This is a genomic window from Maribacter antarcticus DSM 21422, from assembly GCF_000621125.1.
Taxonomy (GTDB): Bacteria; Bacteroidota; Bacteroidia; order Flavobacteriales; family Flavobacteriaceae; genus Maribacter; species Maribacter antarcticus.
Genome location: NZ_JHZC01000009.1, coordinates 1 through 115,343, shown reverse-complemented (window position 1 = coordinate 115,343; position 115,343 = coordinate 1). Strand labels below are relative to the sequence as shown.

At 38.1% G+C, this 115,343-nt stretch carries 90 protein-coding genes, 1 tRNA gene and 2 pseudogenes (1 of these 93 running past the window's edge); 51 read left to right on the top strand and 42 right to left on the bottom strand.

The features are described from left to right. A protein-coding gene (locus Q360_RS0110495; RefSeq protein ID WP_036195667.1) for an N-acetylmuramoyl-L-alanine amidase family protein crosses the window boundary here: on the top strand, positions 1 to 47 show its final stretch. 991 nt of this gene lie to the left of the window's left edge; only the last 47 of its 1,038 coding nucleotides appear in the window; the start codon falls outside the window, past its left edge; it ends in the stop codon at positions 45 to 47. Between the two features lies 1 nt (position 48). Here Q360_RS0110495 and Q360_RS0110490 read toward each other — a convergent pair whose 3' ends face one another. The 4 genes from Q360_RS0110490 to Q360_RS0110475 are packed head-to-tail and all read right to left on the bottom strand — an operon-like array spanning position 49 to position 2,822. Next, on the bottom strand, positions 49 to 753 hold the full coding sequence (locus Q360_RS0110490) for a TIGR04283 family arsenosugar biosynthesis glycosyltransferase (protein ID WP_027077058.1): 705 nt from the start codon (positions 751 to 753) through the stop codon (positions 49 to 51). A 45-nt stretch (positions 754 to 798) separates the two neighbouring features. Continuing rightward, positions 799 to 1,614: a purine-nucleoside phosphorylase gene (locus Q360_RS0110485; RefSeq protein ID WP_027077057.1), complete on the bottom strand. Its 816-nt coding sequence runs from the start codon at positions 1,612 to 1,614 to the stop codon at positions 799 to 801. Next, positions 1,614 to 2,288, bottom strand: coding sequence for a TIGR04282 family arsenosugar biosynthesis glycosyltransferase (locus Q360_RS0110480; protein WP_027077056.1), 675 nt, complete (start codon positions 2,286 to 2,288; stop codon positions 1,614 to 1,616). The genes Q360_RS0110485 and Q360_RS0110480 overlap by 1 nt, the downstream gene beginning before the upstream one ends. A gap of 42 nt (positions 2,289 to 2,330) precedes the next feature. Beyond that, positions 2,331 to 2,822 carry a rhodanese-like domain-containing protein gene (locus Q360_RS0110475; RefSeq protein ID WP_027077055.1) on the bottom strand — a complete coding sequence of 164 codons (492 nt, stop codon included), beginning with the start codon at positions 2,820 to 2,822 and terminating at the stop codon, positions 2,331 to 2,333. 81 nt (positions 2,823 to 2,903) lie between these two features. Between Q360_RS0110475 and Q360_RS0110470 the strand changes: the two genes are divergently transcribed. Further along, positions 2,904 to 4,478, top strand: coding sequence for a glycoside hydrolase family 32 protein (locus Q360_RS0110470; protein WP_027077054.1), 1,575 nt, complete (start codon positions 2,904 to 2,906; stop codon positions 4,476 to 4,478). Between the two features lie 201 nt (positions 4,479 to 4,679). On the opposite strand, the gene Q360_RS0110465 is transcribed toward Q360_RS0110470, so the two are convergent. Beyond that, positions 4,680 to 4,752: transfer RNA gene (locus Q360_RS0110465), tRNA-Phe, on the bottom strand. A 426-nt stretch (positions 4,753 to 5,178) separates the two neighbouring features. On the opposite strand from Q360_RS0110465, the gene Q360_RS0110460 reads away from it, so the two are divergent. The 14 genes from Q360_RS0110460 (at position 5,179) to Q360_RS0110390 (ending at position 23,758) form a co-directional block, all read left to right on the top strand. Further along, positions 5,179 to 6,819 (top strand): TldD/PmbA family protein, encoded by a 1,641-nt coding sequence (locus Q360_RS0110460; protein ID WP_027077053.1) that lies wholly within the window; start codon positions 5,179 to 5,181, stop codon positions 6,817 to 6,819. A gap of 27 nt (positions 6,820 to 6,846) precedes the next feature. Then, positions 6,847 to 8,163: a TldD/PmbA family protein gene (locus tag Q360_RS0110455; protein WP_027077052.1), complete on the top strand. Its 1,317-nt coding sequence runs from the start codon at positions 6,847 to 6,849 to the stop codon at positions 8,161 to 8,163. A gap of 82 nt (positions 8,164 to 8,245) precedes the next feature. Further along, entirely contained in the window at positions 8,246 to 8,866 is a 621-nt protein-coding gene (locus Q360_RS0110450) for a DUF4159 domain-containing protein (protein WP_027077051.1), read from the top strand. A 9-nt stretch (positions 8,867 to 8,875) separates the two neighbouring features. Then, a complete protein-coding gene (locus Q360_RS0110445; protein ID WP_027077050.1) occupies positions 8,876 to 9,883 on the top strand; it encodes an AAA family ATPase in 1,008 nt (335 codons plus the stop codon). Between the two features lie 4 nt (positions 9,884 to 9,887). Next, positions 9,888 to 10,784 carry a DUF58 domain-containing protein gene (locus Q360_RS0110440; protein WP_027077049.1) on the top strand — a complete coding sequence of 299 codons (897 nt, stop codon included), beginning with the start codon at positions 9,888 to 9,890 and terminating at the stop codon, positions 10,782 to 10,784. Position 10,785: 1 nt separating this feature from the next. Continuing rightward, the gene (locus Q360_RS0110435) at positions 10,786 to 12,054 is read left to right on the top strand and encodes a BatA domain-containing protein (RefSeq protein WP_036195650.1); all 1,269 of its coding nucleotides are present in this window, start codon (positions 10,786 to 10,788) and stop codon (positions 12,052 to 12,054) included. Further along, positions 12,051 to 14,273 carry a hypothetical protein gene (locus Q360_RS0110430; RefSeq protein WP_027077047.1) on the top strand — a complete coding sequence of 741 codons (2,223 nt, stop codon included), beginning with the start codon at positions 12,051 to 12,053 and terminating at the stop codon, positions 14,271 to 14,273. The genes Q360_RS0110435 and Q360_RS0110430 overlap by 4 nt, the downstream gene beginning before the upstream one ends. Continuing rightward, positions 14,266 to 16,002, top strand: coding sequence for a hypothetical protein (locus Q360_RS0110425; protein WP_027077046.1), 1,737 nt, complete (start codon positions 14,266 to 14,268; stop codon positions 16,000 to 16,002). The genes Q360_RS0110430 and Q360_RS0110425 overlap by 8 nt, the downstream gene beginning before the upstream one ends. A 21-nt stretch (positions 16,003 to 16,023) precedes the next feature. Continuing rightward, complete coding sequence (locus tag Q360_RS0110420; RefSeq protein WP_027077045.1) at positions 16,024 to 16,752, top strand: type III pantothenate kinase; 729 nt, start codon at positions 16,024 to 16,026, stop codon at positions 16,750 to 16,752. Next, positions 16,753 to 18,039 (top strand): membrane protein, encoded by a 1,287-nt coding sequence (locus tag Q360_RS0110415; protein ID WP_027077044.1) that lies wholly within the window; start codon positions 16,753 to 16,755, stop codon positions 18,037 to 18,039. It abuts the gene before it with no gap. A gap of 39 nt (positions 18,040 to 18,078) precedes the next feature. Continuing rightward, entirely contained in the window at positions 18,079 to 19,452 is a 1,374-nt protein-coding gene (locus Q360_RS0110410) for a tetratricopeptide repeat protein (protein WP_027077043.1), read from the top strand. Position 19,453: 1 nt separating this feature from the next. Further along, on the top strand, positions 19,454 to 20,059 hold the full coding sequence (gene lptC / locus Q360_RS0110405) for an LPS export ABC transporter periplasmic protein LptC (protein WP_027077042.1): 606 nt from the start codon (positions 19,454 to 19,456) through the stop codon (positions 20,057 to 20,059). Between the two features lie 258 nt (positions 20,060 to 20,317). Beyond that, entirely contained in the window at positions 20,318 to 21,544 is a 1,227-nt protein-coding gene (locus Q360_RS0110395) for a hemolysin family protein (protein ID WP_051554663.1), read from the top strand. 93 nt (positions 21,545 to 21,637) lie between these two features. Further along, on the top strand, positions 21,638 to 23,758 hold the full coding sequence (locus tag Q360_RS0110390) for a peptidylprolyl isomerase (protein ID WP_027077039.1): 2,121 nt from the start codon (positions 21,638 to 21,640) through the stop codon (positions 23,756 to 23,758). Positions 23,759 to 24,035: 277 nt separating this feature from the next. Here Q360_RS0110390 and Q360_RS0110385 read toward each other — a convergent pair whose 3' ends face one another. Both Q360_RS0110385 and Q360_RS0110380 read right to left on the bottom strand, forming a co-directional pair. Continuing rightward, positions 24,036 to 24,950, bottom strand: a complete 915-nt coding sequence (locus tag Q360_RS0110385) for a GYDIA family GHMP kinase (protein ID WP_027077038.1) — start codon at positions 24,948 to 24,950, stop codon at positions 24,036 to 24,038. After that, a complete protein-coding gene (locus Q360_RS0110380) occupies positions 24,947 to 26,269 on the bottom strand; it encodes a hydroxymethylglutaryl-CoA reductase, degradative (RefSeq protein ID WP_027077037.1) in 1,323 nt (440 codons plus the stop codon). The genes Q360_RS0110385 and Q360_RS0110380 overlap by 4 nt, the downstream gene beginning before the upstream one ends. A 214-nt stretch (positions 26,270 to 26,483) precedes the next feature. On the opposite strand from Q360_RS0110380, the gene Q360_RS0110375 reads away from it, so the two are divergent. Both Q360_RS0110375 and Q360_RS0110370 read left to right on the top strand, forming a co-directional pair. After that, positions 26,484 to 28,649 (top strand): S9 family peptidase, encoded by a 2,166-nt coding sequence (locus Q360_RS0110375; protein WP_027077036.1) that lies wholly within the window; start codon positions 26,484 to 26,486, stop codon positions 28,647 to 28,649. A gap of 33 nt (positions 28,650 to 28,682) precedes the next feature. Next, a complete protein-coding gene (locus Q360_RS0110370; RefSeq protein ID WP_027077035.1) occupies positions 28,683 to 30,212 on the top strand; it encodes a peptide MFS transporter in 1,530 nt (509 codons plus the stop codon). Here the strand turns inward: Q360_RS0110370 and Q360_RS0110365 are convergent. The 5 genes from Q360_RS0110365 to surE all read right to left on the bottom strand — a co-directional run bounded on the left by Q360_RS0110365 (position 30,209) and on the right by surE (position 35,415). After that, complete coding sequence (locus tag Q360_RS0110365; RefSeq protein ID WP_027077034.1) at positions 30,209 to 32,233, bottom strand: ComEC/Rec2 family competence protein; 2,025 nt, start codon at positions 32,231 to 32,233, stop codon at positions 30,209 to 30,211. The genes Q360_RS0110370 and Q360_RS0110365 overlap by 4 nt on opposite strands. Position 32,234: 1 nt before the next feature. Then, positions 32,235 to 32,801 (bottom strand): C40 family peptidase, encoded by a 567-nt coding sequence (locus Q360_RS0110360; protein ID WP_051554661.1) that lies wholly within the window; start codon positions 32,799 to 32,801, stop codon positions 32,235 to 32,237. Between the two features lie 281 nt (positions 32,802 to 33,082). Beyond that, the gene (gene lpxB / locus Q360_RS0110355) at positions 33,083 to 34,198 is read right to left on the bottom strand and encodes a lipid-A-disaccharide synthase (protein ID WP_027077032.1); all 1,116 of its coding nucleotides are present in this window, start codon (positions 34,196 to 34,198) and stop codon (positions 33,083 to 33,085) included. Further along, positions 34,199 to 34,483: a hypothetical protein gene (locus Q360_RS0110350; protein ID WP_027077031.1), complete on the bottom strand. Its 285-nt coding sequence runs from the start codon at positions 34,481 to 34,483 to the stop codon at positions 34,199 to 34,201. Between the two features lie 152 nt (positions 34,484 to 34,635). After that, positions 34,636 to 35,415 carry a 5'/3'-nucleotidase SurE gene (surE, locus tag Q360_RS0110345; protein ID WP_027077030.1) on the bottom strand — a complete coding sequence of 260 codons (780 nt, stop codon included), beginning with the start codon at positions 35,413 to 35,415 and terminating at the stop codon, positions 34,636 to 34,638. Positions 35,416 to 35,599: 184 nt separating this feature from the next. Between surE and Q360_RS0110335 the strand changes: the two genes are divergently transcribed. Then, positions 35,600 to 37,744, top strand: a complete 2,145-nt coding sequence (locus Q360_RS0110335) for a carboxy terminal-processing peptidase (RefSeq protein WP_027077029.1) — start codon at positions 35,600 to 35,602, stop codon at positions 37,742 to 37,744. A gap of 55 nt (positions 37,745 to 37,799) precedes the next feature. On the opposite strand, the gene msrA is transcribed toward Q360_RS0110335, so the two are convergent. Both msrA and msrB read right to left on the bottom strand, forming a co-directional pair. Further along, on the bottom strand, positions 37,800 to 38,342 hold the full coding sequence (msrA, locus tag Q360_RS0110330; protein WP_027077028.1) for a peptide-methionine (S)-S-oxide reductase MsrA: 543 nt from the start codon (positions 38,340 to 38,342) through the stop codon (positions 37,800 to 37,802). Between the two features lies 1 nt (position 38,343). Beyond that, a complete protein-coding gene (gene msrB, locus Q360_RS0110325; protein WP_027077027.1) occupies positions 38,344 to 38,793 on the bottom strand; it encodes a peptide-methionine (R)-S-oxide reductase MsrB in 450 nt (149 codons plus the stop codon). A gap of 92 nt (positions 38,794 to 38,885) precedes the next feature. Here msrB and Q360_RS0110320 point away from each other — a divergent pair, with 92 nt between their 5' ends. Next, positions 38,886 to 39,698, top strand: a complete 813-nt coding sequence (locus Q360_RS0110320; RefSeq protein WP_027077026.1) for a DNA/RNA non-specific endonuclease — start codon at positions 38,886 to 38,888, stop codon at positions 39,696 to 39,698. Here the strand turns inward: Q360_RS0110320 and rodA are convergent. From rodA to Q360_RS0110285, 7 genes are all read right to left on the bottom strand, one after another. Further along, positions 39,695 to 40,978, bottom strand: a complete 1,284-nt coding sequence (gene rodA, locus Q360_RS0110315) for a rod shape-determining protein RodA (RefSeq protein WP_027077025.1) — start codon at positions 40,976 to 40,978, stop codon at positions 39,695 to 39,697. The genes Q360_RS0110320 and rodA overlap by 4 nt on opposite strands. After that, on the bottom strand, positions 40,968 to 42,842 hold the full coding sequence (mrdA, locus tag Q360_RS0110310) for a penicillin-binding protein 2 (RefSeq protein WP_027077024.1): 1,875 nt from the start codon (positions 42,840 to 42,842) through the stop codon (positions 40,968 to 40,970). Before mrdA ends, rodA begins: the two co-directional genes overlap by 11 nt. Next, complete coding sequence (locus Q360_RS0110305; protein ID WP_036195643.1) at positions 42,839 to 43,348, bottom strand: hypothetical protein; 510 nt, start codon at positions 43,346 to 43,348, stop codon at positions 42,839 to 42,841. The genes mrdA and Q360_RS0110305 overlap by 4 nt, the downstream gene beginning before the upstream one ends. Further along, entirely contained in the window at positions 43,341 to 44,156 is an 816-nt protein-coding gene (mreC, locus tag Q360_RS0110300) for a rod shape-determining protein MreC (RefSeq protein ID WP_027077022.1), read from the bottom strand. The genes Q360_RS0110305 and mreC overlap by 8 nt, the downstream gene beginning before the upstream one ends. 68 nt (positions 44,157 to 44,224) lie before the next feature. Continuing rightward, complete coding sequence (locus Q360_RS0110295) at positions 44,225 to 45,253, bottom strand: rod shape-determining protein (protein ID WP_027077021.1); 1,029 nt, start codon at positions 45,251 to 45,253, stop codon at positions 44,225 to 44,227. Positions 45,254 to 45,309: 56 nt separating this feature from the next. Next, positions 45,310 to 46,842, bottom strand: coding sequence for a bifunctional phosphoribosylaminoimidazolecarboxamide formyltransferase/IMP cyclohydrolase (gene purH, locus Q360_RS0110290; protein ID WP_027077020.1), 1,533 nt, complete (start codon positions 46,840 to 46,842; stop codon positions 45,310 to 45,312). A 90-nt stretch (positions 46,843 to 46,932) separates the two neighbouring features. Then, positions 46,933 to 47,382, bottom strand: coding sequence for a GAF domain-containing protein (locus Q360_RS0110285; RefSeq protein ID WP_027077019.1), 450 nt, complete (start codon positions 47,380 to 47,382; stop codon positions 46,933 to 46,935). A 119-nt stretch (positions 47,383 to 47,501) separates the two neighbouring features. Here Q360_RS0110285 and Q360_RS0110280 point away from each other — a divergent pair, with 119 nt between their 5' ends. The 8 genes from Q360_RS0110280 to Q360_RS0110245 all read left to right on the top strand — a co-directional run bounded on the left by Q360_RS0110280 (position 47,502) and on the right by Q360_RS0110245 (position 60,638). Further along, complete coding sequence (locus Q360_RS0110280) at positions 47,502 to 47,924, top strand: HYC_CC_PP family protein (protein ID WP_156950079.1); 423 nt, start codon at positions 47,502 to 47,504, stop codon at positions 47,922 to 47,924. Between the two features lie 117 nt (positions 47,925 to 48,041). Beyond that, positions 48,042 to 51,794: an efflux RND transporter permease subunit gene (locus tag Q360_RS0110275; protein WP_027077017.1), complete on the top strand. Its 3,753-nt coding sequence runs from the start codon at positions 48,042 to 48,044 to the stop codon at positions 51,792 to 51,794. Next, the gene (locus Q360_RS0110270) at positions 51,791 to 53,011 is read left to right on the top strand and encodes a TolC family protein (protein ID WP_027077016.1); all 1,221 of its coding nucleotides are present in this window, start codon (positions 51,791 to 51,793) and stop codon (positions 53,009 to 53,011) included. Before Q360_RS0110275 ends, Q360_RS0110270 begins: the two co-directional genes overlap by 4 nt. Before the next feature lie 10 nt (positions 53,012 to 53,021). Beyond that, complete coding sequence (locus Q360_RS0110265; RefSeq protein ID WP_027077015.1) at positions 53,022 to 53,282, top strand: heavy metal-binding domain-containing protein; 261 nt, start codon at positions 53,022 to 53,024, stop codon at positions 53,280 to 53,282. 16 nt (positions 53,283 to 53,298) lie between these two features. Beyond that, positions 53,299 to 56,031, top strand: coding sequence for a heavy metal translocating P-type ATPase (locus tag Q360_RS0110260; RefSeq protein ID WP_027077014.1), 2,733 nt, complete (start codon positions 53,299 to 53,301; stop codon positions 56,029 to 56,031). 12 nt (positions 56,032 to 56,043) lie between these two features. Beyond that, the gene (locus Q360_RS0110255; RefSeq protein ID WP_027077013.1) at positions 56,044 to 57,810 is read left to right on the top strand and encodes an efflux RND transporter periplasmic adaptor subunit; all 1,767 of its coding nucleotides are present in this window, start codon (positions 56,044 to 56,046) and stop codon (positions 57,808 to 57,810) included. 29 nt (positions 57,811 to 57,839) lie between these two features. Continuing rightward, on the top strand, positions 57,840 to 60,137 hold the full coding sequence (locus tag Q360_RS0110250) for a TonB-dependent receptor (RefSeq protein WP_036195638.1): 2,298 nt from the start codon (positions 57,840 to 57,842) through the stop codon (positions 60,135 to 60,137). A 141-nt stretch (positions 60,138 to 60,278) separates the two neighbouring features. Further along, a complete protein-coding gene (locus tag Q360_RS0110245) occupies positions 60,279 to 60,638 on the top strand; it encodes a heavy-metal-associated domain-containing protein (protein ID WP_027077011.1) in 360 nt (119 codons plus the stop codon). Between the two features lie 109 nt (positions 60,639 to 60,747). Here the strand turns inward: Q360_RS0110245 and Q360_RS0110240 are convergent, their stop codons facing one another. The 9 genes from Q360_RS0110240 to miaB all read right to left on the bottom strand — a co-directional run bounded on the left by Q360_RS0110240 (position 60,748) and on the right by miaB (position 70,229). Further along, positions 60,748 to 62,979 carry a DUF4838 domain-containing protein gene (locus Q360_RS0110240; protein ID WP_027077010.1) on the bottom strand — a complete coding sequence of 744 codons (2,232 nt, stop codon included), beginning with the start codon at positions 62,977 to 62,979 and terminating at the stop codon, positions 60,748 to 60,750. A 10-nt stretch (positions 62,980 to 62,989) separates the two neighbouring features. Beyond that, positions 62,990 to 63,145 carry a hypothetical protein gene (locus tag Q360_RS25770; RefSeq protein ID WP_156950078.1) on the bottom strand — a complete coding sequence of 52 codons (156 nt, stop codon included), beginning with the start codon at positions 63,143 to 63,145 and terminating at the stop codon, positions 62,990 to 62,992. 308 nt (positions 63,146 to 63,453) lie between these two features. After that, positions 63,454 to 65,088: a chaperonin GroEL gene (gene groL / locus Q360_RS0110230; protein WP_027077009.1), complete on the bottom strand. Its 1,635-nt coding sequence runs from the start codon at positions 65,086 to 65,088 to the stop codon at positions 63,454 to 63,456. A gap of 133 nt (positions 65,089 to 65,221) precedes the next feature. Next, on the bottom strand, positions 65,222 to 65,500 hold the full coding sequence (locus Q360_RS0110225) for a co-chaperone GroES (protein WP_027077008.1): 279 nt from the start codon (positions 65,498 to 65,500) through the stop codon (positions 65,222 to 65,224). Positions 65,501 to 65,639: 139 nt separating this feature from the next. Next, positions 65,640 to 65,999 carry a preprotein translocase subunit SecG gene (gene secG, locus Q360_RS0110220; RefSeq protein WP_027077007.1) on the bottom strand — a complete coding sequence of 120 codons (360 nt, stop codon included), beginning with the start codon at positions 65,997 to 65,999 and terminating at the stop codon, positions 65,640 to 65,642. Then, positions 65,996 to 66,904, bottom strand: coding sequence for a hypothetical protein (locus Q360_RS0110215; protein WP_027077006.1), 909 nt, complete (start codon positions 66,902 to 66,904; stop codon positions 65,996 to 65,998). Before Q360_RS0110215 ends, secG begins: the two co-directional genes overlap by 4 nt. 34 nt (positions 66,905 to 66,938) lie before the next feature. Next, on the bottom strand, positions 66,939 to 67,460 hold the full coding sequence (locus Q360_RS0110210; RefSeq protein WP_027077005.1) for an LptE family protein: 522 nt from the start codon (positions 67,458 to 67,460) through the stop codon (positions 66,939 to 66,941). 17 nt (positions 67,461 to 67,477) lie between these two features. Next, positions 67,478 to 68,746, bottom strand: a complete 1,269-nt coding sequence (locus tag Q360_RS0110205; protein WP_027077004.1) for a sigma-54 interaction domain-containing protein — start codon at positions 68,744 to 68,746, stop codon at positions 67,478 to 67,480. 37 nt (positions 68,747 to 68,783) lie between these two features. After that, positions 68,784 to 70,229: a tRNA (N6-isopentenyl adenosine(37)-C2)-methylthiotransferase MiaB gene (gene miaB, locus Q360_RS0110200; protein ID WP_027077003.1), complete on the bottom strand. Its 1,446-nt coding sequence runs from the start codon at positions 70,227 to 70,229 to the stop codon at positions 68,784 to 68,786. 656 nt (positions 70,230 to 70,885) lie between these two features. Here miaB and Q360_RS0110190 point away from each other — a divergent pair. After that, positions 70,886 to 71,080 carry a hypothetical protein gene (locus Q360_RS0110190; protein WP_027077002.1) on the top strand — a complete coding sequence of 65 codons (195 nt, stop codon included), beginning with the start codon at positions 70,886 to 70,888 and terminating at the stop codon, positions 71,078 to 71,080. Positions 71,081 to 71,142: 62 nt separating this feature from the next. Here the strand turns inward: Q360_RS0110190 and Q360_RS0110185 are convergent, their stop codons facing one another. Further along, entirely contained in the window at positions 71,143 to 74,280 is a 3,138-nt protein-coding gene (locus Q360_RS0110185; protein ID WP_027077001.1) for a WD40/YVTN/BNR-like repeat-containing protein, read from the bottom strand. Between the two features lie 373 nt (positions 74,281 to 74,653). Here Q360_RS0110185 and Q360_RS0110180 point away from each other — a divergent pair, with 373 nt between their 5' ends. The 8 genes from Q360_RS0110180 to Q360_RS0110145 all read left to right on the top strand — a co-directional run bounded on the left by Q360_RS0110180 (position 74,654) and on the right by Q360_RS0110145 (position 86,020). Then, positions 74,654 to 75,922 carry an LVIVD repeat-containing protein gene (locus tag Q360_RS0110180; protein WP_027077000.1) on the top strand — a complete coding sequence of 423 codons (1,269 nt, stop codon included), beginning with the start codon at positions 74,654 to 74,656 and terminating at the stop codon, positions 75,920 to 75,922. A 119-nt stretch (positions 75,923 to 76,041) separates the two neighbouring features. Next, positions 76,042 to 78,549 carry a type I DNA topoisomerase gene (gene topA, locus Q360_RS0110175; protein ID WP_027076999.1) on the top strand — a complete coding sequence of 836 codons (2,508 nt, stop codon included), beginning with the start codon at positions 76,042 to 76,044 and terminating at the stop codon, positions 78,547 to 78,549. 104 nt (positions 78,550 to 78,653) lie between these two features. Further along, entirely contained in the window at positions 78,654 to 79,811 is a 1,158-nt protein-coding gene (locus Q360_RS0110170; protein ID WP_027076998.1) for a formimidoylglutamase, read from the top strand. 123 nt (positions 79,812 to 79,934) lie between these two features. Further along, on the top strand, positions 79,935 to 81,302 hold the full coding sequence (gene porK / locus Q360_RS0110165) for a T9SS ring complex lipoprotein PorK/GldK (protein ID WP_027076997.1): 1,368 nt from the start codon (positions 79,935 to 79,937) through the stop codon (positions 81,300 to 81,302). A 90-nt stretch (positions 81,303 to 81,392) separates the two neighbouring features. Beyond that, a complete protein-coding gene (gene porL, locus Q360_RS0110160) occupies positions 81,393 to 82,046 on the top strand; it encodes a type IX secretion system motor protein PorL/GldL (RefSeq protein WP_027076996.1) in 654 nt (217 codons plus the stop codon). Positions 82,047 to 82,103: 57 nt separating this feature from the next. Next, positions 82,104 to 83,663, top strand: coding sequence for a type IX secretion system motor protein PorM/GldM (porM, locus tag Q360_RS0110155; protein ID WP_027076995.1), 1,560 nt, complete (start codon positions 82,104 to 82,106; stop codon positions 83,661 to 83,663). 61 nt (positions 83,664 to 83,724) lie between these two features. Then, positions 83,725 to 84,612: a type IX secretion system ring subunit PorN/GldN gene (porN, locus tag Q360_RS0110150; protein WP_027076994.1), complete on the top strand. Its 888-nt coding sequence runs from the start codon at positions 83,725 to 83,727 to the stop codon at positions 84,610 to 84,612. Positions 84,613 to 84,961: 349 nt separating this feature from the next. Next, positions 84,962 to 86,020, top strand: a complete 1,059-nt coding sequence (locus Q360_RS0110145) for an NAD(P)/FAD-dependent oxidoreductase (RefSeq protein ID WP_316931515.1) — start codon at positions 84,962 to 84,964, stop codon at positions 86,018 to 86,020. On the opposite strand, the gene Q360_RS0110140 is transcribed toward Q360_RS0110145, so the two are convergent. Beyond that, a complete protein-coding gene (locus Q360_RS0110140) occupies positions 86,017 to 86,406 on the bottom strand; it encodes a DUF983 domain-containing protein (RefSeq protein ID WP_027076992.1) in 390 nt (129 codons plus the stop codon). The two genes, Q360_RS0110145 and Q360_RS0110140, sit on opposite strands and share 4 nt — an antisense overlap. 174 nt (positions 86,407 to 86,580) lie before the next feature. Here Q360_RS0110140 and Q360_RS0110135 point away from each other — a divergent pair, with 174 nt between their 5' ends. The 9 genes from Q360_RS0110135 (at position 86,581) to Q360_RS0110095 (ending at position 98,002) form a co-directional block, all read left to right on the top strand. Next, positions 86,581 to 88,491 (top strand): ABC-F family ATP-binding cassette domain-containing protein, encoded by a 1,911-nt coding sequence (locus Q360_RS0110135; protein ID WP_027076991.1) that lies wholly within the window; start codon positions 86,581 to 86,583, stop codon positions 88,489 to 88,491. Between the two features lie 168 nt (positions 88,492 to 88,659). Then, positions 88,660 to 89,535, top strand: a complete 876-nt coding sequence (locus Q360_RS0110130; RefSeq protein ID WP_027076990.1) for a leucine-rich repeat domain-containing protein — start codon at positions 88,660 to 88,662, stop codon at positions 89,533 to 89,535. Positions 89,536 to 89,744: 209 nt separating this feature from the next. Continuing rightward, entirely contained in the window at positions 89,745 to 90,626 is an 882-nt protein-coding gene (locus Q360_RS0110125) for a hypothetical protein (protein ID WP_027076989.1), read from the top strand. Positions 90,627 to 90,774: 148 nt separating this feature from the next. Then, on the top strand, positions 90,775 to 91,239 hold the full coding sequence (locus tag Q360_RS0110120; RefSeq protein ID WP_051554660.1) for a MarR family winged helix-turn-helix transcriptional regulator: 465 nt from the start codon (positions 90,775 to 90,777) through the stop codon (positions 91,237 to 91,239). A 10-nt stretch (positions 91,240 to 91,249) separates the two neighbouring features. After that, positions 91,250 to 92,380, top strand: a complete 1,131-nt coding sequence (locus tag Q360_RS0110115; RefSeq protein ID WP_027076987.1) for an efflux RND transporter periplasmic adaptor subunit — start codon at positions 91,250 to 91,252, stop codon at positions 92,378 to 92,380. After that, positions 92,380 to 95,682: an efflux RND transporter permease subunit gene (locus Q360_RS22955; RefSeq protein WP_051554659.1), complete on the top strand. Its 3,303-nt coding sequence runs from the start codon at positions 92,380 to 92,382 to the stop codon at positions 95,680 to 95,682. Before Q360_RS0110115 ends, Q360_RS22955 begins: the two co-directional genes overlap by 1 nt. Further along, positions 95,679 to 97,070, top strand: a complete 1,392-nt coding sequence (locus Q360_RS0110105; protein ID WP_394331948.1) for a TolC family protein — start codon at positions 95,679 to 95,681, stop codon at positions 97,068 to 97,070. The genes Q360_RS22955 and Q360_RS0110105 overlap by 4 nt, the downstream gene beginning before the upstream one ends. Before the next feature lie 43 nt (positions 97,071 to 97,113). Next, on the top strand, positions 97,114 to 97,785 hold the full coding sequence (locus Q360_RS0110100) for a hypothetical protein (RefSeq protein WP_156950077.1): 672 nt from the start codon (positions 97,114 to 97,116) through the stop codon (positions 97,783 to 97,785). A gap of 34 nt (positions 97,786 to 97,819) precedes the next feature. Next, entirely contained in the window at positions 97,820 to 98,002 is a 183-nt protein-coding gene (locus tag Q360_RS0110095; protein WP_027076984.1) for a CPXCG motif-containing cysteine-rich protein, read from the top strand. A gap of 581 nt (positions 98,003 to 98,583) precedes the next feature. Here Q360_RS0110095 and Q360_RS25205 read toward each other — a convergent pair. From Q360_RS25205 to Q360_RS27585, 4 genes and pseudogenes are all read right to left on the bottom strand, one after another. After that, positions 98,584 to 99,589, bottom strand: a pseudogene (locus Q360_RS25205) (IS1595 family transposase). A 280-nt stretch (positions 99,590 to 99,869) separates the two neighbouring features. Further along, on the bottom strand, positions 99,870 to 102,098 hold the full coding sequence (locus Q360_RS0110085; protein WP_027076983.1) for a TonB-dependent receptor: 2,229 nt from the start codon (positions 102,096 to 102,098) through the stop codon (positions 99,870 to 99,872). 209 nt (positions 102,099 to 102,307) lie between these two features. After that, on the bottom strand, positions 102,308 to 102,796 hold the full coding sequence (locus Q360_RS0110080) for a hypothetical protein (RefSeq protein WP_027076982.1): 489 nt from the start codon (positions 102,794 to 102,796) through the stop codon (positions 102,308 to 102,310). A gap of 638 nt (positions 102,797 to 103,434) precedes the next feature. Beyond that, entirely contained in the window at positions 103,435 to 103,485 is a 51-nt protein-coding gene (locus Q360_RS27585; RefSeq protein ID WP_449405301.1) for a hypothetical protein, read from the bottom strand. Positions 103,486 to 103,525: 40 nt separating this feature from the next. Here Q360_RS27585 and Q360_RS0110070 point away from each other — a divergent pair, with 40 nt between their 5' ends. From Q360_RS0110070 to Q360_RS0110060, 3 genes and pseudogenes are all read left to right on the top strand, one after another. Then, positions 103,526 to 103,696: a hypothetical protein gene (locus tag Q360_RS0110070; protein WP_156950076.1), complete on the top strand. Its 171-nt coding sequence runs from the start codon at positions 103,526 to 103,528 to the stop codon at positions 103,694 to 103,696. A gap of 85 nt (positions 103,697 to 103,781) precedes the next feature. Further along, a complete protein-coding gene (locus Q360_RS26135; protein ID WP_169734643.1) occupies positions 103,782 to 104,012 on the top strand; it encodes a hypothetical protein in 231 nt (76 codons plus the stop codon). A 252-nt stretch (positions 104,013 to 104,264) separates the two neighbouring features. Then, positions 104,265 to 104,456 (top strand): annotated as a pseudogene (locus Q360_RS0110060) (hypothetical protein); the annotation flags it as partial. Positions 104,457 to 104,757: 301 nt separating this feature from the next. Here the strand turns inward: Q360_RS0110060 and Q360_RS0110055 are convergent. Beyond that, positions 104,758 to 105,711, bottom strand: a complete 954-nt coding sequence (locus Q360_RS0110055; RefSeq protein WP_027076977.1) for a DUF4382 domain-containing protein — start codon at positions 105,709 to 105,711, stop codon at positions 104,758 to 104,760. Between the two features lie 376 nt (positions 105,712 to 106,087). Here Q360_RS0110055 and Q360_RS0110050 point away from each other — a divergent pair, with 376 nt between their 5' ends. After that, positions 106,088 to 106,888: a zinc metalloprotease gene (locus Q360_RS0110050; protein WP_027076976.1), complete on the top strand. Its 801-nt coding sequence runs from the start codon at positions 106,088 to 106,090 to the stop codon at positions 106,886 to 106,888. 1,946 nt (positions 106,889 to 108,834) lie between these two features. Beyond that, on the top strand, positions 108,835 to 109,167 hold the full coding sequence (locus Q360_RS0110045; RefSeq protein WP_027076975.1) for a tyrosine-type recombinase/integrase: 333 nt from the start codon (positions 108,835 to 108,837) through the stop codon (positions 109,165 to 109,167). An 878-nt stretch (positions 109,168 to 110,045) separates the two neighbouring features. Here the strand turns inward: Q360_RS0110045 and Q360_RS22945 are convergent. The 5 genes from Q360_RS22945 to Q360_RS26125 form a co-directional block, all read right to left on the bottom strand. Continuing rightward, positions 110,046 to 111,134: a DUF2652 domain-containing protein gene (locus Q360_RS22945; RefSeq protein WP_036195631.1), complete on the bottom strand. Its 1,089-nt coding sequence runs from the start codon at positions 111,132 to 111,134 to the stop codon at positions 110,046 to 110,048. 556 nt (positions 111,135 to 111,690) lie between these two features. After that, complete coding sequence (locus Q360_RS25765; RefSeq protein ID WP_156950075.1) at positions 111,691 to 111,858, bottom strand: hypothetical protein; 168 nt, start codon at positions 111,856 to 111,858, stop codon at positions 111,691 to 111,693. Between the two features lie 288 nt (positions 111,859 to 112,146). Next, positions 112,147 to 112,722, bottom strand: coding sequence for a Crp/Fnr family transcriptional regulator (locus tag Q360_RS0110025; RefSeq protein ID WP_027076973.1), 576 nt, complete (start codon positions 112,720 to 112,722; stop codon positions 112,147 to 112,149). A gap of 392 nt (positions 112,723 to 113,114) precedes the next feature. Further along, the gene (locus Q360_RS26640; RefSeq protein ID WP_156950074.1) at positions 113,115 to 113,270 is read right to left on the bottom strand and encodes a hypothetical protein; all 156 of its coding nucleotides are present in this window, start codon (positions 113,268 to 113,270) and stop codon (positions 113,115 to 113,117) included. 1,690 nt (positions 113,271 to 114,960) lie between these two features. Continuing rightward, positions 114,961 to 115,343 (bottom strand): Crp/Fnr family transcriptional regulator (locus Q360_RS26125; protein ID WP_027076972.1); only part of this gene is annotated, 383 nt, incomplete at its 5' end.

The window sequence follows — 115,343 nt, the reverse complement described above, 5'->3', positions numbered from 1 at the left end:
CTAAATGGATTGGTGAAGGGGTATTGCTTGATTTTGAGGAGGAATAAGCTAAAGGGAAATATGGGTTTTGTAGTAGTTATAAAGATCCGCTGGCCCAGCACCTAAATAATGTTTTACGTGTACCACCCCAAAGTGATATTGTAAGGTGAAAACGCCTCTTTGTTCATATCTTCTAACGGAAGTTTGTACCGTGCTAGGCATAATCGCAAAGCGTGTTAACTTGTAAATTCGTTGAATAAATTCGTTGTCCTCGTAAATGGTGTATGCTTCATTAAAGCCGCCTGCTTTTTGAAATAGATTTTTAGAAATGTATAGCGATTGGTCACCCCCTCTGCAGATTTGGTGGTTAATTCTTGTGCACCAGGCAAAAAAACGCAGGAATTTATTGTGGCTATCAAATCTGAGTTTAAAGCAGCCTGCTTCAAAACCTTTGGAGAAGGTGTTTAGGATATGGGTATCAAAACCTTTGGGAGGTAGTGTATCCACATGCAAGAAGTACAAGAGGTCTCCAGTTGCCATCTGCGCGCCTTTATTCATTTGCTTGGCCCTTCCCTTCGCTGCAGAAACTACTTGAACTCCTAAATCCAAAGCTTCTTTTACCGTATGATCTACACTACCACCGTCTATGACAAGCACTTCCTTTATATTCTTAGAGGTGGTATTTTTCTGAATAGCTACGAGTACTTTTCGAATATAATCCTCCTCGTTAAGAACGGGGATGATAATGCTTATTTGGGGTTTATTTTCTTTCATTGAACTAGGCAAAGCTTCTAAATAGTAGTTTTACCCCAAAGAACCTTACAGTTTTTTGATTAATTCCCTAAATAGTTTCACCATTTTGGGTTCTGTGTTTTCCGCTATGGATATGATTTCTGCAATATCCACAGGTTTAAGATTATCTGGGTCGCACTCATCCGTAAGCACCGATACGGCTACGATTGGTAATCCTAAGTGGTTGGCGACAATCACTTCTGGGACCGTGCTCATCCCCACGGCATCCGCTCCTAGGATTTTAAGCATCCGATACTCTGCCTTGGTTTCCAGTTGAGGTCCTACCACCGAGGCATAGACTCCTTTTTTTAAGGATATATTATGTTCGGCAGCCAATTGCTCTAATTTTAGGCGCATATCTAAATCATAAGGTTCTGACATATCGGCAAAGCGCTCCCCGAACTGGGCAACATTTTTAAAGGCCAATGGAGAACCGCCCTGCAGGTTTATATGGTCTTCAATAAGCATCATATCCCCTTTTTTATAATTTAGATTGATGGCGCCGGCGGCATTGGAAATAAATAATTTTGTAATACCAAGAAGGTGCATCACGCGAATAGGGTACGTGATATCCAGAAAATCATAGCCTTCGTATAAATGAAAGCGTCCTTGCATAACCACTACCTTTTTACCGGCTATGGTTCCAAAAACTAATTTTCCAGCATGGAATTCTACGGTTGCCAGCGGGAAAAATGGAATTTGATTGTAATGTGCCTCAATCCTGTCTTCTATTTCATCTACCAACTTCCCTAGTCCTGTTCCCAGTACAATTCCTATTTCAGGCTTATCAAACCCCTTACTAATAAGGTAGGCTACAGATTCCTCTAATTGTTTTTTCATCATTATCTCATGTGTTTTAAAAAAGGCGCAAAGGCCTTAATGTCCTTAATATCTTCGTAGTGGTCTACGTCGTTTTTAGGTGCGAGCAATGTGGTTTTTTCGGCTAATAAATTAGATAAAGTGTCTTGGAGTACTGTTGCTGTTCCCCAATCTTTGGCTTGGAACACTTCCGGGATAAAATGTTTCATTCCTAGTAGATAATAACCACCATCTACTGCAGGACCTACCACGAAATCATGAGTATCCAAAGCGCTAAATGCTGCTTCTAAATCTTTTTGGGAGAGATCGTACATATCACTTCCAATAACGATAATTTTTTCAAAATCGTTTTGAAAGCCCTCTAAAAAAGCATTCGCCATGCGTTCACCCAAATCCTGACCTGTTTGCAGTTTTTTATCAAAAACAGTAGTGTTCCAGATATCGTCCTTCCAAATTTCTTCGGAATAGTATACCGTTTTTTTAGCATAAAGTCCAGAAGTAATGGCTACGGTATGGTTCAGTAAAAATTGATAAATATCCAATGCAGTTTCGTCGCCCACCTTTGCCGCTAAGCGTGTTTTACACTTTCCTAGTTCAGGATTGCGGGTAAAGATGAGTAACAGATTACGAGATTTCGCTAAGGTAAAATCTATCGTCTTTGCGTCTGTTGCTGTTTTTTTTGTTTGTAGTATGCCCAAGTTTTATTTTTAAAATATCTAATTTGTTTTACCCACTGCTCACTAGTAGACCTTCACTCCCTTCAAAAGTAGCTTCCCCCAATGTTTACTAAAGGCATGTACGCTGTCCGTTGGTTGTTCCTTATTGTTGTAGATAGCGCCATTCTTGTTTTTCCACTGAAATATGCCACCATAAAGGTTTTTAACGTCTTTATATCCTAAAGCTAGGAGTTTTTCCCCAATGTCTTCGGAACGCACACCAATAGAACAGTACACGATAATCGATTTTTCTTTATCTAGAATTTGTTCCAGTACCAGATTCGCTTCAAATGCTTTGTCTCCCACCCAAATAGCATTCTTAAGATGACTGATGTCATACTCCTCTTTTTTTCTAGTGTCCAAAAGTATTACCGTGGTAGTATCGGATATATTTTTAGGATAAATGTAAGGCACGGATTCACTATTGAACCGTTTTAGTGTTTTGTCCAATTTAGATTGCCCTAAGACCACGGCGTTGTAGCATAAGAGTATTACTAAGGCAAAAAGAAATCGCATAGAAATGTATTAGGTTTTAACAAAGGTACTATTTTCGTAGGGTACGTTGGAGGATTCACAAATCATAAAAAATTGGAATTTATGGCCAGTAACCCTAAATATTTGATAGTTATAGCGCTTTTGGTACTTGTTTTTTCTTGTAAGGACAAGGAGCCGATAAAGCAACTGGTAACCATTGAAAACGATAGTACGTATTACACCGAAGACTATAGGCCACAGTTTCATTTTACACCAGAGCGCAACTGGATGAATGACCCTAACGGACTTGTATATCATCAGGGAGTATATCATTTGTTCTATCAGTATTATCCGGATGATATCGTTTGGGGGCCCATGCATTGGGGCCATGCTGTAAGTTCCGATATGTTGCATTGGGAGCATAAACCAATTGCGCTGTATCCTGATGAAAATGGATTTATATTTTCTGGAAGTGCCGTGGTAGACGCTAATAATACGACTGGCTTTGGTACTGCTAATAATCCGGCGCTAGTTACTATTTTCACCTACCATGATATGGAAGGAGAACAAGCTGGTAAAACGGATTTCCAGACTCAAGGTATTGCTTACAGTTTAGATAATGGCGATAGTTGGACCAAGTACAAGGATAATCCGGTTATAGGAAATACGGAAGTAAGAGATTTTAGAGACCCTAAGGTTTTTTGGAACGAAAAGGAAGAACTTTGGACGATGCTTTTGGCAGCCGGAGACCATTTACAAATATGGAATTCCACCAATTTAAAGGAATGGGAGCAGGTAAGCGAATTCGGCAAAAACCAAGGAGCCCACGGGGGTGTCTGGGAATGTCCAGATATGTTTCCCTTGCAGGTAGATGGAACAGGCGAAACAAAATGGGTACTGCTGATTAGTATAAATCCTGGTGCTCCAAACGGTGGTAACGGCACACAATATTTTATAGGTGATTTTGATGGTAAGACCTTTGCCTCTGACCAAGCAGAAAATAGATGGTTGGATTTTGGGAGGGATAATTATGCTGGTGTTACTTATAATAATACGCCAAATAAAGAACGAATTTGTATAGGTTGGATGAGCAATTGGGACTATGCCCGAGAAACACCTACCGAAAAGTGGCGTAGTGCTTCGACTGTTCCTAGAACCCTTTCACTTAGTAAAATCAATGGACTGTATGAGCTCCTAAACTATCCGCTTAAGAATTTTGACAAACTAGTTGATATTGGTGCCAAAGCTGAAGATATTATAGTAAAACCAAATGAAACAAATATTATGAGCTTGGCGACTGAAAACCAATCTGAGATTCGTTTTAAAACGGCGGCACGCGATTTTGTTTTAAGTTTTAAAAATGACAGTACCGATAGTCTCGCTATAGCTTTGGATGGAAAAAATAAGATGATAACTTTTGATAGGCGAAATTCTGGGCTAACTGACTTTGCAGCTAATTTTGCAACAACCGTTCAGAAAATGCCAATAGACAATCTGCCCGAGGGCGAAGTTGAGATTCGAATATTGTTAGATGCTTCTTCCATTGAACTTTTTATACACCAAGGTCAGTATGTGATGACCAATCAGCTTTTTCCAAGAGATGCATATACTACTTTGGAAATTTTAAATACTTCTAATGTGGAGCTTCAAGTGAAGGGTTTCCGGGAAAGTGCTGTAGCGGGTATTTGGAAGAATTAGCATTTTTAGTGTATCTCTCACAATACATTTATGTTTAAACTCACCGCCGTTCCAAGCCTAGCCTAGGCATATGTTTGTTTTTAGTCTGGACGGAGGAATTGCTTCGTACTTCGTATTAATCTTTGAAAATAATTTTGTTATTACCAGTGTTCCAAGTTTTTAAAAACAAAAAAATCCTTACTGTGAAGTAAGGATTTTATGTGGTGCCTCCAGGAATCGAACCAGGGACACATGGATTTTCAGTCCATTGCTCTACCAACTGAGCTAAGGCACCATGTCGCTATAAGCGGCTGCAAATATAATTTCAAATTTAGGATATACCAACTAAATCTTAAAAAAAGCGAAATAAGATTTATCGTGTTAGAAGATTTGGAATACAAGTAGTTGTATTTCAATATCCTGTAAACACATTTATTCTCTATGTATAGAATCGTAAACCTTGTGTAGTTTTAGATTTGTGATATTCTACACGGCTACTATTTCACAGCGTTTATCATAAAGTCTTCTTAATAAAATCTAAAAGCGCATTAGACAACAGGGTATTATTCCATACTTTAGAGCTAATCAATATCAAAAACGAATAAGAGTTATGTAAAACACCATAGTTCTAAACTAACTAAACCTTTCAATACTATTCTGTTTTATTTCTTACAATCAAGATAAAACCAAAGGAATACGAAGGAACTAATTCAAACACTTTATGAAAAGAAGAAATTTTGTTCAATTATCCGGAATGGGTGCCGCTTCGCTTTTGTTGCCAACTACTATGATGGGGAATAGCATCCATGCAGAAGCGCTGTTAGAGCCTGGTATGGATGTACTCGTAAAAAAGCGTATGGCCGATGTTGCCTTGAATACGGCAAAATCTATGGGCGCTACCTATGCAGATGCTCGCATAGGACGTTACCTGAATCAATATGTATTTACCCGAGAAAGTAAAGTGCGGGGTGTTCAAAATACGGAATCTTTTGGTATTGGAATCCGAGTTATTGCAAACGGGACATGGGGCTTTGCTTCCACCAATAGCGTAACAGAAGACGGAATTAAAAAAGCTACGGAACAGGCTGTAGCAATTGCGAAAGCAAATTCTAAAATACAGACAGAGCCGGTACTACTGGCTCCCGTGCAAGCGTACGGAGAGGTTTCTTGGAAGACACCCATCAAAAAGGATTTTAAGGAAGTTCCGGTATCGGAAAAAGTAGATTTGTTGCTCAACGCTAATGCTGCCGCTATGGATAACGGTGCCAACTTTGTGAATTCTTCACTTTTTATGATAAACGAGCAAAAATATTTTGCTTCAACCGACGGTTCCTACATAGACCAAGATGTGCATCGTATTTGGCCCACATTTGGGGTCACCGCTATTGATCGTGGGGCCGGAACCTTTAAGACCCGCCAAGCGATGAGTGCACCTATGGGTCTGGGGTATGAGTATATGGATGGTCTTGCTTCTGAAAAATTAGAAGGTCCTGCAGGGATAACCTTATATAAAAAGAGTTACGATATTGTAGAAGATGCGGTACAAGCTGCCAAACAGGCAACGGAAATGCTTACTGCAAAATCAGTTGATGCAGGAAAGTATGATTTAGTGCTAGAGCCTAATCATTTAGGATTAACCATTCATGAAAGCGTAGGACACCCCTTAGAATTGGATAGGGTACTAGGGTATGAGGCCAATTATGCCGGAACCAGTTTCGCTACCTTGGATAAGTGGAAATCCGGTGATTTTAATTATGGAAGTGACATTGTGAACCTAGTTGCTGATAAAACTATGGAAGGCAGTTTGGGTGCTGTTGGTTATGATGACGAAGGAGTGAAGTGTAAACAATGGGATTTGGTACGTAACGGGACTTTAGTTAACTACCAAGCGACTAGAGATCAAGTAAATATTATTGGTCAAAATGAATCTCATGGGTGTTGTTATGCACAAAGCTGGAAAGATGTGCAGTTTCAACGTATGCCAAACGTATCCTTAGAATCAGGTAAGGATACGTATTCCATTGACGAAATGATAAAGGATGTTGAAAAGGGAATTTATATTGCTGGAAGAGGTTCTTATTCTATTGATCAGCAGCGATACAATTTCCAGTTTGGAGGGACGGTTTTTTATGAGATAAAAAACGGTGAGATTGTAGGCATGTTGAATGATGTAGCCTACCAATCTAATACGCAGGAGTTCTGGAATTCCTGCGCTAAGATTTGCGATGAGGGAGATTACCGAATGTTCGGGTCGTTCTTTGATGGTAAAGGTCAGCCTTCGCAATCAAGTGCGGTATCTCATGGTAGTTCAACTACCAGGTTCAATGACATCAATGTAATCAACACAGGTCGTTCCATTTAAATGGAACACAACTCAAAAGAAAAAATAATGGCAATATATACAGAACAAGAAGCTAGAAAAATAATGGAAAAAGCGCTCAGCTTTTCCACAGCAGATATCTGCGAGGTAAATTTAAGCGGCAGTGAGAGCGGAAATATACGGTATGCCCGTAATTCGGTTTCCACAGCGGGGCATCAATCTAACCAAAACTTGGTGATACAATCCAGTTATGGTAAAAAATCGGGAACGGCTACCATAGACGAATTTGATGATGCCTCGTTGGAAAAGGTTGTAAAGCGTGCCGAGGAATTAGCAATGCTGTCCCCGGAAAATTCTGAATTTATGGAGCCTTTAGGGCCACAGATGTATGACGAAGCGATCACCTACGTGGATGCAACAGCTAAAATAACCCCAGATTATCGGGCTGAAGTGGCCAAGAGCAGTATAGTGCCTGCAAAGGAAAAAGAGGTTACCGCTGCTGGATTTTTAGATGATTCCAATGACTTTAGTGCGATGATGAATTCCAAGGGATTGTTTGCTTATAATAAGTCTACAAATGTAGATTTTACGGTGACCATGCGCAGTAATGATGGTACAGGATCGGGTTGGGTGTCTAGGGATTATAATGACATCACCAAATTTGATTCCTTAGAAGCATCAAAAGTAGCTATTGACAAAGCAGTAATGTCCATGGAAGCTAAGGCAATAGAGCCTGGAAAATATACGGTAATATTGGAACCGGCTGCTGCGGGAGATCTTATTCGCAATATGAGTAGATCATTAAGTGCGAGAACTGCAGATGAGGGGCGTAGTTTCATGTCCAAAGAGGGGGGTGGCACAAAAATGGGTGAAAAAATCGTTGATGAACGGGTTAATCTGTGGTCTGACCCACTAAATGAGGAAGTGCCTACAGGTACATGGAATGGGGCTGGACAAGCTCTAAAGAAAACATCTTGGTTAGAGAATGGCGTAGTTAAAAATTTAGTTTACGATCGTTTTTGGGCGCAGGAAAAAGGGGTTGAGCCTGTACCTTCTCCAAGAAATCTTATTATGGGTGGTGGAGATGCCACATTAGAAGATTTGATAAAAAGCACCAAAAAGGGGATTCTAGTCACCCGTTTATGGTATATAAGATCTGTAGATCCGCAAACCTTACTCTATACTGGACTTACTAGAGACGGAACTTTTTATATAGAAAACGGAAAGATTAAATATCCAGTCAAGAACTTCCGTTTTAACGAAAGTCCAATTATCATGCTAAACAATCTAGAAACGCTAGGGAAGCAAGTGCGCATTAATGGAAATTTGATTCCGTACATGAAGGTTCGTGACTTTACTTTTTCTAGTTTGTCTGACGCGGTTTAGTAAATATAGATTAAACAAATACTGGTTGTAACCTATTTTGTTACAACCAGTATTTGTTTCACCACAATTAGAATCGAGGTCATTGAACAACACTTTTTTCTTTACAAGGTTACAATATGAATCCGGAGATTGGGATGTAGACCAGCGTATGCCCTCTAATTTACTTAATTCTCTAGTAGAGTACACCACACTGCAAGTAGATACGGTTGAGAACATCGTTTTGCTCGCGAGTGATACTATTTTTAAATGTCCGTTTTGTTACCTCTCAGGGCATAAACTAGTCCAGTTCACCAAAAAAGAAAAGGAAAATTTTAAAAAGTATGTGGACAATGGCGGTTTTGTCTTTGTGGATGATTGTAATCATGACATCGACGGACTCTTTGCCAAGTCTTTTGAGCGCCAAATGGAAGAAATATTTGGCTTTGATACACTGCGGAAAATACCAAACAATCACGAAATTTATAATATATTTTTTGAGTTTGAAGATGGTCCACCAACCACATCACAAGAGCTAAATGGTTGGGGAGACGATTTGGTGCATGAGTATTTAAAAGCTATAGAAGTCAACGGAAGAATAGGCGTATTATATAGTAACAAGGATTATGGTTGCGAGTGGGATTATGATTTTAGAAATAAACGATGGTATAAAATAGACAACACACGGTTTGGGGTAAATATCGTGATGTATGCATTAACCTCATAATAGGAGAAAATGGACAAAAAGCTGCTAACAGCGGAAAAAGAGATAAAGGCACTGACGAATAAGTTGGGGCTGTTAAAAAAGGAAATCGCTAAGGTAATTGTTGGTCAGGAAGAAACGGTAGAGCAGTTGTTAATTACCTTTTTAGCTGGCGGACATGCCCTTTTAGAAGGAGTTCCGGGTTTGGCTAAAACGCTCTTGATTAAAACAATTTCACAGGCCATAGAATTGAAGTTCAGTAGAATACAATTTACACCGGATCTCATGCCTTCAGATATAGTGGGAACTGAAATTTTGGAGGAAGATCATACAACAGGAAAAAAATTCTTTAAGTTCAACAAAGGACCCATTTTCGCAAATATTATTTTGGCAGACGAAATCAATAGAACACCACCCAAAACACAGGCAGCCTTATTGGAAGCGATGCAGGAATTTGAGATTACCTATTCTGGGCAGACCTATCCTATGGATAGGCCCTTTTTTATCTTAGCAACGCAAAACCCGATTGAGCAATCGGGTACCTTTCCTTTACCAGAGGCACAGCAAGACCGTTTTTTGTTCTATATAAAAATTGGATATCCCTCCGAAATTGAGGAAGCAGCCATTTTAAAAACAACTACAGGCTCAAAGAAAGTTACGGTAAATAAAGTATTAGGAGGGGAGGATATAATGCAATTACAGCAACTGGTACGTGATGTACCCATCAGTGATGATCTTATGGGGCATGTAAATACGATTGTTAGGGCTACACGGCCGGTAACTACGGCCAATAGCTATGTTAAAGAATGGGTAAGTTGGGGTGCCGGTCCAAGAGCCGGGCAGGCGATGATTCTTACGGCAAAGGCACGTGCCTTGCAAGCGGGGCGTTTTTCCGTGACTCCAGAAGACTTAAAAAAGGTGGCCTTCCCGGTTTTACGCCATCGGATTATTGTCAATTTTAGGGCGGAAGCGGAGGGTATTACTTCAGATTCAGTTACCCAAAAACTGGTGGAGGACATCCTAGGAAATACAAAAGAGTAATACAGTGAAACAAGACTACAAGCAATTATTAAAACCAAAGATTATCAATAGCGTTTCGGGTTTGGCCCTTATCGCTCGTGTAATTGTGGATGGGTTTTTGGCAGGTGCTCATGGAAGCAGAAGGGTAGGTCCTGGTTTAGAATTTAGTCAATATAGGGCATATCATCCAGGGGATGATATGCGTTTGTTAGATTGGAAAATGTTGGCGCGTTCCGGCAGGTATTACATAAAGGAATCCGATATAGATACCCATGTCGTCGTAAAGTTTATTGTGGATTCCAGTGCGTCTATGATGCATGAAGAAGATGGATTATCCAAGATGGATTATGTTCGGGTCTTGGTGGCCTCTTTAGGGTATTTGGCCCATCAACAAGGGGATGCCGTTGGTTTGTTTGCACTTAATGATTCTCGGTTACAAAGTTTATATCCTACATCCCATAAACAACATTACAATCGCCTATTGCACGAGTTGATTGAAATAAAAACGATCGGGAGCTGGCCAAATAACCAAAACGATATCGCTAAAATACATCAACGGAGTCATAAGGAACTGCTATTTGTGATTACCGATATGCATGAAGATAATACTGAGTTGACCCAGTGGATTACAACCTTAAAAACAGCTAGAAACGAGGTGGCTGTGTTACAGGTTATAGGAAAAAATGAATTGGAATTCGACTATACAGGCCCTATGGTCTTTGAGGATTTGGAAACGGGAAAACGGATAAAGGTCGATGCAAAACAGGCGAAAAGCAGCTATACAGCGGCGATGAATAAACATCTAGAAACCGTAAAAAACACCTTCTTGTCTAACGGAATAGGATTTGAACTGTTTAGGAGCGATGCGCCTATGGACAAGGCCTTGCAGTTGTTTTTAAAGAAAAGAATCCGCCTCAACTGATATGACTTTTTTTCAACCAACATATCTATGGGGTCTATTTGCAGTAACACTCCCCTTGATTATCCACTTATTGAATAAGGGGGATGTGAAGACCATAAAGGTGGGGAGTATTCGCTATTTAAAGGAACAGGAAACTAAGCAAAGCAGACAGTTGAAATTAAATGAGTTGTTGCTATTATTCTTGCGTATGCTGCTATTAGCATTGTTGGTTTTTGCGCTAGCGGAACCGAAGTTAAACCTTCAAAATAAAAATGTCGCCTTGACTTATGTAATGGAGCCGTCATTGCTCAAAGAAGGTCAAATGAACCATTTTTTAGAAGATGCTCCGGACGCTACTTTACGACTATTAGCCAAAGGGTTTCCTGAATTAGACATTGAGAACCTCCCGGATATTAAAACCGACAATTGGCAAATGGCCCAGGAGTTACAGCAGTTGAATTCCGACAGTATCGTAGTTTTTTCCAAAGCTATGTTGAGCGGTATGAAAGGAATTCGGCCCACGATTTCAAATAATGTGCATTGGATAGTGATGGATGAGATTGTGACAACCGATAGTCTTGTTGGAGCATCGGCTGTAAACGAAGGCGTATTGTTACATGCTGTAAAAGGAGATGATACGTATACTGATATTCAAAACGAATTTATTCCAAAAGACCAAATCATCTATGAATTTGGCGACAGTATTTCTTTGGAATATAACGGCGTAGCGCATAAATTACCTTTGTGGCCTTCCGATACGGTGCAGGTGGGTTTGTATTATGATATCGATTTTTTGAAGGATAAATATTTCTTTTCCGCTGCTTTTGAGGCTTTGATTAAGTACACGCAACAGCCATTGTTGGTCACCGAAGTTCAGGATGTTGGGGAAGATGAATTTGATATAATCGTTTGGCTTAAAACCAGGCCCACTCCAGATTTCGAAGGTACGTTAATTCGTTTTCAGCCAGATAGCCTAGCCAATGACTTGATTGCAGAAACATCACAAAATAATAGGTTTGACCTAACGGAACGGCTAAGTATTGAAAATGTCCTAAACGGAAGGTTAACAGAACGTTTGTCACAAATAGTAGGATTTAGGCCACAACTGAAAGAAGCGGTTACAAGTTTGGATAAAAGAACAATATCTGAAGAAGAATTTATACCAGCGGTTGTTGATATGGAAGCAAGTAATAAAACCCAAAAGAGGAGTTCTTTGAATCTATGGTTTTGGGTCGTTGCACTTTTTGTTTTGGTGGCGGAACGTATAACGGCTAAATTGAGGAGGCAATGACAGCCGCTAAAAGCATCATTCAAAAAACGCTCGTAAAATGGCGCTTGCTTCGGATTTCAGAAATCATGCTGATTGCCCTTGGTGTTGCGCTGCTAGTCTATTTTACTTCGTATAATTTTTGGATTTCGACAGGAATTTTTTTGTTGGTAGCTCTGCTTACGGTCTTGTGGGGAAAACTTTGGCAGTATGGTCGGAGCGATGTTTGTATTCATCTGGACAATACTGTCATCGAAATGGAGCACAGTACCTCTCTTTTGTTGGAACCACAAAACAAATTGAGTTTATTGGCCAAAATTCAACAGTCCAAAATGGCTGATGCAATACAGGATAATAAGAATCAAATCCGTCTAAAACATAATTTATGGAGGAATTTTATAATTGCGGCGGTCTGTGTTGGACTTGGTGTTTTTTTACAGAATTCCGGATTTTTAGATTTTTCCAGTGCAATTCCATCAGGGATACCTAAAAAAGATGCGATTACTTTTACTCCTTTGGATACGCTTGTAGCTAACATAGTTCCGCCTGAGGTTATTAGCCGAAGCATTACAGTAAGTTATCCTTTCTATACAGAGAAAGCTGCTTTTACAACTTCGGAGTTGAATCTAGAGGTGCTGGAAGGTTCGTATGTGAATTGGACTGTAGGATTTGATAAAAATATAAAGGAAGCTTGGTTGCAGTTTGGTTCGGATGCGCTATCTATGGATTTAAAGAATGATTTTTATGTAAAAGAGATGCGAGCGAAAAGTTCAAGTTTTTATACCCTTAAGTTTCTCGATTCCTTAGGGAACGTATATTTATCCAATTTATATGCTTTGGAGGTATATGCCGATGAACCTCCCGTGGTAACTATGAACGATTTGCCGCAGTTTTCGACCTTTGAGGTTGATAGTCCACAAGAATTGGAATTCACCACCAATATAACTGACGATTTTGGAATTGTAGATATCGCAATCATCGCAACAGTAAGCAAGGGAGCCGGAGAATCAGTCAAGTTTCGAGAAGAACGCTTAGCGTTTGACACGCCGTTTCAAAAAGGATTTAAAGCTTCCGAGCTAAGAAAAAAAATTGATTTACAGACCTTAAAAATGGAGCCAGGAGACGAACTTTATTTTTATGTTGAGGTAAAAGACAACAAAGAGCCAAAGCCTAATATTACGAGAACCGAAACGTATTTTTCAGTCATAAAAGATACGATAACGGATGTCTTTGCGGTAGAGGGTACTATGGGAGCTGATTTAATGCCTGATTATTTCAGGAGCCAACGCCAACTGATTATCGACACTGAGAAATTAATTGCTGAAAAATTTACACTAAAAAATAAGGATTTTAATTTGAGGAGTAACGAACTGGGTTTTGATCAGAAAGCTTTACGGCTCAAGTATGGCCAATTTATGGGCGATGAAAGTGAAGCGCCTTCTGCACCAAAAGAAATTGGAGAAGCCACAATTCCGGAAGATATGTTGGACGACTACTCTCACAAACACGATGGTAATAACGAACATAATTTGGTGGCAGAGGAAGATGATGGTCATCAACACGATAATGAAGCGGCAGAAGGTACAGAAGAAGACCCTTTGGAAGCGTACGTCCATAATCATGAAGACCCAGAAGCATCTACCTTATTTGCTAAATCATTACGAAGCATGTTAAAGGACGCGATGTCAGAAATGTGGGATGCGGAGCTGTATCTTCGCCTCTATGAACCTGAAAAATCACTTCCCTACCAGTACAAAGCTTTGAAGTTGATTCAGGAAATAAAGAATAGTGCTCGTATTTATGTACATCGCATCGGTTTTGATCCACCACCAATAAAAGAGGATAAGCGATTGACAGGGGAGCTTAAGGATATAAAAGGTTTTAGCAAAACAGAAGAACTGGAGCGTGAGGAAGTGTACCCCAAGATGATGGAAGCTTTAGGATTATTGGAGCTGGTTTTGTCTGGTAAAGGTGGACTTTCTGAAAACGACAGGTTCATCTTGCAAGCTGCAGGGGATGAATTGGCCGTTTTGGCTATAGCCGAGCCTAGTGCCCATTTGAATACGTTACAAGCCATAAAATGGCTCTCCGAATCCAAGCAAATCAACGTAGACAAAGTAAACACTGTCCATGCTGGACTCCTAAGGGCATTACCCGAACCAAATCCGGTTCCTAGTGGCAACAATAGGTACCAAGGAAAATTAAATCAACTATTTTTAGAAGCCTTGGAAACTAATGAATAATCAACTCCATTTTATAAACGAGCAATGGCAGTGGCCTGCTTTGGGTATTGCTTTTTTATTACTGCTGCTTTTTATTTGGACAGCATGGAAAGGAAGCTTTAATAGAGGTTTTTTCGTCAACAGTACTGTAGGTGTTTTGGCTGTTATCGCGCTGTCATTTCTTTTTTTAAGACCTACACGAGCCGCCGAAGTTTCAGGCAGTGCTTTGCTGCTTACGCAAGGGTATACTGCTGAGCAATTTGATAGTATTAAAAAACAGCTAAATAACGTTAAAGTAATCAAATATAACACCGGAGTAGATTTTTCTAGTTCGACAGATTCTATTGGTCAAGTCACAATATTGGGTCAAGGACTGCGGGATTTTGATTTTTGGCAGTTGGAGGGAATCCCAACATACTACATCAAAGGTGATATGCCAAAAGGTATTGTGAAATTGAACTATCCAAAACAGCATCGGATGGGTGATTTACTGTTTATTAATGGGGTGTATCATCAGCCTGTTTTAGGAAACCGACTTGTACTACAATCTTCAAGTGGAGAAGGTTTGGATTCCATAGTTTTTGATAGTGATGAAAATTTTCGATTCAAGTTTGATAGCTATCCAAAAACATCTGGAAAGTATATTTATCAGCTTACCGAAAAGGATAGTGCGGGTAAAATCCTTGATAGTAGTCCGCTTCCTTTAATGGTATTGAAGAAACAAGTGCTTCGAATTTTTATCAGCAACCAATCTCCGTCTTTTGAAACTAAATATTTGAAAAATTTTTTATCAGAAGAAGGTCATGAATTAGTGGTGCGTAGTCAGATTACCAAAGGTAGGTTCAAATTCGAGTATTTTAATACGCCTAGAAGTGCCCTGTACAATTTTTTAGAAAAAGATTTAAAAAAGTTTGACTTGTTGATTTTAGATACGGATACTTTTTTGAGCTTATCAAAAGGTTCGAAGCAAAGTATCACCAACGTAATTAGGGCGTATGGTACAGGTGTATTTGTACAACCTAATGAAGCTTTATTCAGGACCGCTAACGGGATGGTTGATTTTGGATTTGAAAGGGATGGGAAGGATGAGATTTCGACTTTTAATAAGACTAAAGTACAACTAGAGAAGTATCCCTATGCCTTTGAGGATAAGAAGGCCAATGGTATAGTCTCAGAAAACTATACGTATGGTTTAGTGCTAGGAAAAGGGAGGTTAAGCACCACGGTATTGACTAACACGTATCAATTGGTATTAGATGGTAAGAGTGCCTCGTACCGAGAGGTTTGGTCAAAAATCATTGAAGGTGCCACAAGGCCGCAGGAAGCAGCTGGAGTATTTGAAACTTCTGATTCTTTTGCATTTCAGGACACACCATATTCGTTTACGTTGCGCACTGTACTAGTAAAGCCAGTGGTGCAGCAATCGGATGATTATTCGATACCATTGATTAAAGATTTGGTTCTTGAAGATACGTGGCATGGTACAACCTACCCGGTACAAAAAGGGTGGCAGTCTCTTGCAGTGCAAGGTGATACCAGTCTTGTTATGGATTATTTTGTTATGGACACCATCCAATGGAAATCGGTAATAGGGGCGAATACGATTTTGGAAAATAGTAGGGTTTTTAACCCGTCAGATACGTTAGCGGTGAATAGAAAAATAACTTCTGAGGTTTCTCGCTGGGGATTCTTTTTAACTTTTTTTTGTGCTATGGCATATTTATGGCTCATGCCAAAATTAAAAGCATAATCAGTTTTATATCTTTGTAATATGAATTTAGTGGTAGATATTGGTAATACATATATCAAATTTGCGGTGTTTAAAAAGAAGGGGCTATTGTTCGATGAGTATTTTGAACCGTCGTTTTTTTTGGAAAAGGTAAGGTCAGTTTTTGAAGCATTTCCAGAAATACGTTTCGCAATTATAGCATTGGTAGGTAAATCCGATGAAAAGGCTTTCGAGGTATTGTCCCTTTTTTGTAAGGTACATGTGCTAACTTCAAAATCTAAAGTCCCTTTTAAAAACAGTTACGCAACGTCAAACACACTAGGAATCGATAGAATTGCCTTGGCTACTGCTGCTTTTTACCACAATCAAGGTGGAAATACCTTAGTTATCGATGCAGGTACTTGTATTACGTATGATATTATAAATGATATTAATGAATATTTGGGTGGGGCTATTTCCCCTGGTGTCAATATGAGGTATAAGGCGATGCATGGTCAAACAGAAAAGCTTCCATTGCTGAAAAAGGAAGACCCTATTGATTTTATTGGAAACTCCACAAATAACTGTATGCATAGTGGTGTGATATATGGTGTGCTCCATGAAATAGAAGGGGTAATTTCGCAATACGCCCAACGATTTAAACATTTAACAGTTATTTTAACAGGGGGTGATAGTCATTTTTTGTCTAAACGACTAAAAAATACCATCTTTGCGGATTCCAAATTCCTCCTTAAGGGGCTTAATTATTTGCTAGAATACAATAAGCATTAGATGATCAGAAAAATTGTAGTTACAATTGTGTGCATCGCCACTACGGGTATATTTGCCCAAGAAGGAACTGTTTCTCCTTATTCTTTTTTCGGTATTGGTGATTTAAGAACTGCCGGTACCGTAGAAAACCAGATGATGGGAGGAATAGCTGTCTATGCAGACAGTATTCACATTAACCTAAGAAATCCCGCTGCTTATGCGCAATTGGGTTTAGATGTTTGGGATAATAAAGGGTTGGTTGTGTATACGGCAGGAATTTCAAATAAACAATTTCGTTTTAGGGATTTTACTTCAGAAGAGCGTAGTGCGGTTACCAACTTGGATTACCTTTCTCTTGGTTTTAGTCTAGGAAATAAACTAGGAATGGGATTTGGTATTACGCCATATACAGCCGTGGGTTATAACTTTCGAGATGAGCAACCCAACAGTGAACAGCCGCTTACCAATGTTTTTAACGGTGAGGGCGGATTAAATAGAGTGTATTATTCCGTGGGCTATGAAATTATAAAGAACGTTAGCATCGGGGCAACCATAAATTATAATTTCGGTATTTTGGAGAGCGAACGCCTGCAGCAGATAGAAGATGTTCAGTTTGGTTCTTTCGACAGAAAAAAATCAAATATAAATGGGTTTGACTTTAACTATGCGGTAAATTATACGCCGGCCATCACCGATAAATATACCCTACATACTTCTGTTCGGGTAAATACTCAGCGTAACCTTGTATCTAAGAACGAAAGAAGAATAGGGTCTTTTTCTGTGGCCACAGGAGGTTCTATAGAAGAAATAAATGTAGATTTAGAAGGCCAAAACTTAAAAAATACGGAATTTAAGATTCCTACCACAACTACTTTGGGTTTAGGGTTTGGGGAAAATAGAAAATGGTTTGTTGGTGGTGAGTATAGTTTTCAAGCCTTGAGTGCTTTTGAAAATCCTTTTTTGGGTGTGCAAAATATTGTGTATAAAGATGCTAGTTCGTTTGCCTTTGGGGGATTTATTACTCCGAATAGTGGATCTTTTTCAAGCTACCTAAACCGTGTGACTTACAGGGCGGGACTGCGGTTAGACAAGACTGGAATGGTGGTTAGTGATGTAGATATAAATAATTTTGGCATAACTTTTGGAGTTGGACTACCTCTAGGACGGAGTTTATCCAATCTTAATTTGGGTTTTGAATTAGGAAAAAGAGGAACAACACGAGCTAATTTAGTCGAGGAAAGTTATTTTAAAATAAATATAGGACTTTCTCTTAACGACCGTTGGTTTCAAAAGAGAAAAATTAACTAAAAAAATATTTAGTACAATAACCACTTTAAACTTAGCAAAATGAAAATGAAAATTTACTTCGTGGCAATTATGTTCTTAGGAATGATGGGGGTAAGTAATGCTCAGGCACAAAATCCTGAATGTATGACTAATCTCTCTATTTATTCAGAGCACGCAAAAGTCAAAAATTATGAAGCAGCTTACGAGCCATGGAAAATGGTCTATGAGACTTGCCCTAAATTAAACTATGCAACGTATTTCTACGGCGAGCGTATCTTAAAAAATAAAATAGCCAAGGGTCCGGTAGCAGAAAAAGATGCTCATGTTCAAATGTTACTTGAGATCTACGATAGCAGATTACAATACTATGCGTCAAAAACAAGTGTAGCCGAAACCGATATCGACAAGGCTATGTTGATGAGCGATGAGGAAATGATTGACGACGAGAAGATGTACGGGATGCTAAACGACGCGTTTGGAAAAGACAAGAAAAACTTTACCAATCCCAAAGCGCTATACCTATATTTTTCTAGCCTGGTAGATTTACATAATGAAGGTAAAAAAGAATTACAGGAAGTCTTTGATGTGTATGATGAAGTAACCACTAAGATTGAAGATGAGAATGATGCAATTACCATAAAGATTGGTAAGCTGTTGCCAAAAGAGGAGAGTGGTACATTGACTTCTAAAGAAAAACGTGCGTTAAAATCATATAATTCATATTCCGAAAACTACGGTAAAATAGGTGGAAGTATAGATTCAAAGTTAGGGGTTTTAGCCGATTGTGGGAATCTAATCCCTTTATACGAGAAAAATTTTGAAGCCAAAAAAGGCGATGTGAAATGGGTTAAGGGAGCCGTTTCTAGAATGTTCAGTAAGGATTGCACTGACGACGACCTTTTTGTTAAACTTGTGGAAGCCCAAAAGAACTTAGACCCATCTGCAGATATTTTTGTGTATTTAGGTACGCTTAAAATGAAGAGTGGAGATTCTAAAGGGGCTATGGTCGATTTCGATAAAGCAATAAGTTTGGAAACAGACGGGGTGAAGAAATCTAAAATCGCTATGAAGGTTGCTGCGATTAACAAAAGAAAAGGTAGTAAATCTGCAGCCAGGAGTTATGCGCAAAAAGCAATTGATGCGAATCCTTCAAATGGTAGAGCTTATTTGCTAATTTCGAACCTGTATGCCTCTAGTGCCAATGGATGTGGAACAACTTCTTTTGATAAACGTGCTATGTACTGGAAAGCAGCAGATATGGCTGCGAAAGCAGGTAGAGTAGACCCTTCTGTAAGGTCTTCTGCAAACCAAGCGGTTGCTAGTTATGCACAAAAGGCACCGAGTAAGGAAATGATTTTTAGTTCAGGAATGGCAGGAAAGACAGTTACATTTTCTTGCTGGGTAGGAGGAAGCGTAAAGGTTCCTACATTGTAAGATGATAACGAATAACCTAGATATTTTTAAAAGCATTGCTGTGGTAGTAACTATGGCAATGCTTTTTTCTTGCCAAGATGGGTATAAACGTGTTGGTGATGAAGCGATAAAGCGCATAGTTCCACAGAATATTGCTAAAGATTTTGTGCTTACGTACACAGAAATACCGAAAAAAATAACTTCAGAGGATACAGGTTCAACAAGAGTGATGGCAGTTCTTTCAGGTCCCGTGAGAAAAGATTTTGAAAATTTGAATTTTCCATATCAAACATTTCCTGAAGGTCTGTTATTAGAGATTTTTAACGAAAAAGACGAACGTACTACCATAGAGGCAGACCATGGAATCTTGTATTCGGCTACTGGTGTTGTAAATTTGAGAGGGAACGTAATAATTAAGTCAGATGATGGTAAAAAGTTGGAAGCGCCGCAACTATACTATGATCGTACAAATGAATGGGCTTTTACCCAAGAAAAGTTTAAATTTACCAATCCTGAAGATGGTACCGTAATGGATGGCAAAGGAATGGATATAAAGAAAGACTTAAGTATTATGAATGCTCATAAGACGTTTGGATTAATGCTTATAAAAGAGGAAAAAGATGATTAGGATTTTAAGGTACACAGAGTATTTGTATGCAATAGTGGCTGTTTTTTCATTGTATAGAATTTTTACAGATTGGAATGCGGATAGACCCATGGCGTATATATTTATCTTTTTTGCAATCATATCCGCTGGCATGTTCTTTTTTCGAAGAAATTACCGAAAAAAGTTTGAACAACGCCAAAAGGATAATGACAATTAATAGTGGATCCAGACCTTCTTATTATCATATTATCCCTTGTTTTTTCAGCCTTTTTTTCGGGGATGGAAATTGCTTTTATTTCTGCGAACAAGATTCACATAGAAATCGAAAAAAAGCAGGAGGGTGTTCTTGCCAAGGTATTTACGAAGCTTACCAAAAAACCATCTAAGTTTATCGCTACCATGCTCATTGGTAACAATATTGCCTTAGTAATTTATGGTTTGTTTATGGGCGAACTACTTATGAGCTGGTTTTCTGGGCTAGCCCTGGAAAATAACTTGGTAAGGGTGTTTTTGACAGATTTTACCTTGTTGACCCAGACTGTTATTTCTACCTTGGTAATTCTTATTACAGCAGAGTTTCTTCCAAAGGTCTTGTTTCAAATTTACGCGAACAGCCTGCTTAGACTTTTGGCGATACCAGCTTATATTTTCTATCTTGTTTTTTCGTTAATATCCGAGTTCATTATTGGCATATCGGATTTTATACTAAAATATATCTTCCGAACACCAGGCGATGATGTTCAGCTCGCTTTTACTAAAATTGAGTTAGGGGATTATATAACCGAACAAATGGAAACTGTAGAAGAAGAGGATGAAGTAGATTCAGAAATACAGATTTTTCAAAACGCGTTGGAATTTGCAACTGTAAAAGCCCGCGAAGTAATGGTTCCAAGAACCGAAATCATGGCAGTGGAAATCCATGAAACACCTAAGAATTTAGCTAAACTGTTTACCGAGACAGGATTTTCCAAAATCCTTGTCTTTAAGGATACGGTAGACAATGTTATTGGGTACGTACATTCCTATGAGTTGTTTAAAAAACCTAAAACCATCAAAAGCATTCTTCTTCCCGTTGAGTTCGTGCCAGAGACTATGCTTGTTCAGGATATTTTGAATGTGCTGATAAAGAAAAGGAAAAGTATTGCTGTTGTATTAGATGAATATGGTGGTACGTCTGGCCTTGTGACGGTTGAGGACATTGTAGAGGAGCTTTTTGGAGAGATTGAGGACGAGCACGATACTACTGATTTAAGGGAAGAACAGATTGACGAAACCAATTTTTTGTTTTCGGCGCGCTTAGAGGTAGATTATCTCAACGAAAACTATAAGCTTAGTCTAAATTCATCCAATGAGTACGAGACTTTAGGTGGTATGTTGGTGCATCAACTAGGGGAAATTCCTGAGAAGGAAGCTGAAATTAATATTGATAATTGTAAGTTTACAATTAAGGAAGTCTCCAGTACCAAGATAGATTTGATTGCGCTGGAATTGCTGGACTTAGACTAATTAAATTTACAGCTATCATTTCCAGTCTTTTTAGTTTTTATTATTTCAATTAAAAATGGTAATTTCGCCACCTAATTTTTAGCATATCATAGAATGGCAGTTTTAGAAAATATAAGAAAACGTACTACGGTTTTAATCTTGATTATAGGTCTAGCCTTGTTTGCATTTGTGATTTCAGGTGTATTTACCAGTAGTGATTTTGGAAGTGGTGGCAAAATAGGCTCTTCTGTTGCAGAAATTAATGGCAATGAATTATCCATAGACGATTTTAGGCAAAAAGTAGAGGTCGCTTCTAGAAGGGTAGGGCCAACAGCATCTTCTTTACAAGTGATGAATCAGGTTTGGGACCAAGAGGTCAGGAATAGTATTCTTGGAGCACAGTTTAACGATTTGGGAATAGGCATAGAACAAGACCAAATCGTAGACTTTCTTGAAACCGCTGGTTACGGACAGAATCCGCAGTTTCAAAACGCTAACGGCATGTTTGATCCAAATTTATTTAGACAAACGGTTATGGATTGGAAAGTAAATAATCCTCCACAATACGATGCATGGCTGCAGACGGAAGAACAAATTGTACAAATGGCCAAGGAGCAAACCTATTTCAATTTGGTTAAAGCTGGTGTTGGTGCTACATTAAAAGAAGGAGAGTTGGATTATAAATTAGCCTCCGAAAAAATGGATATCAAATATGTTCGCGTTCCTTACAGTAGTATTGCAGACAGTACCATCTCAGTAAGTAAGAAAGAGATTGCGGCATATGTTAAAGAGCATCAGAGTGATTACAAGCAAGAAAAGTCAAGGGACATCCAATTCGTTTATTTTGATGAAAAACCGTCAGCAGCAGATGACCAAGCCATAAAAGCATCAGTTGCAAAATTATTAGACGACACGGTTGAATATAATGCAAAGACAGATCGCAATGATACTATTAAAGGATTCAGCAATGCGTCTAACATGGCTGCGTTCTTAAGCCGATATTCAGATGTTCAATTCGATACGATATACAAGGCAAAAAAGGGATTGTCAGCAACTGTTGCAGATACGCTAATGAGTTTGCAGGTAGGTGAGTTTTATGGTCCTTATAGAGACGGTGTTTCTTATAAAGTAACAAAAATGATGGATAGAAAACCTAATGGTTCTATAAAATCTAGTCATATCTTAATTACATACGAAGGAGCTACACGTGCCAATCCAGATATCAAAAGAACCAAGGAAGAAGCAGAGGCGAAAGCAAATGAACTGTTTAAGGACGTAAAGAATAATGTAGCCGATTTTACGGCGTATGCAAGGGATAACTCTGATGGACCTTCAGCTCCACAAGGTGGAGACCTAGGCTATTTTCAACAGGGAAAATTAGCTGCAGAGTTCAATGATTTTATTTTTTCTAATCCTATCGGAAAAGTAGGTTTGGTAGAAACGGATTTTGGTTTTCATATTATTAAGGTTGATGATAAGGAAGATATCGTTCAGTTAGCGACCCTTTCCAGGGAGGTTCTTGCTTCAGAGGAAACCATTAATACTTTATTTACAAACGCTACGAAATTTGAAATGGAAACGATTGCCGATGAAAATGAGTTTTCAAGTATAGCTAAAACTAATGATTATTTGGTAAGACCGGTGAACAGCATAAAGGAATTGGATGAGAATTTACCAGGTTTAGGATTACAACGTACTTTAGTACAGTGGGCGTTTAATGGAGATACCAATGTTGGTGACATCAAACGGTTTAATATCAATAACGGATATGCTGTTGCTCAAGTGACCGGGAAATACAAAGAAGGTTCAATGGCTCCAGAAGATGCTTCAATGACCGTATTGCCTATTTTAAGAAAAGAGCGCAAAGCAGCTCAAATTATTTCAGCGAGTAAAGGAAAAGTAATGGACGCCTTTGCTAAGGACAACAATGTGTCTGTTTCAACCGCTTCTGCGTTAACGGTCAAGTCACCTACCATTCCTGGTGCAGGAAGTGAACCTATTGTTGTGGGAACGGCTTATGGTATGGCGCAGGGTGAATCTTCCGGATTGTTGGAAGGGAATACTGGAGTGTTTATGATAGAGGTTACAAAAAGAACGGAGGCTCCAAAGTTAGATAATTATAGCACGTATGCGAATACCTTAAAAAGTAATGCAGCTAACAGGGTAAATACTGCAGTTTATAACGCGTTAAAAAGAGGTGCTGAAATAGAAGATAAAAGAGCTACTTTTTATTAACTGGCTACAATAAAATGAACCAAAAAGAGCCTCCAATATTGGAGGCTCTTTTTGGTTAGCCCATTGGGTCCTCTATATTTTATACTTAACTCGCCACGTATAAAGAGGTTTCTTCTACACCACATTGTATAAAATCTTTACTTATACTAGAAGCGGTGGCTGAACTTTTTCGGGTAAAATAGATTTGGTAAATATTTCGAATTCCCCTTACTTCTGTCTATTTTATCATGAGTGTTCTAAATGGATTTTTTAGGTTAATTATAATGTTTCCGTCTGGCTATTTTGGTAATACCATATCGAAATAGGAAAGGATGGTCGTATACCCTTTCGTCTTAAAGTAATTTATTGTGTTTTCTCTTTCTGTAACCATGACAAAATCACCACCCCAACCTCCTAAGCTTTTTACACTTCCGGTATAATCGGGGAATAATTGTTCTTTTATGGTGGGAACATTCAGAGCATGTGAAAGTGTTTTTTCATGAAGGTTCAATACCGATTCAAATTCATTTAAAGTAGTAGCTTGTAAAAGCTTTTTTGTGAGTTCGGTAATTGTTTTGATTAGTACTACCTTGTCTATTGGTTGCTCTCGGTATGCAGATATAGCTTCCCTACTGTTCTTTTTTTTGTTCAGGTATACGAAATATAGCTGATCAGAAAAAGGAAGTTTTGGCTCCACCTCTCGAACCATGGGTTGGTTGTTTTTGATTTTAAATACTATTGGATTATTGTTTTGAGCACATGCGATATCATAACCACTGCCCCCAAAGGTTTCTTTTAAAAGGGTATAGGGGTTTATTTTTGCCCATTCTGCGATATTATTTATTAAGGTAGAAGAAGTGCCGAGTCCCCAATTGCTAGGAAACGTCAATTCGGTTTCTACAGCACATCCATTCGTATCTGTTAGGAATTTTGGCTGTAAGATTCTGGTTTGTTTCAGCAGATGAATTAGGGTTTTGGAGATAACCTCATCCGAGGCAGATAGCTTTGTAAAACGTACTAAGTCGTAACTCCCTTTAAACCAAATATTCCCGTCTGTATCCAGACTTTTCCAAGAAAGTATTCCTGAGGTATCTTCAGTCAATTTTAGTGATTGCCCAAACGTTGTTGGAATTGCCCATCCTTCGGCACCATCTAATATGGCGTACTCCCCTGAAAGTAATAATTTACCATTACTGTAAAAAGATTTCATCATGATGGGTTTCTCAATTGCTCCAGAGCATCCGATACGCCTCTATGGGTTACTGTATTGGTTTTAAAGTGGGTTACCAACTGGTTCTTTTCGGTAGTGTTTGCGCCAAGTTGATTCAACATATTCATTAAGTGCATCTTCATGTGACCTTTTTGTATGCCCGTAGTAACCAAGGAGCTTACTGCCGCAAAGTTTTGTGCTAAACCGGCCACTGCAATAATCTGCATTAATTTTTTTGACGATGGATTTTGTAATAACTCTAGATTAAGTTTCACCAATGGATGTAGCTTTGTCAATCCGCCAACGGTACCTAAGGCTAAAGGCAACTCAATCCAAAACCTAAAAACCCCATCCTTGATTTCGGCATGTGTAAGGCTGCTATAACTGCCGTTTCTTGCCGCGTAAGCATGTACGCCAGCCTCAATGGCCCTAAAATCATTCCCAGTTGCAAGTACGACAGCATCAATACCATTCATAATACCTTTATTATGGGTTACGGCACGGTAGGGTTCTACCTTTGCAATGGCAACGGCACGAACCATTTTCTCAGCAAATAGTTCTGAGGAAATATCAGAAGAAATCGTTAACTTGGCTACAGGACAACTCACAGATGCCTTTACTACACAATTGGGAACATAGTTAGATAAGATACTCATAACCACTTCTATTTGCTTTTCTTCCGCTGTAAAGGCATCGTAGCCAAAGGCTTCTTCCTTTAGTGTAGTAGCAAACTGTTCTAGACAACTGTTTATAAAATTAGCACCCATAGCATCTTTTGTTTCAAAGGTGCAGTGTAGTTGGTAATAATTGGTTAGGTCGTCGGTTTTGTCTCTTAGCTCAATAGCAGAGATACCGCCCCCACGTTTAGCCATGCTTTCCGTTAAGTGTGCACTATCTGCATGTAATTTTTCTTTTATCGAATTGAAATAAGACTCAAGCTGTTTAAAATCACCCGTAAATATAAAATGCACTTGTCCTACTTTTTCAGTGCCCAATACCGTAGTGGTAAACCCGCCTCTATCCATCCAAAATTTAGCAGCTTTACTTGCGGCGGCAACTACCGAACTCTCTTCGATAGCCATAGGTATGGCGTATAGTTCGTCGTTTATTAGAAAGTTGGGTGCAATACCCAAAGGCATATATAAATTAGTGATTGTGTTTTCAATAAAATCGTCATGCAGTTGTTGTAAATCACTATCCTGATTCCAATAGGCTAAAATAAGTTTTTTAGATGCTTCTGGGTCTTTGGTGTAATGCTCAGTAAGCCAATCTATTTTCTGTCCTTTTGAGAGTTTTGAAAAACCACTAATAGGGGTTGTCATGTATTTTGGTTTCTGCGTTTATTGACAAGTGCACTAGGTACTCAACTGCAATTTTATAGTTTTATTTTGGGTAATAAAAAGTAAAGATAATCATATTGTCTTGAATAAAAACACCGCTTTAAGTCTATTGAATTGCCTGTCTTTTTTGCTCTATTTAGAGGTTTTTCACGGAAATAGTGGTAAACTTGATAGTTAGAACAAATTTTATCACTTTATGCGATTCAGATACTTTTTTTTGCTTGCCCTACTTTGTTTTAATCCATTAATAATCGCACAGCAAAAGCAGATTTCCGTAACTAATATTTATACTGGAGAATTCCAAACGCAGGGAATGGATGTGCTTCGGTCCATGAACAATGGGAAGCAGTATACCGTTTTAAGTAAAGACCCGTATCGCGGAATAGTATCCGTTGACACCTATGATTATAGCACCTTGGAAAAAGTTGCTACTGTTATCTCTACAGGTGATTTGGAGCGGCTGGAAGATTTCTCTTCGTACAGCTATAGCGAAGACGAATCTAAGTTATTGTTAGCAACCCAAGTAGAGTCTATATTTAGGAGGTCTACCCTAGGTGTTTTTTATGTGTATGATATTGCTTCTGAAAAACTAATAAAAATAAATGACGCCAAAATACAGGAGCCTACCTTGTCTCCTGACAATAAGAAAGTGGCTTATGTGAAGGATAATAATTTATTTTTGATGAATTTGGAAAGCGGTACGACCAAACAGGTAACAGAAGATGGTGTAAAAAACAAGATTATTAATGGGGTTACGGATTGGGTCTACGAAGAGGAGTTTTCTTTTGTAAGGGCCTTTGAATGGAATGCAGACGGCAGTACCATCGCTTTTTTACGATTTGATGAAACTAACGTTCCAGAGTTTTCTATGGATGTATACGGAATGGAGAAATATCCTAGTCAGCATGTATTTAAATATCCAAAGGCCGGAGAGGACAATGCCATAGTTAGTTTGCATACCTATGATGTGGGAAGAGGTGAAACAACAAAGATAGATTTGGGTGACGCCTATTATATTCCTAGAATTAAATGGATGAACCACAAAGAATCATTAAGTGTTCAGACTTTGAATAGGCACCAAAACCATTTAAAGTTCCATTTGGTAGATGCTAAGACCGGTAACGTATCCCTACTTCTTGAGGAAACCGACAAGGCCTATATTGATATTCACGATAACCTAACTTTTTTGGCCGATGATAGTTTTATATGGACTAGTGAAAAAGATGGTTGGAACCATATTTACCTGCATAATTCAGATGGAAAATTAATGAATCAGATTACAAAAGGTACTTGGGAGGTTACCAAGTATTATGGTTACGACCAGAATGAGGATAAGATTTATTATCAGTCTACCGAAAATGGCACCGTAAATCGTGGTGTTTATAGTGTGGAGAGCAACGGAAAGAAAAGAAAGGATTTAGCAGTAGCGGCGGGTGTTAATTCAGCCTCTTTTAGTGCTAATTTCACGTATTTTATTAATAATTATTCCAGTGCCACAACGCCACCAAAGTACACCTTACATATTTCGTTAAGCGGAAAAAAAGTAAAGGACATATTAGACAATACCGCGCTATCTCAAAAACTGGAAGGCTATGAAACCAGTCCTAAGGAGTTTTCTACCATTACCATTAATGGGAACGATTTGAATATGTATATGATTAAACCTGCGGATTTTGATGCTTCTAAAAAATACCCACTGTTGATGTATCAATACAGTGGTCCCGGGTCACAAAATGTATCTAATACTTGGATGTCCGATAGGGATTACTGGCACCAATTATTGGTTTCCAAAGGTTATATCGTTGCCTGTGTCGATGGTAGGGGAACTGGTTATAAAGGGAGCGACTTTAAAAAAGTAACCTATTTGAATTTAGTCAAATACGAGACCGAAGACCAGATTGCAGCTGCAAAAAAACTCAGTGAATTAGACTATATAGATGAACAGCGTACCGGGATTTGGGGATGGAGTTTTGGCGGACATATGTCTACCAACTGCCTTTTAAAAGGAAACGACACCTTTGAGATGGCCATAGCGGTAGCACCGGTAACCTCATGGCGCTTTTACGATACTATTTATACGGAACGCTTTATGCGCACACCCGAAGAGAACCCAAGTGGTTACGATGATAATTCTCCTTTTAATTATCCTGAGTTGCTTAAAGGGGATTACTTATTGATTCATGGCTCCGGCGATGATAACGTACATGTGCAAAATACCATGCGTATGGTAGAAGCTCTGGTCCAAGCCAATAAGCAATTTGACTGGGCTATTTATCCAGATAAAAATCACAGCATAAAAGGCGGTAATACCCGTATTCATTTATATACTAAAATGACTGATTTTGTAACATCAAAACTTTAACCAACCTTCAGTGCCAACTAAAACCAAGATATTATGACAGAAATGAAGCCAGCAACTCAAAAGGAACTTTTTGGACATCCTGTAGGATTGTTTTACCTGTTTTTTGCAGAAATGTGGGAACGGTTCAGTTTTTATGGTATGCGAGCTTTGTTGACTCTTTACATGGTCGAGGTTGTTTTTGAAGCACTTGCTGAGAGGGATTTTGCTACTGCCGCTGTTTATGCATCCTATGGGTCATTGGTGTACGCATCTACCGTAATTGGTGGTCAGATTTCAGATAAAATTTTGGGAATGCGAAATTCGATTTTCTTGGGTGGTATATTGATGGCAGTAGGCCATTTTGTATTGGCCATAGAGAATGATATGGCGTTTTTTCTAGCACTTGCATTGATAATAGTGGGTAATGGTTTTTTTAAGCCTAACATTTCAACTTTTGTAGGCACGCTTTACCCAGAGGGTGATCCTAAAAAAGATTCAGGCTTCACTATTTTTTACATGGGAATTAATATTGGAGGTTGGATAGCTCCGCTGCTTTGTGGTTGGTTGGCCTATGCCTATGGTTGGCACTATGGTTTTGGTTTGGCTGGAATAGGAATGCTTACAGGCTTGATAGTTTTTTGGAGCGGTATACGCAAGAACGTATTTGGGGATAGAGGGCTGCCTCCAAACGAAGAAGTTATGCACAAGAAAGTATTTGGCATAAAGCAGGGTGTCTTAATTCCTATTTTGACCGTTCTTGCTGCCCCAGTTATTGCCTATTTATTATCCGCATATAAATCTTTGGGAGCTGAAGGAACATTTTTAGGAGATCAAAATATCGTCAATATTATTTTTAAGGGTATTGCAGTGCTGATATTGGTTTACCTAGCCAATATTATGATTAAAGCTACCTTGGAAGAGCGTAAAAAACTTTTTGTCGCCGTTCTGATCACGTTTTTCATGACAATATTCTGGGGCTTTCATGAATTGTCTGGCAGTGTTATAACCTTATTTGCTGCAAGAAATGTAGAACTGACCTTAATGTCGGCCGCGCAAACCAATTCGTTAAATTCTATGTTCATTATTATTTTGGCCATTCCTATCTCTTTGATGTGGACTTACCTAAGTAAGAAGAACCGTAACCCCAGAACTCCATATAAATTTGGAATGGGATTACTTTTTGCTGGTATCAGCTTTTATGTGCTTGCCATAAGCGCCAATAGCGCCGATGCCAATGGCTTAGTTCCTTTTGCTTATTTATTATTAATGTATTTTTTGTTGTCTATAGGGGAGTTGTTTATGTCTCCCGTTGGGCTTTCAAAGATTACGGATTTATCCCCAAAACGCATTGTTGCATTTATGATGGGCGTGTGGTTTTTATCTTCTTCCTTTGCCTTTCAAGTAGTCGGGTTTATTGGAAAACAGTTGGCTATTGAAAGTACGGACAAGAATGTAGGTGGTTTTGAGACTTTATCGGTATATACAGACGGTTTTGAATTGATAGCAAAGTATGCCGTAGTGGCCGGTATTCTTGTATTGGTAGCATCGCCTTTGATTAAAAAACTAATGGGTAAGGTGCATTAATCTATAGCTCCAAAAGAATAGAATCCCTTTTCGCCGGTATAGTGAAAAGGGATTTTTCTTTTGATACAGGTGGCTTTCCATCGTGCGATATAACTTGTATAGTTGCTGCCATCAGCAATAATTTCGCTTGGATTAGTCGTTGTTATAAACCTATCTAAATTGATTTTTGGGGAATGGGTGAGCAAAATGATTTGTTCTATGTTTTCTGATGGATAGACACCTAGACTATCTAAAATAAAGAACCGTTTTTCATTGATTAAATAACTATTTGCTACATTTTCATAGGAGATATTACGAATGCGTTCGCCAATTTTCATATCGGTTACAGGGTTTTTCGCAGCTGTGCTATCCGAGGTTAATACGGTTGTATTCCAGCCATTTCTTTCAAAAATAACCGTGTTTTTGCTCTGATGTAATACCATTACCTTATTTTTTTGACTCGCTGCAATTATTTGATATATGGTATAGCATTGAAACATCAGCAAGCTTGTAAGAAAGAATACTACCCGTTTGAAATGTAGTTGCTTCAACAAGAGAACTAGGGTGGTAATTAGGGCGTAGACTAATAGAAGTTGTATAACATCGAAGGAAATCTGCTTAAAAATAAAATCTTCTTGTTGGGCCACCCAAGCTACTATCTTATTCATGTATGAAATTAGTTCATTAAAAAACCAGGCTAGTGTGCTGGGTAATTGGTTAATAAGAGCTAGGAAAATCACTAGAATTCCCATACCCAAAATGAAACCCAAGGCAGGAATAATGAGGAGGTTGGAAATAAAGAACAAACCAGGAAATTGATGAAAATAGAACAGACTTATGGGTAAAACACCCAATTGAGCAGCAACACTTATTGAGAGCAACTGCCAAACATATCGGATAGGTTTGTATTTTGGATACCATAATTTTTGTAACATAGGATATATCCAAACAATAGCAAGCACTGCGGCGTAGCTCATTTGAAAACCCACGTGAAATAAAAGATTTGGATTGATGAAGAAAAGAATAAAAAACATGGAAAGTGCAAGAATATTAAATGTGTTGCTAGGTCGGTTCAGGTACAGTGCGTAGGCCACAAAGCTGAACATGGTACATGCCCGAACAATGGAAGCTGAAAGTCCGGCTAAAAAAGCAAAGCCCCATAATAATAGTACAGTTAGAATTAAACTGATTTTCTTTCCGTGAGGTAGGTAATCTAAGGGCTGTAATAAAAACTGTAATACCAATAATAGGATGCCAATATGTAAACCTGATAGCGCAAGTATATGTACTGCTCCTGCGTTCTTGTAATTATCATAGATCTCTTTCGAAATATCAGTACGTTGTCCTAGAAGTAAAGCTTGTATAACCCCAAGTTCTTCCTGTCCAAAACTCCCGCCCTTTAATTTTTCTATGATATGATTTCTTGCACTTGCAGCAATCCCAAAAATAGTTTTAGATGGATTTTCTTTTTTGTAATAGCTGCTTGGTGTTAACTTTAGCTGATGGTAAATTCCCAATTGCTCTAAATAAACCTTATAACTAAATTGATGCGGGTTTAGTGGTGGTTTAATGGCGGTTAGTTCTTTTATGGTGTAAATCTCGCTATCTACTGATAAGGTTGTGAGGCTATCGCTCAGGGGTTTATTGAGTATCAGTTTTCCAGTGGCAAATAAACTATCTACAGCTTTGATTTCTGCAATATAACGCTCCGAAAACACCGTAGGTTTTAAGACTTCTTTGATTTTCAAGTGACAAACGGATTGTTGTCCTAAAGTAAGGGTGCTGTAATGAAGCCTGCCTTGTTGTGGTTGCGCATGTTGTATGAGAAATATTCCTAAGGTAATGGTCGTAAGACCAGCCATTATTCCGAACCAGATGGATTTTGTATCTTGTTTATATGCATATACGATACCTAGACTTACAAATAGTAAGACTGTTAGCGTAAGGGAAAAAAGGTTATTAAAAGGAAAATAGAAGCCAATGAGGATTCCAATAATAAGCAACAGCGTAAGTTTTATTGGAACGAACGCTAATAGTTTCATCTTATAAAATTCTAGTTGCTTTTACAAAGGCACTGTTCCAAAAACCTTCGCGTAATGAGGATACCGTTACGCCACGAGAAGTGGATGCGTGTATAAACTTGACGTCATCTCCTTCTACTTTTACCACCATACCTACATGGTTGATTCGTTTGGCGCGTTTTTTTGTTTTAAAGAAGAGTAAATCACCTTTTTCAACATCTTTGATTTTTATTTTCTTTCCTTCCTCTGCCATATGGATTGATGTCCTTGGAAGACTTATATTATGTTCTCCAAAAGAAATGTAAAGTAATCCAGAGCAATCCATTCCTTTTCGTGTGGTTCCTCCGAACTTATACCGCACTCCAGAAAAGGTAAGTGCGGTATTGATGACCTTATCTGCTTTGGAGTTGGGATGGTTAGTAACGCTTGATTTTTCCACTACGCGTTCCGTTGTTTCAGTAATGCCCCTTCTTAGGTTGTCGGCAGCTGCCACGGAAATTCTTCGCTCTTTGGTAGATAAGCTCGTTTTCTTACCGCTACCACAACCAGCAATGAACATGACTAAGAAAAGGTAGAATAGTTTTTGCATAATTTACAAGTGGTATCTTTTATACTTGAACCCTAAAATTATAGAATTATTTTATATAATGTTAAGCCATGCACAAAAAACCTAACGGATAGGTCTTGGTTGTGTCGTTGTGTGTTAGGTCTGAATCTCATTTCTATTTGAGTCAGTTAATTAATCGAGGGAAAGCTGTTCTAATTTCCAAAGTTGTTTAATTTGTTTCTTTTTGGCAAGTAAGGAGCGGGATTACGAATACTACCGATAATTAGATATTTTTTATAGCTACTGAAATAGACTTTAGAATACTATTTTATACTATTCTTGTAAATATGTGATGCTGCTTTGGCACTGGCACCTGTACCACCCAATTTTTTAATGAGTGCGCCATAGTTTAGTATTTGTTCCCTTCTAGCAGGGCCTAATAGAATGTCCACCAACGCAGTCTTGAGTTTCTTTTGGGTAAAGTTGTTCTGAATGAGTTCGGTTACTACTTCTTTTTTCATAATTAAATTGACCAAGGAAATATATTCTAGAGTTATAATGCGTTTTGCAATTTGATAGGATATCCAGTTTGCTTTGTAGCAAACTACCTGTGGTACCTTAAATAAAGCTGTTTCTAAAGTTGCGGTGCCACTGGTAACCAAAGCTGCTGTGGCAATCGAAAGCAGGTCGTAGGTCTTGTTTTGTATAATTTTTACATTTTTACCCGATAAATATGGCGTATAAAATTCCTTGTCCAAACTGGGAGCACCGGCAATTACAAATTCGTGATCGGGAAAATCTGCTGTTAAGGAGAGCATAACAGATAACATTTTCTGAACTTCTTGTTTACGGCTTCCGGGAAGTAATGCTATAATTGGTTTTTTGGTATCGAGCTGATGGTTAGTCCGAAATAACTCCTCATTTAGTTCGGCCCTATTGGAAATAGCGTCGATTAAGGGGTGTCCTACAAAGTTGACAGGGTAGTTATGTTTTTTATAAAATTCTTCTTCGAACGGAAGAATAACATGCATGGCATCTACATCTCTTTTTATCTTTTCTATTCGTCCTTCTCTTGAAGCCCACAACTGTGGAGAGATGTAATAATTAGTTCTAATTCCCTTTTTCTTAGCCCATTTTGCTATCCTAAGGTTAAAACCTGAGTAGTCAATAAACACAATGATGTCTGGTTGAAAGTATGTAATGTCGGACTTGCAAAAAGCAATATTTTTAAAAATAGCACCTAGGTTCATGAGCACTTCCAAGAACCCCATAAAGGCCATATCCTTGTAATGTTTTGCTAAATCCCCGCCAGCACTCTGCATTAAATCCCCGCCCCAACAACGAATATCAGCATCGGTGTCTTCCACTTTTAAAGCTTTAATTAAATTGGACCCATGTAGGTCTCCAGAGGCTTCACCAGCGATTATATAATACTTCATTTAAAATACTTTATAGTATAGAATAATGAAAGCCGTGAGCATTGTCGCTATTAATACGCCTTTTGCTCGTTCATTCCTTTTCAGCTTTAAAAAACCGAAGAAAGCCACTAAGTTTAAAATAGCTCCTAAGGCTAATAGGCTTCCAACATGCCCTTGGGTAACAGCTGCTTGATAGGTTTCTTTTATGCTGAAGTTGGAAAATAGTAAAATGTACAATAGCGTTCCTATAGTATTGGCGATTAGGCCGACCAAAAAACCTATGATTACTTCTTTTTTAACGTTCATGAGTTTAATATAAAATACAAATACAAATACAAATACAAATACAAAGTTCAAGTGTAAAGTGCCAAAGACGTTCGCAACAGTCAGTTTCAAATTTAGTTTTCGTTCAACCCCTTATAAAGATATTCAACGCACATTTTATTAATCACTGATGCCTACCCTCTAAAAACCCAAGAATTCAATTCCTGAATTGCATGGTGGGCGGTAAGGTCAAATTGTGTGGGTACAACAGAAATAAATCCGTTCGCCAGTGCCCATTCATCCGTATCCTCTCCTTTGTCCAGTAATTCAAATTTTCCAGTGAGCCAATAATAATCCTTACCCATTGGGCTGATTCGTTTGTCAAATTTTTCCTTCCAGTTCGCTTTGGCCTGTCTACAGATTTTTATTCCTTTTAAATACTTTTTTTCAAGCTTTGGAATATTAACGTTTAGCACTACGCCTTTAGGTATTCCGTTTGTTAGTGCTTGTGTAACGATTTTAGTTATAAAACTACCTGCGTGAGAAAAATCAGCATCCCAATTGTAATCGCAAAGCGAAAAACCGATAGCGGGTATTCCTTCTATACCTGCCTCTATAGCAGCGCTCATGGTGCCAGAATAAATAACGTTTATAGAGGAATTAGATCCATGGTTAATACCGCTTACGCAGATATCTGGTTTTCTGTCTAACAGTTCTTGTAGGGCCAATTTAACACAGTCTGCTGGTGTTCCACTACAGCTATATTCTTCATTTCCAGTATCATCCGTATTCGTTTTCATTTTTTTGGAATAGAGTGTGCTATCCAAGGTAATGGCATGTCCCATACCCGATTGAGGACTATCCGGAGCCACTACGATAACATCACCTAAGGTCTTCATTAGCATAACCAAAGTGCGAAGCCCTGGAGCGGTGATGCCATCATCGTTTGTAACTAAAATTAAGGGTTTTTTCATGTGATATACTTTGTAAGGTAAAAATACGTTTTTATACAGGATTGGAAGAGCGTACCGTTTAACAAAAATTTAAAGACATGTTGCAAAGTTGGCATGGTTTTTTCTTTATCTTAGGGAATTATAGCTTAGAAAAAGAAGTATTTAAACCCCAAAAATTTTGAAAAAAAAAATAAAAAATAGTTTTATGAAAAGAAATTTAGTCTACATTTCTGTAGGATTGTTAGTGGCTGTTGCTTCTTGCAGTTTTACCAATAAATCTTTTGAGAACGATGATAAGGATAAATTGTTGTTAGACCTTATTACCTACGTCTTAGAAAAAGGACATTACGAACCAAAGCTAATCAACGATGATTTTTCGGTAAGCGTTTTTGAAGATTTTATCGATGTTGTAGATCCTACAAAACGGTATTTTCTTGCTTCTGATATCGCTGAATTTGAGCAGTACAAGTTTCAGATAGACGATCAAATCAAGAATACAGATATTACTTTTTTTAATGTGGTATATGCAAGGTTGATGGAGCGTATGGATGATGCCAAGGGGGTCTATAAAGAGGTACTCAAGTCACCTTTTGATTATAATGATGATGAAAGTATCAGTATAAAATATGATGAAGAATCTTTTGTTTCTAGTAAAAAGAAACTGCAAGAACGATGGAGAAAGCAATTAAAGTATGCTACTTTAGGCACCTTTGATTCTAAACTAACGCATGCGGAAAAGAAAGATGAATCCGGAGTATTTGATGATCATGACCATGGTGCACATAGTCCTGAGGAAGCAGAGAAAGAAGCTAGGGAGTCAACAGAGGCAACGCTGGATGAGTTTTTTGATTTTGTGAGCGATTTGGAACGTAAGGATTGGTTCGAACAATATATCAATACCATTGTTGACGAGTTTGATCCGCATACCTTTTATTTTGGACCAGAGGACAAAGAACGTTTTGATGTAAGTATGTCAGGTAAATTTGAAGGTATTGGAGCCCGACTACAAAAAAAACCAGAAGGAGCAAAAATTGTGGAAGTCATTTCTGGCGGTCCTGTTTGGAGAGATGGGAGTTTAGAGGTAGGCGATGAAATAATTAAAGTTGGCCAAAATGGCGAAGAACCCATTAATATTGTGGGCATGCGTTTGGATGACGCCATTAAATTGATAAAGGGTGCACAAGGTACTATTGTAGACCTTACGGTGAAAAAAGTAGATGGGTCTTTGGATGTGGTTTCACTAACAAGGGATGTGGTGGAGCTTGAAGAATCCTATGCCAAGTCTGCCTATATCCTTAAGGGGGAAGAGAAATTTGGCATCATCAATTTGCCTAAGTTTTATGTCGACTTTGAGGATTACAGTAATCGAAATGCCGCTTCAGATGTAGCCAAGGAAGTAGAACGCTTAAAGCAGGAAGGCGCGGAAGGGCTAATTTTGGACCTTAGGGACAATGGAGGCGGGTCTTTAAAAACGGTAGTAGAAATGGCAGGTTTATTCATTAAGGATGGTCCTGTTGTTCAAGTACGTTCTGGTGGTGAGAAGAAAGATGTGTATGATGATAAAGATGAAAGGGTGCAGTGGGATGGACCTCTGGTAATTCTAGTAAATGAGCTATCCGCATCGGCATCAGAAATATTGGCAGCAGCAATGCAGGATTACAAAAGAGGTATCGTTATAGGGAGTAAACAGACTTTTGGAAAAGGTACCGTGCAAAACGTAATTCCTTTGTCGAACATTGTGCGTAGTAACGAACACGGGGATTTAGGTGCCATTAAATTAACAACACAAAAATTCTACCGAATAAACGGTGGTTCTACCCAGCTAGAAGGTGTTAAGAGTGATGTTGTAGTCCCGGACAAATACAGTTATATAGATTTGGGTGAAAAAGATCAGTCCAACCCGTTAAAATGGGATAAGATTTCTCCTGCAGAATATACGTTATGGGACGGGTATATAGATTATGACAAGACTATTGAAAATAGTAAGAAGCGTATGGAAGGAAATCCTCAAATGAAACTAATTGAGGAAAATGCAAAATGGTTGAAAGCTGAGCAGGACGAAACCGATATTTCACTTAATTACAAAACGTATAAGGAAGAACAAGAAAAGGATAGAGAGCATTCTGACTTCTATAAAAAACTTTCTGATTATGATTCCAAGCTAACCTTTGAATCTTTAAAGTACGAACAGGAGTTGTTTACGCAAGATTCCGTTTTACGTGAAAAGAGAGATCGTTGGCACAAGAATTTGGCTAAAGATGTTTACGTAGAGGAAGCAGTGAACGTCTTAGAAGATTTGAAAATGAACAACATTAAAAATATGAAGTTGGCTAGTAGTGTAAAAAACTAACAAACATCTGGTTTTAATTAAAAGAGCCACTTCTTTTGAAGTGGCTCTTTTAATTCTACGACTTCAATTTATCCCCATGAAGTTTCCGTAACCTTGCTAACTTAGGGTTAATGACTACTTGGCAATATCCTTGTGACGTATTATTCTTATAATAATCTTGGTGGTCCTTCTCTGCATTGTAGAAAATTCCCATAGGACTAATTTCAGTGATAACAGGATTTTCGAAATAGGTGTCTATTTCTACTACTACTGCTTGGGCAACTTTCTGTTGTTCTGGGTTATAATAGTAGATAACCGAACGATACTGTGTTCCCACATCTGCCCCTTGTCTATTTAACGTGGTAGGGTCGTGGGTGGTCATGAAAATCATTAGTATATCCGCAAAGGAAATTATGGTCGGGTTGTAGGTGATTTGAACCACTTCTGCATGTCCTGTTAGTCCTGAACAAATCTCCCTATATGTTGGTCTGCCCGGAGCTGCGCCACCTGTATAACCAGAGACTACCAAGGAGACTCCTTTTACTTCTTGAAAAACGGCTTCCGTGCACCAGAAGCAACCACCGCCTAGGGTAGCAACCTCACTAATTTTATTTTGCATATTATTCCGACTTCGTTATGTTCATGGATTCTGAATTAATGCAATAACGAAGACCGCTTGGCTCTGGTCCGTCTGGGAAAACATGTCCAAGGTGAGCGTCACAGGTATTGCAAAGCACTTCAACACGCACCATTCCAAAAGAACTGTCCTTAAAATACTTTATGGCGTTTTGCGTTATGGGTTGGGTAAAGCTTGGCCATCCGGTTCCTGATTCAAATTTAATGGTAGAATCGAAAAGGGGCGTACTACAGCAAATACATTCGTATTTACCTGCGTCGTGGGCACTACATAGGGCTCCAGAATGTGGTGCTTCAGTTCCTTTTTTTCTGGTAATTCTAAACTGTTCGGGTGTCAATAGTGCTGCCCATTCGTTTTCAGTTTTTTCTACTCTTTTATCGGGAACGGGATTGCCGCTAACCGAAAAATGAATAACATCTTTCCAAGTAATAATCATAAGTTTTTCTTTCTTTTTAATTTTTTTTCAGCTACTCTATTGGTCGTATCAGAACCTCAATTCTTACAAAATTAAGCTAAATTTGAACAATGCGTACGTACTCAAAAAATAGAACCATTTATACCGTTTTAATAGGCCTGTGTATGCTAGGCTTTTGGCTTTTCGAGAATTTTTACACACCAGACACCTACTCTGAAAGTGAACGTCCTATTGCGGATAATGCCTTTCCATCTGATTATCTTCCTTCTACTACTACGGGTGAAATAGTTCAGCATTCCCATTTCTCTCTCTCTTACAACGAACGGTATGAGCAGGCAGAATGGGTCGCCTACGCGCTACAAAAAGAACACTTAACTTATGACGATAGAGAACGGCCTTATTTTATAGAGGACCCTTATGTGAGCACAAAATCTGCTGATTGGCGTAACTATAAAGGGTCTGGTTATGATCGTGGGCATCTCGTGCCAGCAGGTGACCGTAGGTTTTCGAAGCAAGCCTATGACGAAACATTTTATACGAGTAATATAAGTCCACAAAATCATGAGTTTAATGCTGGTGTATGGAATAGATTAGAGATGCAGACCCGTAAATGGGCTAAGCGTTACAAGACGCTGTATATTATTACAGGGGGTATATTAGTTACAGGATTGGATGAAATAGGGGATGAGGACGTCGCTGTACCTGATTATTTTTATAAGGTGATTGCCAAGGAAAACAAGGGCGACTTAGACGTATTGGCTTTTTTGATGAAAGGGGAAGAGCAAAACAAACCTTTACAAAAATTTGTAGTTCCCTTAGACCGAATTGAGGAACTTACTGGAATTGATTTTTTTTACGAAATAAACAAGGGAGCACAAGCAAGTATAGAACGCAACGTTGTATTAAATAATTGGAAGTTCTAGAAATTTTCTTTTAGCCTATTGGTGTCCATTTTTAAGAATACGAACAGTAATATGGTGAAGAATAACAATCCAGACCCGCCGTAGCTAAAAAAAGGTAGGGGAATACCTATGGTAGGCAATACGCCAATTACCATACCTATGTTTATGAAGTAATGTATGAATAAAACAGATATAACACCATAACCGTACATTCTGGCAAAAGCATTTTTTTGACGTTCGGCCAAAGAAATAAGTCTTAATAATAAAAAAGAAAATAACAATACTACTGTAGCGGTGCCGATAAACCCCCATTCTTCCCCAACTGTGCTAAAAATATAGTCGGTATGTTGTTCTGGCACAAAGTCCCCTTTTGTGCGTGTGCCTTCTAGAAATCCCTTGCCAAAAAAACCACCAGACTCGATTGCTTTTTCGGATTGATAGGTGTTGTAGCCTATCGTTTTACGTATCTCTTCTAATTTGTCAGGATCTTTTTCTAAACGTAGCCATAGACCAAAACGGTCTCTATGTCTTTGTTCAAATACATTGTTGAAAACAAAGTTTACTGAAAGCGAGAATAGGATAATAGCCAATGAGATTAAGGAAACTGGAATCATCGGTATCTTAAAGCTTTTTCTTTTTAAGGCGTACATAAGAATAATGAGTAGGGCAAGTGCTATGGTTATCCAAATGGTTCCGAACATAAGGGTGGTAACAAAAACCATAATCAACGTAAATCCTATACCTAGGTAGAATAAGGGAAGCCCTTCTCTGAATATAACAAAAATGAGTGCAAAGAATACCAAAGCACTACCCGGATCGGGCTGTGGAATAATTAAAAGCGTAGGTATAATGATGATCAACAAAGCATATAGCTGGTCTTTTCTACGTTTTATGTCTGTTTGGATGTCGCTCAGGTATTTAGCGAGAGCCAATGCCGTAGCTATTTTTGCAAGCTCTGAGGGTTGAAAATTCATAAATCCCAAACTATACCACGATGTTGCGCCGGCAATGGTTTTTCCAAATACAAAAAGACCCAGAAGGGACAGCATGGAAATTAAATAAAAGATACTTGAAAAACGCTCGTAAAAATTAACCTCCAATGCCATTACAATAACAATGGCAACGATGCTCACACAGATAAAAAAGAATTGTTTACCGTGCAAGGTGCCAAAGTTGAATAAGGATGTTTGGCTTTCCGTAAAAGTACTGGAATAAATGTTACTCCAACCAATGGTCACTAAGGCCAAATAGATAACAACGCTTATCCAATCTATACGTTTTAGTATACTTCTACCAGACATACTCGTTTATCTTGAACTCCTCGCCACTGTATGGTTTCGCGTATTCACGTTCCAACGTTTTATCTAACATCTTTTTTTCTAGATTTTTTCTAGTGACATCTCCATTGAGATATTTTTCGATCATTAAAGAAGCAATATGTCCAGCATAGCGTGATCCATAATATCCATTTTCTATATACACGGCAATGGCTATTTTTGGGTTCTCCACGGGCGCAAATGCGATAAAAACAGAGTGATCTGTTAGCTGGGTACGTACGCCATCGATTTTTGTGAAATTTTCCGCAGTACCAGTTTTACCGGCGGTAGTTATTCCCGGAATTTGAAGCCATCTCGCAGTACCACCAGGACTTGTAAATACTTTTGTCATTCCTTCGATTATAGGCTCAAAGTGCTCTTTGTTTATAGTTGTTTTTTTTACTTCAGTGAACTTAGGATTATTAATTGGTTTTCCCTCAATCTTTTTTAGGATGTGTGGGGTATAGTAATAACCTTTGTTCGCTATGGCTGCCGTCATATTGGCCAGCTGTACAGGGGTGGCGAGTATCTCTCCTTGTCCTATGGCATTGGAAATAATATAGGAGGAGCTCCATCGATTATCGCCGTACCATTTGTCGTAGTACTCCTTATTTGGAATCCTTCCTTTTTGTCCAAAAGGCAAATCGTACCCTAGGTAATTACCTAGCCCAAAGCTTTTCATATGTTTTTCCCACACATCCATACCTTCGTCCGTAGTCTCATACTTTTCATATATTTTACGAAATGTTTCAGCGAAATAGGCGTTGCATGATTTGTAAATTCCATCTACCATAGTTCGTGAGCCACCACCGCAATGGCAGCCTCTTTTCTTTCTGCCTACATAAAAGCCGTTGTAGCATCTTACGGTTGTTGATACATCCATAACTCCTTCCTGGAGTGCAATTAGGGCGTTTAAGGTTTTAAAAGGTGACCCTGGAGGTTGTTGTGCATGTATAGAGCGATCCCAAGTTGGGTTTGCAATAGTATCGTTATATAATTTTGTATAATTTTTTGATCGCTTGCGACCTACAAGTAGTGAAGGATCGTAGGTAGGTCCGGAAATCATGGAAAGTATTTCTCCGGTAGCGGGTTCTATAGCAACAATGCCACCCCATTTACCGTTCATCAAAAGTTCCCCATATTCTTGTAAAGTTTTGTCTAGGGTAACACTTATTTGCTTTCCTTGTTCTGGTAAGGTATCTAGAGCACCTTCTTTATAGGGGCCAATATCTCTATTGAATCTGTCTTTCTGTATGTACTGAACTCCCTTTCTGCCTCGTAATAAATCTTCATAATACCGTTCAACACCCGTTCTACCTTTCAGTTCGCCTTGCACATAGTATTTGTTCTTGGCCAAATCTCCCTCGTTTACCTCACTGATGTATCCTAGAACATTTGCTGCACTAGGCGTATCATAATAGCGTAGAGACCGTTTTTGGATATAAAACCCTGTGTATTTACGCATTTTCTCTTGAAGCTTGGCATAGTCTTGTTTGGATAACTGCGGAACCAGAACAGACGGTAATCTAGGGGAATACACGCGAGCCCTTTGTAATTTTTTAATGAATTTTTCCTTATCGATGTCAAGCAATGCGCAAAACTCCAAAGTATCCAAGGGTTTTACTTCTCGCGGAATTACCATGACATCGTAGGCCGGATCGTTTCCTACTAATAATTCTCCATTTCTGTCATAAATATAACCGCGTTCTGGATAATCGTAAATTCGTTTTATAGCTGGGTCTTCCAATACCTGATCTGGAGAAAAACTAAAAATTTGAAGGTAGGATAGTCTGGTCAGAAACGTAATTCCGATTAAAACAATCAAGGAGGAAAGAAGAATTTTTCTCATTCTTTTTTAGTGCTAAACAAAGAAATGAACAGAAGGCATAAAACTAAGGAGGCCAGACCCGTCATTAGTGTTTTTTGCAAAATTAACAAGCTGTTTGCGAAGCTGAAAATTTCTAGTGTAAAATAGGTGACATGATGTATTACAATTAATAACGCTAAAAAAGTAAATTGTTGTGCCTTTGTAATGCTGTTTAACTTAAAACTTTGAAATTCATAGTTAACACCAAACACAAAACGCATGATAACAGGTCTAAAATAGGCTATGGTTGCTGTGGCTGCTGCATTTATAGCCAAGGTGTCTGAGAAAACATCGATAAAGAACCCCAATAGAAAACTAACAATTAGAAAGGTTGTTCTATTCTTCTTTACAGGATACCAGTAAATAAAAAGCACATAGATAAACGGGTTGATATATCCGAATAAATTAAGGCGATTGAATATGAGTACCTGCACCAAAACAAGAAGTGTAAATCGCAATAAGTTTATGAGGAAGGAATTACTAATCATCCGCTTGTGTTTCTAACTCTAGTTCTATGATTTCTTTGCGGTTCAAACTTTGGATGATGTACACGTTTTTGATATTCGTCATATCGTTAAATAGAGCTACATCAATAAAATAGAAGCTTTTAGAACTATCAAGATCAAATTTTGAAATGGTACCAATGGGAATATTTTCTGGAAAAATACTGCTACTTGCTCCGGTGAGAATAGTGTCGCCAATGCCTAAAGGCGCCAATCTGGGGATATCTATAAGTTGAACCTTAGTGTAACTTTTTGTATCCCATACCAAAGAGCCATAATGGTTGGAGTTCTTTATTTTTGCATTGATTCTTGACTTGTCATTAAGTATGCTCTGTACCGATGCAAAAGCGTTAGAGGTGTTCTCCACAATGCCCAAAATACCTTTATCTGTAATTACACCCATGTCCTGAGCTATATTATCTGTCTTTCCTTTATTAATGGTGATATAGTTACGTTGATTGGAAAAACTATTTTTAACTACTTGACCAGTGACTACGGTATAGCTTAGTGAGGTATCTATTTTTGATATAACGGTTGTTTCTTTATTGTAGAGTTGATGCCTCAGTGTTTCGTTTTCCTTTAGCAAACTTTTATTTTCTTCTCTCAGCTTAAAGTAAGAAGTAGTGTTTGTGGATAATTCATAAAAACTGCCCGAAACATAATTGGCAGAATTTAAGAGCTTGGACTGTTGGTACGAATGAGATTGAAACGTAAATACAAAGGCAATGAGCAGAAGAAAGATATAAAGTAAAAACGTTTTATATCGAATCAGAAAATTTATAATCTGCTGCATTCACCTCTAAATTTTCAAAATACTTGTTTTCCTACATAGCAAAAATAGATATGTAGGCTCAACTAAAATTATTTTATCAGGATGCTCTTATATCGTTCCAGATTTTTTAGTGCTATCCCGGTTCCTCTAACTACTGCTCTAAGCGGATCTTCCGCAATATATACTGGAAGGTCTGTCTTTTGTGATAACCTACGATCCAAGCCACGTAACATTGAGCCTCCTCCTGCTAAATAAATACCCGTATTGTAAATGTCAGCCGCCAACTCCGGTGGTGTTTGCGATAAGGTTTCCATTACAGCATCTTCTACACGTAAAATGGACTTGTCCAACGCTTTTGCTATTTCCCTATAGGAAATCTGAACTTGCTTCGGTTTTCCTGTTAATAAATCTCGTCCTTGTACAGATTTTTCATCTGGTGGTGACTGTAAATCTTCGGTAGCAGAACCTATTTCTATTTTTATGGCCTCTGCCGTGGTTTCCCCTACATATAAGTTATGTTGGGTACGCATGTAATAAATAATATCGTTTGTAAATACATCACCTGCAATTTTCACGGATTTGTCGCAAACTATACCGCCTAGCGCAATTACTGCAATTTCAGTAGTACCACCTCCAATATCTACAATCATATTTCCTTTGGGCTGCATAATATCTAATCCAATACCTATAGCTGCCGCCATAGGTTCGTGTATCAGATACACTTCTTTACCGTTTACGCGTTCTGCGGATTCCTTTACGGCTCGCATCTCTACCTCGGTAATTCCAGAGGGAATACAAATAACCATACGCAAGGCAGGTGGAAACCATTTTTTCTTTAATGCGGGAATATTCTTGATGAACATGTTAATCATCTTTTCCGAAGCATCAAAATCAGCAATTACGCCGTCTTTTAGTGGACGAATAGTCTTTATATTTTCATGGGTTTTCCCCTGCATCAGACTTGCCTCTCTGCCAACAGCAATGATTTTTCCACTAATTCTATCCCTAGCTACAATGGATGGGCTATCGACTACCACTTTGTCGTTATGAATGATAAGGGTGTTAGCAGTACCTAGGTCAATGGCTATTTCCTCGGTCAAGAAATCAAAAAATCCCATAGATTAATATTTGGTTATGGATAAATAGGTATATTTCATAAGTAAAAGTAGTAAAATTAATGCTTAAAATGACGTGTACCTGTCATCACCATAGAAATTCCGTTCTCATTGCAATAATCTACACTCAATTGATCTTTAATAGAGCCTCCTGGCTGTATCACACTGGTAACACCTGCTTTGTCTGCTATTTCGACACAATCAGGGAATGGGAAGAAAGCATCACTGGCCATAACTGCACCTTTTAAATCGAATTTAAATGATTGTGCCTTGTGAATTGCTTGGTTCAAAGCATCTACGCGAGAAGTTTGTCCTGTACCGCTGGCACATAGTTGTTTGTTCTTTGCCAAAATAATAGTATTGGACTTCGTATGTTTACATAGTTTTGATGCAAACAAAAGGTCTTCTAGCTCTTGTGGGTTTGGCTTATTTTCTGTAACATAACTAAGGTCTTCTAGGCCGTCAGTTTTATAATCCTTGTCTTGGAGCAGCATTCCATTTAAACACGTTCTCACCAGCATTTCTGGCATTTCAGTTTCATTCTGTATCAGGATGATTCTGTTTTTCTTGCCTTTTAATAGTTCTAATGCATCTGCCGCATAGCTAGGGGCTATGACTACTTCGCAAAACAGTTGGTGTATTTCTTCGGCTGTCGCTTTATCTATTTCCTTATTGCTAATGAGTACGCCTCCAAAGGCGGAAACAGGGTCGCCTGCCAAGGCATCTATATACGCTTGATGAAGTGTTTCTCGTTGCGCTAAACCACAGGCGTTATTGTGTTTAAGAATTGCAAATGTAGGCGCATCGTTCTTAAACTCACCCATTAGATTTACCGCTGCATCTACATCCAACAAGTTGTTGTAAGAGAGTTCTTTACCATGTAATTTGGAGAACATCGCATCGAAATCACCAAAGAAAAAACCTTTTTGATGTGGGTTTTCCCCGTAACGTAATACTTTTCCATTGGTCTCACTGATTTTTAGCGCAGCTGTTCCATGCCTTTTGTTAAAATAGTTAAAGATAGCAGTGTCATAATGCGAGGAAACGTTGAAAGATTTTGCTGCAAAACGTTTTCGATTTTCCAAAGTGCTGCTGCCGTTTCCGTTAGAAATCACATCTAGAAAATCTGAGTAATCCTCCATAGAAGAAACACAGAGCACATCCTTAAAGTTTTTGGCCGCTGCACGAATCAATGAAATTCCGCCGATATCAATTTTTTCTATGATATTTTGTTCGGATGCTCCACTAGCTACCGTTTTTTCAAAGGGGTACAAATCAACGATGACAATATCCAACTGTGGAATATCAAATTGGGCCAATTGGGCTGCATCGCTCTCATTGTCTTGCCGGTTTAAAATACCACCAAAAACTTTTGGGTGTAACGTTTTTACCCGTCCGCCTAAAATCGATGGGTAGCTGGTTACGTCCTCAACCGGTATAACAGGGATGCCCAAATCCGTAATGAATTTCTCAGTACCGCCTGTAGAATAGATGGTAATACCAAGTTCTTGGAATTTTTTAACGATGGGTTCTAACCCGTCTTTGTGAAATACAGAAATTAGGGCAGAAGTCGCTTTTTTAACAGTGCTCATTTGATGTGCTTGTGGTTAGTAGTATACACACAAAAGTAATTTTTTTAAGGCGGTATTTTGATTTAGGTTATCAACAAATAAGAGAAAGTTTTAAAGAATCTGGGCAACTTGGGCATTTACAAATTCCAAAAAGCGCTCATCAGATTTGGTAAATGGATCTGGCGTGTTGGAATCAATGTCTATTTGGCCAATATTTACACCGTTTACGAAGAGTGGTACCACAATTTCAGCCTTTACGGTAATGCTACAGGCAATATAGTTGTTCTGTGCCATTACATCAGGCACTACAAAATTTTGATTGCTTACCGCAACTTGGCCACAAATACCTTTCCCAAATGGGATGAGAGTGTGATTTGTTGGAGCACCGGCGTAGGGTCCTAGCTTTAGTTCCTCTTTATCACCGTTTCTAAAATAAAACCCAACCCAATCATAATGAGTAACGTTTTCTTTAAGTAGAGTACAAATCTCTTGAAGTTTAGTGTCTGTTTTGGCTGCCGAATGGGTTATGGCAGTTATTTGAGAACGTAGGCTGTCTAACATGAGTTTTTTTTGAAAATGTGTGTCAAAAGTCGATTTTTATGCAGAAACTAACAATACTAATCACCTTAATTATTCGTTAACTCTATATATTGGAAATTGAAAAACGGTATATTTGTACTGTGAATAATGTGTTACATAAAATAATGTCTTTGTTAATGGCGCTATTGGTGCTATTCTCAACGATGTCTTTTTCGTTGAATATACATTACTGCGGTGACCACTTGGTAGATTATAGCCTTTTTGATACCGCAGATACTTGCATGATGAAAGCGAAAATGTCCAAATCGTCTAGCGAATGTGCTGTAATGGACATGGAAATGAATTGCTGTTCAGATGTAGAAATTGTTATTGAAGGTCTAGACGACGTTAAAATTGCTTTTGACCAATTTACTTTCGAACAACAGGTATTTATTACTTCTTTTGCAATCTCCTATATTAATTTGTTTGAGGGTTTTGATTCAAACGTAATCCCATTTAAAGACTACTCCCCACCTCCGCTGATACGGGATATCCATATCCTAGATCAGTCCTTCTTAATTTGATTTTTAACAGTACTCCTTTTGCCCTATGGTTCTTCCGTTGAGGGCTGAATTTGTTGCGTTTGTTTTTCTGTATTCCAGAATTTCATTCCTTTCATAACTGCTTAATTATCAAACTATATGCTTAATAGAGCTATCAAATATCTTATAGAAAACAAACTCGTTGCAGTTTTAATGCTCACCCTATTTATAGCTTGGGGCATAGTAAACGCACCTTTTGGTTGGGATACCGGTTTTCTACCTTCTAATCCTGTTGCAGTAGATGCCATTCCAGATATTGGGGAAAACCAGCAAATCGTTTTTACCAAGTGGCAAGGTCGTTCACCACAAGATATTGAAGACCAAATTACGTATCCTTTAACGACTTCATTACTTGGTATTCCTGGAGTAAAAACAATTCGTAGTTCTTCTATGTTTGGTTTTTCCAGTATTTATATCATTTTTGAAGAAGATATCGATTTTTACTGGTCTCGTAGTCTGATTTTAGAGAAGCTAAATTCACTACCAGCTAACCTATTACCAGATGGTATAAACCCATCTTTAGGACCCGATGCCACAGGTTTAGGGCAAATATATTGGTACACTTTAGAAGGGCGTGATGAAGAAGGAAATGTAACTGGCGGCTGGGATTTACAGGAGCTGCGTAGCATTCAAGACTATTACGTAAAATATGGATTATCCTCGGCAAGTGGTGTTTCAGAAGTTGCCTCTATAGGCGGTTATGTTCAGGAATATCAAGTGGATGTTGACCCTGAAAAAATGCGCCAATACACTATTGGGTTAAGCGATGTTGTAAAAGCGGTAAAGGAAAGCAACCAAGATATTGGGGCGCAGACCTTGGAAATAAATCAAGTAGAATATTTAGTTCGTGGTTTGGGTTATGTGAAATCTGTGGCTGACATTGAAAATGCCGTAGTTTCTTCAGAAAATTTCACTTCTATACGAATCAAGGATATCGCAAAAGTAAATTTAGGGCCTCAAACCAGACGTGGTATTTTAGATAAAGAAGGTGCTGAAGTTGTGGGTGGTGTCGTTGTGGCCCGTTACGGTGCAAACCCAATGGAAGTGATTAATAATGTGAAAGACCAAATAACGGAACTTTCATCAGGATTACCCACTAAAGTTTTGGCAGATGGGCGTACGTCACAAGTAACCATTGTGCCGTTTTATGATCGTACAGAACTCATTCAAGAAACACTTCACACGCTCAATGAAGCCCTAACTCTTGAAATTCTAATTACAATTCTGGTTATCATCGTGATGATGTTTAACCTACGCGCATCCATCCTAATTTCAGGATTATTACCTGTTGCCGTGTTGATGGTTTTTATTGCGATGAAGCTATTCAATGTAGATGCAAATATTGTTGCACTTTCTGGTATTGCTATTGCCATTGGGACTATAGTAGATGTTGGTGTCATACTTGCCGAAAATATGATTCGGCATTTGGAGGATGAAAAATTACGATTTAAAGAAAGCGGAATCGAATACACGACTAATGAGATTGTTTACAATGCTACTGCGGAAGTTTCAGGAGCAATATTAACAGCAGTTTTGACTACCATCATTAGTTTCATACCGGTTTTTACATTGATAGGTGCTGAAGGGAAATTATTCAGACCGCTGGCATTTACTAAAACAATGGCGCTTTCTGCCGCCTTAGTGATTGCACTTTTCTTGATACCGCCATTTGCAGCTTTCTTGTTTAGGAAAACGAATATTAGAGAACGTTTTAAATACATTCTCAACGGTTTGCTCATTATTTTGGGTTTCAGTGCTGTCATTTATGGCTATTGGTTGGGGCTTGTTTTAATAGGGTATGGAGCGGTTGCACTACTAAGTATAAGGGATATTGTTACAACAAAAAGAGCCAATCTAATTCATATCATCATTTCCTGCATTGCAATTGTAGTCTTACTGGCTGAATATTGGCGACCGCTTGGTTTTGACCGCAGCATCATAATGAACCTAATTTTTGTAGCGATTATCTGCTTTGGGTTACTCGGTGTGTTTTCAATTTTCCAAAGGTATTATGACAACATATTACGTTGGGCACTTCAAAACCGATTGCTATTTTTAATTATTCCAACCACGGTGTTGATCTTAGGAGTGGTTATAATGCGAAATACTGGTAAAGAATTTATGCCATCGCTTAACGAAGGTTCATTTCTTTTAATGCCCACCTCTCTACCACACGCAGGAGTAGAAGAAAATAAGCGGGTACTGCAACAACTCGATATGGCGGTTGCCACTATTCCTGAAATAGAAACTGTAGTTGGGAAAGCTGGACGAACAGAATCTGCGCTCGACCCTGCACCGTTATCGATGTATGAAAATATGATTCAGTATAAATCTGAACATATGCGGAATGAAGCAGGCGAGCGACAACGGTATCAAATAAATGATCATGGATTGTTTGTGCTAAAAAATGATAAATTCATCATCAACCCAAATAATGAAATCGATGATGATGTAAAATATGAAGCATCTCAACTAAAAACAAATGCAACTCGTGAGGACTTAATTCCTGATGATGATGGCGAATATTACCGAAACTGGCGACCAAAAATAAATAGTCCTGATGATATTTGGAATGAGATTGTGAAAGTGACAAAATTCCCAGGAGTAACGTCTGCGCCCAAGCTACAACCTATTGAGACACGTCTTGTAATGCTACAAACAGGTATGCGAGCACCTATGGGAATTAAAGTGAAAGGGCGCGATTTAAAAACCATTGAAGCTTTTGGTTTGCAATTAGAAGAATTGTTAAAACAATCTGAGGGCGTTAAAGAACAAGCTGTTTTTGCAGACCGTATTGTAGGTAAACCCTATTTGTTAATTGATATAAAACGAGAGCAACTAGCACGATACGGAATTTCGATTATGGACGTTCAGGAAGTACTTCAGGTAGCTGTAGGCGGTATGCCATTGACGCAAACCGTAGAAGGTCGTGAGCGTTATGGTGTTCGTGTTCGGTATCCTAGAGAGCTGCGTAGTAATCCAGACGACCTTAAAAAGATTTATGTGCCTGTGGAAAAAGGTAGTCCTGTTCCTTTAGGCGAGTTGGTAGATATTCGCTATGAACAAGGTCCGCAAGTGATTAAAAGTGAAGACACCTTCCTTGTGGGTTATGTCCTTTTTGATAAGCTAGACGGTTTTGCCGAGGTGGATGTCGTAGAAAGTGCCCAGGACTTGATTAAACAAAGAATAGCTAGTGGGGATTTAATCGTTCCTAAAGGAATCAGTTACCAATTTACAGGTACCTACGAAAATCAATTACAAGCGGAGAAAACACTTTCTGTTGTCGTTCCGCTGGCACTTGTAATCATTTTCTTGATTCTTTATTTCCAGTTTAAATCAGTCAGCACGTCGCTTATGGTATTTTCAGGGATTACAATAGCTTTTGCAGGTGGTTTCATTATGATTTGGTTGTATGGCCAAGATTGGTTCTTTAATTTTAATCTATTTGGGGAAAATATGCGAGACCTATTCAATATGAAAACCATCAATTTAAGCGTGGCGGTTTGGGTTGGATTTATTGCGCTCTTTGGCATTGCTACAGATGACGGCGTGGTAATGGCAACCTATCTCAAACAGACGTTTGACAGGGAAAAACCAAAGGACAACAGAGGAATTCGATTGGTAACCTTGGAAGCTGCCGGTAAGAGAATACGTCCTTGTCTAATGACAACCGTAACAACCATTCTGGCGCTGTTACCCATACTCACATCTACAGGAAAAGGAAGCGATATAATGATACCTATGGCAATCCCCATTTTTGGTGGGATGATTATCGACATAACTTCTTATTTCTTATTACCTGTGCTATATAGCTGGAAGAAAGAATATCAACTTAAAGGAGCAAACAGATGAAAAATATAAAAATTATAATGTGTCTTTTGTTTGTTTCTGCTGTTGCGAAAGCACAACAATTACAGACATATATCGAGGAAGCAAACGGCAATAATCCAGAAATCCAGGCTTTTAATTTACGGTACAACATCGCTGAAGAAAAAGTAAATGAAGTAGACTGGATTCCGAATACAGAATTTAACGCAGGCTATTTTGTAAGCGAACCTGAAACAAGAACAGGAGCGCAGCGTGCGCGGTTTGGCTTTAGGCAGATGCTACCTTGGTTTGGTACTATTACAGCTAGAGAAAATTATGCAACTTCAATGGCTGAAGCTGAATATGTAGAAATAACCATTGCCAAAAGAAAATTGGCACTCTCGGTAGCCGAAATTTATTACAAACTTTATGGAGTTAGAGCGCAACAAAAGGTACTTGGCGAGAATATTCAATTATTGAAAACTTACGAAAAACTAGCACTAACATCAATAGCCGTTGGTAAAGCATCAGCGGTAGATGTATTGCGATTACACATACGGCAGAATGAATTAGTTCAAGAAAAAGAAGTTTTGGAGCAACAGGTATTTGGGATTCAGACGGCTTTTAATAAATTGTTGAATAGAGAATATGATATATTGGTAGAAACGGTTACTATTTTGCCATTGCCTGATGAAGATATCGTCTTTGGCTATGATGCATTAGCGCTCAACCCAGAACTGCTCAAATACGACAAACTTTACGAATCTGTTTCAAAATCCGAATTGTTGAACCAACGTGAAGGCTTGCCAATGATAGGTTTTGGTGTAGATTATCTACCAGTTTCTGAACGGGCTAATATGAATTTTAGTGATAACGGTAAGGATATCTTAATGCCTATGGTTTCTGTTACCGTTCCGCTCTTCAACAACCGCTATACATCTATTACAAAGCAAAACGAATTGCGTCAAAGAGAAATTGAGATGCAAAAAAAGCAGCAGTTGAATGTTTTGGAATCCGCTTTCGCTAAAGCGATATCACAACGCAATCAGGCTAGAATTAAATACAATACACAAGAAAAGAATTTGAAACAAGCAAATGATGCCGAAGAAATTCTTATCAAAAATTACGAAACTGGTACTATTGATTTTATTGATATTCTTGATATCCAGGAGCTACAACTAAAGTTTCAAATCAATCAAATAAGTGCTGTAACAACATACTATTTGCAGAGTGCAGTAGTCAATTATTTAATAACTCAATAAACACATAACAATGAAAAGTCTCAAATTAATTTTCACAGGAATGGTAGTACTAGCATTAGTAACAATGGTGTCGTGTAAAGACAACAAAGCAGAAATAAAAACGCAACCAACGGAAATAACTGAAGAACAAGGAACCGAATACACATCTACTTATGTATGTCCAATGCATTGTAAAGATAGTGGCAGTGATAAAGAAGGAAAATGCGACACTTGTGGAATGGCACTCGTAAAAAATGAAGACCATAAAGCAAATGGACACAAACACGAATAGACTTTAAAAACATCAAATGAAACACACCTATCACATACACGGAATGACCTGCAATGGTTGTCGCAGTCACGTTGAGCAAACACTTTCTAAAGTGGAAGGTGTTTCAAAAGTAGCAGTCGATTTAAAAAAGGAAAAAGCTACTATCGAAATGGAATCGCATATTTCTATCCAGACCTTTCAAGATGCACTTGTAAAGGATGGTACACGTTACAGTATCCATATGCAAAAAGAAAAGGAAATCGGAATAATGAAACACACCTATAGCATACACGGAATGACCTGCAATGGTTGTCGCCATCACGTGGAGCAAACACTTTCAAAAGTGGAAGGTGTAACCAATGCGTCGGTAGATTTAGAAAAAGCAGAAGCAACTATCGAGATGGAATCTCACATTTCTATTGAAACGTTTCAGAAAGCGATGAAAGAGGATGGTGGCACATACAATATTGATGAACGTGGAGAATATCATAAAACGATAGAAACCAAAAAGGGAAACCCCAAAGGAAAAGGAACTGGAACGTTTTATTGTCCAATGCATTGCGAAGGAGATAAGACTTATGACAAACCTGAGGACTGTCCCGTATGTGGAATGGATTTGGTAGAAGAACAAAATTTATCGGTAGTAACTTCTGAACAATGGACCTGCCCAATGCATCCCGAAATCGTGAAAGACGAATCAGGAGCTTGCCCTATTTGCAGAATGGATTTAGTGCCTTTGCAACCAGACCTTTCTGCTGAAGAGAAGACCTATAAAAAATTATTGAAGAAATTTTGGATAGCGGTTGGTTTCGCACTTCCCATTTTCTTGATTGCGATGAGCGAGATGGTTCCTAATAATGCATTATATGATGTGATGGAGCAAAAGTGGTGGAATTGGATTCAGTTTGCACTATCAATTCCTGTTGTGTTTTATGCCACTTGGATGTTCTTTGAGCGTGCCTATAAAAGTATAAAAACGTGGAATCTCAATATGTTTACCCTCATCGGAATCGGTGCAGGTGTTGCGTGGCTGTTTAGTGTTTTTGGAATGATATTTCCAGACTTTTTCCCTGAACAATTTAAGACAGCATCAGGAGCAGTTCACGTTTATTTTGAGTCAGCAACCGTAATACTTACCCTTGTCTTAATGGGTCAAGTTTTAGAGGCAAGAGCGCACAGTAAAACCAATTCCGCAGTTAAGGAATTATTAAAGCTTGCACCTAATAAAGCAGTACGCGTGGTTGATGGGAATGAAGAAGAGGTTTCTATCGATAAAATTGAAAAAGAAGATATTCTAAGAGTAAAGCCAGGCGATAAAATCCCTGTGGACGGTATAATTACAGAAGGAAAAACGACAGTAGATGAATCAATGATTTCTGGAGAACCTATCCCTGTTGACAAAATTGAAGATGACAAAGTAAGTAGCGGCACCATAAACGGCAATCAATCTTTCTTGATGAAAGCCGTAAAAGTTGGTAGTGATACGCTACTTTCTCAAATCATAAAGATGGTAAATGATGCAAGTCGCAGTCGGGCACCTATTCAAAAACTGGCAGATACCGTTTCAGGACATTTTGTACCTGTGGTGGTGGCCATTTCTTTAATCACCTTTATAGTTTGGGCCATTTGGGGCCCAGAACCGACTTATGTATTTGCACTAGTAAATGCCATCGCTGTATTGATTATTGCTTGCCCTTGTGCTTTAGGCTTAGCGACACCCATGTCGGTCATGGTAGGTGTTGGTAAAGGAGCTCAGAATGGTGTATTGATTAAAAATGCCGAAGCGCTGGAAAAAATGGACAAGGTAACTACCTTGATAGTGGATAAGACGGGAACTATTACTGAAGGAAAACCAACAGTTGAGAAAATAGGTGTATTTGGTTCAAACTTTTCTGAAACTGAAATACTATATTTCGTTGCATCCCTAAACAGTTCTAGCGAACATCCGCTGGCCGCAGCAACCGTGAAATACGGGAAAGAACAAAAAATCGAACTATCAAAAACCGAAAACTTTAGTGCGGTTACTGGAAAGGGTGTAGAGGGAACAGTTGATGGTAAAAAACTAGATTTAGGAAATGCCAAAATGATGGAATATGCAAAAGCCACTATTTCTGAAGAAATGGAAGCCGAGGCACAATCATTTCAGAAACAGGGCAAAACGGTTTCTTATTTGGCTGTAGATACCGAAGTGTCAGGCTATGTGGTTATTGGGGATAAAATTAAAAAGACAAGTGCTAAAGCCATTAGAGAATTCCAAGATAAAGGCATCGCTGTCATAATGCTTACTGGAGATAATCACGATACTGCCCAAGCTGTAGCGAGTGAACTCAACCTAGCTGACTTTAAAGCGGGAATGTTACCAGAAGACAAACTCAAAGAAGTAACAAAATTACAGGAACAAGGAAAAGTGGTCGCAATGGCTGGCGATGGTATTAACGATGCACCTGCATTAGCTAAAAGCGATGTCGGTATCGCAATGGGAACAGGAACCGATGTTGCTATTGAGAGTGCTATGATTACCCTTGTAAAAGGAGATTTACACGGTATTGTGAAAGCAAAGAATCTAAGCCACGCTGTAATGAAAAACATCAAGCAAAATCTATTTTTTGCATTGGTATATAACACACTAGGAGTCCCTATTGCGGCAGGTGTTTTATTTCCGTTTTTTGGGATACTATTATCGCCTATGATTGCGGCACTTGCAATGAGTTTTAGTTCGGTATCTGTTATAGTGAATGCCCTGGGATTAAAAACAAAATCAATTAACTAATACATGATGATAATGAAAAAAAATATTTTATATATCGGTATTGCAGTAGTTATAGGACTAGTTGGCGGCTATCTATTATTTGGAAATAACGCTAACACGTCCAATCAAGAACTATCGGACAGTCATCACCATTTTGAAGAGGCTAAGAATCAATTATGGACGTGTTCAATGCATCCTCAAATAATACAAGCAGAACCAGGCGATTGCCCAATTTGTGGCATGGAATTAATTCCAGCGGAGTCAGGTGCGGAAGGATTGGCCGTGAACGAGATAAAAATGACCAAGAACGCCATGGCATTGGCCAATGTGCAAACAACTATCGTTGGTAATGAAATAGCAGATAATGAAGGTATGATTTCGCTTTCGGGAAAAATTACAGAAAACAAGGACGAAACTGCAACACAGCCTGCACATTTTGACGGTCGCATCGAGCAATTGTATGTAAATTCATTAGGCGAAAAAGTAAACCGAGGACAAAAAGTAGCCTCTATCTATTCACCAGCCTTGGTGGCCGCTCAACAAGAACTGATAACCACCTTTAAGTTGAAAGAGTTACAGCCCCAATTATACGATGCGGTACGCAATAAATTTAAAAATTGGAGGATACACGGTGATGTTCTTGACAAGATTGAGAGCAGCGGCCAAGTGATACAGCGCTTCCCAATTTATTCTCACGTTTCTGGAGTTATAACAGAGATAATGCTCAATGAGGGGGCCCATGTGATGGATGGGATGTCAATATTCAAGGTAAGTAATCTAAGTTCGGTCTGGGCTGATTTTGATGCCTATGAAAATCAAATCTCTCAATTTAAAATAGGTCAAAAAATAAAGATAGTAACCAACGCATATCCCAATAAAGAGTTTGAAGCAACAGTTTCGTTTATTGACCCCATATTGAATAAAGCAACGCGAACTGTTACCGTAAGAGCAACACTTAAAAATACGGAAGATTTGTTTAAGCCAGGGATGTTTGTAAACGGAAAACTTCAAGGATTAACGGAAAAGAATAGTGAATTAATTTCTGTTCCTGCAACTGCTGTACTATGGACGGGAGAACGCTCTTTGGTATATATAAAAACCAATCTAAATGAACCCATTTTTGAAATGCGAGAAGTAACTATTGGAAACCGAAATGGAGAAAATTTCACTATAACTCATGGCTTAGAAAATGGAGATGAAATTGTAACTAATGGCACCTTCACCGTGGACGCGGCAGCACAGTTACAGGGTAAGAAGTCCATGATGAACAAATCTGGTGGTAAAACAATGACTGGACATGAGGAGTATACAAGTATGCAGATGAATAGGGAAGAAAAATTGGATGGAGGAACTACGGAATTGCCAAAGTCTGTTCAAAAAAATTTCCTTCTAGTATTAAACTCTTATTCACAATTGAAGGATGCTTTTGTTCAATCTGATATTGAAAAGGTAAAAATTGCTACAGGTGTTTTATTAAAGGACTTGGAAAAAATTAAAATTTCTAGTTTGACAGAAACTCAAAAAGAACATTTTGGTGGTATTGATGAAGCACTTAATGCTATTCTTGAAGACGCTGATTTAGAAAATCAACGTGTTAATTTTGTAGTTTTGAATGAAAGTATTATTCCAGTCGCTATGAATATGAGTACTATGAATCCGCCATTTTATGTTCAGAAATGTCCAATGGCGAACCAGAACAAAGGCGCTTTGTGGCTTAGTGAAAGTAGAGAAATAAAAAATCCATATTATGGAGACGAGATGTTAACTTGCGGTTCTGTAATAGATACAATTGGTAAATAGATATTATTATAGTTTATAAAACTTAGTAGATGTTGAAGGGGAATTTTTTTTTTAGTTGTTTTGTGATTATGGTATTGCCTTTTCTTAGCTTTTCTCAGTCTACTGTGGATGGGGTAGTGATGGAACCTAACGGTAACAAGACCATAGCCTTGCCAGGAGCCAATGTGTATTGGATGAATTCCCAAATTGGAACGGTTACCGATGTAAAGGGAAATTTTAGCATTCCGTTTTTTGGGAAATACAATACGCTGATTATTAGCTATGTAGGGTTTGAGTCGGACACACTTGATATTAGGGAACCCAGAAAAATAAGGCATGTTCTAAAACCTTCCAATGCCTTAGATGAAGTGGTGGTGCAACAGCAACGCGATGCAGTAGAAAAAACTTTTTTTAGTGCTCAAAATGTGGTGACGATTAATAGTGCTGAATTACTAAAAGCGGCCTGTTGTAATCTTTCCGAGAGTTTTGAGACCAATCCTGCTATCGATGTAAATTTTTCCGATGCACTAACAGGTACTAAGCAAATTCAAATGCTGGGACTTACAAGTCCTTACCTACTCATTACCCAAGAGAATATTCCTATGGTGCGTGGGGCTTCACAGGCATACGGACTCACATTTACTCCAGGTACATGGGTAGAGAGTATACAGATTACTAAAGGTGCAGGAAGCGTAGTGAACGGTTATGAGAGTATTTCTGGACAAATCAATACAGAACTCGTAAAGCCCATGACAGATAAACGCTTGTTCGTAAACGGGTATGCCAATCAAAACGGGCGTTTGGAGCTGAATACTCATTTGAACCATAAACTTACGGATAAGTGGAGTACAGGGCTATATATCCATGGAAATCAAAGAAGACAGAAAGAGGACGGTAACGATGATGGCTTTTTGGATGCGCCTCTGGCCAATCAAATAAATATTATGAACCGTTGGCAATACCAGAATCCGGAAACGGGATGGGTAAGCTTTATTAATCTCCGCTATTTAAATGATGAAAAACAAGTAGGGGAAGTCGATTTTAATGCCGATAACTGGGTTCGGTTGCGCTCAGCTCCCAATGCTGATACTCCCGAGGGTCTCGCTCTTAGCGCAGCCGAAGGCTGGGGAAGTGAAATAGACACGCGACGTTTTGATACCTCGGTAAAATTGGGTTATGTATTTCCGGAGTTGCCATTTCAAAGTATAGGGTTTCAGGCTTCCTATAGCAATCATCAGCAGGAATCCTACTTCGGTTTTAATCGATATGATATAAACCATAACAGCGTGTATTCCAATCTGCTGTTCAACTCCATCATCGGAGATACAAGGAATAAGTTTACCACCGGATTGACCTTTGCCTATGACAGCTACGATGAACTCGTGTACACTACGGACTTCGGCAGGGAGGATGTTTCTGGTGGCGCATTTTTTGAGTATGCCTACGAAAACTTGGAGAAAGTGAGCCTAACCGCAGGTCTTCGCGTAGATACCCACAACCGTTTGGGTACATTTGTGACACCAAGATTGCACGTACGCTATACCCCTTGGGAGTTGGGGAGCTTAAGAGGTTCTTTTGGTAGGGGTAGGCGCGCCGCGAATATTTTTGCTGAGAACCAACAGTTATTCGGGTCTTCTCGACAGATTCAATTAATGGATGAGGGCGGAAGTATCTATGGTCTCGATGCTGAAGATGCATGGAATTATGGCATAAGTTTTCTACAGGGTTTTGTATTCCTCAACCGAAAAGGAAACGTTTCGTTGGACTATTACCGAACCGATTTTAGAAATCAGATTGTGGTAGATTGGGAAAACCCTAGGGCCATATCCTTTTATAATCTGGATGGGGAAAGCTATGCCAATAGTTTTCAGGTGGAGGTAAACCATGAAATCCTAGAAAACGTAGAGGTGCGAATGGCCTATAAATACTATGACGTAGCCACTGATTATAGAAGTGGTAGGCTACAAAAACCCTTACAAGCCCAAAACCGGTTTTTTGTAAATTTAGGGTATGAAACAAAGCCCAAGGAGAATGGGTCTCTTTGGAAGTTCGACTATACGGTGCATACCCAAGGGGAACAGCGTTTGCCAAATACCGATGTGAATCCGTCACAGTTTAGATTGGGAGACTTTGCAGATGGTTATAGTGTGATGAACGCCCAAGTGACCAAGGTTTTTTCAACTAAATTTGAGGTGTACCTCGGTGGGGAAAATTTATCTAATTTTAGACAACCAAACCCTATTTTAGGCTTGGACGACCCGTTTGGTGAGAATTTTGATACGAGTATTGTGTATGCGCCTATTATGGGTAGAATGTTCTACTTGGGGTTTCGGTTTAAAGTACAGTAAAAATGCCCCTAGCCCTTAAAGGGAGGATTATAATAGCTGAATTTGAAGTAGGATAAATACCAAGTTTTAGATTAAAGAGCTAGTGAGCAAAAAGTAAGGGATTACTGACTGCTCGGGAACAAAAATTAAAATAATAGAATTATGAAAAAAGTAGTATTGACATTAGTAATGGCCTTATTGACCGGCATAACCTTTGCTCAGGAAAAGAATAAAAAAATGACCATGGAGGTGGATGGAAAATGTGATATGTGTAAAACACGCATAGAAAAAGCAGCATTGGGCGTAAAAGGGGTCAAATATGCCCTTTGGGATATTCCCTCGCACCAACTTTCCTTGATTATAGATGAACGTAAAACAGACCCTATGAAGGTTAAAACTGCCTTAGTTGCTGTTGGTCATGACACCAAAGAACTCAAAGCAACAGAAGAAGCGTATGATAGTGTGCATCCTTGTTGTAAGTACCGGGAGGATAATACGGATGATAGTGGCAAACACTATTAACTGAATAATACTATTTTACATCAGAGTAGGTAGTATAAATTAAAACCGTTCTTGGATTTCCAAGAACGGTTTTTTGTTTTATCCTTTAGAAAACAATGGTCTACGTTGTTTAATCAACAATAATCTCATCAGCAAAAATCCAAGAAGGTAGTCCGGCAGCATGATGCCAGTAAGGTGTCTCGGTGTTTTTTGCCAGTACTTTAATGTACTGGTACTTTTTAGGATTTAGAGCTAAGTCAAAATAATAGATGTCGTTTACCTTACTGGTTTTTATGAGTGGGTTAGGATTAGTGACGGTTCCTAGAGAAGTAAAGATCTTGTTGTCCCTAGATCCATAATAGGTTACACTAGTAGGAAAAAATACAACGTGATTGGTCACTTGCAAGAAGGCCATGGATATGGTGCTGATGGACTGTGTTTCGCCTAAATCAACTATCACCTCCATATTGTTACCTTCATATCCGAGCCAATTGGCGTAAAAATTACTTCCGCCCAAGGCGCCATCGGTCAATACCATAGGGTTTTCGTCTGCGTACTTTTTGGGCGAGGTAATCGAAACTACATTTTTTCCTTTGGCTTTATTGGTTCTTTTCGCCGTTTCTAACGCAGATATGAAGTTAGCACCATATTCACTTACCGTGAATCCCATTTCGTTCATAAGGGTGATGTTGTTGTCTTTGGCAGTATTGGTGAAATTATCCAAAAGAAGTGCTACGGTAGGATTGGTTATTTGGGCGCCGTTTTCATTGGTCTTAGTTAAACTGTAGGTGGGGGTGCTATTTTTTCTGCTGGCTTCCAAAACAGCAAAATCGATTCCTATTCTTGCCATTTTTACTCGTTTTAGCACTTCTGGTTTTTCTGCTACCGCTTCTTCTGCTGCGTTGAATATTGACATATACTCTTGAAGTAGTTCAGGATTCAAATAGGAGGTAAAAGCTTCGGAGGGATCTCCGTAGAGAAACAGGAAAAAATCCCCGTCTTCTTTTAATTTGGAATGGATGAGGTCTACATATTCTTTTACAAACGGACCTGCTTCTTGGTAATAGCCATGGGTGAATTCGGTCACGAGGGCATCAAAATCCTGATCTGGGTTCCATAGTAGTTTGGCGGTGATGTAGGACCGAAGCTCAAACAGTTCGCTAGGGTTGTTACTGTGCTGTTCAAAGACCCACTTCGCATGGTTGTCCCTGAATAATTGAATGTTGGGCTGAAGGGTGTTTAAATTGGGGAAAGGGGATAAAAAATTAGTGAACTGGGTGGTGTAATCCCATATTCGAATATTATCAGTCAGTTTGCTCCATCCCATTAGGTCGTCAGCAAAATCCGTACATTTTTCAGCAATAGGGGCACTTCTATCGCATTCGATGCTACATAAGGTAATCAACACATTTTCAAGCGGACTTGTTTTAGGTGGTTTCCGTGTATGCTGATACGCTAAAGTAGATATTGTTTTCTGCGGGAATGCTTCTGCTACGCTATTTACGAAATAAATCATGGTTCCGGAAGGACTCCCTTCCTCAGCATCTATTTTGTTACAGTGCTCACATTGACAGTATTGTTGGTTATCATCCTGACTCACAGAAATTACCGAAGCATCTGGATTTCTTTGAAATAACACAGCTACGGAGTCTTTTACTATTTCCAACACGGTAGGGTTGGTCAAACATAATTGTGTCGGTAATCTTTTTCCCCCTCGCAGTGCATAATACTCTGGATGAGATTTGTAGAATACTTCTTCCGGCATAAATTTATTGAACGTATGCACTTTTGCCGCTGGCACATAATAAGGAAATGCCTCCGTGGTTACTTTGTGTTGTTTTGCAAATTCCTCATTTTCGTAAAATAGTCGCGAATGTACCGTACGCGTAACAATATCGGGAGTGTAGTTATAGTTAATTGGATGCAAGGTAATGGTTTCGGATACCGGTATATATGTAGCATTGGGAGCATACCATTTGCAAGCTAGATTATTTTCTAAAAATTCAAATACAGCATTCGTAAGTGCGTCACTAGAACCACCGGAAATATAGATGTTTTTGTTTTCTGTTTTTATGCTAATTTCTTGTTGTTGCAGGGCAGTTTTTTTGATGTTACCAACATAAATTTTAGGGACTTCTATCGTTTGAGAAGGCTCATCGACTAAAGGCAATTCAGCTCCGCTTATTTTAAAAATATATTCCTGTAAGGTAAGTGCAGCTTGGTATTCAGTCTCAAAATCAGTGCCCATGTGTACGATTTCATAGGTTGATTTCCCATTTTCTGTTAGAACAATCTCATCGCTTGAACACGAAGCGTAGCAAAAGGCGAATAACAGAAGTCCAATAGTTTTCATGTATTTCATAGCGTCTGGATTATTGGGAATTAGTTTTTAAGGATGTATTGTGTAGCATCTCTTGCAGGCTGTCTGCGTGTTTGATGTTATTTCCAATTTCCCGTAATATGATTCCCATATAATTTTTAATGGCATGTTCGATTTCTATATGAACAGAAACGGTGGTAGTCGTCATTATTGTAATGATTTCTAAGGGATATCAAAACTACCGTAATTTGATAGGTGTTAAAACTGATATAAAGCGTTTTATGCGTTTCAATTAAAATTCAGTGAGTAAAGGTTACTAATTATCAGTTCATTTAGGAAAGATTATAGACCGAAAACATGGGAAGAAGCACAAACAACAGGTTTTGACGAAGTACTATATGTTGATAGGGTAAAAATTCAGTGTACAAAAAAACCGCTTTTGGAATTCTCCAAAAGCGGTTTTTAATAAGGTATTTACACCAACAAACTAATAAATTACCTGAAGGTGTCGTCGACCTACATCATGCCGGGCATTCCGCCGCCGCCGCCCATTGGAGGACCAGCTGGAGAATCTTCTTTAATATCTGTTAAAGCACATTCTGTAGTTAAGATCATTCCAGCAACAGAAGCTGCATTTTCCAATGCTACTCTTGTTACTTTCTTAGGATCGATAATCCCTGCCTTAAACATTTCAACATACGTCTCGGATTTTGCATCGTATCCAAAATCACCTTTTCCTTCTAAAATTTTAGCAACTACTACGGAACCTTCGCCGCCTGCGTTCTCCACAATGGTTCTCAAAGGTGATTCAATCGCCCTTGCCACAATCTGTAAACCAGTAGCCTCATCCTCATTCTCTGTAGCTACATTGACTAGGGAAGCTTTGGCTCTCACCAAGGCGACACCACCACCTGCAACGATACCTTCTTCTACTGCAGCTCTAGTTGAATGTAAAGCGTCATCTACACGATCTTTTTTCTCTTTCATCTCTACTTCAGAAGCAGCACCAACATATAAAACTGCTACACCGCCTGCCAATTTTGCCAAACGTTCTTGAAGTTTTTCCTTATCGTAATCCGAAGTTGTTGTCTCAATCTGAGATTTAATTTGGTTTACCCTTGTTTTGATATCCTTAGCAACACCACCACCATTTACTATGGTCGTATTGTCTTTGTCTATCTGTACTTTTTCGCAAGTACCCAACATTTCAATAGTCGTATTATCTAAAGAGAACCCTCTTTCTTCAGAAATTACGGTACCACCGGTTAGGATAGCGATATCTTCTAACATTGCTTTTCTTCGGTCTCCAAATCCTGGTGCTTTTACAGCAGCAATTTTAAGAGATCCTCTTAATTTGTTAACAACCAAGGTAGCCAATGCTTCACCATCAACATCTTCTGCAATGATTAACAATGGTTTTCCGGATTGAGCAACTGGCTCTAAAACAGGAAGTAAATCTTTCATTGAAGATATTTTCTTGTCAAATAACAAGATATATGGATTCTCCAATTGAGCTACCATTTTTTCAGAATCCGTCACAAAATAGGGCGATAGGTATCCTCTGTCAAACTGCATTCCTTCAACAACATCTACATAGGTATCCGTTCCTTTGGCTTCTTCAACAGTTATTACGCCTTCTTTGCCAACTTTTCCAAATGCTTTTGCGATAAGCTCTCCGATTGTCTCATCGTTATTAGCAGAAATAGAAGCGACTTGCTTTATTTTTTCGGAGGAATCGCCTACTTTTTTAGTCTGTTTTGCTAAATCTGCAACAATAGCTTCAACGGCTTTGTCTATACCTCTTTTCAAATCCATTGGATTAGCGCCAGCAGCAACATTTTTTAAGCCTTCTTTGACGATAGCCTGTGCTAAAACGGTTGCGGTAGTAGTACCGTCACCTGCCAAATCATTGGTTTTGGAAGCAACTTCCTTTACCATTTGCGCGCCCATGTTTTCCAGAGCGTCTGCAAGCTCTATTTCTTTAGCTACGGTTACACCATCCTTTGTAACTTGTGGAGCTCCAAATGATTTACTGATAATTACATTACGACCCTTAGGCCCTAATGTTACCTTAACTGCGTTCGCTAATTTATCAACACCTCTTTTGAGGCCATCTCTTGCATCTATATCAAATTTAATATCTTTTGCCATAATGAATTATGATTTTATTTTTAGTTCCGGTGCTTGTACTGAACTCGTTTCAGTAAAGACGGAAATCTATTTAATTAGTTTGTATGTTCGATTAAAAATTTCTCGCCTTAGCGGGAAAAGTAAAAAGGTCTTCTTATATAATCCCTAGGATATCACTCTCGCGCATCATAAGGTAATCGGTACCCTCTAGTTTTAGTTCCGTACCTGCGTACTTTCCGTAAAGAACGGTATCACCAACTTTAACAGTTACTTTTTCATCTTTGGTTCCAGGACCAACCGCAACAATTTTACCTTTTTGTGGTTTTTCTTTTGCGGTATCTGGAATATATATTCCAGAAGCAGTTTTGGTTTCTGCTGCCATAGGCTCTATAAGAACTCTATCTGCCAATGGTTTAATGTTAACTTCAGCCATAATTCGTATAATTTATAATTGATTTTTGTTGATTCTAAGGTGTCAGAAATTATGCCATTACCTAAAAACTGACATATTATAAACCAAAAATGCCAGCTTGTCATTAAGCTGGCATTTTTAATATTGTATAATCATTGAATTATAAACTGTCTACCGGAATAACTTCAGGCGTTAGTTCAGGAGTAATTTCGTCTGGTAAGGTCTCAGGAACTGTAATTTCTATGTCGTCTCCTTGTAATAATTTGGATTCTATATCACCAAAATTTCCTTTGAGGGCTATATTGGAAGCAAGAATTAATAGTACAAGTATTCCTGCCAAGGTCCATGTGCTTCTGTCCAAAAAGTCCCCTGTTTTTTTAACGCCACCAACTACTTGGCTTCCACCTCCACCAAAAGATGAAGATAATCCACCACCTTTTGGGTTTTGAACCATGACTACTAATATAAGTAAAAAGCAAACTATGATAATAAGTATCAAGAATATTGAAAATGTACTCATTTTAAATCTCTATTTTCTGATTGAATTTTCTCTACCATTTTTATACGGTCTGCAAAGAAACCACTTTTTTCTGGATATTTCAAACTTAAAATTTTGTATGCCTGAATGGCATTTTTATACTTTTTCTGCTCCAGATATACCCTTGCCAAAGTTTCTGTCATAAGCTCATTTTTGTCTAGTACTCCGGAGTTTGCGACGTTTTCTGGTACGGGTATATTGGTTTTGGGGACAATCTTGGGGTTTTGAGCAATGAACTTATCTATTCTGTCGAATTTTTGTTTTTTACTTCTGTTTTGTTCAGCGGTATTTTCTTTCCGCTTTTTGGTAGGTTCTAGGACTTCTTTTTTCTCGTTCGTTGGCTTTTTGTTTGCTAATTGAAGCCACTCGGTAAACGAGAATTTTTCTTTTTTATCAAAATCTAAGGGCTCTCCAATCGCTAGGTCTTTTAATATGTTTTTTTTGGGATATTTAGTAGTGAACAGCTCTGGACTCAAAATTTGTTCAGCGTCCTTTTTGTCCTGCGGTAAAGGCTTGTCATCAGATGCTTCAATAATAGGTTGTTTTTCTTCGATTATTGTTTCTGATGGGGTAATTTGAGTTGCAGTTGCAGTTGCAGTTGCAGTTGCAGTTGCAGTTTCTGTGGCTGTTTGTGGTGTGTATTCCAGAAAATCTTTGGAGGTGACAAAATCAAATAATACGTCACGATCGGTAGTATAGGCAGCAGTTGTTTTAAGTGCTTTGTTGTATTTGTAGCTATGTAAGTTTTTAAGTCCTTTTAAATGTAATGCTCTTGCGGCTTGAAAATAGGGGTACTCTTTTAGAATATCTTCCAATTCATTGGTCTGCACAGGGTCCGCAACCTTTGCGGGATGTTCTAGGAAATATGTAAAGTCCGTTACTTTCATTTCTTTTAGGCCTTCTCTATTTTATGACTTTTATTTACCAGTCTGCCAGCGAGGCGTTAAAAATATCTTGTGTCAAACGTTCAAAAATCTCCTCATGGGCTTCGCTTTTTATTGATGCAAGCTGTGTGTTTGCCGGATAATCAAAGAAGAAAGAAAAACTTTGGTCAAAATCGGTATCCTCTTTTGTTCTATTGTAAAACCGCACCTTTACCCTAATGGATAGTCGGTTCTGCGCAGCGGTCTGTTGCGCTGTTGCCGACATTGGGGAAATACGATATTCTGTAATCTCTCCTTCATATAATAAATCTGCATCGCCGTTATTCACCAAATCTAAACTCGTTTGGTTTAAAATTCTATCCTGCAAAGCCAAGGTGAAATCTCTATCCATACCGGGTTCGAATATAGATCCAGGGCTTTGAGAGGCGTAATTCTGAAAATAATTAACCTGAAAAGTAGTTGCTGTTCCTACACTCCCTCCGGTAAAATTATAAACACCGCAACCGTTTAGACATAAAATTAAAGAAACTAAAATACAACTAATTGGAATATTTTTCATATTAATTTATCTAAGGTCTACAGGTCGTATTGCTTAATCTTTCGATACAATGTTCTTTCTGAAATACCCAGTTCGGCTGCTGCTGCTTTTCTTTTTCCTCGGTTGCGTTCTAAGGATTTCTTGATTAATTCTATTTCTTTTTCATGCAAAGATAAGGTCTCTTCTTCCTGTATTTCTTCCGCAAAATGATATTTGTCTTCTTGTGGTGTTGGCGTATGCGATTTTTCCTGTTTTGATTCTGGCAACTGTAATACCTCCATTTCGGTTGCGTCTTGCGTTTCTATATCGGCATCGTCCTCGCCATAAATTTTCCGGATAAGGTTTTCGTTTTCGTCTTGTACTTTCTGAGAATCATTGTTCTTTAGCAATTCCATCGTCAACTTTTTTAGGTCGTTGAGGTCTCCCTTCATGTCGAATAATACCTTGTACAGAATTTCACGCTCACTACTGAAATCACTCTCTGATTTTGAGTTTTTGATAACAGCAGGTAAATTACTACCTGGATTACTGGGTAAATAGCCGTGTAAGGTTGTTGCCGAAATGGCTCTTTTTTCTTCTAATACCGAAATTTGTTCCGCTATGTTTCTCAGCTGACGTATGTTTCCGGGCCACCTATATTTCAAAAGCAGGGCAGCACCGGCATCATCTAATCGTATAGTTGGCATCTTATATTTTTGACTAAAATCGGAGGCGAATTTTCGAAATAGCAAATGAATATCCTCTTTGCGTTCCCGTAGTGGCGGTATCTGAATTTCTACTGTACTCAATCTATAGTAAAGATCTTCCCTGAATCTTTCCTTTTTTATAGCCTCGAACATATTCACGTTCGTTGCCGCGACAATGCGCACATCGGTTTTCTGCACCTGTGAGGATCCTACTTTTAAAAACTCTCCATTTTCCAATACGCGCAACAATCGTACCTGCGTTGTTAGTGGAAGTTCCCCAACCTCATCTAAAAAAATAGTTCCGCCGTCGGTTACTTCAAAATAACCGCTTCTTGTTTGGGTAGCTCCAGTAAATGCACCCTTTTCGTGACCAAAAAGTTCACTGTCTATGGTTCCTTCGGGGATAGCACCGCAGTTGACCGCAATGTATTTTGCATGCTTTCTATGTGATAGGGAATGGATAATTTTAGGAATAGCTTCCTTCCCTACACCACTCTCGCCGGTAACTAGCACAGAGATATCTGTTGGGGCAACTTGCATCGCTTTTTCCAGGGCCCGATTTAACTTAGGGTCTTGCCCTATAATTTCAAAACGTTGTTTTGTATTTTGTATGCCTTCCATGCTACTGTTGTCTTGTCAATAGTTTAGTGCGTTATGCTTAGTTATTGTCTGAATATCCTACTGCTTTTCCAATCAAGGTGGCGGAAGTGCAGGAGTTCATCTTAACGTTAACAAAATCGCCCGCTTTATACTGTTCCTTTGGGAAAACTACTACGGTACTTTGTGCGTTTCTTCCCATCCATTCGTCAGGTGATTTTTTTGAAGGTCCTTCTATCAATACCTCTTGTATTGTTCCTAAATGTAGTTCCGTTCTGTATTTGCAATGGCTTCGTTGAAGGGCAATAATTTCCGATAGTCTCCTTTTTTTAGTCACTTCGGGTACGTCATCATCCATTTTTCTGCCTGCCATGGTACCTGGTCTTTCGGAGTATAGATACATATACCCAAAGTCATATTTCACATATTCTAAAGCTTTTAAGGTGTCTTCCTGGTCTTCCTCGGTTTCGGTAGGGAAACCGGCAATGATATCTTGCGAGATACTACAGTTGGGAATAATTGTTCTAATATTATCGATAAGATTAAAATATTCTTCTATGGTATGTAGCCTGTTCATGGCTTTTAGGATGCGGTTACTGCCGCTTTGCACTGGTAAATGAATATGATTGCAAATATTTTTATGTTTGGCCATGGTGTGTATTACATCCAAGGTCATATCCTGAGGATTGGAGGTGGAAAACCGGATACGCATTTTTGGCTGTGCCAAAGCTACCGTGTCTAATAATTTTGAAAAGTCTACGGCTGTTGCCTTTTGCATATCGCTTGCCTTTTCAAAATCTTTTTTAAGTCCGCCACCGTACCAGAGATAGCTGTCTACATTTTGTCCTAAAAGGGTGATTTCCTTAAAGCCAGTATTCCATAAATCGTTTACCTCTTGTAATATGGATTGTGGGTCGCGACTACGTTCCCTGCCTCTTGTAAAAGGTACTACGCAGAACGTACACATGTTGTCGCACCCCCTTGTAATGGATACAAATGCAGTTACGCCGTTGGTATTTAAACGAACAGGCGCAATATCTCCATAGGTTTCATCTTTGGACAAAATCACGTTTACGGCATCCCTCCCGGAATCAACTTCCTTAATTAGGTTTGGTAAATCCTTGTATGCATCTGGCCCTACGACCATATCTACGATTTTTTCTTCGTCCAGCAGTTTGTCCTTTAAGCGTTCTGCCATGCAACCAAGCACGCCTACTTTTAGATGGGGCCTGGTTTTTTTTACTTTATTATATTCGGTTAGGCGTTTTCGTATGGTCTGTTCCGCTTTGTCTCTAATGGAACAGGTGTTTACCAGAATCAAGTCTGCTTCGTTTAATTCTTGTGTGGTGCTGAAACCATCTTCGGATAATATGGATGCTACAACTTCACTATCAGCAAAATTCATAGCACAACCATAGCTTTCAATATAGAGCTTACGTTTGTTTTTGGTAGTGGTGTTTAAAGTTAAAGCGGTACCTTGTTTTACTTCGTCAATTATTTTTTCCATAAATCAACCCAAATTATACTTATGAATATAAGGGAAGTCAAAGATACTACTATATTCAAAAATATGACAATTTGGCAGTTTAATTTAGGGTAACTTTAGGCTTTCATTTTATAAATCTACGATTATACCAACCTAAAATAACCAGCAATGAACTTAGAAACCGTTAATCAAAAAATATAGGAAAGAGCTCTATTGGAGTTTGGTGCTATTTTTAGCGTATTCATAGCGCTTTTTTAAAAGGTTTGACTGCTTACATTTGTGGTCATATTTCCATTATATATCTTGATTTACATTCCCATGATTGCTGTGGGAATTAACGACCCTGAACTTTTACGTAGTGAGGAGCTTTTAGTTATGGTTGTCGTAGGGATGTTCATACTAATGCCTGTATTCCTTTTTAGGGTAATGACTTTTGGCTTAGCCTAAAAATGCAACCTTCCTTAAGATTTGTGAACAAAACAATGTCCATAAGGCCACGAATAACACCTATTTTAACTTTTTTAAACAAACTCGCCCGGGTAAAGTCTTTAATCTGGCTTTGATAATGCTAGACCTCACTATTGCGGGGATGTTAACTTGTGGTACGGGGATTTTTATTTAATAGTATCCGTATCTTTATTTCCTTCTTTTTTGGCTTTTAATGAAGAGCTTAGGGCATGGAGATTAACAAGGCAAGTTTTGCTTTAGGGAATAAAAACTGGTTGGTCATCATCATCATCATAATCATGGGGGGTTTGGCAGAATTTGGTATTATTCTTTGTTGTGTTGAAATTTTCTTTACCGCGATGCTCGCCAATGCACCTACCTATTATATCTATAAATATGGGGTTGGTTTTGAGGAAGCAGTCTAACTAGGTCACGTATCTTTGGTGAAAAACATATACTATCCCCTCTTGCTTTTCAGCTTTGCTCTTTAGTCTGCGGATATCATTTTTATATCCTCTAAGGCAACCTTCTCATTAATGATTTTAGTTTGCGTTTCAATGAGCACATCAAGGGAAGAAATTTGTTCATTTAACTCTTGAGTAGCCTCATTAAAAAACTGCTTTGCTTGTTGCGTAGGAGGGTAATCGCCTCTTTGCGAATCTGCCATTAAAAATGCCAGCCTGTTATTTATACGTATGCCGTAATTTAACGGGTCTTGCCTACTTTGGTTTTTAGTCATGTGAATATTATTTTCAATACTTGATAGTTCTGTTTCATAATCTGCTATCAGCTTCTGAAATTCTGAGTTATTCTTAGTTTTCTCATTAAGATACTTTAAATCTTTTTGAATAGTTCTTATTTTGACAATGCCTTCATTGGCCCTACTAACTTGATCTCGAACAGCAACTAGAAAATCAAACTGATTGTCATAATCCTTTTGGGAATTGGATAACCTAGGGTCTTTTACGATTTTAAATTCCTGTTCTTGGGAAACCCCATTAACTGTAAGTTTAACTTTGTATATTCCTGGAACAGCTTTGGGTCCAATATTGGGTGATGAATAAAAAATCATTCCATCAAAAGTCTTGAAGCCTGGATATCTCATATTCCAGACCATTCTATTACCACCCGAAGTAACAGTTAAGGGTTTTGGGGCAGCCGGATTCAATTTATTTTCTTTCGCACTAGTAGAAAAACTTTGGACTAGGTTACCGTTCTTTTCTAAAATGTCTAATTGCACGGTATCTGCTACTGTAAAGCGCTTCACGTAATAGTTGATTATAACCCCGTCTGGATGGTTTTCCCCTACTAATTTGAGGTTTGGTTTTGACCAACCACTGGATTGATGCATTCTATAAGAAGCATCTGGCTTGTACAGGTGTAAATCATTAGCTACAATATCTTTTGTTAGTTGATGTAATGGAGTTAAATCGTCTATAATCCAAAAACTTCTACCATGTGTAGCCACAATTAAATCGTTATCCCTTACCTGTAAATCTCGTATGGCTGTAACTGGAAGATTCAATTGAAATGGATTCCAAGATGTACCGTCATCAAAGGAAATATACATTCCCCATTCTGTTCCTGCATATAGCAACCCTTTCCGTTCATGATCGGTTCTTATAACCCTGGTATAATAATTATCCCTTATTCCATTGGTAATCAGTGTCCATTCTTTACCATAATTTTCTGTTTTATATAAATAGGGTGTGTAATCCCCAAATTTATAGGACGTCGCAGCTACGTAGACAGTTCCTTTATCAAATGGACTAGGGTCTATGGAATTGATCATATTTAATTTTGGAGACATGGAGAGTGGGGGGGTGACATTTTCCCATGTGGTACCGTTATCTCTAGTAACATGTATTAAACCGTCATCGCTTCCTGTCCAAATAACCCCTTTCTCAAGAATGGATTCTGAAATCACAAATATGTTCGAGTAAAATTCTGCACCGGTATTGTCTTGTGTGATTGGTCCTCCCGAAGAGGCAATGGTTTCAGGTAGACCTCTGGTCAAATCAGGTGAAATTGTTTTCCAGGACTGACCTTCATCTGTTGTCATGTGTAGTTGATTTGACCCAGCATATAGTACATTGGAGTTATGTCTACTAAACGAAACAGGATAATTCCAGTTGAAACGATATTTCATTACTTCCGCACCAGAACCCGCAGGATTATCTGGCCATACATTTGTAGACCTTGCTTGTCCTGTACTGTGATCCAATCTATTCATATATCCTTTAAAAGTTCCACCATATACAATTTGATTATTTTTTGGATCAGGTGCCAAATGCGCACTTTCTCCCCCAGCGGTTGGTTCCCAATCCCGTTCCGTAATAGCGTCACCCGAGGACCTGTGTGCTATTCGCAAGGCAGTATTATCCTGCTGAGCGCCGTAAATTCTATAAGGAAAAATACTATCAGTGGCCACGCGATAAAACTGTGCCGTAGGTTGGTTGTAGTAGGTGGTCCAGTTATTTCCTCCATCATTTGAAATTTGTGCTCCTCCGTCATCTGCAATAATCATTCGGTTATTGTTGTTTGGGTCTATCCACAAATCATGATGATCACCATGGGGTGCATTCTTTAGGATAAATGTTTTTCCACCGTCTGTAGAAACACCATAGCTAACGTTCATGACAAACAATTTGTCTTTGTTTTCGGTATCTGCATAGATTCGGGTATAATACCAAGCGCGTTGGCGTAAAGCTCTGTTTTCATTGATTTTTTTCCAAGTTACACCCGCATCGTCTGATCTGAATAGTCCTCCATCTTCTGCTTCAATCAGGGCCCATACACGGTCAGAATCTACCGGAGAAACGGTTATGCCAACAATACCCCATGGAAAACCAGGTAGCCCTGTACGAGAAGAAATGTCTTTCCAGGTATCCCCACCATCGGTACTTTTAAATAATTTGCTATCACCACCACCGCTATCCATACGATATCCATTTCTTTTCATTTCCCAAGTAGCTGCGTATAGTATTCTGCTGTTATTTGGATCTATAATCAAATCACCGGCGCCGGCCTTATCACTAACGTACAGTATTTTGTCCCAATTTTCCCCACCATCCTTAGAGCGAAAAACGCCCCTTGTCTCATTTGGTTTCCATAAATTTCCAATCGCCGCTACATAGATAAGGTCAGGATTCTTTGGGTGAATCCTAATTCTGGAAATATGTTCTGAATCCTCAAGACCTATGAAATCCCAAGTTTCTCCCGCATCCAAGCTTTTCCACAATCCTTTTCCAGAAGATACATTTCCGCGCAGCGTTTGTTCCCCTTCGCCTACATATATAATATTTGGATCGGATTCTGATACTGCAAGCGCACCAATTGAGCCGCCAAAGAAGTTATCCGATATACTTTCCCAAGTGTTTCCGGCATCGCTGGTCTTCCAGACCCCTCCGCCAGCTGTACCCATATAATATAAGTTAGGATTGTTTGCTACACCAGATACGGTCCCTGCCCTGCCACCCCTAAAAGGACCAATTGAGCGGTATTCCATACCATTATAGGTAGAGTCCTTATAACTTACCATTTTTTTGTTTCGCTGCCCCCAAAGATCTTGGCATGGTTGTAAAAACAGAAAGGAAGTAAGAAGTGCTAGGAATAACTTGTACATTTTTAGGCTTTTTTGAGTTAGTCTCCTTAAATGTAAAAATATTTTGGAATCAGAAGAAAGTAATCACTGAATAATTTTTTTATTTTCTTTTTAACGTATGTTTTGCAATGGTTTTCATGGCATTTTTTAAGATAAATTCTGAAGGTGTCACAAAAAGTAGCTGTGGTGTATGTTTAACATATTAATTTATGGTTATTTGTAAAATGAGGTCATCTTCAATTATTAGTTCTTTCACTCTTTCATTTTCTTTATTTCACTCTTTCATTTTCTTTATTTCACATAAGGAATAGGCTCAACTATTTTCTATTAATAACATACGCAACTAAATAGATTGTTTTGTATCTAAATGGTATAACCTAATAAATTTAAAAAAATGATACGTAGCTTTTTTTTATTGCTAGTAGTAGTACTGTCGATTTTTTCCTGCGATGATGATGGTCCGCACAGGGATTATCTTGTGGCAAGACCTGTAATAATGGATGCGATAGCCTTTAAAGCGGAAGCTATTGATATTGAAGGCCCAACGTCTATAATTTCTTCGGGTAAGATCTATGCCTACAAGGATTATATATTTGTAAATGACGTAGATCGCGGATTCCATGTGATAAATAATCAAAACCCTTCAGCACCGCAAAGTATTGCCTTTATAAAGTTGGAAGGTAATTATGATATTTCGATTAAGGACGATAAATTATTTGCAGATAGCTATGGTGACTTGGTTATTTTTGATATTTCAAATATAACCGACATAAAACTAGGCAACCGTATTGTAAATGCGATTTATAATAATGATATCTGGTTGGCCAGTACCGAGTTTCCTCAGGCCGATATTTATGATTATTCCGAAATCGATTATGATAGCGATATTGTCATTGGATGGGAGGTAAACACGGAAAGAAGGCCCGTTTCGGAATATGAGGCTCAATTTAATAACTTTAGAGACGACATGCTTGCTAATTCCGATAGTGGCGGAGGCGAATCGCAATATTCCGTAGGGCAAGGAGGTTCTATGGCACGTTTTAAGATAGTAGGAGATTTTCTTTACGTAGTGGACTATAGTACTATTAATATTTTTGACATTTCTGATGTAGCAGCACCCAAAGTACTCGATGATGTGCAGGTGGCGTGGGATATCGAAACCATTTTCAATCAAGGTGATGTACTTTTTATAGGCGGCAGACAAGGAATGTATATATATAATATTAAGAATCCGGCAAAACCGGAATTCATTTCCGAATTTAGACACGGTACCGCTTGTGACCCCGTGGTTGTAGATGGTAGTTATGCCTATGTTACTTTAAAGGGTGGTAATTTCTGCGGTAATACAGAAAGTGGCCTATATATTGTTGATATTTCAAATTTAAAAAATCCAGAACTTAAGGTAATCTACCCTATGGCCGGGCCTAATGGACTAGGTATAAAGGGAGATAAGTTGTTTGTTTGTGACGGAAGCGATGGCCTAAAGGTATTTGATAAGAGCAAAGCACCAAACCTTGTGCCAGTGAATCATTATGAAAATATAGAAGCTTATGACGTCATTCCATTGGAAAAGTCCCTTTTGATGATCGGCGGAGAAACCTTGCGCCAATATGAATATCTTGATGATAATATAAGATTATTAAGTACGGTTAATTTGAACTAAGAAGCATAAAATATAACGGAACACCTCTATTTTTAGGGGTGTTTTTTTATTCATAAAGAGTTATGGTCGTATGAAATTAAAAAATTCGACTACTTTTGTTGTTCACTAATATGTAATACATGGCTAAGAATTTAGTAATTGTCGAGTCCCCCGCGAAAGCAAAGACCATTGAAAAATTTCTAGGAAAGGATTTTAAGGTAGAATCCAGTTTTGGTCATATTGCCGACTTACCGTCCAAGGAATTAGGGGTAGACGTAGACAATGACTTTAAGCCTAAGTATATCGTAGACAAGGACAAAGAAGCTTTGGTGAAAAAATTAAGGAATTTAGCTAAAAAGGCCGATACGATTTGGTTGGCCAGTGATGAAGATCGTGAGGGAGAGGCAATTTCTTGGCACTTGGCAGAAGAATTGGGGTTGGACAAGAAAAAGACAAAACGTATTGTTTTTAACTCGGTTACTAAAAGTGCCATTCAAAAAGCAATTGAAAATCCAAGAGAAATAAACTACAACCTGGTAAATGCACAACAAGCAAGGCGTGTGTTAGACCGGTTGGTAGGGTATCAACTATCTCCGGTGCTATGGAAAAAAATTAAACCAGGCCTATCTGCCGGTCGTGTGCAATCTGTTGCAGTGCGCCTTATTGTAGAGCGAGAAAGAGATATAGAAGCATTTACTCCAGAAGGTGCCTTTAAAATATCGGCCGAGTTCAAAACCGGTACTGGGAGTGTGTTTACGGCAAAAGTGGGTAAAAGCTTCAGTACAAAGGAAGAGGCAAATTCCTTTTTAGAAAAAAATATTGGAGCTGGGTTTTCGGTAGGAAAGCTAGATAAAAAACCTGCCAAGAAATCGCCGTCAGCACCTTTTACAACATCGACCTTACAACAAGAGGCATCACGGAAGTTATATTTTTCCGTAGGGAGGACCATGCAAGTGGCTCAGCGTTTATATGAAGCAGGACTCATTACCTACATGAGAACCGATAGTGTTAATCTTTCTAGCGAAGCCATTACTTCCGCTAAGGATGCTATTATTAAGAACTACGGCGAGAAATATAGTAATATAAGGAGTTTCACTGGAAAATCTAAAGGAGCTCAGGAAGCACATGAAGCCATTAGACCAACCGAAATGGGTAATCAATCTCCGTCTTTAGAAAGAGATCAATCTAAATTGTATGATTTAATATGGAAAAGGACTATTGCTTCTCAAATGAGCGATGCCCAATTGGAGCGAACCAATGTAAAAATACAGGCAGATAAACACGATTTAGAATTTACTGCCAATGGGGAGGTTATAAAATTTGACGGTTTCTTAAAAGTCTATATGGAAGGTGTAGATGATGAGGATCTTGCCGAAGAGCAAGAAGGTATGTTGCCAGCAATGAAGATAGGTGAAGCATTACAAAACAATTACATTTCGGCAACCGAACGTTTCTCAAGACCACCATATCGTTTTACAGAAGCGACTTTAGTAAAAAAATTAGAAGAGTTAGGTATAGGAAGACCATCTACCTATGCGCCAACAATTTCTACGATATTAAATAGAGGTTATGTTGAAAAAGGAACCGTAGAAGGTTCCGAGAGGAAATATGACCAACTGGTATTAGAAGCTGGTAGTATACAAGAAAAAGGACTTTCGGAAATGGTAGGATCCGAAAAAGGGAAGATGGTGCCAACGGATATAGGTATGATTGTAACGGACTTTTTGGTTGCTAATTTCGCAACTATATTGGATTATAATTTTACTGCCAAGGTAGAGCAGGATTTTGATGAAATTGCCTCTGGTGACGAGGATTGGAAGAAAATGATGAAAAACTTTTATAAAGATTTTCATCCCAATGTGCTGGACGTAGAAGAAAATGCGGATCGCGCAAGCGGCGAGCGTATTCTGGGGAAAGATCCAAAAACCGGAAAACAGGTATCTGTGCGTTTAGGGAGGTTTGGACCAATGGTACAAGTGGGTACTGTAGACGATGAAGAAAAGCCCACGTTTGCAAGCTTATTACCAGACCAGTCTTTGAATACCATAACCTATGAACAAGCGATGAATCTCTTTAAATTACCAAGGAAACTTGGCGTTTATGAAGGTGAAGAGGTTGAGGCTAATGTAGGAAGGTTTGGACCCTATGTTAAATTCGGTAAAAAGTTCATTTCTATGGAAAAAAGTGATGATCCAATGGAAATTGTGATGGATCGCGCTATAGAATTAATCATTGCAAAAGAAAAGGCGGATGCACCTGTAACGGAATATGAAGGCAAAGGTGTGCAAAAGGGCTCGGGTAGGTTTGGACCCTTCATCAAATGGGACGGCATGTTCATTAATGTGAATAAGAAGTATGATTTTGATAATCTTTCGCAGGAGGATATTGTAGAACTTATTGAGGTAAAAAAGCAGAAGGAGATAGATAAAGTGGTGCAAAACTGGGAAGAAGAAGGTATCCGAATAGAAAAAGCACGATGGGGGCGTCATAATATTATAAAGGGTAAAATAAAGGTAGAGTTGGCTAAATCTGTCGATGCTACCAAAATGACCTTGAAACAAGCTTCCGAACTTGTAGAGAAAAAGACCCCTAAGAAAAAGGCAAAAGCCAAGCCGAAAGCAAAAGCAAAAGCAAAACCTAAAAAGTAACTTAATTTTGAGTTGGAAGTAATGTTGTTTTCTCTCTACATTTATGGTTAGAGCAAAAAATTCTATTTACTTTAAACCATAAACCATAAACCATAAATCATTCAATGGCCTTCGATTTCTTAGTTCCAGTAGAAGATAAAGTCTTAGCGCATTGCGAACTGTTGCCTGCACAGGCCATCGGCAAGAATACGTATATACACACTGTAAATGATGGTCTTCCTGTACTAGCGAATGCTACCGTAGCTATATTGGGTGTAAAAGAATCCCGAAATGCCTTTGAGAAAAAACTGGAAAAATTAGATGTTTCCGCTATTCGGTTAGAATTCTATAAGCTTTTATTAGGAAATTGGAACGCCACGATTGTAGATTTGGGCGATATAGAGGAAGGTGAATCGGTAGAGGATACCTATTTTGTTGTAAAGGAAATAGTGGCGGGATTATTGGAGGAAAACATTATTCCTATACTACTTGGCGCAACTCAAGACATAACCTATCCTGCATATAGGGCTTTTGATGGCATCAAGGATATGATAAATTTGGTTGCCATAGACAGCCGATTCGATTTTGGAATAGATGATGAGCTTATTTCCTCACATTCTTATATGAGCAAGATTATAACGGATAAACCTAATAACCTTTTTAACTTCTCCAATATAGGATATCAGAGCTATTTTAATGCCCAAGAAGAGGTAGATTTAATGGAACGTTTGTTTTTTGATGCTTATAGGCTTGGTGAAATAGCCAATGATCTTTCCTTGGCGGAACCTGCCTTAAGAAATGCCCATATGGTAAGTTTGGATACACGGGCTATCCAAGCTAGTGAAATTTCTTCTTCTGCTAACTTTTCTCCTAATGGATTTACAGGTAGAGAAATTTGTGCCATAGCCAGATATGCTGGAATTAGTGATAAGGTCGCTGTTTTTGGAATTTACGAAATGGAGAATAATGTACAAGCTCAGCAGCTTATAGCCCAAATAGTATGGTACTTTATAGAAGGTGTCAATTACAGAATTAAAGAATCACCTTATTCAAAGACAGCGGATTTTACAAAGTATACCGTTCCTTCGGATGCTGAAGACCTTATTTTCTACAAAAGTCTTTTGACCCAAAGATGGTGGGTAGCAGTGCCATCAATTTTCACTTCACATACTAAAGCAAATACACCTGCGTTATTACCATGCACAGAGCGGGATTATTTAGATGCTTGCAATCAAAACATTCCCGAAAGGTGGTTTAAAGCTTACAAGAAAGGCTTTAATTAATAAAAAATAATTTTACGGGATAAAAGGCATTTATACAATAATTTATTCAAAACGTAGTTTTAGAATATAGAATAAATGAATGTATTCGCAGTTTGTAACCTTAATCGAAATTTAACCTAAAGTATGAAGAAGCTATTGTTGTCATCTATAGCGTTTGTTTTTTTACTCACAAGTTGTGGGTCTAAAACGAAAGGTGAGCTAGTCGGAGTCCAAGGAAAAAAATGGTATCCTGAAAAGCCTTATGGTATGGAACTTATCCCAAGAGGTTCTTTTATCATGGGTAAGAGTGAGGAGGATCAGGCGAAAACCTTGAACGCGCCTACAAAAACAGTTACTGTTCGTTCCTTCTACATGGACGATACAGAAATAACGAATAGTGAATACCGGCAGTTTGTGGAGTGGGTAAAAGACTCTATCGCAAGAACCCAATTAGCTATCCTGGCAGACGGATTAGGTCTAGGTCGGGATGACGGCGGTATTGGTGAGTACGCTTTCAAAGATGCGGACACAACCAAAGCTTCCGCATATGATAAGTATATGCTAGACAACTATTCCGGGATGGGAGAAACTGGTTATGAAGAAAGAGCGTTAAACAAGGATATAGATTTAATATGGGATGTCTCTGACTATCCAGATGAGTATTACACTGAAATTATGGTCGACTCCATCTACTTATCTGAAGAGGAATCGTACAACGGTCAAAGAAGTATCGACGTTACAAAATTAAAATATAAGTACAGCTGGATGGATATTGAAGCTGCCGCACGTGCTTCTATAAAAGGTAATGGTAGTAGAAAAGACTTTATTCGGACAGAAGAAACAGAAATTTATCCGGACACTACGGTATGGATAAGGGATTTCGAATATTCGTACAATGAGCCTATGCACAATGATTATTTCTGGCATGACGCTTATAGTGAATATCCGGTTGTAGGTATTTCATGGGCGCAAGCAAAGGCTTTTTGTGAGTGGAGAACAAAGTTTAAGAACGATGATCAGAAGAGTCGTGATAGGCAATTTGTAAATAAATTCAGGTTACCGACGGAAGCTGAATGGGAATATGCAGCACGAGGAGGTATCGAAAGTGGAACTTATCCATGGGGAGGACCTTATGTGATTAGCGATACAGGTTGTTTCATGGCAAACTTTAAGCCCCAACGTGGAGATTACGCAGCAGATATGGCACTTTATACGGTAGAGGCTAAAGCTTATGAACCAAACGATTTTAATCTTTACAACATGGCGGGTAACGTATCTGAATGGACAAATTCCAGTTACGACCCAAGTGCGTATGATTATGTATCAACGATGAATCCCAACGGAGGAGACCAGTCCAATACCAGAAAAGTAATCAGGGGAGGTTCCTGGAAAGATGTTGCATACTTCCTTCAAGTGAGTACAAGAGATTATGAGTATGCAGATTCCGCTCGTAGTTACATAGGTTTTAGAACCGTACAAGATTATATGGGCGAAGAGGATTCCACACAATAAATAATAGCAACAGAATACAAAATAGTTTTCAACATAAGTTCAAATCAAATTTCAAACCAAATCTTTAGTATTAAACCTTAAATTAAAATCATGGCACAGTCAAAAGCAACAAAAAAATTATTTAACATGGCCTATGGCCTAGGAGCATCAATCGTAATTATTGGTACATTATTTAAAATCCTTCACTGGGAATTTGGGCCGCTTACAGGTGGCTTGTTACTAGCGGTAGGTCTTATTACAGAGGCACTTATTTTCGCAATCAGTGCATTTGAACCTATAGACGATGAGTACGATTGGTCTTTGGTTTATCCAGAATTAGCAGGAGCTGCCTCCATGGGTACAAAGCAAAACCCTGCTGATGAAATCAAAGAAGCAGAAGGTTCTTTGTCTAAAAAATTAGACGAAATGCTAAAAGAAGCTGGTGTAGATGCCAACCTTATGCAGAGCCTAGGTTCTAGCATCAAGAATTTTGAAGGTGCCACTAAAGGTATTGCTCCAGCTGTTGATGCAATGGAATCTACTAAAAAATATTCTGATGAAATGGTACATGCTGCTTCTCAGATGGAATCTTTGAACAGTCTTTATAAAGTACAATTAGAGAGTGCTAGCAAACAAGCTAGCGTTAACGAGCAAGTGGTTCAAAACGCAAGTGCATTAAAAGACCAGATGGCTTCATTGTCCAGTAACCTTTCTTCATTGAACGGTGTATATGGTGGTATGTTAACTGCAATGAGCAAAAATTAAATTGGATTTTATCAACATCCCAAATTTAAGTATTAATTAAAATCTAATTTAAGAAACATGGCAGGAGGAAAACAATCACCAAGGCAAAAAATGGTAAACCTAATGTATTTGGTTTTCATTTGTATGCTAGCATTAAATATGAGTAAAGAGGTACTCGCCGCATTCGGATTAATGAATGTGAAAATGGAGACGTCTAACTCAAAAACAACCGAAAGTAACGACCAATTTTTAGCGAGTTTGGAAACAAAAGCGTCTGAAGATAAGGTTAAGTACGGCGAAGTATACCAGAAAGCAAACCAAATAAAGGCACTTTCACAGGAATATTTTGATTATTTAGAAACCATTAAAGAAGGTATGTTAGTTGGTGTAGAAGATCCAACAGATTACCAAGTAATGGATAAGGCGGATTACTTGAACCAACACTTTTTTCAAGGAGATAACTTGGCAGACGGTGGTCAGGAATTCATGAAGAGAATCAACGATTTTCGTACGGAAATCGCCAAATTGGTACCTGCAAGATTAAAGTCTACCGTAGAAGCTCGTTTTGAGGTAGGTGACGAAAACGGGAAAGTATTGACCAGAGACAAATCAAAGCAAAATTGGATTGAATATCATTACAAGGATTTTCCATTGATTGCTTCCTTAACGAAGATAACGGCATTACAGGCAGATATTAAATCTACCGAAGAAGATGCACTTAAATCTATGTTAGCAGGTGAGCTTACAGATCAGGTTTCCTTGAAGAACTTTGCTACCTCACTTTTTGCTAGTAAGTCGGCTTTCTACTCAGGTGAAAATTATGACGGTAAGATTATTATCAGCAAAACAGATAATTCTTCTACTCCAGTGAGAGCTGAGTTAACGTTGGATGGCAGAAAACTTGCTGCAGGTAAGGACTACAAAATTGAAGCGGGTGGTGTAAAAATGTTGATTGGTTCCGGTCCTGCCGGTGATCATGTGATTGCGGGTACATTATTTTTTCAACAAGACGGTGCGGAGATAGAAGTGCCTGTAAAGAATTCCTTTGCAACAATTTCTAAACCTAATGCTGCGTTGATTGCTGCCGATAAAATGAACGTTGTTTACCGTGGAGTATCTAACCCAATGTCTATTTCTATTCCAGGGATACCTAACAATAAAGTACGTGCATCTGCTCCAGGTCTTAAAGCTATAAGTGGTAGTAAGTACGTAATGAACCCTGGAACGGGCAGATCTGTTACAATAGTAGCTTCTGGAACACTTCCAGATGGTCAGCCAATATCTTCCAAGTCCGAGTTTAGGATTAAAGATATTCCAAGACCAGAAGGATTGGTTAGTAAACAACCAGGTAGTATAAAATTACCTAGAAGGAACTTAGAGATTGCTACGATAAGCGCTCATTTGGATGATTTTGATTTTGATTTAAACATAGCGGTAAGTGGGTTTAGCTTCAAAGTACCTGGTCAACCTACGATTAGCGTAAAAGGAAGCAAGCTAGATTCAAGAGCTAAATCAGCACTCAAAAGAGCTAAAAGAGGAGATATTGTGCAGATATTCGATATCAACGCATACATCACTAATAATAAGAGTTACAGACTTAAAAAAGTATCTCCGGTAGTTGTGGAGATAACAAACTAGTAAGAATAAATGATTCTGGGTAGCGCTTTTAGTTACCCAGTTATTTTAAAGTAAAACAAACATGAATTGGAAAAATGTTTTTTTAATGGGAGTTTTGGTAGTATTACCAGCATCCATGATGGCACAAGCTAATATTTTGAACGCCAAAAAACCACAGGAAGTCGGGGTGCGGACACAAGCCCAGAAAGATGTGGACAATGACGCTCCTTTGAAATATGGCTATGTGGATGATAGGGATATTCTCTGGTCCAAAACGCTATGGGAAACCATAGATTTGGATGAAAGGGTAAACTTTCCTATGTATTATCCAACAGATACCATTGATATAGGTTCTGATAGAAGGTCTTTATATCATGTCTTAATGAAGAACGTTAAGAATGGTACATTGGACGCTTATGCTGATTCTTACTTTACCGAAAAGAGGAATTTTGCAGATTTGTCTGCCTCCTTACAGAAAACAGATACTTTGGATTATGGATACGAGCAAATTAATGCTGGAGAACAAGTTTCCGAGGAATTTATTATGCGAAGAGAAATATCTGCCGCGCAGATTGAAGAATACCGTATTAAAGGAATGTGGTATTTTGATAAAAGACAAGGAGAATTGAAATACCGTCTTTTAGGTATTGCCCCTGTTGCACCGGATGTGAATTTCATGGATCAAGATAATCCTGATATGGTACCATTGTTCTGGATATGGTATCCGGATGCTCGTGAGGTATTGCACGAAGCTAAGGTCTTTAACCAACGTAATTCTGCACAACCTATTTCTTTTGATATGTTGTTGAATGCAAGAAGGTTTAATGCTGTAATTTACAAAGAAGATAACGTGTATGGCGACCGGAAGGTTAGTGATTACATAGCAGATAACGCACTCTTCCAGTTATTGGAAGCCAAACGCATCAAAGAGGTTATTCGCGATAGAGAACAAGATATGTGGTCTTATTAAACCAAATATATATTCCAATTCAATAGTATAAAGCGTTCCGACATTTGTCGGAGCGCTTTTTTTATATCTGGTAATCAATTTCTATTTATGATAGGTGAAATTGAGTAAGTTGTGTAATACCAGTATAGTTTGAGGAGCCTGATGCCGTTTGACTTCAATCGAAAATTTTAAGCAAGGAGAGAAGTTCTTAAGTATTTGATTTGTTTTTTGAGGCTTGTAAAAAGACATAAATACAATTAGTTCAAAAGTCTTTTGTGCTATACGTTATAGCGGAGTGGTCTTAGGTCATTTCACTTAATAGCTGCTCGTAAAATTTTAGGCCATAATTTCATCAATTTCCTACCTTTGCATGATGTTAGATTATATTGTGGTAGGCTTAGGCCTTGCTGGAACTGCTTTTTGCGAAACCCTTAGAAAGCATAATAAACGTTTTGTAGTATTCAACGATAGTTCGCAAGGAGCCTCTATGGTGGCAGGTGGACTCTCCAATCCTGTTATCCTAAAACGCTTTACACTGGCTTGGCAGGCTAGTACACTTATTCCAGTAGCGAACTCTTTCTATCACGAATTAGAGCATACCTTAGGGAAAAAGTTGATTTCTAGTCTGCCTGTGTATAGGAGGTTCGCTTCTGTAGCAGAACAGAACCTTTGGTTTGAGGCAGCTGATAAACAAGAATTAAAGAACTACTTGTCACCTACACTAGTACGTAATAGTAACAAAGGGTTGATTGCTCCCTACGATTTTGGGAATGTATTACATGCAAGTAGACTGGATACCGCGCTAACGCTTAAGAGCTATATCACCTTGTTGGAACGGGAAGGACTATTGGTTTCAGATTCCTTTGACCATGCTCATTTAGAACAAAATAGCTCACATGTAACATATGGTTCCATGACCGCAAAACAAATTGTTTTTACAGAGGGTTTTGGATTACAGCAGAATCCGTTTTTTAATTATTTGCCTATGCAGGGTTCCAAAGGGGAATATCTCATTATTAAATGCCTAAAACTCAAGGAAAAGAATGCTATAAAATCTTCGGTCTTTGTTATCCCATTAGGTAATGACCTATACAAGATAGGTGCAAATTATGATCGCGACACATCCAATAATCTTCCAACAGACAATACGAAAATAGAGTTGATTAGAAAGCTAAATGCTTTGTTGGATTGCCCATATGAAGTAGTGGGTCATCAGGCAGGTATACGACCAACGGTAAAAGACAGAAAACCCTTGGTGGGCCAGCATCCCGAATATGACAGACTGTTTGTGCTTAACGGTTTTGGTTCCCACGGCATCATGATAGGGCCTTGGGCTGCGGACCAGTTGTTTTCATCTATAGAAAAAGGAAACGATTTAAACCTAGAGATAGATATCAAAAGATATATTTCGGATTATAGTAAGGCCTAGGTATTCTGTTTAGCAAAATTAGGATTGTACTTGATAAATAGGTTGATCCAAATATTTCTAGATATCCTCATAATGATAGGCATAAAAAGGATTAATGTTCCTATAATAGCTACAAAGGTATTTATTAACGTAGTACCAATGATTAATTTTGCTATTACAAAGGCTGCTACGGCAAATGCGATTCCTAATCCGTAACTCACGTACATAGCTCCATAAAAGAAGGAAGGCTCTATTTTATATTTAAGGTCGCAGGTGCTGCAACGCTCTTGCATTTTGTAGATTTTCCCCAAATGGTATGGGTTTTTATCCAAATACATACCTTCTTCATGACATCGGGGACAAGTTCCTGTTAAAATACTGTAGAATTTGTTTCCTTTTTTTAACATTTGCAAAACTTTATATAAAGGTACAGATTTACACCTCAATTTATAGTTAGAGCGATTGTAAAAATCGATTGGTGAATTGTTAATTTGAATTGATTAGAAATAAAGAATTGCTTTTAAATATAAACGAGCTATTAGGGTTCATGCCCGAATAAAACGCATAAAAGAAAAAACTAAATGCTTAATATACACAACCTCTCCGTTTCGTTTGGTGGGGAATTTTTGTTTGAAGAAATATCATTCCGCCTAAATTCTGGTAATAGGGTAGGACTTGTAGGAAAGAACGGTGCAGGTAAATCTACCTTGTTGAAACTACTTTCCAAAGATATGCCTTTGGACAAGGGTACCATAGCGGTTGAAAAGGATATAAAAATCGGCTTTTTGCGGCAGGATATAGATTTTGTGCAAGGAAGAAGCGTCTTGGACGAGGCTTATCAGGCCTTTGAGGAAATCAAGAAATTGGAAGGTAAGATAGATGAGATAAACCATCAACTAGCAGAACGAACAGATTACGAAAGTGAAGGATATAATCAGTTGATTATTGATTTGAGTGATATAAGCCACCATTACGAAATACTAGGGGGGTATAACTACCAAGGTGAGACCGAGAAGATTTTACAAGGATTAGGGTTTAACCGAGAAGATTTTGATAAAAAGACTGAAACGTTTTCCGGTGGGTGGCGTATGCGAATAGAGCTTGCCAAATTACTTTTACAAAGTAATGATGTATTGTTGTTGGATGAGCCTACGAACCACTTAGATATTGAATCTATTATTTGGTTTGAGCAATTCTTGAATAATTATACAGGAGCTGTAGTAATCGTTTCGCACGATAAAATGTTTCTGGATAATGTTACGAACCGGACGATTGAAATATCTCTAGGACGTATTTATGATTACAATAAGCCCTATACGCAATACCTCGTTTTGAGGAATGAAATAAAGCAGCAGCAGCTAAGTGCTCAGAAAAATCAGGAAAAGGAAATTCAACAGGCAGAGCGTTTAATAGAAAAATTTAGAGCAAAATCTACGAAAGCTTCCATGGCGCAATCCCTTATTAAAAAATTAGATAAGATAGAACGTATAGAAGTTGACGAGGACGATAATAGTGTCATGAACCTCAGATTCCCTATTTCCGTTACACCAGGGAAAGTGGTTGTGGAAATTGAGGAGCTTTCCAAGAATTATGGTTCAAAGGAAGTACTAAACGATATAAACCTCCTTATAGAGCGTGATAGTAAAACTGCGTTTGTGGGGCAGAACGGACAGGGAAAATCGACCTTGGCCAAGATTATTGTAGGAGAATTGGAGCATGAAGGGCATTTGAAATTAGGACATAATGTCCAAATAGGATATTTCGCACAGAACCAAGCGGAATACTTAGATGGTAGTAAAACTGTTTTAGATACCATGATAGATTCTGCTAATGAAACCAACCGGAGCAAGGTTAGGGATATTTTGGGGTCGTTTCTGTTTCGTGGTGAGGATGTAGAGAAGTACGTAAAAGTCCTTTCAGGAGGGGAGCGTAATCGATTGGCACTGGCTAAGATGTTATTGCAGCCTTTTAATGTATTGGTAATGGATGAACCTACAAACCACTTGGATATTAAGTCTAAAAATGTATTAAAACAGGCTTGTAGAAGTTTTGAGGGCACACTTATACTTGTGTCTCATGATCGTGATTTTTTACAGGGTTTAACGAATAAGGTATATGAATTTAAGAATCAGGTCATAAAGGAATATCTTGGTGATGTAGATTTTTATTTGCAACAGCGAAAAGCAGAGGATTTTAGGGCGATAGAAAAGAAGCAGGAAAAACGTGAGGAAAAAAAAGTGGAAAAGAAAAACACATCCTTTCAAGACCAAAAGAAAGTAAAAAGCCTAAAAAACCAATTAAGTACAGTCGAAAGTAAAATTTCTAGCTTAGAAAAGGAGATAAAAATAATAGACCATGACTTGCTAATGGACTACGATGGGACTATTGCAAAGCCCAATTTCTTTGATGGCTATCAAGCTAAAAAAGACACCCTCGAGCAACTTATGGAGAATTGGGAACGGCTTTCTACGGAGATAGATACCATAGCTTAATTTTTCTTGCCACAGTTTAGAACGTTTTTACAACGTAAAAATAGCGTTTCACAACAAACTTTACCCTTTGAACGATAAAGTTAGACAATTGGTCGTTATAAGTATTAATTTGTAGGATAATTCCTAACTTTATAAAAAGCAAGGGCAATCTTGATAAACTCAAAACGCATGAAAAAACTATATTATTTATTGTTTTTAACAGTACTCATGGTTCATGTAGCAAGTGCGGAGGTCTCCAAAAAAGAGAAAAAAGCCTTGCTAGAATTCCACCAAAGTACCAATGGTAATCATTGGGTTAAAAAATGGGATTTAAAAGCTCCTGTTAGTAACTGGTACGGAGTACAAATAGTAAACAACCAAGTGGTTGGAATAGAATTGTTCCATAATAATTTGATGGGCCTTATTCCAGAAGAAATAGGAGATTTAGAGCATTTAACAAGCTTAAATCTTGCTTTTAATGCTATAACGGGTGAGTTACCAAAAAGCTTGGTGAAACTTACAAGGTTAAGGGTGTTAAAATTGGAAATGAATAGGATTAAAGGGGAAATACCTTCGGATATTGGAGCAATGGTAAGTCTAGTAGAGATTTCTGCTTTCAATAATTTTTTGTCTGGGAGTATACCAGAGAGTATCGGGGCCATTAAAGATTTAAAAGTACTAAACCTTTCCAGTAACAACTTGAAGGGAGATATACCAAGTTCGCTTGGGTCTTTAGATAAATTGGAAACTTTGGGACTTTTTGAAAATACATTGCAAGGAGCTATTCCAGCAACTATGGGTAACCTCACAAACCTTAAAGAGTTGGTGTTAGCCAATAATAATTTGGATGGAGAAATACCTGCTGAATTTGGACAATTGGCTAGTTTGGAAGTATTTCAAATTCAAAATAATAAATTCTCCTCTTTTAAGAATTTGGAAATGATGGATGAAAAACAGTTTTTAGTATTCGATTATGACCGAGAAGATAGAAATATACAATTTAAGGATATCAACATAAGTAAGTCTAGAATGGCAGACACTAAGTTTGAAGATATTGATGACTAAGTTTAGCTTACATTTTTATAGTTAGTTTGGTTTAAAAGGAGATGTAATTTACACCTCCTTTTTTTTGTGTACTTAAAAGAGCAATTAAATATCATAAATAGTTTATTTAAACGTTATAGTTTGGTAAATCCTTTATTCCTTTAAGAAGATAACAAAACGATTTACAAATGGGGCAGTACAAATCTGATCTATATTAAAAGGTATTGACTATGAATAAAATTTTAAAGATTACGACAATCATTTTGGTCTTTTTTGCTTCTATTGTGCTTAATGCTAAAATAACAAAGGAGGAAAAACAGATTCTTAAGGAGTTCTACGAAGCCACTAACGGGTCTGAATGGACTCATAAATGGAATTTTAATAAAAAAGCAGGGACTTGGCACGGGGTTGTTGTTGAGAACAACCATGTTGTTGAGATTAATCTTCATCACAATGGACTTGAAGGAACTATTCCAAGTTCAATGGGAAATCTTAGCCATTTAAGGGTTTTGAATTTAGCGTTCAATAAGTTAACTGGTCCAATTCCAATTTCATTGGTACAGTTGCATTATTTGGAGAAGTTGAAATTAGAAATGAATAGCCTATCAGGAATCCTACCAAGCAGTTTTAAAAATGCTAAAAATCTAAGAGAGCTAACTCTCTTTAATAATTCATTGGAAGGTACTATTCCAGAAGGAATAGGAGAGGCAAGCCAATTAAAGATATTAAATTTATCAAGTAATTATTTTGATGGTGAATTGCCAAAGGGTATTGCTGCACTAACAGAGCTAGAAAGTTTAGAGCTGTTTGGAAATAAATTAAGCGGAACTATTACCGCTGATATAGGTAATTTGAAAAATTTAAAGGAACTAGTGCTGTCTTACAATAGGTTTGAAGGGAATCTTCCGGAAAGCACTGCCAATTTATCCCAATTGAAATTGGTTCAGTTACAGGGGAATAATTTTGGTTCTATAAGGGCATTGATTAACCTAAGCTCTAAGGGCTTGGCAACATTTGATAGTGATGATGAGTTTTTAAACATACAGTTTCGTACTAACACACTATCACGGACACGAATTACCAACGCCAAGTTTGAGGATGTAGAGGACTAAAAGTGTCAAAAGGTAATCTAGATATACATAAAGAGCTCCATTAGGGGCTCTTTGTTGTTTACGGTAAGGTCAATAATGAGAAACCTTTTTATGATTATTTTAACATTGGTTGCATATGCAACCAATGTCTTTTTTGTAGTTTCGCCACGTGCAAAAAAAAAAAAGTCGAATAGATTTTGAAAATTCCATAGGCCCTTGGTTGGGTAGTACTGTAAAACTTGTTGATTATCATTTGCAAGAGGCCTTTGATTCGCACGGCATAGATATTACCAAAGAGCAGATGATTGTTCTTAAAACGTTGAACGAACAGGACGGAATTAATCAAAATGAACTTGCTTGCTTAACATTTAGGGACAAATCTTCCTTAGCACGTTTACTTTCCAAAATGGAAGGTAAAAATTATATCATGCGAGTGCAGAGCGAAGAGGATAAGCGCAACAACGAGGTTTTTATTACTTCAGAAGGAGCAAAGGTATTCGATAGGACAAAGCCAATTATTCAAGAAATAATAGATATTATGGAACACGGAATAAATGTGGAAAATAAAACCATAATGATAGAGAACCTAAAAAAAATCCAAAATAATTTTAAAACAAAATTAGAATTAAAATAAGTATCCAAGTATGAGAAAAATTATTTTATCAATCCTAGGTATCCTTTTGATAATAGGGTCATTTTTTATGGCGAAAGGGATTGTAGATAGTAAAAAGAGCTTTAGGCCCAAGGCAGGAAAAGTGGTCAAGACCGTTTTTACGGAGGTAGTACAGAATGGAACTGTGCCCATCATTGTTGCTGCTAATGGAAATTTAAATGCCAAGCAAAGGGTAGAACTCTTTGCGGAGGTACAAGGGGTTTTTAAAACAGGAAGTAAACTTTTTAAGGAAGGGCAGGCATACAAGGCTGGTGAAACCGTCATAAGCATAGATGCCTCCGAATATACTGCTAGTGTGCGCTCAGCTAAAAGTAACCTCTTTAATCTATTAACTTCAGTAATGCCTGATTTGCGACTAGATTATCCTGAGGTTTTTCCAAAGTGGCAAATATACCTTACCGAGTTTGATATGTCCAAAAGTACACTGCCGTTGCCAGAGATGACTTTAGAAAACGAGCGTTTCTTTATTTCTGGCCGAGGCATTCTTACGAGCTATTACACAGTTAAGAATTTGGAACAACGACTCACTAAATATAGAATCGCAGCACCCTTCTCTGGTGTCTTGACCGAAGCTTCTGTTACAGAGGGTACATTAGTTAGGTCAGGACAAAAATTGGGTGAATTTATAAATCCTGGTATTTATGAGCTAGAGGTGGCGGTGAGCAAAACCTACTCGGATTTGTTGAAAGTTGGTGAGTCCGTAGCGCTAACTACCTTGAATGATACTAAAATTTATAATGGAACAGTGTCCAGAATAAATGGAAGGGTGGACCAAGCTACACAAACGATTAAGGCTTTTATCGAAGTTAGCGACAAGAACTTAAAAGAAGGTATGTATTTGGAGGCAAGACTCGATGCAAAGAATGAAGAGAATGCTATTGAGGTTGATCGTAACCTGTTACTTGAAGGCAACAAAATCTTTGTAGTTCGTGATTCCGTTCTTGAGGTTATCAATGTAAACCCAGTCTATTTTTCCGATAAGCAGGTTGTTTTGAAAGACGTTCCAAACGGCACTACGATTATGTCCAAGCCACTGATTGGTGCGTATACGGGAATGGCTGTTAAAATATATAAGAATCAAAAGGAAAATACAAAAGGGTAATGCGAAAGTTAATAGAATACTTTATTCGCTACCATGTTGCCGTTAACGTAATTATTATTGCGTTCGCCATCTTTGGTATTGTAGGTGCTAAGTCTTTAAAATCATCTTTTTTCCCGCTTACGGATTCCAAAAACATATCTGTGAGTATAGCCTATCCAGGCGCTTCTCCGCAAGAGGTAGAGGAAGGTATCGTATTAAAGATAGAAGACAACCTAAAGGGTCTGGAAGGCGTAGATAGAGTCACCTCTACCTCTCGTGAAAATAGCGGTAGCATTAATGTAGAAATAGAGAAGGGGAGGGATATTGATTTTATGCTTTTAGAGGTAAAGAATGCTGTAGATCGCGTTCCAACCTTTCCTACGGGAATGGAGCCTTTGATTGTTTCTAAGCTCGAGTCTGTAAGACAAACCATTAGCTTCGCTATCAGTGGTGAGGATATTCCATTGGCTACGCTAAAAAGCGTGGGAAGACAGATAGAAAATGACCTACGTGCTATAGACGGTATTTCACAAATAGCAATATCAGGGTATCCACAAGAAGAAATAGAAATCGCTGTTAATGAGAATGATCTGTTGGCCTACGATATCTCTTTTGCCGAGGTTGCGCAAGCAGTTGCAAATGCTAATATTTTAGTGACAGGCGGAAACATTAAAACTGATGCAGAAGAATATTTAATCCGTGCAAATAATAGATCTTATTACGGTAATGAGCTCTCCAATTTGATTGTTAGGGCAGATGCTTCGGGTAATGCAATACGTTTAAAAGACATAGCTGAGATTAGGGACCGTTTCGCCGAAACACCCGATGCCTCCTATTTTAATGGTAACTTATCTGTAAATACGACCATCACCAGCACCAATACAGAAGATTTGGTTAGCTCTGCCGAGAAGGTAAAGGAATACGTAGAAGAGTTTAACCAGAAGTACAATAATGTACAACTAGATGTAGTCTCTGACCTTTCTACCACCTTGGTACAGCGTACGCAGTTGCTTACGGAGAATGCCATTATGGGTATGATTCTGGTATTAATTTTCTTATCACTTTTCTTAAATACTAGACTTGCTTTTTGGGTAGCGTTCGGACTGCCAGTAGCGTTTTTAGGAATGTTTGTTTTTGCAGGATTTTTTGATGTAACCATCAATGTTTTATCCCTTTTTGGAATGATAATCGTTATCGGAATTTTGGTGGATGATGGGATTGTTATCGCAGAGAATATTTACCAACACTACGAAAAAGGTAAAAGCCCTGTACAGGCAGCTGTAGATGGAACAATGGAAGTATTACCTCCTATTATTTCTGCTATAATCACTACTATTTTGGCTTTTTCTATTTTTCTTTTCTTGGATAGTAGGATAGGTGAATTCTTTGGTGAAGTTTCTGTAATCGTTATTCTTACGCTTGCCGTATCCTTGATAGAGGCCTTGATTATCTTACCTGCACACTTGGCCCACTCTAAAGCATTGCAGCCTGCAGCCGATAAACCTAAAAAAGGAATATCCGGTGCATTTGCCAAGTTAAGAATCATCAACGAGTCCGGTGATCGGTTTATGTCATGGATGCGCGACAAAATTTACGGTCCTGCATTACGCTTTGCCATGAATTATAAGATATTGACCTTCAGTTTTTTTGCGGGAGCCTTGATTCTTACTTTTGGCTCTGTAGGCGGAGGAATTATTAGAACGGCTTTCTTTCCAAGAATAGCCAGTGACCGTGTTCAAGTAGAATTGCAGATGCCTAACGGTACCAACGAGAAAATAACAGATTCTATTATTAGTTTAATAGAAGCTAACGCAGACATCGTAAATCAAGAGCTTACCGAGAAATATTTCAACGGAACTGATAAAGTACTTTTTGAAAACATGATACGGAGGGCGGGTCCAGGTTCTGCTACGGCAACATTGACTATAAATTTATTACCTGGAGAGGAAAGACCGAATGAGATATCATCAGATATGGTTACCAGTCGCTTGCAGGAGCTTGTGGGGCCGGTGGTAGGTGTAGAGAGTCTCATTTATGGCTCTGGCGGTAACTTTGGTGGTTCTCCTGTTGCCGTCTCCTTACTGGGGAACAACATCACAGAACTAAAAGCTGCTAAAAAAGAACTAAAGCAAGCCTTACAAAACAATACTTCTTTAAAGGACATTGCGGATAATGATCCTGCCGGTATTAAGGAGATACGACTAGAGCTTAGGGAAAATGCCTACCTCCTAGGGTTGGATTTAAGGAATGTGATGAATCAAGTACGGGCCGGTTTCTTTGGAACGCAGGCACAACGTTTTCAGCGATCCCAAGACGAAATTAGGGTTTGGGTAAGGTATGATAAGGAAAATCGGTCTTCTATTTCTGATTTAGATGAGATGCGTATTGTTACCCCAAGTGGTGATAGAGTGCCGCTAAAGGAAATAGCCGCATACACAATTGAGAGAGGTGATGTAGCTATCAATAGATTAGAAGGTAGGAGAGAAATACAGGTGTCTGCTGATTTAAAGAACCCAAAGGACAGTCCTACCGACATCATGGCCGAGGTACAAAATGTGATTATGCCCGAAATACTATCTAAATACCCCACGGTTAGTACTTCCTACGAAGGTCAGAATAGGGAACTAGGCAAGTTAACGGGTTCCTTAAAGGTAGTGGGACTATCAATCTTGCTCCTGATTTATATTACAATAGCGTTTACGTTTAGAAGTTTTAGCCAGCCTTTACTATTGTTATTGATTGTGCCTTTTAGTTTAACCGCAGTAGCATGGGGACATTGGATTCACGATTTTCCAATTAATGTACTTTCTCTTCTAGGAATTATTGCGCTAATAGGTATCATGGTAAATGATGGTTTGGTACTTATAGGAAGATTCAATACTAACCTAAAGGAAGGTATGACCTTTGATAATGCCATTTTTGAGGCGGGAAAATCAAGATTCAGGGCTATATTCCTTACTTCTATTACGACTATCGCAGGTTTGGCGCCCTTGCTATTGGAGACAAGTAGGCAAGCGCAGTTCCTAAAACCGATGGCCATTTCCATTGCTTATGGTATTGGTATTGCTACAGTATTAACGCTATTACTGTTACCCTTGTTCTTGTCGTTCAGTAATAATTTGAAAGCGAAGGTAGGTCTATTTAGCTCCGGAGTTAAAATTACCAAGGAAGAAGTAGAAAGGGCGATTAAGGAAAAAAAGGAAGGCCTTTATTTGGAAGGTACTAAATCCCATACATCACTTAGTACCGATGAAAAGTTGTCCTTACCTACGGAAAATAGGATTGAAACTATAAAGAAATTAGAAGGAACTACAGTAAAATGATGAAATTAAAACTATCAGCCCTAATTTTTTTAATGCCGTTTACGGTGCTTATGGCACAGGATAAGCTCCTTTCAAAGGAAGAGGCGGTTATCAAAGCATTGGAAAATAATTTTGGGATACAAGTCGCCAAGAATCAAGTAGAAATTGCAGAAAACAATAGTGGCTTGCTCAACTCTGGATTTTTGCCAACACTGACTGGGAACGCTGGAGCTAACTACCAAAGGGACGATTCTACTTTCGAATTTCCGGGTCAGTTTCTTAGAGACCCAGCCACTGGGGGAAACTTATTGGATGACGCCGGAAATCCAGTTTTAAGACCGGATGCCGGGCTTTATAAGGCCGAAGCACAGCGGTATAATGCCGGGCTTACCGCTAACTACACTCTTTTTGATGGTTTGGGTAGGTTCTACAACTTTAAGAGGTTAAAGGAACAATATCAGTTAAGTAGTCTACAGGCGCGGGAAACCATAGAAAATACCATGATACAAATGTTTAGTGTGTATTTTGAGATTGCACGCTTGACTGAAAATAAAAAGGTACAGCAACAAGCCTTGGAAATATCAAATCAACGTATTAAAAGGTCAGAGTATGCCTTTGAGTACGGACAAAGTACCAAATTGGATATTTTGAACGCTGAGGTAGATGTGACTAACGATAGCATCAACTTACTGAATACAAATCAACAATTGGCCAATGCCAAGCGAGATCTTAACGTAGTCTTAAATCAGGATTTAAACGAAGTCTATAAAGTGGACACCTTGATTACTTTCATTCCTAAGTTGAAACTGGACGAATTTATGGCGGAGTCCAATTTAAACAATGTTGCTATTTTACAAACGGAACGCAACTTGGCGATTAATGCCTACGATATTAAGGTAAATGCATCTGGTTATCTTCCTATTGTAGATTTGAACGGTTCCTATGGATGGAATTTAAACCAAAATGCAGCATCGGCTTTCTTTCCCGGGGTAAACGTAAATAATAATAGAAGCTTTGGTCTTGGAGCGCGCCTGACATGGAATCTCTTTGATGGTGGCGGAACTACGGTTAGGGTGAAGAATTCTAAAATCGCCTATAAAAATCAAGAACTGCTAAAGAAACAGGTAGCAATGGAAGTGAATAGGGACATCCAGAACGCCATGGCTATCTACGAAAATCGCTTGAATATATTTAAAATACAGGAAAAAAATGTGGTCACCAATCAAAACAACTTTGAGCGGTCCAAAGAGCAGTTTCAGTTGGGTAGGATTACTTCTATAGAATTTAGGCAGGCACAAATTAATTTGCTTAATGCCCAGACCAATAAGAATTTAGCCAAGTACGATGCTAAATTGGCAGAGCTGCAACTGTTGCAGTTAACGGGACAATTATTAAATGTTGAATTGTAGTTTTAATGAGGCGGCCAAAGAATGTACACTAAAAATAAAAGTAATGTATAACGATAGATCAACAAAGGAGTTATTGGAGCTATTGGAACAGTATGCTATGCTTACGTTTGAGTCTCAATTAAGTTTAAACGAAGAGCTAGCATCTCGGAGTCTGGTTGTGGATAAGAGCGAATTAGAATTAGCCATTGAAGTAAAAATATCTCAAATAGAGAACCTAGAATATTTAAAGGATATAGGATTTAAAGCTTCCATAAATAATGGAGAGATTACCGTAACAAGAGCAGCTGGAGCAGTATTTACAGATCTAGCTGCCGTTGTTTTTGGGGGGCTGGTTTTTTTGGCGGGTGTTTATGGTGTTGGTTCTTTGGTATCTATGTTCGTAAACGGAGAAGAAATAAATGTTTTTTCCTTAGCGGTAAACGCTGCTATGGCAAGTTTAGTGATGATAGGCTTTAGCTTTTTTAATGGAATCAAACGGTTGGTGGATTATTCTGGCTTTCGATTATCCAATCAATCGGGTATCATTACTATGAAAAAACGTTTTGATTTGAAGTTGGAAGAAATTAAAGAACAGGCTTCCGAACTATTTTTGGAGTCAGATGATAAAGAGCTTATTTTAAAGCTTGGTAATTATATCGTTTTTAATTCTAATGTGGAGAATATTGTGCAGCGGCTCACCTTAGAACAACTTGCAAACCTTCTTAAAAAGTGTTGATGCCTTTAAAATATTAAAAATAATACCCCCTTTCATGTACGAACAGTTCTTTCAATGTCCTTATTGTTGGGAAGAAATTTCCATGTTATTAGATACGTCGGTTACACAACAAACCTATATAGAGGATTGTGAGGTGTGTTGCAGACCTATTGAGGTTACAAGCCGTTTCAGTGGGGACGAACTTGTGGCTTTTGATGCTATTGATATAGAACAATAGCTTTTTTGATTTTCATTTCTCATATGTTGACTTCGCTTTTATTTTCTAATATTAGTGCCTAATGACATATAGGTATAACTCAAAATATAAGGTCCATCTAAAGGGCCAGGGATTGTAAGTAGTATTTAAAACATGTTTTAAATCAAAATGGGTAGTTGATTTTGATAAGAAGTAATTACGGAGATTTATCTATAGTTCCCTTACATCATTTAAAGACCGTTCCCTCAGAATGACCCCGGCATTCCTAGCGAAATAGCGAATAATAAATCAACTACTTGTGAATAACTCATGGTTTTCTTTTTAATATCTTTCTTACCTATTTTAGAATTATAAAAATCGAGGTATGCAGCTGTTTTTTTAAACTCTTATGGATTTTTAATATGCTATAATCCTGTTTGAAAGATTGAAAATAGCTTTCTAATATTTTATCTCAAACTTAGTTTGCATAAGAGGCATTCAAAGATGGAATATCTCTTTATGTTATGTTTCGAAGGCCTCTATGATTTGCTCCAAATCATTTTCGTTTTACATATGATTGATACAATCATCCCTAAGGCTTTTTAATTTTTTGTGGCCCTAGTTTAGCACTGCGTTGATATTAAGTTTCATAGTATGGCTGGATGTTCGCAAACCGCTTCAAAGCCCCCACACCCAATGTCTGTTGTGCGAAGGCAGCAGTGGTGTCCCTATTTGATTTTTTTTAGGGTATGCCAGTTTAGATACTGTTGCAGGTATTTGGTGGACACGCCCAAAAACGTACTGCCAATCCACTTTTTTATCCTATTGTGTGTCGAGTTTACATGTTGCACATGGAATGCGGCTTTTACCCTTGGAAACATTTATGGGATGGAACGCCACTTCGGTGTCCTCGGCGAAGCCTTTATAGCTGGAGTGGGAATCATTGCACAAAATTGTGCCTCCCTTTTTTATGCGTTTGCCAATGGCATTTGCAATATCGGTCTTCCCAATCCGTCCAAGCGTGGCCATGCTCAAATCTATCCCAGAATTTATGTCCTAGGTTACGATGACAGCAACCTGATTATTGCTTATGCCCCTTTTGCTGGACTTGCCACTCCTTTTCCTTGGTTTTCAGTTTTTGACCTCCATACCCTTTTCAGACCTGAGGAAGAAAGTCTCATCACTTTCAGTGATACCGGTGAAGTCATCCCCGTCGTCCGCGCCCAGTGAGGCCAATATCTTGTGACGCCAGTCAAAGGCTGTCTTTTTGTTGATGCCCAATGCCGAGACAATTTTGTCAAGGCTCTTTTCTTTGACCATTAGCTTTAGGTAATCTGCAATTTTATCCTTCCTTTGAAGGCCGGCCACCCAAGTGCCAGTGTACTCAGTAAATCTCCTGTGGCAAGACTTGCACTTGTAGCGCTGCGCACCTTTGTCCCTACCAAAGCGAACATACTTAGGGTGAGCACAGTGCGGACAGGCACAGCCTTTGTTATCGAACTCGTGCCGGCATGAGACAATCGCAGACAGGTCAATTTTTTTGGTCGAATCTTCGATTCCCTTCAATAAACGCTCGCGCTGCGCAACTGGCAGTGAGAGTATTTGTTCGGTAAGCTTTTTTGTTTCTATAAACTCAATATACAAATAATAGCTTGTTTAAACGAGAGCCATTTCTTTTTGCCAATCGGTCAAGAGCCTTGTAGTTCTATAGATTAGCCACTTGAAAGTAAAATGGATTTTACCGTCATAACCTATATAAATAAACCAAAATCTGAAATTGTTGGCGTGCACATAATTAGAAAATAAATAGCTCACACAATTATATTCTCGTTTAGGCCTGAAAAAAATTAGATTTTATTTTTTTAAGATTGTTTTACCTAGATTAAGCTTGTATTTATATTTTTTGGAATTAAAAGGATATCGATATTTTCCCCCTGATATAGAGCGGGGTACCAGGTGTAAAATGAATCTCCTCAACGGAAGAGGTTTCATTGAACAGACGGCTTTCCGTAGCAAACTGTGTTTCGTTCCACGCGTTGTCAAAGAGGTTTTCCACAATAATACCGTATGTCCAGTTTTTATAATGGTAGTTTAGGTTGAAATCGGTAATAAAATATCCGTCCGCGGTAATCGAATTATCCTCGTTTGCCGGCCTGTCATCTATATATCGATAGGTTAATGCCCCTGAAAAGTTACCAAGGCCATCTATCAAGATACCTCCTGAAGATGTAATATCGGGAGCAAGGGGGATAAAATCCGCCCCGTCGGGTTCTTCAGTACTTCGTCCATAGGTATAATTGATGTCCCCGTAAAGGTATAACCAATCCAAGGCCTGATACCGTGCGCCAAATTCCGCTCCCAATCTTCTGGTCTTTCCACTGGGTTCTACGATGCCGGCATCGCCAACATAAACGAATTCCTGTTCTAGGAACAGTCCCCAAAGCGTAGCGTTCAAGGCCAATTTATTTATTGGTTTTATGATGGTGCCGAAATCTATACCATAGGCTGCCGGAAGGATATCTTCCCCATTGTTGGCGACTACCACTCGGGTGTCATTGGAATGGAAACCAATGCCGGACTTAAGAAAAAGCTGCCAATTTCTGTTTACCGAATAGATGGTGTTGAGTTTTGGGCTAAAGGCAACTTTGGATTCGCTTTGATTATCATAGGTTTCCGTAATCTTGTTTACATAATCGAAGTTGAAATAATCCAATCGTATAGAAGGATTGATAGTCCATTTGCCTGTTTTTAGCTCGGTGTTTAAGAAAGCATAGGTGTTTGTTTCATCAACATCGCCCAAAGAAATCCGGTTTAAGGTCGTTTGACGGTTCAAAGTGTTCGATAGTTCAATGTCGTCTGCATTATCGTATCTAAACCCGATTCCAGATTGATACTCGAACTGGGTATCGTCACCCAAAATCATGTTCTTCTGTTCAAATACACTCTCCGCGCCAACGATGATACGATTTTCCTTTTGCCTTATTTGATCAGCGTTAACAGGGTCTTTTAGAAAAAAAGTAAAATTGGAATAAAGCTCAAAATTGTACTGTGACAGGTACGCCTTAGTCTTAAAAAGCCTATTTTCATCAAGTACCTTGGTATGGTTTGCCAGAAAATTAGTTCTGTTCGTTTGGCCGCCCTCTGTATCGTCAATTGACCCGAACCTTCCAATGAGGCTTTGATCTACGGCACGTTGGGGAATCTGTCCGGAAGCATCCCAAGTACTTTGAAAATGAGATGCGGTAAGGTTCAGTTCTTGGTTGCCCGGTACATTGTAATTGTATCTCCCCATAACATTGATACGGTTAAAATTCTGTGGAGAATCGAACGGTCCATCGGTCAGATAAAGTTCGGAAGCGATATAGGCGTTGCTATTATCCGATTCCAATAGGTTGAACATTCCCAAAAGGCGGGAAGTATTAAATTGTCCGGTCTCGAAGGAGATCAAACTTTTATTCAAGGTTTTTCGCAAACGAAGGTCTACAAAGCCGGCGGTATTAAAATTCCCTTTATCCGCATAGTAGGGACCTTTGCCAAAACTTACGTTTTCTATGGTTTCGGGGATAACAAAATGCATATCGGCATATCCTTGACCGTGTGCGTGGCTTACCATGTTCACAGGCATACCGTCTACACTTATAGCCACATCCGTACCATGGTCAACATCAAAGCCTCGTAGGAAAATCTGTTCTGCCTTACCGCCACCGGCATGTTGGCCAATAATCAGTCCTGGCACTTTCCGTAGTATTTCCTGTGATGATTTTACGGGACTGGTCTTTACATCGACATCAACGATGCGGCTAAGTGCATTTACTTCCGCTACCACAATCACTTGATCTAGCGAAATGCTGGATTCTTCTAAGACCATATAAATTTTGGTATCCAAATTGTCTTGGGAAACGACTAAAAGTTCTTTTTTATATCCGATACGGGAAAAATAAACGGAGTCGTTCACAGCTGTATTGGTAAGGACAAAGGATCCTGTGGCATCGGTATGGTTATGCTGTCCTGTGTTTTGGCTAAATATGCCAACATTCTCTAGAGGTTGGTTTCCCTTGCCCACTAGGGTCCCTCTCAGGTTTTGGGCAATACTGGTATAGGTGATGAACATCAAAAATGCTGTATAAATATATTTCATCTGTTTAGTTTTTTGAATTTATCAATGGTTTCCCAAGTGGAAACGTTAGTTTAGAATGTATGCAGAAGAGATACGGCTTAATTAGTCACGACCAGCCCAAGATGTTGATTTGGAGCGCGAGAATACATTAGCCCTGTGCCTTATATAAAGTATGTATGTGCCGAGTTAACGTATCTGTCAAATGCGTCAAATGTAGTACTGTAATGGACCTATGTCAGGTCAACTTTTGGAGGTGGCGTCTTAACCTCCAGACCGATTTTATAATTTTTATCGGCATGGAAAAAAACATTGGATGCTACAACCATAAGCAACGATACTTCTTCTTTTGTGTTTTCTGGAAGGGTATGTTTATCTGGTTTTACTTCAATGGTCAGTTTTTGCTTTTTATCCCTGTTCTCATCACTAGTGAAATAAGCGCTTAATAACGAAAGTAGCCCATGGGTATGCGCATCTGTTTCCTTTTTTTCATGGTGATGGTCTTTTTCTTGAATAGTGCGGGAAGCTAGAAAGTCATGGTGATGGTACTCGCCGTGAATATCCTCAGCTTCCATATATTGTTTTTCTGAAACCAATTGGTGTGATATTTTATGAATAAGGTTGTAAACCTCATTTTGTACTGGGCTCAGCACATACGCAGAACACATCGCGATAATAAAAATTATAACGAAACCAGACTTTATACTTTCAAATTTTTTCAAATTATTGGATTAATTAGACCAAAACAATAAAATAGGCACTCTAAATCTACCTACGGAATTTTTCTAAAGAGGGTTTTATAAATATTACTTTATGCAGTATTTTAGATTGGTAAATACGAGTATTTGGAGTCTATTTAAAAGAAGGAGTCTGTAGTTAGTGTCAAATTTCAGTGACTTCTTATGTCATATGAAATTAAAAAAATGGAACATGGAGGTAAAGTAAAATCGAAATAGGGCACACGCTACTTTTGATTTGAAACAGTATCCCTTTTTTTGAGCCATTGTTCAGACTCTTTATAATGAGACAGATATTCATCAAAATAATCCCTAAGGCTTGTTATGGACTCTTGCCGTCCTTTGGAAAATGATTCTTTACGAAACTCGTCTGTTCGGCAAACCTTAACGGCAAGAAACGCTATGACAAGCAAAGAGATTGCCCAAATATAATAGTGCAGCCACAATCACCATTTGGATATCACGCTCGCCTTTGCCAAACGCTCCTTCAATGAACCAACGGATTCCTGAAGTTGCAAGGTCCTCTCTTTTTCCCGCTTCAAATATATTTCCAGCAGTTTCTTGATTTCGGAGGTATCGGAAAGTATCCTTATGTCCTCCACGTTCTTGGAGAGCCGTTGCAATTATTCCAATGCCTTGTAGAACCCGTCCAGTTCGTCCGTGAGCAGTTCCATTACCTCGTCCAGTTTCTTGTTGCAAGATTATTTGAAAAAAGTGTCGGAAAAAAATCGGGAAACTATCGAAAAAGCGCCAGAAACTGTACCTCCCGCACATATCTCCGCTCCTGCGCACGAGCTGAAGTGCGCAGAGAAACACCAACGAAACGCAAGGGACAGTCCGGAAGGCCCAGCCGGTGCATCCCAAAAAAAACTGTCTGCTCAGTAACAAGACGCACTATAACCCCCATGATTCGGATGCCTGTATATCGGTAAAGCCGGGCAAGGCCAGAAAGCTGAATTACCATAGCAGCATGGCGGTAGATATCGCAGAAGGGGTCATCTCTCATATCCAAGCTGACTTTGCTGACGGCAGGGAGCCAGTACCTGACCAATATCACCCTGCAGGTGCAGAGCCGTTTAAGGAAAAACGAGCTCATTATGACGGGTCTCCTCGCGGACGCAGGTTATTTCAATGGCGCCAACCACCATTTTCTCGAACAAAGGAAAGTTACCGGATGGATATCCGTTTTTGGGAAATATAAAACTAAAAGAGAAGGTTTTCCCTATACCAGGGAAAGGGACGAATATAGTTGTCCGATTAACAGGCCCCTGCCTTTCAAGGGATTATATACCAACCGTGATGGTAGCGTACTGAAAAACTACTAGGCAGCACCGAAAGACTACAAGGTCTGCCTCATGAAATCCCAAGGTGTGCCAAATACAAAATGTAAAAAATAATCAGAACTGTCTATGACGAACAATATTTGAGGGCCTACGGCTGACAACATAGCAAGAGGGGCAAACAAATGAAACAAATATGGCAAAGTACGGTGGAGCCCGTATTCGGTAGTTTGACCCTGTTCTACGGTCTAAGAAAAATAGGCGTACTGTGCAAGGCCGTTGCATATAAGGGCATGCTCATGGCTGCAATCGCCTTCAATCTAAAAAAGTACCTTAAGAAAGGGGGGAAGGAAACCTTCGCTTGATAATTTCGGGACGGTTATGGATGCCTTCCAAGGCTACCTGACCCTTTTTTACCAACAAAGCTAATCAAGACGGCCTCTCCTAAAGGCTCCGTAAAAACAGCCTACTTGATTCCATACTTTGTATATCAATTACGTATGAAAAGTACACATCCGTTTTAGTAGACTTTTAAGAAATTAGGATATAACATAAAATGTAGACCCTTTTAATCTATGCTTTAAGAATGAAGAACCTCTATTTATATTAAAAAAACAAAAAGTCCCATGGTAGGATGGGACTTTTTTAATTAAAACATAGCACTTCTTATGATTTAGTGCCTGTAATGGTCACATTCGCATTAATCTGTAGAGCAGATGTTACGTTAATGGCACCAAGATTCAATAGAGTAGTGGATTCTGCCTCCAAGAGGGCGTTAAAGGTAAAACTATCCTCGTCTTCATTATAAGAGACGAACACAAGCTCAAACTCGCCCTCTGCCAAGAAATTAAGGCTATATGAATTATTCAAACCACTCACTTCGGAACTGGTCACGGCATTGGCAAAAGTAACATTACTTTCTCCCTGACCTTGGGTCTCTACTTCGGTATCGAAGGTTCCTTTCTCGTAGGCATAAACCACAATCTTATCTGAGGTGTTACCAGCATCATTGGCCGTACCGGAAATCATCCCTGTTGTTTCTTCGTTTACCGCACGGATTCCCGCAGAAAGTTCAGTAGTAGATACAAATTCAAAATTGCTAGCTAGACCATTTTCTTCTTCCTTGATGGTCTTTCTCAGGTCAAAATCGATAATGATTTTGTTCGTATTGGACGCAAAGACTTCAAACGTATCGTTGATACTGATTGTACGTGCGGAAGCTTCCAATTGGTCTTTTTGGCCATCGGCCATTTCTACATAACATCCCGGACTGTTACCTGTGGCATCGGTTACATAGTCCAATTCGAGTTCGATATTAGAATAAGAACCTGCTTCCAGTTTAAGATTGCCCAAGGTTTCGGTCCGTCCGTTGACCAGAGCGGCCAGATTAAAAGTAGTCTTATTGAATCCCTCCAGCGATTTTCCATCCACTTTAACGCTGGAAACGGTTACGAAGACAGCCTCCACATTGGCGTTATCAATGGGGGCATCGGTAATATTGAAAGTAGTATCATACGATTCGGCTTCCATGTTTCCATCTTCGTTGTCATCTTTACTACAGGAAACGATAATGGATATTGAGTACAAAAAGACCGCTACTATTTTTAAATAATTTTTCATACTATTTATTTTCAAAGAATTTTTCATGCTATTTATTTTTAAAGAGTCATTCGTCTATACAACAAATGAAAAGGGCTTTACCCTCTAAAAAAAGTGTTAAGATTTTAAAAATAATGTTAAATCCCATGAGAAGAAAAGTTCAAGCCTGTGTCATACTTTTGCTTTATAGGGACTACGGCTGTTCTATAATATCAAAAGTAATACCTACGTTACTGGGTATGGGAAGGGTATTCTGTTCGCTACCCTACTTGCGGCCTTACACAAAAAAATTATATTTTTTGATTCTCTTCTTATTCTTCTAATCATACAATTTAGGTTGATAATTTTCGTTTTATGTGTAACTTCAAATTAGTTCGGGATTCCAAATTTTAAAATTATGAATATTAGAAATATAAAATTGATTGTACTGTTATTTGCGATCGTTTTATCTTGTTCAAAAGATTCAGAAAGTAACAGCACCGTCACGGAAGATGAGGATGGAAACCTTACTGAAATTGACACGTCTTCAAATAAAAAAAATGTTGGGGACTCTTCAAACGATCTTCTTTCATCCAATAGCTTTGAAAAGTTAATCATAGAAATATTATATGTAGGTGATTTGAATCCGACTTCCGCAACCATCGATAATTTTAAGGAATTTTTAGAAGCACATTTGAATAAACCTCAGGGAATCGAAATTATACAACGACAAATAGTCTCTCCGGAACAGGAGGTATATTCTATAAAGGATATAAAGGATATTGAAGATGCTAATCGACAAAAATTTAACAACCAAAAAACAATAGCAGTAAGTGGTATATTTATAGATGGAGAATACGATCAAAATACCGCCAATGGTTCTGTTTTGGGTGTCGCTTACCGCAATACTTCTTTTGTAATATTTGAGGAAACTATTAGAAATTTTAGTAGTCAGCCTTTGGCTCCTAGTTTAGCAACTTTGGAGTCTGTGGTACTGAGTCATGAGGCAGGACATTTGCTGGGTTTGGTAAACGCTGGTAGCGCTATGCAAACAGACCATCAGGATACTGAGCATGGAAGACACTGCACCCAAGAAGACTGTCTTATGTTTTGGACTGCAGAAACCGGGGAAGGTTTGCTTAATATGCTAACAGGAGGTTCTGTTCCTTCTTTAGATATTCTATGCGTAAATGATTTACAAGCAAATAGTGGAGAGTAGTGCGGTACTTAATATAAGTAATCATCCCCAACGCGATTAATCAAAAGATTGATTTAGCGATTAGCGTCGCGATGCTATTCTTTAGTTCTTGAAATAATCTCGTTAGTATTTACTGGGTTTACGATTTGAATATGGTAGACATCGATTATAGTGCTCAGCGAATTAGTTTTGAGCTGATTCTTATTTTTTCTACTTACTCCACCAAGCCTTTTTCGAAAGCTGCTGCGTCTTGGTAGATTTTTTTAATTCAGTTCTGTTCTGGGCTATTTCGGTTCTCTGTAATTCTAAAATATTTGTTTTTACATAACAATCGTAAATATGAATTATGGAAACACTAAACCTGAAAAAAGCGCATTCAATGCACTGAGAAGATTGTCAAAAGTCCTTCTATTTGACGAATTATCATGGCCCAGCAAAATTAAAACTATAGATAAAATCCAAATGCTAAAACCTAAATTATCATTTTGCTTAAAGGCCCAATATTTGATTTGTTCTCTTTCATGCTTAACTTTAAGTCACTCGGAACTATAGAATAATATCACCTACTATGTATTCCCTAGACAAACATTGGGTATTTAACTCCTTTTATGAAAATTTACCGACCGACCTCCCGGCTATTTTAAAGAATGATTCCTGTTCCATTTGTCGTTCTTTTAGTAGTTCCGATAATTCACCTTTTACAGAACTTTAATATTTATGGATATGCTCAAGAAAAGGAGATAGTGATTATATAAGAATTTTCTAAAAGTTTAAAATGTTACTCAAAAAGGAAAAGGCGATTTACCCACGATATTATGTAGAACCCTGTGTGCATCCTTCACAATAGTCCAACTAACTTCAAAATATGTGTATAGTTTGTAAAAATCACAAACTATACACATTAGAGTGATTTTATTTTTTTGTTCTTGACTGTAAAAAAAACCTCTAGTATTTACCAGAGGTTTCAGAGGTGATGGCACTAGGACTCGAACTTAGGACCGCCGGCTTATAAGGCATAGGATTAATGGTTTCTTATGAATTTAAAAATACTTAAAAGCTTAGTAAATCACTAGTTTATGTTTTTATGAATCTATATAACACCCTGTTTTGAGTGTAAATTTTTGTATCCTCAAAATATGAAAACGAATATTATCCTTTCGATTGATACAAGGCGTAAGCGGAAAGATAGGATGTACCCGATTATTTTAGATGGAGTCATCATCTTTAAACTATTACAATAGCAACAGGTTTTGCTGTTCCGCTGGAATATTGGAACGAAAAGAATCGTGAGATTTAAAGAACCTATACTGGAGTCTTATCTGTTGCCCGTTTAAAGAATCTCTTAACGAAAAAGAAAACCGACTTACAGGATGGTATCAATTCGTTGGAAGAGAATTCAAGTTTAGAAGTTCTAAGTATAACGGTTCTGAAAATATTCTGACCAAGTCTGGTAAACCAATTTTGTTTTTTGAGTATGCGCAACAGTAAATAGATCAGATGGAAGAGGTCAAGCGTTTTGGAAATGCTAGAGCATATAAAAGTGTAATTGACGCCCTAAAGAAATTTAACAGGAAGTAAATTCTTAAATTTGAGGAAATATCCTATGCTTATTTGAAGCGATTTAAAACGTCCCATTTTAAAAAAGGGAATAGCGTAAATGGATTGTCCATATATATATATATATGAGGACCATTAGAGCTGTTTATAACAAAGCAATTCAACAGGGAATCGTATCGGTGACTTATTAACCTTTCAAAAAATATAAGATAAAATCAAACGAATTCTTGATTTGGAATTAGAATAGGATAATCCATTATTTCATACCTGAAATTATTTTTCATACTAGTATTTAATGAATGGTATATCATTTATAGATATGGCTTATTTAAAGCTAGGTTCTATCGCACACGGTCGAATTTAATATTCGAGGTAAAAAACTGCAAGGCCATATGACATTAAAGTAACAAATGTCATCTATTTTAAACTACCATTTAAAAGGCAAGTCTAGGGGTGATTTTATTTACCCGATAATAGGAAGAGAGCATATTAATGATCAATTTCATGATGTACAACGGGAAAGAAAGCGATATAACAAACGCTTAAGGGAAATTGCTATACTTTGTGAAATCGAAGAACGCCTGACAAGCTATGTGAGCAGACATTCTATGGCAATAAATTTAATACTGGATGATGTGCCGATAAATGCACTAAGCAAAATGCTAGGGCATAGCAAGCTTCAAACAACCGAAATCTATATCAAAAACTTACCGACACATATCATGGATGAATATCAGGAATGATTGGAAATTTAGCGTTAAACTAAACTTTTATATTCTTGAAGCAGGGTTAAATGGCTATATCCTTAAAATAGCAACCACTACAAACGTTATATTTAATACCACTAGGTGTGAGAGTTTGAGTCTCTCCGCCTTTACAAAGGGAAAGCCGGCTTTTAGGAGTCGGCTTTTTTTTGGGGATAAAATACGGACAACAAATGATTTGTTTTTTGTTTAGTTAAATTTTATAGGAATAAACTATCTTAAACTAAAGCAGCCTATGGGTCGAGCCCAAGTTGGACCACGAAAAACTCCTATAAGTAATTGACTTATAGGGGTTTGATTTTAAAAAGGAGGCAACATTTAAAAAAATACACTAGACATACTTAAAGGATATTATAAAAAATACATTCTTCTTCTACAACAACGTTCTTTTAAAAGACCCTTTGCATAAGACTGTTTTTGTAATGAGTCCAAATTGCTCAATTGCAAAGTACATTTATACAATCGTTTAAATATACCTTCATACTACCTGAAAAGTTTAACGCTTTCCAAAAGGTGCATCACGTAAAGAGTTTAGAAAAAAAAAGTTTAAATAAGGGGGTGGGATTAAATGTACTCGTTAATTAAACTATAAAGGATGGATGGAGTGTTTTTTTGTGAGAAGTAGGTGTTTGTGTAAATAATAGTTCAAAGAGTGTAATTAAATGCCCTTTAATTTGAGCTTTAGTAAGGTGCTTGTGTATGATTAGTTGCGTAAGCACTAGGATAACAAAAAGGTACTGGGTGAAGGAATTACGGCAGAATTTCCGTGCTAATCATTAAACACTGTCTAGCAATTAATTATACTCGTCTTAAGTTTGTTTTCAATGGATATTACAGGAAATTGTTTTGCATTAACCTTAAGATATTTGATTTCTAGACCCTATAAACACTAATAATTTTTTTAAACCTTTATCAATATTCTTCTTGAAAATATTTTTTAATAAAACATAAATCAATATTTTTTTTAAAGGGGATTTTGCTTTTATGTAAACTTCTGCTGTTAGATTGCAAGAATTTGAAGTTAAAGGAGAAATAATGAAAAATTGATACAATTCATCAATAGCCTTGGGACTTGTTGTTAATTCTCCATAAACTAATTGTCCAGGTTTTACATCTTTAATAACGGTAATGAAATTTAAGCGTTTTTGATTAATTACACAGACATGCTCAGTGCCAATTCTTGTGACTTCGTTTAAATTATAGTCAAAACTATCTACACCATCAACCCAATATTTTCTATAAGAATAATTTGTAATATATTCCAACAGCTCTTTCGCTGAAACCGGAAATTGATTTTCAAAAATAAGCGAAGCTGGTTTATTAAAAAGTATCTTTCTTGCTTGCTGAAAGGGTTTTAATTTCAATTCTTTTTTAGCAATAACTGAAAATAGATAATCTAGCTGTTTACCATCATAGGTGTTATTTCCTTTTTTGAAATTATATAATTTTGTTTGATAAGAATCCGACAAATGAATATGATTTGTTAATTCTTTGCTGAGCAACACATAATTGTCGCTATTCACCGAATTTTTCATTAATCGATGTACTTCAATTACTTGATTTCCAAATGGTTTTCTATTTTTTTGAACATTTATAAATTGTAATTCCCCACAATGAGCAATAATTTTTAGTTCTAAATTTGGAGCTGTTGAACATGCGTTGCACGGACAAATTCTGTTTTTCTCTAATAACTTTAAATGACTATAAAAAGCTGAAAACATATGCTCTACTTGAGCTAATAATTTTTCTAATGAAGGAATTTCATTTTCTTTATAAAAAAAAAGGGCATCTCCTTCTATTTCGGCTAAAAGTAATTGTTCCGTATTCGCTTCAATCAATACTTCTAATAATTCGGAAATTACGTGTTGACTGTGCTCTACCTCTGTATTTTGGACGAATTTAGTAAAGCCTGAAATGTCTGGTAAAAAAAGTAACGATGAAGTCATGGATTCAATGTTGATTTTAGCTGCTGATACTAATTAATACTACAAAGGCAAAAAGGGGGTCTTCAAGATGTTTATATTTGATGTTGCTCACTTCGCAGTCATGTTCCGTTCCTTATCACAACCCCTTCTCTAATATACTATTTTCCTTTGATGGAGGTAGGATTCTAAATCTAAAAAGACTACTATAAAAGTCGATAATAAAGCGAAAAAATCCTTTTTACTTTAGTCTTTACTTGAAAGTACACTAATTTGATTTTCAGTAAAGTTCAATTAAACGTGTGTTTAAATATACTAGTTCAATTAAGTAGTAAATAGGTTTGTTTGAACTTTGGTAACGTGATTGTATAAGGTTAGCTGCGTCTTTAAAGCACTAAATTCAGTAAATAAAACACGAACCAAGAAAGTCTGTTTGGACTTTCGTAAGTATGTTATTTGCCAGCTATTAATTTTATACGGTGTTACCACACATGTTTATTTTTCACTTCCAAACCATTCCAAAATTTGGTAAAAACACTTCTTAATCGATTTGTCTAAAAATTGTCGGTAATCGGTCTTTTCATTTTACTGCTTTGATAACCAGAGCATAGAACATGTAATTACTTGTTTGGTAAATACCCATTCCAATATGATTTTCACTAACCGCAACCGTATGTTCCAAATCGGTGATTTTTAGCGTCACCTTAATCAAATAATTTAATTGTAGGTATACTAGTAACATCCGCATTAGTCCCGTTTAGATAGTCCAAACATTTGGTTAATTTCAGAAACCCTTAAAATGAAAAAAATTACCATATTGTTTAGATAATAATAACCTTCTAAAAGTGCCAAGTATTCTGTTCTCTCAATAGAAATATTTTCTCCTTTCACACGAAGTATTTTATCGCCATCTTCTCTTGTTTTATACTTCCATTAATGCAGCCTATGTTAAGTATGTCTTTTGAATGTTGATCTAACTTATATTACGAAGACTATGAAATAAGCAAGATACTTGTAACAGCTATAGTTTTAGTCATTAAGTTTTTCCTAAACGCTTCCGTATTCTACTCAAAGCTTCAGGAGTAATGCCTAAATAAGATGCAATCATATATTGAGGTATAGATTGTATCACTTTTGGTCTTTCTTTAATCAAATTAGTATACCGCTCTTCTGGAGTATTCAAAATAAAAGAAGCCGTAATATCGCATACTTTTATGTATAAACTTTCAGCTAGCAACTTTCCAAAATGAACAAAACCTGGAATGGCTTTGTACATAGTGTTAACAGCCTTTTTTTCAAAAAAAATAACCGTACTATCTTCAGTAGCCTGTAAATAAGTCAAAGACTTTTTTTCGGTTAAAAAACTTGCATAATCTGTACAAAACTCGCCTTCCAAGAAAAATTGTTTGCTGTATTCTTGACCATCAACCGAATAAAAACCTCTAAACGCGCCTTTATGTATAAAGGCAACAAAATCACAGACCTTTCCCTGTATTAAAATAAATTCATTTTTCGAAAAATGTTTTACTGTTGTCAACTCTTCAATAAGAAGAATATCCTTTTCTTCTAAGTTTACAAATTGTTTGAAAAATAAAATAACCTGTTCACGCATTAGTTGTAAAGTTTTTAAAATTGAAATCGATGACCAAAATGAGGGAAAAATTCAGCTTTATTTATTTGGCCAACGCTACTGGTAATTCTATTGTATTTCCTTATTAAAATAGTATCGCTGTTGGTGATATTTTGCAAGTCTATAAAATTTGTGAGCCGTTTTTTCTTGTTGCTATTCAACGTGCATCCCTATTTTAAATCTAATCTCATAGAGTCATCATATTGTTTGCTAAATGGATGTTCTGATGATGCTAACCCCCGTTCCGGTCATGTTAACCCTCTTTAGATTTTGGTCTCAAAAACATATACTTTGTGAAATTACAGTTTTTTTCTTTGACTTTTATCTTTGAGTTCTATCCGGTGCGATGTATGCGTGGTTTTAATGTTTCTATTTTATTTGTAATAATGGCCTCCCCTAATGTTATCGTGGTTGGGCATATCAATCTCCGGTTCGATGTTCTCATCTAGAGAGTCCCATCCGTTTTTAAGGATGCGTTCGATGATATTATAATTATATGCCCCCATAATCCAAAGCTCTTTTACAGGCATTTTCCAATCTGGTATTGCCTACTTTTATGGTCAGGAGCAATACCCCTAGACATGATTTATAGGATTGTTTGGGATGTTGTTTCTTATCCTGTATCTTGATGATATATTCCTTGCAGTTTGTTCCGATATGACCTGCTTAGGTAATGAACTTCTCCGAGTTCCATTCACTTATAAGCTGATGATGTGAGGGCATGTGTTCTTTGATTGTTGTGTAGGCCTATTTCTTCCTTTCCCTTGGGTGCGCTGCCAAGCGTTCGAGTTTATGGAATATCTCAACCAGACTATCCGAGTAGACAATCTTGATACGTTTTCCTATAGGTTAGTAGGGTACGCTATAGTACTGTTTGTTCTTGCTGAAGTAGATGTGACTGTTCTTATGTACTGTTCTCTTGGCGTATGATTTAATCTCGTACCTTTTTAAGGGTAAGGGCCTTAACTCTTGTTTTTCTACTTCCTCGAACAAAGAATATCGGGAGTACTCTCTTCCCCTAAAAGACAACTTGTTATGAGCATCCAAGAGCGGATGTATCGCCTTGTTAATGTGAGGTATACTATGGAATGTCTGGTGGCGCAATGGGGCAAAGACCTTTGTGTTAGATGATACGTACAGCATTCTCAACTATCGCCTTGTCTCTAGGCTTGTTTGCTCTGGTGGGCAATACGGCTGTTTCATAATACTCAGCAAAATCGGCAAAAGTCTCGTTTACCTTTGGTCCGTAACGACTGCTTTTGGTGACTGCTGTCTTAAGGTTGTCGGAGACTAAGGCATAGGGTAGACCGCCATAGAACCAAAGTGCATTTTCAACGCTCTGTACAAAATCTTCTTTCTTTTGGCTCGCACTAGCCCCTACATAGATATGTTGACTGCTACCCAGTGTGCATACAAATACTTAAAGGCTTTGTAGTTTGCCCGTATGACGGTCTACAATAGTGAGTTTCTTTCCTGTGTAATCAATGCACAGCTTCTCGCCTGCTTTATAGATAAGGTGCATAACGGTAGATACGTACGCGGTCCATTTGTTGTACCAATACTTGAACTGTGACACCTTAAAATCATCGGGATGTTTTACGTAGTATTCTTCTTAGAGTAGCTGTCTGGTTACTCCCGTTTTACGAAGCTCCTTATCAAAATAGGGAAAGTACTTTTCTAAGGTGAGCAGCTGTCTACTTCTAGGCTTCTGGTCTGATTTGAAGCGTTTGTACAGTTCTTCCAAGGTAATTGCAGAGACCTCGTAACTGCTAAACTGATAACGCTTGAAAAAGCTAAGATACTTTGTAATCGTATTACGCGATAATTCTAGCCTCGAACTTATTTGACGTTTGCTTACTTCCTCCCTATAAAGTTTAAAAATCTGTTTTACTTTTTACCACTAGAATCGACTTTTCTAGTGGTTCACTTTAATCTGGCGAGGGTGGTATACTATGACCGATTTTTGCATAACGCTTTTCTGGAGTATTCAAAATAAAAGAAGCTGTAATATCGCATACTCTTATTTTGCAAACTTAGCATTTGACTGAATATCGGCTGTCCAAAAAAAAATAGCACTTTTACCCGTAGTTAAATTTTTAATCAGAGATTAATTCTTCTGTAATACGAAAAAAGCCTCAATTATTGAGGCTTTTTTTATCTGACACTAATGTTACAAAGACCATAAAACAAGCAAGATACTTGTAGCAGCTATAGTTTTTGTTAGTCTTTGTATTTGTGCGTTTTTCCTAAACGCTTCCGTATTCTACTCAAAGCCTCAGGAGTAATACCTAAATAAGATGCAATCATATATTGAGGTATAGATTGTATCACTTTTGGTCTGTCTTTAATCAAATTAGTATACCGTTCTTTTGGGGTATTCAAAATAAAAGAAGCATTAATATCGCATACTTTTATGTATAAACTTTCAGCTAGCAACTTTCCGAAGTGCACAAAATTTGGAATGGCTTTGTACATAACATCAACATCCTTTTTTTCAAAAACAATAACCGTACTATCTTCAGTAGCCTGTAAATAAATCAAAGACTTTTTCTCGGTTAAAAAACTTGCATAATCTGTACAAAACCCACCTTCCAATAAAAATT

Bases quoted from the DNA above. Each gene is read 5' to 3' on its own strand.
- Q360_RS0110490 (WP_027077058.1), bottom strand. From the start codon at position 753: ATGAAAGAAAATAAACCCCAAATAAGCATTATCATCCCCGTTCTTAAC.
- Q360_RS0110485 (WP_027077057.1), bottom strand. From the start codon at position 1,614: ATGATGAAAAAACAATTAGAGGAATCTGTAGCCTACCTTATTAGTAAG.
- Q360_RS0110475 (WP_027077055.1), bottom strand. From the start codon at position 2,822: ATGCGATTTCTTTTTGCCTTAGTAATACTCTTATGCTACAACGCCGTG.
- Q360_RS0110470 (WP_027077054.1), top strand. From the start codon at position 2,904: ATGGCCAGTAACCCTAAATATTTGATAGTTATAGCGCTTTTGGTACTT.
- Q360_RS0110460 (WP_027077053.1), top strand. From the start codon at position 5,179: ATGAAAAGAAGAAATTTTGTTCAATTATCCGGAATGGGTGCCGCTTCG.
- Q360_RS0110455 (WP_027077052.1), top strand. From the start codon at position 6,847: ATGGCAATATATACAGAACAAGAAGCTAGAAAAATAATGGAAAAAGCG.
- Q360_RS0110445 (WP_027077050.1), top strand. From the start codon at position 8,876: ATGGACAAAAAGCTGCTAACAGCGGAAAAAGAGATAAAGGCACTGACG.
- Q360_RS0110435 (WP_036195650.1), top strand. From the start codon at position 10,786: ATGACTTTTTTTCAACCAACATATCTATGGGGTCTATTTGCAGTAACA.
- Q360_RS0110430 (WP_027077047.1), top strand. From the start codon at position 12,051: ATGACAGCCGCTAAAAGCATCATTCAAAAAACGCTCGTAAAATGGCGC.
- Q360_RS0110425 (WP_027077046.1), top strand. From the start codon at position 14,266: ATGAATAATCAACTCCATTTTATAAACGAGCAATGGCAGTGGCCTGCT.
- Q360_RS0110420 (WP_027077045.1), top strand. From the start codon at position 16,024: ATGAATTTAGTGGTAGATATTGGTAATACATATATCAAATTTGCGGTG.
- Q360_RS0110415 (WP_027077044.1), top strand. From the start codon at position 16,753: ATGATCAGAAAAATTGTAGTTACAATTGTGTGCATCGCCACTACGGGT.
- Q360_RS0110410 (WP_027077043.1), top strand. From the start codon at position 18,079: ATGAAAATGAAAATTTACTTCGTGGCAATTATGTTCTTAGGAATGATG.
- lptC (WP_027077042.1), top strand. From the start codon at position 19,454: ATGATAACGAATAACCTAGATATTTTTAAAAGCATTGCTGTGGTAGTA.
- Q360_RS0110395 (WP_051554663.1), top strand. From the start codon at position 20,318: ATGGAAATTGCTTTTATTTCTGCGAACAAGATTCACATAGAAATCGAA.
- Q360_RS0110390 (WP_027077039.1), top strand. From the start codon at position 21,638: ATGGCAGTTTTAGAAAATATAAGAAAACGTACTACGGTTTTAATCTTG.
- Q360_RS0110385 (WP_027077038.1), bottom strand. From the start codon at position 24,950: ATGATGAAATCTTTTTACAGTAATGGTAAATTATTACTTTCAGGGGAG.
- Q360_RS0110380 (WP_027077037.1), bottom strand. From the start codon at position 26,269: ATGACAACCCCTATTAGTGGTTTTTCAAAACTCTCAAAAGGACAGAAA.
- Q360_RS0110375 (WP_027077036.1), top strand. From the start codon at position 26,484: ATGCGATTCAGATACTTTTTTTTGCTTGCCCTACTTTGTTTTAATCCA.
- Q360_RS0110370 (WP_027077035.1), top strand. From the start codon at position 28,683: ATGACAGAAATGAAGCCAGCAACTCAAAAGGAACTTTTTGGACATCCT.
- Q360_RS0110365 (WP_027077034.1), bottom strand. From the start codon at position 32,233: ATGAAACTATTAGCGTTCGTTCCAATAAAACTTACGCTGTTGCTTATT.
- Q360_RS0110360 (WP_051554661.1), bottom strand. From the start codon at position 32,801: ATGCAAAAACTATTCTACCTTTTCTTAGTCATGTTCATTGCTGGTTGT.
- lpxB (WP_027077032.1), bottom strand. From the start codon at position 34,198: ATGAAGTATTATATAATCGCTGGTGAAGCCTCTGGAGACCTACATGGG.
- Q360_RS0110350 (WP_027077031.1), bottom strand. From the start codon at position 34,483: ATGAACGTTAAAAAAGAAGTAATCATAGGTTTTTTGGTCGGCCTAATC.
- surE (WP_027077030.1), bottom strand. From the start codon at position 35,415: ATGAAAAAACCCTTAATTTTAGTTACAAACGATGATGGCATCACCGCT.
- Q360_RS0110335 (WP_027077029.1), top strand. From the start codon at position 35,600: ATGAAAAGAAATTTAGTCTACATTTCTGTAGGATTGTTAGTGGCTGTT.
- msrA (WP_027077028.1), bottom strand. From the start codon at position 38,342: ATGCAAAATAAAATTAGTGAGGTTGCTACCCTAGGCGGTGGTTGCTTC.
- Q360_RS0110320 (WP_027077026.1), top strand. From the start codon at position 38,886: ATGCGTACGTACTCAAAAAATAGAACCATTTATACCGTTTTAATAGGC.
- rodA (WP_027077025.1), bottom strand. From the start codon at position 40,978: ATGTCTGGTAGAAGTATACTAAAACGTATAGATTGGATAAGCGTTGTT.
- mrdA (WP_027077024.1), bottom strand. From the start codon at position 42,842: ATGAGAAAAATTCTTCTTTCCTCCTTGATTGTTTTAATCGGAATTACG.
- Q360_RS0110305 (WP_036195643.1), bottom strand. From the start codon at position 43,348: ATGATTAGTAATTCCTTCCTCATAAACTTATTGCGATTTACACTTCTT.
- mreC (WP_027077022.1), bottom strand. From the start codon at position 44,156: ATGCAGCAGATTATAAATTTTCTGATTCGATATAAAACGTTTTTACTT.
- Q360_RS0110295 (WP_027077021.1), bottom strand. From the start codon at position 45,253: ATGGGATTTTTTGATTTCTTGACCGAGGAAATAGCCATTGACCTAGGT.
- purH (WP_027077020.1), bottom strand. From the start codon at position 46,842: ATGAGCACTGTTAAAAAAGCGACTTCTGCCCTAATTTCTGTATTTCAC.
- Q360_RS0110285 (WP_027077019.1), bottom strand. From the start codon at position 47,382: ATGTTAGACAGCCTACGTTCTCAAATAACTGCCATAACCCATTCGGCA.
- Q360_RS0110275 (WP_027077017.1), top strand. From the start codon at position 48,042: ATGCTTAATAGAGCTATCAAATATCTTATAGAAAACAAACTCGTTGCA.
- Q360_RS0110270 (WP_027077016.1), top strand. From the start codon at position 51,791: ATGAAAAATATAAAAATTATAATGTGTCTTTTGTTTGTTTCTGCTGTT.
- Q360_RS0110265 (WP_027077015.1), top strand. From the start codon at position 53,022: ATGAAAAGTCTCAAATTAATTTTCACAGGAATGGTAGTACTAGCATTA.
- Q360_RS0110260 (WP_027077014.1), top strand. From the start codon at position 53,299: ATGAAACACACCTATCACATACACGGAATGACCTGCAATGGTTGTCGC.
- Q360_RS0110255 (WP_027077013.1), top strand. From the start codon at position 56,044: ATGAAAAAAAATATTTTATATATCGGTATTGCAGTAGTTATAGGACTA.
- Q360_RS0110250 (WP_036195638.1), top strand. From the start codon at position 57,840: ATGTTGAAGGGGAATTTTTTTTTTAGTTGTTTTGTGATTATGGTATTG.
- Q360_RS0110245 (WP_027077011.1), top strand. From the start codon at position 60,279: ATGAAAAAAGTAGTATTGACATTAGTAATGGCCTTATTGACCGGCATA.
- Q360_RS0110240 (WP_027077010.1), bottom strand. From the start codon at position 62,979: ATGAAATACATGAAAACTATTGGACTTCTGTTATTCGCCTTTTGCTAC.
- Q360_RS25770 (WP_156950078.1), bottom strand. From the start codon at position 63,145: ATGACGACTACCACCGTTTCTGTTCATATAGAAATCGAACATGCCATT.
- groL (WP_027077009.1), bottom strand. From the start codon at position 65,088: ATGGCAAAAGATATTAAATTTGATATAGATGCAAGAGATGGCCTCAAA.
- Q360_RS0110225 (WP_027077008.1), bottom strand. From the start codon at position 65,500: ATGGCTGAAGTTAACATTAAACCATTGGCAGATAGAGTTCTTATAGAG.
- secG (WP_027077007.1), bottom strand. From the start codon at position 65,999: ATGAGTACATTTTCAATATTCTTGATACTTATTATCATAGTTTGCTTT.
- Q360_RS0110215 (WP_027077006.1), bottom strand. From the start codon at position 66,904: ATGAAAGTAACGGACTTTACATATTTCCTAGAACATCCCGCAAAGGTT.
- Q360_RS0110210 (WP_027077005.1), bottom strand. From the start codon at position 67,460: ATGAAAAATATTCCAATTAGTTGTATTTTAGTTTCTTTAATTTTATGT.
- Q360_RS0110205 (WP_027077004.1), bottom strand. From the start codon at position 68,746: ATGGAAGGCATACAAAATACAAAACAACGTTTTGAAATTATAGGGCAA.
- miaB (WP_027077003.1), bottom strand. From the start codon at position 70,229: ATGGAAAAAATAATTGACGAAGTAAAACAAGGTACCGCTTTAACTTTA.
- Q360_RS0110190 (WP_027077002.1), top strand. From the start codon at position 70,886: ATGGAGATTAACAAGGCAAGTTTTGCTTTAGGGAATAAAAACTGGTTG.
- Q360_RS0110185 (WP_027077001.1), bottom strand. From the start codon at position 74,280: ATGTACAAGTTATTCCTAGCACTTCTTACTTCCTTTCTGTTTTTACAA.
- Q360_RS0110180 (WP_027077000.1), top strand. From the start codon at position 74,654: ATGATACGTAGCTTTTTTTTATTGCTAGTAGTAGTACTGTCGATTTTT.
- topA (WP_027076999.1), top strand. From the start codon at position 76,042: ATGGCTAAGAATTTAGTAATTGTCGAGTCCCCCGCGAAAGCAAAGACC.
- Q360_RS0110170 (WP_027076998.1), top strand. From the start codon at position 78,654: ATGGCCTTCGATTTCTTAGTTCCAGTAGAAGATAAAGTCTTAGCGCAT.
- porK (WP_027076997.1), top strand. From the start codon at position 79,935: ATGAAGAAGCTATTGTTGTCATCTATAGCGTTTGTTTTTTTACTCACA.
- porL (WP_027076996.1), top strand. From the start codon at position 81,393: ATGGCACAGTCAAAAGCAACAAAAAAATTATTTAACATGGCCTATGGC.
- porM (WP_027076995.1), top strand. From the start codon at position 82,104: ATGGCAGGAGGAAAACAATCACCAAGGCAAAAAATGGTAAACCTAATG.
- porN (WP_027076994.1), top strand. From the start codon at position 83,725: ATGAATTGGAAAAATGTTTTTTTAATGGGAGTTTTGGTAGTATTACCA.
- Q360_RS0110145 (WP_316931515.1), top strand. From the start codon at position 84,962: ATGATGTTAGATTATATTGTGGTAGGCTTAGGCCTTGCTGGAACTGCT.
- Q360_RS0110140 (WP_027076992.1), bottom strand. From the start codon at position 86,406: ATGTTAAAAAAAGGAAACAAATTCTACAGTATTTTAACAGGAACTTGT.
- Q360_RS0110135 (WP_027076991.1), top strand. From the start codon at position 86,581: ATGCTTAATATACACAACCTCTCCGTTTCGTTTGGTGGGGAATTTTTG.
- Q360_RS0110130 (WP_027076990.1), top strand. From the start codon at position 88,660: ATGAAAAAACTATATTATTTATTGTTTTTAACAGTACTCATGGTTCAT.
- Q360_RS0110125 (WP_027076989.1), top strand. From the start codon at position 89,745: ATGAATAAAATTTTAAAGATTACGACAATCATTTTGGTCTTTTTTGCT.
- Q360_RS0110115 (WP_027076987.1), top strand. From the start codon at position 91,250: ATGAGAAAAATTATTTTATCAATCCTAGGTATCCTTTTGATAATAGGG.
- Q360_RS22955 (WP_051554659.1), top strand. From the start codon at position 92,380: ATGCGAAAGTTAATAGAATACTTTATTCGCTACCATGTTGCCGTTAAC.
- Q360_RS0110105 (WP_394331948.1), top strand. From the start codon at position 95,679: ATGATGAAATTAAAACTATCAGCCCTAATTTTTTTAATGCCGTTTACG.
- Q360_RS0110100 (WP_156950077.1), top strand. From the start codon at position 97,114: ATGTATAACGATAGATCAACAAAGGAGTTATTGGAGCTATTGGAACAG.
- Q360_RS0110095 (WP_027076984.1), top strand. From the start codon at position 97,820: ATGTACGAACAGTTCTTTCAATGTCCTTATTGTTGGGAAGAAATTTCC.
- Q360_RS0110085 (WP_027076983.1), bottom strand. From the start codon at position 102,098: ATGAAATATATTTATACAGCATTTTTGATGTTCATCACCTATACCAGT.
- Q360_RS26135 (WP_169734643.1), top strand. From the start codon at position 103,782: ATGGCGGTAGATATCGCAGAAGGGGTCATCTCTCATATCCAAGCTGAC.
- Q360_RS0110055 (WP_027076977.1), bottom strand. From the start codon at position 105,711: ATGAAAAATTATTTAAAAATAGTAGCGGTCTTTTTGTACTCAATATCC.
- Q360_RS0110050 (WP_027076976.1), top strand. From the start codon at position 106,088: ATGAATATTAGAAATATAAAATTGATTGTACTGTTATTTGCGATCGTT.
- Q360_RS0110045 (WP_027076975.1), top strand. From the start codon at position 108,835: ATGTCATCTATTTTAAACTACCATTTAAAAGGCAAGTCTAGGGGTGAT.
- Q360_RS22945 (WP_036195631.1), bottom strand. From the start codon at position 111,134: ATGACTTCATCGTTACTTTTTTTACCAGACATTTCAGGCTTTACTAAA.
- Q360_RS25765 (WP_156950075.1), bottom strand. From the start codon at position 111,858: ATGCGGATGTTACTAGTATACCTACAATTAAATTATTTGATTAAGGTG.
- Q360_RS0110025 (WP_027076973.1), bottom strand. From the start codon at position 112,722: ATGCGTGAACAGGTTATTTTATTTTTCAAACAATTTGTAAACTTAGAA.
- Q360_RS26640 (WP_156950074.1), bottom strand. From the start codon at position 113,270: ATGCCTGTAAAAGAGCTTTGGATTATGGGGGCATATAATTATAATATC.